Raw genomic sequence first — 112,401 nt, 5'->3', positions numbered from 1 at the left:
CTCGCCGAATTCGATCTGGAGGGCGCCGCCGACCGGAAGGTGGGCACCTACTCCGGCGGCATGCGGCGGCGCATCGATATCGCCTGCGGGCTGGTCGTCCGGCCCGACGTGGTCTTCCTGGACGAGCCGACGACCGGGCTGGATCCGCGCAGCCGCCAAGGGGTCTGGGATCTGGTCTCCGGATTCCGGAAGGAGGGCATCACGACGCTGCTCACCACGCAGTACCTCGAGGAGGCGGACGCGCTGTGCGACCGCATCATCGTGATCGACCACGGCGTCGTCATCGCCGAGGGCACCGCGGACGAGCTGAAATCCCGCACCGGCGGCAGCTACTGCGAGGTCGTGCCACTGGACCTCAATGATCTGCCCGCCATCGCCGCCGCCCTGGGAAGCCTGCTTCCCGAGCCGAATCGCACTGTGCTGTCGGGTGATTCGGACCGCATCGCGATTCCCGCGCCCGACGGGCACAAGACCCTCGCCGAGGCGCTGCGCCGACTGGACACCGCGGGCGTGGAACTGGTCGACATCGCGCTGCGGCGGCCGTCGCTCGACGACGTCTTCCTGAAGCTCACCGGGCACCTGGCCGACGGGCGGGCCGAGCGGTGACCGCGTGGCAGACCGCCCTGCGCGCGGCGCCGGCGACCACGCAGCAGTGGTGGGTGCTGACCACCCGGCTCATCTCCCCGTCGGTGAAGACCGGGGAGGTGCTGGGTTCGGTCCTCGCCCCCGCCGCGTTCACCGCCAGCTTCTACCTGCCGCTGGATCGCGTGATGTCGTTCTCCGGCACCGGATTCAGCAGCTACGCCCAGTTCATGATGCCGATCGTCATCCTGCAGGCGGCGGCGTTCAGCGCCATCGGGGCCGCCTTCCGGGCCGCCACCGACGCGGTGTCCGGCCTCGACCGCCGGTTCGGCACCATGCCCATCCCGCCGGTGGTGCCGGTGGCGGCGCGCATGGCGAGCACTATGTTCCGGCTGCTCATCGCGCTCGCCGCGGCTCTGGTCTGCGGACACCTCATCGGCTTCCGCTTCTATCTCGATGCCGCGCACACCGCCGGGTTCCTCCTGCTGGGCCTCGCGATCGGCATCGCGTTCACGCTCGGGGCGGATGTCATCGGCACCGTATCGAAGAGTCCCGAGGCGACCACCCAGGCTCTCGTACTGCCGCCGCTCATCTTCGGCATGCTGTCGACGGGCCTCGCCCCGGCCTCGCAATTCCCGCACTGGGTACAGCCTTTCGTGCGCAATCAACCGGTCTCGCAGTTCGCGATCGCGCTGCGGACGCTCGCGGGCGACAGCCGCGCGGCCGCCGCGGTGACGTGGTCCGCGGTGGGCCCGGCGCTGCTGTGGGTGGGCGCACTACTGCTGGCGGGCATCGTCTTCGCCGGCCGAGTCGGACGGAGCAGGGCATGACGGTACGGATACCCGCGCGGCACGACGCGGCCGTCGACGAGCGGACGCTGCCGGCCCTGGTGCGGCACACCGTGATCCAAACGCAGCGGTTGCTGCTGCGCTGGACGCGCAGCCCGGTCACGCTCCTGGAGACGCTGCTCATCCCCTGCCTGCTGCTGTTCATGCTCGACACCGTGATCGGCGGGCAGATCCAGCGGTTCTCCGGAACCAGCGCGCTGTACGGGTCGGTGCCGATGGTCGCGATCGTCGGGGCGCTGTCGGGGGCCGTCGCGGGCGGGGTGATGCTCGGCCGGGAACGCGACGCGGGCCTGCTCGCCCGGTTCTGGGTGCTGCCGGTGCACCGCGCCTCCGGGCTCGCGGCCCGAGTGCTGGCGGAGGGCTGCCGGATCCTCGCGGGGACATGTGTCGTCGTGCTGGTCGGCTACCTGCTGGGCTTCCGCTTCCAGCAGGGCGTCCTGGCCGCCGCCGGATTCGTCCTGATCCCGGTGCTGTTCGGGCTCGCCTTCGCGACCATGGTCACCGCCATCGCCGTCTTCACCGCGAAATCGGCTCTGGTGGAGGGGGTGACGATCCTGACCTCGCTGCTGATGTTCTTCGGCACCGGATTCGTCCCGCTGGCGGCCTATCCGCAGTGGTTGCAGCCGGTGGTGCGCAACCAGCCGATGTCGGTCGCGGTGGACGCCATGCGCGCGCTGTCGCTAGGCGGGCCGCTGGCCCATTCACTCACGCTGACGGTGCTGTGGTGCGCGGGCGCGATCCTCGTCTGCGCCGCACCCGCCGCGATCGGCTACCGCCGCACGAGCCGGCGATGACGATCGGGTCAGCGGTCCCAGGTGTGCGGGGTCTCCGAGCGCGCGGCGCGGTCCGCGGCGAGGGAGGCGATCAGGTCCAGGCTGCGTTCCGGCGGCGCGGCGTGCACGCACAGCCGGTCCCAGATCGCGTGGTAGGTGTCCAGATCGCCACGCCGGTCGAGGAATTGGGCGCCGGTGGCGTGGTGCAGGTGGACGATGTCGGACAGGTCGGGTTCGGCGAAGCGCAGCAGCGTGAACGGCACGGAGCTGATGGCGGGGCCGCCGATGTGGTCGGGCAGGATCTGCACGGTGACCTCGGCGCGGGCCGCGACGGCGGCGAGATGGCCGAGCTGATCGCGCCAGATGTCGACGCCGCCGAGCGGGCGGCGCAGCACCGCCTCCTCGATCACCAGCCACACCTTCGGCGCGTCCGCGCGCCGGAGCAGGCGCTGCCGCCGCATCAGCAGTTCGACGCGCCGCTGCACCTCCGAGGTGGATCCGGGCCGGGCGATCGCGGAGACCGCGTGCGCGTACGCGGCGGTCTGCAACAGTTCGGGGATCACGCCGGGGGCGTAGGAGCGCACCACCGAGGCGGCGTCCTCGAGCGCCAGGTAGGTGTCCAGGCGCTGCCCGGCGTAGTCGCCGTCGACCTGCCAGCGGCCGGTGGCGTTCGCCTGCTCCGCCAGCTGCTGGAATTCGGCGCGGGTGGCGGGATCGTCCACGCCGTACAGGGTCAGCAGGTCGTCGATATCGATGGCCCGGAACCCGACTCGCCCCGCCTCCAGCCGGCTGATCTTGGAATGCGAGGCGCGAATCGCCTGGCCCGCGGCCTGCCCGCTGATGCCCGCGGCCTCGCGAAGACGCCGCAACCGCGCGCCGAGCACCAGGCGCAGTAGGGCCGGGTCCGCGTCCGGACCGCCTCCACCAGCGGATTCGGCCCTGGCTGCGTTGCTCCCGATCACGGTTCCTCCTGAACGAATCGCCGTAGCGCGTCATCGAGTGTGCCACAACACCTTCGGCCGTATCGCCACGAGCGTTGCACGTGCTGCTGCACGTGCAACGGCACGGTAGACTCGAATTGCACACATCGGGACCGCGTCTTACAGGGGGACCCTCGTGACCGATGCCATCCGCACCACGGCCGTCACCACCACCGTGACATCCCCTCCGCGCCTTGTCCACCGCGTCGGAATTCTGGATGTCACAAGGGAATACGGCATCACGGCCGTCTACGAGCGGATCGCGCAGTTACGGGCGTCCGGGCAGCGTCACGCCGCGCTGGCGATCGAGCAGGAACTCCGCGACGCCCAGGCGGTGTCGCCCGGCGCCGCGTAGGGCCGGACACTCCTCGAGCTGAACGCCTTGCGCGGGAAGGCCGTCCGGGTCACGGTCCCGCCCTCGCGTTCTCGCGGCACGCCGAGCCCGCCGGACACGCGCGCGGAATTTCGGGCCCGCGCCACGAGATTGTTACGGTCACCGCCGCTCGACCCTTTCCACCGATGCAGGCCCGGCCGATCGATCGCCGGGCGCCGCGCGGCACCGGCCGTATCGGCCCGCCGTACCGTCACGATCTCCCGCGGGCGCGCGCATATCCTCGCCGACCGGATGCGGAGACTGCATCGGCGCTAGCCGGACCGTTTTTCCGTAACGCCGAAAGGACTGAGGGCAAGTGCACACTGCGGCCACCGAGATCCTCGAGCTGACCGACGAGTTCTATCAGGACCCGCACGCGACCTACCGGACACTGCGCCGGCAGGGTCCCATCCACCGCATCCGGCTCGACGGTGTGGTCGGCTGGCTGATCGTCGACCACGACGTGGCCAGGCAGGCATTCGTGGAGCCGACTATCAGCAAGCAGATCGGCTCCCCCGAGGGCCAGGCCGTCCTCGCCAAACACGGCGCCGCCGACCAGTTCAACGGCGTCATCAACGACAACATGCTGTTCGCCGACCCGCCGCAGCACACCCGGCTGCGGCGCCTGATCGCCCCGGCGTTCGCCGGGCGCGCCGTCCGGGACCTCGGCCCGCGGATCACCGCCCTCGCCGACGGCCTGCTCGACGCCATGGCCACCCGCGACAGCGTCGACCTGCTGGACAGCTTCGCGTTCCCACTACCGATCGCGGTGATCTGCGAACTGCTCGGCGTCCCCGACGACGACAAGGACGACTTCCGTTCCTGGACAGCCGTTATCGTCGACGACTCGGCCCCGGTCGGTGACCGCACCAACGCCGGCGTGGCCTTCTTCACCTATTTGACGGACCTCATCGCCCGGCGCCGCACGAACCCCGGCGCCGACCTGCTCTCCGAACTCATCGCCGCCTCGGACGACGACGACCGGCTCGAGCAGCAGGAACTGATCTCGCTGATCCTGCTGCTGCTCGCGGCCGGGCACGAGACCACGGTCAACCTGATCGGCAACGCGGTGCTCGAACTGCTGCGCGATCCGTCCACCAGGCAGCGGCTGCGGGCGGATCCCGAGCAGATCCCCGGCTACGTCGAGGAACTGCTGCGCTGCCAGGGCCCGGTCCACCTGGCCACGGCCCGCTACACCACCGCCCCGATCACGCTGGGCGGCCAGGACATCGAGGCCGGCGAATTCATCATGATCTCGCTGGCGGCCGCGAATCGCGATCCGGAGCGCTTCACCGACCCGGACCGCATCGATACCGCCCGCACCGACAACCGGCATCTGGCCTTCGGGCACGGCATCCACTTCTGCGTGGGCGCGGCCCTGGCCCGGATGGAGGCCACCATCGCGCTCACCCGGCTGCTGGACCGGTTCCCGGACCTCGCGGCCGATCCGGATCTCGAGTTGACCTGGCGCAAGAGCCTTCTGATCCGCGGCCTCACCGCACTCCCGGTCCGGATCTCCCCGCGCTAAGCGCGCGTCGGCGGCCCGTCGAGGCTCGCGACGAACCGCTGGAAACGCCCGGTGGGGCGGACCTCGAGATGTTCGTCGTCGTGGCGGGTGGTGGCGGCGAGATCCAGATTCCCGTTGCGCCACCAGTACACCCAGGGGTTGATCGGCCAGGCCTCGTCGGCATACGACACGATCGCCAGCTGCGCGAGCACCGTCACGGCCGTGGACGCCTCGGGACCGGTGATCGGATAGGCGTACATGATCTGCTTCGACGGCATGATCAGCAGTGCGCCGCCGGGGCCGGTCACGGGGTAGTCCCCGAGCCAGCGGGCATGGGCGGTCAGGTATTCCGGCCCGGCCAGCAGCGTCAGCGGCGGCAGGCCCGCGGCGAGCGGGAGGTCGAAGTCGGCGCGGTGGAGCAGGACGCCGCCCTCCGCGCGCACGTTGCGCTCGGCCAGGAGGAACAGCTGGAATTCGTCGATCGACCAGTGCCGCAACAGGTCGTAAGTGACCGCGAGGACGGCGTCTCCCCGATCGATCACGACCCGCTGGACCAGGCCCGGCGCGACCACGCGCCGGACCACGTCCACTCCCACGGACTCGGTCGAGTAGAGGCGGGTCCTGATCAGCCCCCGCACGACGCCGAAATTGCTGTAGTCGAGCGGCTTCCGGCGCTCGCTCTCGGCGACCGGCACCGGCCGATCCTGGTGTGCGAAGGACATAGGGCTGCTCCCCCGTTCCGGTGACTCCGTGCCGGGGACGCGGATATGTTCCCCGAGACCTCGATTGTCACCCACGGCCCCGACATTACGGACCCCGACCGTCAGGCTCCCGGAAATCCGGACGTCGGCGGGTCGGGGTTCGGGATTCTGAGGCTCCCGGAAATCCGGACGTCGGCGGGTCGGGGTTCGGGATTCTGAGGCTCACGGCAATCCGGACGTCGGCGGGTCGGGGTTCCGGATCCTCAGGCGCCCGGAAATCCCGGGGGCAGCGGCGAGGGATAGTCCAGCTTGAACGTCGGGCCCGGGGGCAGGCCGCGCAGGATCGCGCTGATCCAGGCCGTGGCCGGCGGCCAGCCCGCGACCGCGTTGGTGATGTGCTCGGGCACCGGCATGGTGTAGTAGCGCAGGTCCGCGCCCCGCTGCCAGTAGTCGTTGACGGTGGGCAGCACGATCGAGGTCGGAATCAGCTCGTCCCACACTCCGTTCCACCACAGCAGCGGGATATCGGGCACGTGCTTGCCGAGACTCTGGCTCCGCAACACCCGCTGCACGTCGGGATCGTTCAGCCCGAGCGAGCCGGGCGCGTAGTAGTCGCTGATCGGCCGGTACATTCCCGTGAGCGCGGCGGAATACACGCAGCGGCTCCGCAGATCCCGGATGATCTGCTGCCCTTCGGCATTCAGCATCCGCCTCGGATCGAATTCGTCCGGGAATTCCCGGGCCAGCGCGGCCGCGCCGAGCCACATGGTGAAGCTGCTCATCCCGGTCATACCGGGCCGGGGCACCGTGGCGTAATCGGCGATGGCGCCGAGACTCGGTGGCACGCCGCCGAATGCGGCGCCCACGATATTCACGTCGGGCGCGTAACTCTGCCGCAATTCGGCGGCCCGCGCAGTGGCCGAACCGCCGCCGGAGAAGCCGTACATGGCGATACCGGAATCGCGCAGGCCCAGCGCGGCGTCGTTCTTCATCGCGCGCAGGCTGTCGAGAACCATCTGGCCCTCGTCGTAGGTGTTGAACGTATTGAACTTGCCGTCGAAGTCGGGCACGTTGAACGCGAATCCCTGCGCGATCCAGAATTGTGCCAGCGCGATCTCCTTGAACGTGCCGACCTGCAGCGTGTGCGAGGGATTGCAGGAGGAATCGGTGGAGTCGATGGCCTCCTGGAACGAGACGACCGGCCGCGCGCTGCCCACCCACGGGATACCGGGCACGATGACGGTGGTGGCCGTGGCGATGGGCCGACCGTGCACATCGGTGGTGCGGAACAGGAGTTGCTTGGTGAACACCGGAACCGGAATGCCCACCAGCCGGGTCTGCACCACCCGGTCGCGGATGATGTCGCCGGGATTCAGCTCCGCGAGATTCGGCGGATCGGCGTACCAGGGATCGTTGTCGGGCGCCGGAACGGGCAGCGCGTCATAGATATCCGGCTCGCTCGGCAATTGCGGCAGCTGATTCTGATCGGGCGGGAACGAGGGCGGGAAATCCGGATCGGCGAATGCGCTCCCGCTCCCGAGCGCACTCGCCAACAACGCGCCCGCAGCCGCCAACGGCAGCACCCGACGACGTAACGCTGTCCTCATCGACAACAACTCCCCATCCACCGATCCCGCGTCACCGGGATGATTCACGCGGCCGAAACACCGCTTTCCTGCACAGTACGACCGCCCGCGCCGGGGCACTATCGGCAGTAATTCGACATCGATCAGCACGACTTGTTCGACTGCACAAGCGCGGCTACATGGCCCGGTCGTGCGCAGCCCCGCGGACCATGAGGATCAAGGTCGGCGGGCTCAACCTAACCGGGACCGTGCCCGGCCTACTGCGAGGCTGGGCACGAATCAACAACAGAAGCTGGGTCGGCCTGGTCGAATTCGTTGCCCTCGCGGCAACAAGGCCAGTTACCGGCGGCCAGCTGTGCCCACGCTGCGTGTTGACGCCCGCGGACAACACCAGCGCAAAACCCACGGCTACGCCGAGAGCACGGCGCCGATAACTCCGGCATTGCCGCCGAAACCGCGCACCGAAGCTTAACCGTCGGAGGATTCCTGCTTGGGGTGGTATCGAAGCAATGCGACGTCGCCTACCTGCGTGATGTCCACCAGCCGCATCCGTCGCCGTGTGCCGCCCGGAAACTCTGCCGGGTTCACGAACCGTGGTGCATCGGCTTGCCCGACCAGCAGGGGTGCGACAGCGACGTGAAGTTCGTCGACGAGACCGGCCGAGAGCACCGCGGTGTGGATACTGGTACCGCCTTCGATCATCAGCTGCCCGATTCCGCGGTCTCCGAGGTCATCGAGCAGCGCGGCGAAGTCGACTGCCTCGCCCAGCGACACCACGGTGGCAAGCTCTCCGAGGCGATCCCCCAGTTTCTCCGCACCGGCTTCGGTGGTGTATACGATCGGCCGTTGTTCGTCGACACCGTGATGCCAGAAGTTGGCGGCGGCATCAAGGTCACCGGATCGAGTGACCACGATCTTCTGCAGATGTCCCGGTTTGCCAGCCGCAACGCGGGCCGCTCGTCGATCGTCGCTCTTGATAATCAGCCGCGGGTTGTCGCGCCGTAGCGTTTCCGCGCCGATGAGGATCGCGTCCGACTCGGTTCGCACCTGGTCGACGCGGTCGAAATCCTCCGAGTTCGACAGGTGAAGCCGCTCGGGAATCGTGTCATCGATATAGCCGTCGATGCTGACTGCAACGGATGAGACTACGTAGGGTCGGGGCAACTCGGGTCCTTCCACTCCTTGTACGCGGTGACGAACTCGCCGACGTTGGGCTGCGTGCTGGCAGAGTCGATCCCTTCGCCCAGCTGTACCACCTTCGACATGATCCGGCCCGACTCGGTGCCGATCCCGATGTGGAGCGCTTCGAGGCCGAGCTGAGCAGCCGGCTCGATTTCCCCGGCCGCCATCTGTGCGACTGCGGCCCGAGCCAGATAGACGCCCTTGTCTCGTGGGTAGCCTGTCTGCATACGCGCGGTGGCGTCCGCGAACTGCAGCGCGGCAGAGCGGAATTTGCCTGTCTCGGCCAAGCTGTATGCCTCGTGGGCGTCGATGTAGGACTGGTCCAGGAAGAACCCCCACTCGGGATCTGTGTCGGCGCGATCCACCATCGCCCGCGATTGGTCGTAGGCGCGGGAACTCCCGGCCGGTTCGCCCGCCAGCGCTTGGGCGTGAGCGCCGAAAGTGACAGCCGCCGCGGCGAACAACGAGTCAGGTGGCGCCGAACGTCTGGCTTCCTCGGCAAACTCCCGGCCGCCTTCGTAATCGTCCATGTCGCACGCCAGCTGGCTCATGCGCACGAGCGCCAACCCCACGTAGTAGTTGTCCCCGAGTTGGTGCGACCAGGTGAGGGCTTTCTCCGCCCAGTGCTGCGCCTCATCGAACAGGCGCTGGTCCTGAAACTGCCAGGCCGCTGTCTCGGCGTACATGGCCAGCAGTCGCAGAATCGTCTGCGAATCAACGACTTTGGCGCGCCTCAACGCCTGCATCCGCGCGATCGCCGTCAGCACCTCGGGCAGCGTTTCCTTCGCGCCGTACAGGTTGTCGGACTCGATGATCGTCATCCGCTTATCGAGGAAGTGCTGTACGTGGTCGATGTTCGTGTCGGCGAACATAGCGGCCAGCGGCGGTGAGGACAACGCGGCACCGGCGACCCCGGCTCCGATACCGAGAATGAAATTGCGGCGCGGCACCGACACCAGAACAACCTCTCCCGTCGCCGTACGGGTCGGCACCAACACGTAGTCAGCGTCGATACCCGATTCCAGCAGCGCACCAAGTTTGCGCGCGGCATCGACGCCCACGGTAGCCGGACCACCCAGTATCGACCAGAACCGCTCGACGACGCCGGTTTCGGCTTGCTGCAGCTTCCGATCCAGCTGCTGGGCGTACCGCGGAGTGAGCTGAATAGTTTCCTTGCGACGCTCCCACTTCTTCACAGCCTCGACAGAGACTCCAGCCCAGGCTGCAAACGCTTCCTGGCCCAGCAGGGTGGCCTCCCGCAAGGCCAGCGCCTCACGGCCGGTCCATTTCGAGCACACATTCATCCGTTGAGCCCCTAATCAACAGGTTGAGTGCACCGAGAGTACCCCTTCGGTACACCGTCGGTACCTGGTCTGACCAGGCCAATTGGGAAATGGTTGATGTGGCCCCGCCGTCGGGTTCGTAGCCGAAACATCCCCGAACCGGCTCCCCGACGGTGGGTGCCTACGACCGACCGGTGCAGGGAGGCGAAGTGTCAGACGGACCATGGATCTACGCGTCAGCGTGCGCGATAGCTGGCATGGACGGCAGCGGCAACCTGGTGCAGGTCGGGTGCCCCTCACGGATGTGCCCACCCGGAATGCTGGTCCCCTTGGACGAGCACGGCCGGATCACCGCGCATGACGGACTGGTACCTGGTGAGTGCCCGTTCGTCAGCTACCGGGTAGTGCTCGACCCGGACGCGTCATGAGCACCGCAGCGGGCTGGTGGACGCTCGTCGCGCTGGTCGTGGTGTTCACCGCGGTAGTGGCGGTGTTCGTGCGCGAGGAACTGGACGACACCGAGACGGCCGAGGAACCGACCCGGATCTTGGTGTGGACGCACGCACCGCCGGGGCGGCCGTTCACCATCCCGCAGGCGCACCGAGTGATGCAGCTGCACAAAGCCTGCCGTCGCGAGGACTGCCCACGTAAACGCGCCGCGTACCAGACGCTCCGCGACGCGGGGCGACTGAAGCCCGACTCCGGGCGCATCAATTGAGAGGAACCTTGAATTCATGGGCCTGAGGGGCGGCTGAGCGGCAACGACACAGTACGGAAGATGCAGGGAGATTCAATGCCCTGCAACGTAATTCAGGGAGGAAGCTCGTGGGCACAGGAATTCTTGTCACACTCGACGGCCCCGGTGGGGTTGGGAAAACCACGGTCACACGGGAAGTACACGACTACCTCTCGAAACGGAATGTGCCGGTGCTCCACACATGTCAGCCATCGCGGACGGTCCTCGGGTCCCACATTCGAGCACAGGCCGATAGTTATCACGGAATGACACTGGCGTGTCTGGTAGCCGGTGACCGGCACCAGCAACAGAACACCGAGATCGTCCCCGAACTCGAGGCCGGCAAGGTCGTAGTGTGCGATCGGTACCTGCCGTCGTCGCTGGTGCTACAAGTACTCGATGGTGTGCCGGCCGAGACGGTGTGGGCGTTGAACACCGGCATCCGGGTTCCGGATCTGGCGGTGATCCTGCGCGCAGACCCGGCATGGATCAGGGAGTGTTTGGAAGGTCGGGAGGGCGGGCCACACAACCGCTTCGAACGAGACCCTGGTTCCACGACTCGCGAGGCGGCGCTGTTCGATGTCGTTGCCGCCGATCTGGAAGCGGTGGGGTGGCCGGTACAGGTGATCGACTGCACCAACCGGCGGCCGTATCAGACAGCGGGGATGATCAGCGACCTGATCGCGCCACTACTGCCCGACGGCGTTCGCGCCTCGCTCGACGAAGGGAGATCTGCATGACGATCATGACCGACCAGCCGGGGTGGCTGACCAGTGTCACCGGGGAGCCGTACCGGGCTGTTGCCCACCGGGATACGGCCGTGCTGGTCACGGCGACCCGCGCTGACAGCGGTGATCCGCTGGTCGATCTCGGCGGCGGTTCCGCTCACATCGACCGAGTGGACCCGAGTGCCTTGTCCGGGCCCGACGACCTGATCGCACCGCTGAAGGCCGCAGGGGTCGTTGCGCGCGTGGCGAATCCATCGCTGTGGGATGCATTGTCGGCCGCGATCATGCGGCAGGTGATCAGAGCCGACCATGCTCGCACCCGCTATGTCCGGTTCTGTACCTGCTACGGGCAGGCTGTGACGCGGGACGAACTCACTGCGTGGCTGTTCCCCACCCCGGAGCGGATCCTCACCTTGACCGACGACGAATTCCAGACCGTCGGCGCTAAATTCCCGATGCCCGCGCTGCGGGCCGCGGCCGGCGCCTATCTGGAGCGCGGCGACCAGTGGGCGACACTCCCGGCGGTCGACCTCGTGACGGCTTTGCAGTCGATACCACGGATCGGTGCGTGGACCGCCCGCACCACAGTTGCCGATTACACCAACGATTTCAGTCACTACGACTACTCGGACATCGCCGTCCAACCGGCGGCGCGGCAGCTCAATCCCGACCGGGAATGGCCGCAGGGCGCGCCCGCATTCAAGGCCGCCTGGGAAGAGGTGGCCGGAAACCAGTTGTCCGCGTGGACACTTCTCACTCTCGCATGGGGGATTCGCCATGGAAAACCAGCCGACCGCTCCCGCACGTCATGATCCGATCGCCGGAGCGGACCCGCACCACCCGCTCGACCTGCTGATGATCAACGCACCACTGCGTGACTATTCGATCCGACCCAGGGTCAACGACTTCACGTTGCCGGTACTGGGCATGGCATACATCGCCACCTATGCAGCCCAACAGGGCTACAACGTCGGGGTTCTCGACGCCGAAGCTCACGGCCTCGGCGTCCAGCAGACGATCGACATCGTGAACGCAGCCAGGCCGCGGTGGGCGGGCATGAACCTGCTGGCACCGACCTACGAGATTTCGGCGACGATCGCCGCCGGCATCACCCCGGACGTTCGCCTCATGCTGGGAGGACACCAAGCCAAGGCGATGCCGACGCAGATCCTCGCCGACCCTCGGATGCGCGGATGTGCCGCACTCGTGCTCGGTGAGGCGGAAACACGAGTGGTCGAACTTCTCGCCGACCACCGCAATCGCTCCCGACTCCCAGCCGTGATGTGGCTGGATCCGCTGCTGAAAACGCCGGTGACCGGCGGAATGCCGGGCACATCGCACCACCTTGCCCCGCCGGTCGACGAACTACCGTTCGTCGACCGCCGATACCTGTGCCAAGACCCGCATTTCGAGTCCGGGCGCTGGGAAGCAAATATGGTCGGGGCGCGGGGCTGCCCCTACAACTGCTCGTTCTGCGGCGCCGCAGTCAGCGCCAACCCGGACATCACGATCCGAACCCGCCGACCGGACAACATCATCGCCGAAATGCTCGAGTTGCGGGGCCGGCGGGGCGTGACCGCCTTCCGCTTCGTCGACGACCTGTTCCTGGGCGCACGGCGAGTGATCGACACGATGATGACCGGGTTCACCGCAGAACGAATCGGAGAATGGGCACGCTGGGACGCCACCGGGCGCATCAACGTCCTCGATCGCGCGACGGACACCACACTGAACACTCTGGCGAGCAACGGGTTACGAGAGGTGGCGTTGGGTGTCGAATCCGGCAATGAGGAGATGCTGCACTACATCGATAAACGGATCACCCCAGACATGGCCGTGCGCGTGGTCGAGCGACTGCTCGACCGGGGTATCAGCGTCAAAGGCTATTTCATTCTCGGTTTCCCCGGCGAGACCCGACAGCAGATGGACGACACCGAGGCGCTGATCCACCGCCTGTGGGACGCAGCCGATCACCGGCCCGGTCATTTCCGCGCCTCGGTTTTCGAGTTCCGCCCGTACCCCGGGACACCGGAATGGACGCGCCTCATGGCCACCGGCCGTTACAGTGCTGAACAGCTGCTCGACTACGCGCCGGTAGACCTGACCTCAGGAGGCGTCGACGAGAGCATGTACGGCCGCGACGAATTCAACTTCTCTGTCGGGCTACAGCTTTCGGACGCCCCCGTCGGTTACGTCCACGACAAACTGAGCTACCTCAGCCGCACTCAATACGCTCGCATGCACACCTAGACGGCCGCCTGTACCGGTTCCCAGCCGTGCTCACTGAACGACGTCGCTTCACCTTCGAGGAACGCGCGGATGCCCACGGCTGGGTACTCGATCACGTCCTCGGGCAACTCGCCCAGCGAGAACCAACGCACGGCCGAGCACTTCTCCGGCTCCCGGTTCGACGGCTCACCCCGCCAGCTGCTCGCATGCAGGAAAACACCGAGTCGAGGCTCCGGACCAGACCCGGCAACATGGGTTACGTGGACTACGCGCAGGTCAGCAGGGTCGATCGACACGCCGACCTCCTCATATGCCTCGCGAGCAGCGGCCACAGAGATCGGCTCGAGCGCATCGAGTTTGCCGCTCGGAAGGTGCCACCGCCCATCGAACTCGTCACTCCCCCGCCGTCGGGTGAGCAACAACCGATCGTCCTTGTCGGTGAGTAGGACATGGACGTCGATCAGGTGACGGTCCGCCATCAGCCGTGTCTCCTAGAAGGTCCGGGGTCGGCGCGAAGAATACGCCACGAGTGGACCGATCGCCGATCGTTCGGCCGTGTGCCGGGCACGGTGTGTCGTCCTGTCGAATCGGGGCGAAATCAGCTAACTCGCCTGCGCACCGTGCAGGCCGTATCGGGCGCGAGCCGCGGCGGGGGTGATGGTCACGGGTTCGGCGGGCTCTTCCATGGCCAGGTGCTGGGCGAGGATCCGGCCGGCCATCGGGGCGATCAGGGGTGCGCCCTTGATCAGGCCGAAGGAGCCGAACAGGGTTGCCAGCCAGACGATGATCCGCGCGGGCAGCTTGATCGCGAGGTCCACGATGCCCGGCCGGTCGTAGTTGCCCAGCGCGCGCATCCAGCGCGGCGTGATCGCGACCGAGGCCAGCGACAGCAGCCGGCTGCCGAGGTAGTACGACCACCCCGAGCCGTTGGCCCGCGAGGTCCACAGCAGGTGGTGCATGCCCTCCTCGGCGCGCTCGGAGGTGCACAGCCGCGGGCGCACGCGCTCGAAGTACTCGCGCACCCCGTCCCGTGTCCGCGGCACGTCCTCGGGGCGGCAGGTCTGGAGTTCGGCGGCGATCGCGCACTCCTCCCAGAAGCGGGCCTCCTCCTCCGGGCTCAGGCCCGGCCCGAATTCCTCGTACGCCTTGAGCACCGAATGCCAGCCGGTGAGGTGGATCCACAGCTGGGTCTCCGGGCTGTTCGCGGCATAGCGCTTGCCGCTGATCGGTTCGATACCGGTCATCGGGGCGTGCACCCGCATCAGATGTTCCGCGGCCTGGATCGCGGTCCGCCCGTCGCCGACCGCCACGATCAGGAAGTAGGCGAAGGTGTTGTCGAGCCGGCTGCGCGGATCGGTGTAGATCCCGCGCGAGTCGGCGACCGCCGCGGTCAGGAACGGATCGAAATGCTCGAGCACCACCGCGCGCTGGAAGCCGATCACAGCGGTCGGCGCGGTCCAGACCTTCCAGCTCGGCGATCCGGGCCCGAAGAACCCGTAGTCGTCGCGGCGAAGTGTGGTCGGATCGAAGCCCATCGGCTCCTCCTTCGTGCGCTGTCCCCCGTAATGAATACAACGCCACCGTAGCAATTGCGGGGCTCGAATACAACGCACGCGTAATATTCGAATCGGGACGCGTTGACCGGCCCGGCCGGGCAGCTGACACCATGGGCCCCGGATGGAGGTGGAACAGCAGTGACGAAATCGCGCGCGGCGACCGATCGGCCCCGCCGCCGCTACGCGCCCCGCCTGCCCCCGGAGCAGCGCCGCGAACAGGTACTCGACGCCGCCTTCGCTGTCCTCGGCCGCACCGACCTGCACGAGCTGAGCATGGAGGCGGTCGCCCAGGAGGCGGGCGTGGGAAAACCCGTGCTGTACACGGTGTTCAAGACGCGCGCCGATCTCGTGCGGGCACTCGTCGAGCGCGAGCGCGAGCGGGGACTCGAGCAGGTCGCCGAGACGCTCCCCGCCGACCTGGCCGGCGCCGATCCCGTGGTCGCGGCCTCGGCGGCGGTCGAGACGTTCGTCGGTGTGGTGCTGGCGAATCCGACCCGCTGGCGCCTGATCCTCGCCACTCCCGGCAGCGCGCCCGACGAATACCGCGCCGCCCTGCGCAGTTCCCGCACCGGCATCTTCGACCAGGCCGTGGCCCTGATCCACATGGGCGCCGCTCTCGACCCGCGCTGGGCGGACATCGATTCGGCCCTCCTGGCCAACGCCCTGCTGACCATCGCCGAGATGCTCGGCCAACTGGCCGTGGCCGACCCCGCCGAATACCCGCGCGAGCGCCTCGAGTCCTTCGTCCGCTCCATCGTCGGCCTCCTCCTCCGCCCCTGACACACCCACGTTCCCTTGGGTAGCGGGAATCGGCCAGTGAAAGGTGGGTGAGGGCGCGGCATAATCGGTGTGGTGCAGCCGCCGTTGACATCTCGCCTCGTCCGTGTTCGTCGCTCGACCGTGCGGGTTCACCGGGTGTCGGCGGGGCGCGGGGGCGCCGTGGCGGTGCGGATGCGCAGACTTCACTGAGATGAGTGGGTTACGTCGTGTGCTGGCCGGGGCGGGCGTATGTCTGCTGGTCGGGCTGGCCGGAGGGGCGGTGGCGCGGGCCGACGGCGTGGCGTCGGGCGCGGATCTGGCTGTGGCGCAATCGCTGGGCGATCGGGAGCTGACGGTGATCGTGCGGCGGGCCGAACCGGTGCCGGGGCCGCTGCGGGTCGAGGTCGTCACCCATGCCGGTTCCGCGCCGGGCACTCTCGCGCTGACCGCGATGCCCGTCGATCGCGCGGGATCGGGGTCGTCCGCGACCGTCGATCTCGGCGACCGCGCCGGGCCGTATCCGGCGACGCTGCGCGTGGACCACTCCGGGCCCTGGGAGCTGACCGTGGCCGACGGCGAGCGCACCGCGCGCATCCCGTTCGTGGTCGCGGCGCAGGTCGTCACGCCGTGGGAGCGGGCCGCGTACGGCGGATTCTTCGCCGCGGGCGGGCTGCTGCTGGTGGCGGTCGGCACGGCGCTGGTGTCCAAGCGGGGCTGGATCACGCTGCTGCCCGCGGGCGCGATGGTGGCGGCGCTGACGGTGGGCGTCACCGGGGCGACGCTGTCTTCGCAGGCCCCGCCGCCGCGTCCGGCGGGCAGCCTGCTCGATCCCACGTCCGGCACCGCCGGGGATCCCTATCCCGAGCGCGATCTCCCCCTGACGACGAATTACTCACGGCCACCGGCCAATCTGACCGTGCGCACGCAGGCCGCGGCCGGTGGCACCGACGTGACCCTGACGCTGACCGACAGCGCGACCGGCCGTCCCGTCGACGATCTGCTCGTCGCCGACGACGCACTGGTGCATCTCATGATCGTCGGGCCGTCCGGGCAGTTCTGGCACCGGCATCCGATCCGGACAGCGCCCGGCGTCTACCAGGTGCGGCTCGCGCTTCCCGAGTCCGGCGACTACGCCGTCGCGGCCGAGGTGTCCCGCCGGGGCGGTGGTGTGCAGATGCTGCGTTCGGCGATGCACGTCTCCGGAACACCCACTCGGGGTACGTCATTCGCGCAGGCCCCCGCGATGAGCCCTACCGACACGACCTCCCGGTCCACCGAAAACACGCTCACCGCAACCGATCTCGTCGCGGGCGTCCCGGCCACCCTCACCGCCCGGTTCGGCGGTCCGGCCGATCTGCAACTGTGGCTCGGCATGCACGGCCACCTCATCGCCGTCGGGCCGCTGCCGGAGGGCACATCGCCGGGGACGGCCGCCGCCTCCGCGCCGATCTGGGCGCACGCGCACGCCATGGCGCCGATGCTGGGCCCGGGCGCGCAACCGCCGGACGAGACGGTCGCCGCCTACGGGCCCGACGTCTCGTTCACCTATACCTTCCCGCTGCCCGGCCGCTATCTGGTGTGGGCCCAGGCCGAACGCGGATACTCCGTGCTGACCGCGCCCACCGTGGTCGAGGTGAAAGCAGGTGCGCCGCAATGAATCGCCGTGTCGTTCTCGTCGTCGTCGCGGTCGCGGCGGTGATCGCGGGGGTCGCGGCGTGGGCATGGTGGCCCGAGAGCGGCGGCGACGCACAGGCGCGCATCCCCGCCGGGCCGTACCTCGTCCGCCTGGCGGGGCCGCTGCGTCCGGGAGCCAACACCGTCGATCTGGATGTCACCGACCGGCAGAGCGCACCGGCGGAACCGACCCGGGTGACCGTCGCGCCCGCGATGCCGCAGATGGGTCACGCCGTCCCGCCCGCCCCGGCCGAGGCGATGGGTCCGGGCCGCTACCGCGCCACCGTCGAGCTGCCCATGTCCGGTCAGTGGGAGATCACCGTCGACCTGTCCGGCCCGGCCGGGACCGGCACCGCCACCTTCTCCGTCCAGGCCACCTGAACACCGCACAGAGAGTAACGACCCATGGATATGACCGTCTCCGCGGCGGGCGTCACGGCGCCGGCGGCCGCCCGAACCACCGGCATCCGGCCCTGGCTACCCGCGTCGATCCTGTTCGCGGCCACCATGACCTGGGCGATCGGCGCCACCTGGGATATCCAGTGGCACTCCGACGTCGGCCCGGACACGTTCTTCACCCTGCCGCACCTGTTCATCTACGCCAGTGCTGCCATCTCCGGATGCACCGGTCTCGCGGTCATTCTCGCCACGACCTCGGCCGGTCGCGCGGGCCGCGCGGTCGATCCGGAACTCGGCGGGCCGGGCATCGGCGTGTTCGGCCGGACGTTCACCGCACCGCTCGGCTATCTCGTCACCTGCCTCGGCGCGGCCTCGTTCCTGCTGTACGGGCTCTGGGATCTGTGGTGGCACAGCCTCTACGGCTTCGACGCGGTCATCGATTCGCCGCCGCACATCGGGCTGTTCCTGTCCAGCACCGCTACCTCGGTGGGCACGGTGATCGTGTTCGCCGCCGCGCGCGAGCACCTGTGGGGCCGGCTCGGCACCCTGGCGAGCCTCGGGCATCTGATCGTGTCGAGCGTGATCACCGCGCTGGCGGTGAAGCAGCTGTCCACCGGCACCGTGCGGTGGACGACGGCGGTCACCGCGCTCATCGTGGTGATGCTGCTGCTCGCGGGGGCCGGATTCCTCCGCTGGGGCGCGACCGTCACGGCCGCCTGCGCGGCCCTGCTGCAAGGCGTGTTCTGGTGGTTCGCGCCCTGGGCGGCGCAGGCGTACGCCGATGCCGTGGGGCTGCCGATGCGCGAGAACATCCAGATCGTCCCGTCCACCCCGGCCCTCGTCCCGCTGTGTCTCGTGCCGGTGGGCGTCGTCGTCGATCTCGCGTTGCGCGGCAACGCGTCCGGATGGCCGCGGCCGACCCTGGCCGGCGGGCTAGCCGGGCTGATCATCGCGCTCTGCGCACCCGTGCAGACGGCGTGGATCCACGACACCCGGATGCCCGGGGCGGTGGTCGTCGTCGCCACCGCGATCGCCGGGGCCGTCCTCGGTGCGCTCGGCGGATACCTCGGCCGGCGGTTCGGCGCCATGCTGCGCCTCGCCGCCCCGGAAGGAGCGCACGCGTGATCCCCCGCCTGCTGTCGGCCGCCGCGACGCTGCTCGCCGTGCTCGGCCTGGTCACCATCCCGGCCGGGACCGCGGCCGCCTACGAACCGGTCGACATCGTGCACACCGAGCGCGTGCAGGCGGGCCCGTACGGCATCACCGTCGGATTCAGCACGTGGCCGCTGCGCGCCCTGCAGTCGCTGGACTTCACCTTCGTCCCCGACGGCGGCATCGAGGACAAGTCCGGCACCCTGGTCGAGACGCAGCCCGACGGCCGCGCCTACCGCCCGGAGGCGCTGTCCCGCCACCCCCGCAAGCGCGACGTGTGGGGCTTGGACGTGAGATCGCTGAACCAGGAAGGGAATTGGACCTACCGCTTCGAGATCGACGGGCCGCAGGGACACGGCGTCGGCGAGTTGCGCGACCTCCCGGTGCTCCAGCAGCCGGGGCCGCCGCTCGGGATCAGCTGGGCGCTGAGCTCGCTGCCGCTCATCGGCCTGGTGATCTTCCTGGCCTACGTCTGGCGTCGCACGCGCCGGACTGACCGCGAGCCCGTCGCGGCGGCGTGACGCCTAGCCGGCGGCGTCCTCGAGATAGGCCAGGGCGTCGGCGCCGTCGGCGGCGAAGTAGACCAGATCGGCCAGCGGGATCGGCAGGAAACCCTCCGCGTCCATCCGCTCGAACTGCTGCCGGAGCCCGTCGTAGAAGCCCTCGGTGTTCAGCAGCACCACCGGTTTGCGGTGCAGGCCGTGCTTTTTCAGCTCGAGGATGTCGGTGGCCTCGTCCAGGGTGCCGGTGCCGCCCACCATGACGACGACGCCGTCGGCGCGGGCCAGCAGCTGCGCCTTCCGCTCCGCCAGATCCGCCGCGATGATCATCTCGTCGGCATCCGGCCGGGCCTTGGTGGCCAGGAATTCCACCGACACCCCGACCAGCCGCCCGCCGTTCTCCTGCACGCCGTCGGCCACCACCTTCATCAGCCCGACGTTGGAACCGCCCCACACCAGCGTGTGCCCGCCCTTGCCGATCAGCTCCGCGAACTCCCGCGCCGGCGCGGTGTAGCGATCGTCCAGGTCGGCGGCCGACAGAAAGACACAGATGTCCATGCGGCCACTGTATCGGCGGTGCGGGCCCGTCCCCCGGCTAGTGTGCGCAGTTGATGTTGCTCGGTACCCACAGCGTCCCCGAGAGGAGTGCTCGATGACCATCGACATCCGGAAGGTTACCGTCCTGGGAACCGGAGTCCTGGGCTCCCAGATCGCGTTCCAGACCGCGTTCAGCGGATTCGACGTCACGGCCTACGACATCAGCGACGAGGCCCTGGCCGGTGCGAAGGACCGCTTCACCACACTCGCCGCGACCTACCGCGCGGAGGTCGCGGGCGCGGGCGACGGCAAGGCCGAGCGGACCGAGTCCGCGATCACCCTGAGTTCCGATCTGGCACAGGCGGTCCGGGATGCCGACCTGGTGATCGAGGCGGTGCCCGAGGTGCTCTCGATCAAGCGTGAGACGTACGAGAAGCTCGCCGAGGCCGCGCCCGAGCGGACGATCTTCGCCAGCAACTCCTCCACCCTGCTACCGAGCGATATGAAGGATTTCACCGGCCGCCCGGACCGATTCCTCGCGCTGCACTTCGCGAATCGGGTGTGGCAGTTCAACACCGCCGAGGTCATGGGCACCGCCGACACCGATCCCGCCGTGTACCGCGCGGTCGTCGACTTCGCCACCGATATCGGCATGGTGCCGATCGAATTGCACAGGGAGAAGGCGGGTTACGTCCTCAACTCGCTGCTGGTGCCGTTCCTCAACTCCGGTATCGCGCTCGCCGCGGGCGGCTACGCCGAACCCGAGGCCGTCGACAAGACCTGGCGCATCGCGACCGGCGCCCCCATGGGCCCGTTCCAGATCCTCGACATCATCGGCCTCACCACCCCGTACAACATCCTGGCCAACGGCGGCGAGAACGAGCAGCAACTCGCGAAGTGGTTGAAGGACAACTACATCGACAAGGGCAACCTCGGCGTCGCCACGGGCGAGGGCTTCTACCACTACTAGCCCCACATTTTTCCGGCACGTTCTTGGCCGGAACCAGAACTACGACACGGCTGCGGACACCTCGGCCAGCGCCGCGACGAACACTCCGGCGGCATCGGCGGGACGGTCGGTGGTGCGCCAGGCGATGTATCCGTCCGGGCGGACCAGGGTCGCACCGTTCGCGCCGATGCCGTAGAAGTCCCGGAACGCTTGCGGGTCAACGGGTTCGGCATCGACGCCGATGTGCACGAAGGTGACCTCGAGACCGAGCTTGTCGGCGGCGGCCGCGGCGGTCGTGGACCAGTCCGCGTCCTCCGACAGCAGCACCCAGCCGCGCTGGAACAGATCCAGCGTCGAGATCTCGCGATCACCGGCGCGCACCCGGACGTGCGGGGCACGGGTGCCGGGCTGCCCGGCCCACTGCTCGGGCCGTTGCGCGCGCGGCAGTTCCGGGCCCGCGCCCAGGACCGCGGCCGAGCGGTAGAGCTGGCCGAGTTCCATGGCGTCGTCGTCGATGACCTCGGCGGCGGGGGCGTCGGTGGTGAGGTGGGCCTTGTAGTCGGCGCGGGCGAAGATCTGCTCGTGGCGCAGGAGCGCGATCGGCCGCCGCTCGGCGTCGTAGGTGCCGAGCAGGCTCGGGTCCGAACGGCCCGCGAGCACCTCCGCCAGCTTCCACGCCAGATTGTGCGCGTCCTCGATACCCGTATTGGCGCCGTACCCGCCGCGGTTGGGCGGCAGCTGGTGCGCGGCGTCCCCGGCCAGGAACACGCGGCCGTCGGAGAACCGGTCCGCGATCAGCGCGGCCAGCTCCCAGCGGCCGGTCGTGAGGATCTCGATGTCGAGATCCGTGCGCCCGATCGCCTTCTCGATCAGGCCGCGCCATTCGGACTCCTCGCGGTCGTAGTCGCCGGGCGCCATCAGCACCCAGCGCCCGTCGGAGTAGGTGGTCAGGAAGGCTTGCAGGTCCGGCTGGTCGATCTCGAACTGCACGATGCCGTCCCGCAGATACTCGTCCAGATCGGCGCGGAACAGCACGCTGCGCTGCACCGACAGCAGGCCCCTTCCGTCGCGGCCGATGCCCAGGGATTCCCGGATCGGGCTGCGGGCGCCGTCGGCGGCGATCACGTACCGCGCGCGGATGCGGTACTCCTGCCCGTCGGCGCGGCGCACGGTGGCGGTGACGCCGTCAACGTCCTGGGCCAGGCCCAGCAGCGTCGTCCCGGGCCGCAGGTCCGCGCCGAGTTCGAGCGCCTTCGCCCGCAGTAGCGGCTCGAGCCGATCCTGCGCGACCGCGATCGCCTTCGACAGCGAGTACTCCAGCCTCGGCCGGTCGGTGGGCGGAGTCCACGGATATTCGGTGATCCGCTGTCCGGCCAGGCTCTCCACCCGGGCGCGACCCGGCGGCTTGCTGTCGCCGGGAATCACGGGAATGGCCGAGTCCAGGCCGACCGCGCGGAACAACTCCAGGGTGCGCGTGGTGTAGCCGATCGCCCGCGGATGCGCCGCGCTGCCGGCGTGCTTCTCCACCACCACGGTGGGCACGCCGCGCCAGGCCAGGAATACCGCGGCCGACAGGCCGACGAGGCTCCCGCCGACGACGAGAACGGGTGTGTCGATGTCGTGTGTCGAGGTCATCGTGATCATTCCTTCCGATGGTTCGGGGTCGTGCGACCCTTCGAGAAAACCATGACTCACTCAAAAACACAACTGACTTAAGAAATTATTCCACTAAAGGAATCTGCTAGGGTGTGGCCATGACCACGCCGACCGCGGGCCGCCGGGAGCGGAAGAACGCGCAGACCCGCCGCGCGCTGGCCGAGGCCGCGCGGCAGCTGTTCCTGGAGCGGGGCTACGACCAGGTGAGCGTCAAGGAGATCGCCGATGTCGTGGACGTCTCGGTGCCCACGGTCTTCAAACACGTGCCCGACGGCAAAGAGGCGCTGATGTTCGACGACGGGGTCGAGCGCCGCGAGAGCCTGCTCGCCGCCGTCCGCGACCGGCCCGCCGGGCAGTCCGTCATGGGGGCGCTGCGCGAATTCATGTCGGGCCGTGGCCCGTTCGTCACCGACCCGACGCCCGATCTGCGCGCACGCACCGAGCTGATCATGAATACGCCTGCCCTGCGGGACTATTCGCGCAAGCTGTGGATCCGCTGCGAGGCCGATCTGGCCGCCGCCATCGCCGCGGAACTCGGCCGCCCGCCCGGCGATGTCACCGCCCTGGCCGCCGCCCGCTACGTCCTGGAGATCCCGGAATTCGCCGGGTCCCAACCGGATCCGCGCGCGGCCCTGGACGCCGTCTTCGATCTGCTGGAACACGGACTGCCCGCGCGGGACGCGCGCTAGGAACGGTCAGGCCGTGCGCTCCTGGACCACGGCCCGCTCGGCGAAGCGCGCGGCGAGGAACTCGAAGGCCTTGGGCGCGAAGGAGAACGCGCCGCCGATGTGCTCGCGCGGCATGGTCACGAAGGTGGCGTCGACGCCGAGGGCGCGCCAGTCCCGGTACAGCGCGGTCATCTGCTCGAACGGCACGATCTGCTCCTTGGTGCCGCCCGCGAGCAGGACCGGCGTGGCCGGGGCCATATCGCCCAGGCGACCCTCCCGGATCCGCGCCAGCACCTCCGGCACCTCCAGCGGCGAGCGCCGCACGTACCGGGCCGAGTGGGTCGGCAGCACGATGCTGCTGCCGATGCCGAGCGCCGCGCCCGGCAGGATGTGGGTGCGGCGCAGCACCTCCGCCAGCGCGCGGCCCACCGGGTTGAGCAGGCCCAGGACCTTCAGTTCCGGATAGGCGGCATCGATGCCGAGCAGCGCGTAGAACAGCAGGAACGCGTACCGGCCGCCGTCGTGATGTTCGAACATGGCCTCGAGGTCGGCCGGCGCGGAGCCGACCGCGCCGCCGTCCAGCGGCAGGTCCGGCGCGTATCCGGGCTGCAACTGCAAGGCCCAGCCCGCGGCGCAGCCGCCCTCGGAGTAGCCGAAGATGCCCAGCGGCCCGCCGGGTTCCAGGCCCGCCTCGCTCAGCTGCCGGGCCGCCCGCATGCTGTCGAGCACCGCGGGGCCCAGCGCGCGGCCCATCACGTACGGATGCGAGCCGGCGTTACCCAGCCCCGGATAGTCGGTGATGGCGACCGCCCAGCCCCGGCGCAGCGCCCGGACCAGGAACAGCGATTCGTATTCCACGCCCCGCCGCAGCTGCCAGGAGGCCGCCGAGATGTTCGCGTGCCCCTGGGTACCGACGGCGTAACCGACCAGGGGGCGCGGGCCGTCCTCGTGGGGCGCCTCGGGTACCAGGACCGTTCCGGTCACCTCGGTCGGCTCACCGTGCGCGGAGGTCGAGCTGTAGCGGATCCACCAGGCGCGGGCCGGAAGTTTCACTCCCGGAACGAGGTACGCCCGCATCGGCCGGGCTTCGAGTAATCGGCCGGGCGTCGCCTCGCCGATCGCGGCCACCGGGCCTGCGCTGATATGTGCGGTCACCGTTGACCCGCCTTTCGACCTGCGGGCAAGCCGACTGCGCCGATCCGACCCACTCTACAACTGTCGCAACACGTTCCGGCCGACGTCGGCTCCGGTGCCACGGGGGATACCCCCTGATCATGATGGCACAGCGGAGACCGGAATACGAGGCACCGGCGGGCATATCGTCGCGCACGATCCGATCACGGTCATCGGATTCGGTTACACGGCGGCAATCCGGATTCGTAACCCGCGAGAATTCCGCGATCTCTATACCCGAAATCATACGCCGCCAAACCTTGTTCCGGCGGCCCTCGAACTCACTGTTCGCGCCCGAAATCACAAGTTTCCGGAAAGATAGCTTGCTACTCGAAAATGGTTGTACACAGCGCGGTCAGCACTGGTAGGACACGCATTCGACCGTGCCCGACACACCGGCTGCACGGTTAGCCACCGCCGAATCGGGCCAGCGTAGTCCACTCGTACCCCCCGCGGAGGTAGCGGTACCCCCTGCATCACCGCCTCGGACGCTGTACGGTTGCTCAAACCAGTAATGGGGGCTGAGCAAGCGTGCGCCCATGCTCTGAAAGGACTCGGATCTGATGTCGATAGACAGCGACCCCAAATCCGACGGATCAGAAGGCACCGCCGCGAAACCCATCCGGAAGCCGCGTCGTGAAAGCGGCTTGGATCGGTTGGTTTTCGGCGTTACCGCAATCGGCTCGTTGGCGTTTGTCGCCTGGGGCATCCTCGACCAGTCGGGCCTGGCGTCCGCGGCATCGGATGCGCAATCCTGGGTCATTACCAATACCGGCTGGCTATTCGTCCTGATCGCGTCGGCATTCGTCGTCTACGTGATCTGGCTGGCCGCCAGTAAATACGGGAAGATCCCGCTCGGCGACGACGACGAGGAACCCGAGTTCAAGACGGTGTCCTGGATCGCCATGATGTTCAGCGCCGGTATGGGTATCGGCCTGATGTTCTGGGGCGTCGCGGAACCGCTCACGCACTACGTGAAACCGCCGCCGGGCACCGCCCAGGCCCAGACCGACGACGCGGCCGAGACGGCGATGGCGCAGACGCTGTTCCACTGGACGCTGCACCCGTGGGCCATCTATGCCGTCGCCGGCCTGGCCATCGCCTACGGCACCTTCCGCAAGGGCCGCTCGCAGCTCATCTCCGCGGTGTTCCGGCCGATCCTGGGCCGCCACTCCAAGGGCCCGATCGGGCGCATCATCGACATGATGGCGATCTTCGCGACGCTGTTCGGCTCGGCCGCCTCGCTGGGCCTGGGCGCGTTGCAGATCGGCGCGGGCATGGAGTTCAACAACTGGGTCGACTCGATCGGCAAGGTCGGCCTGGTCCTGATCATCACGGCCCTGACCATCGCGTTCATCGCGTCGGCGATCTCCGGCATCGATCGCGGCATCCAGTGGCTGTCGAACATCAATATGGTGCTGGCCCTGATCATCGCGCTGTTCGTGTTCGTGCTGGGCCCGACGCTGTTCATGCTCAACCTGCTGCCCACTACCTTCGGCGATTTCGTCGCCAAACTGCCCGCGATGGCCTCGCGCACCGCGGCCTTCGGCGGCGACGACGAGAAGGCCTGGCTGTCGTCGTGGACGATCTTCTACTGGGCGTGGTGGATCTCGTGGACCCCGTTCGTCGGCATGTTCATCGCGCGCATCAGCCGCGGCCGGACCATCCGGCAGTTCGTGACCGGCGTCCTGCTGGTGCCCAGCCTGGTGAGCCTGGTGTGGTTCGTCATCTTCGGCGGCGCGGCCATCTTCCAGCAGCGCGAGAGCCACGACCTCACCGAGGAGAACGGCTCGGTCGACTCCAACTTCGCGCTGTTCCACCTGCTCGAGCACTATCCGATCGCCTCGGCCACCGCGGCCCTGGTCATGGTGCTGGTCGCCATCTTCTTCGTCTCCGGCGCGGACGCGGCGTCCATCGTGATGGGCACGCTGTCGGAACGGGGCAGCCTGGAACCGTCCAAGGTGACGGTGACCTTCTGGGGCGCCGCCACCGGCGCGGTCGCCGCCATCATGCTGGTCATCGCCGACGCCGACAAACTGGACGGCGCCCTGAACGGCCTCCAGGCCCTGACCACCGTCGTATCCCTGCCGTTCGCGGTCGTGATGGGCCTGATGTGCGTGGCGCTGTACCGAGATGTCCGGTCGGATCCGGTCATCCTCCGCGAACAGCACGGCGCCCTGCTGATCGAGAACGCCGTCCTCGCCGGCCGCGAACAGCACGAGAGCGAGTTCGGCCTGGTCACGGAGCCGGTGGAGAACGGCGACAACGGCACGCCCGGGGTTGACAAGTCCGAGGAGTCAGCCGCCGACACTCCCGACACGGCAAAGCCCACCTAACCCACCCGTTTTCCGGCCGGTAATATCCCGACCGAGCGGTCTGCATATCTGCACCACCACGTAATCCACCAGGAAAACGAGGGAGCAGCCATGGCGAAGAACGTCGCGGACGGCATGTGGGAGATGCTGGTTTCGGCCGGGGTGCGGCGGTGCTACGGCATCGTCGGTGACGCGCTGAACCCGGTGATCGATGCGATGCACCGCAACGGGTCCATCGACTTCGTACACGTGCGGCACGAGGAGTACGGCGTCTTCGCCGCGGTCGCCGAGGCGTGCCTGACGGGGCGTCCGGTGGCGGTCTGCGGCACCGCGGGACCCGGCGTCGCACACCTGATCAACGGCCTGCTCGACGCCCGCAAGGAGGGCGCCCCGATCATCGCGATCGCCGGGGATACGGAAACCGCTGTGCTGGACAGCAATACGGTCGAGGAACTGAATCCGTACAAGTTCTTCGACACCGCGGCGCTGTACATCGGCCGCATCTCCAATCCGGCGCAGCTGTCGCACGTCGTCGGGAGCGCGGTGACGATCGCGCTGGCCGAGCACGGCCCGACCGTCGTCTCGCTCCCCGGCGACGTGGCCACCCGCGACGCACCGAAAGTCGCTCTGCGCGTCCCGGTTCCGGCCACGCGCATGGGCCCGGTCGCCCCCGCGGATCTCACCGCGATGGCCGGGCTGATCGACGGCGCCGAGAAGGTCGCCATCTTCGGCGGTGACGGCTGCGCGGACGCGGGGCCGCAGGTGCGTGAACTGGCGGCGAAACTGCATGCCCCCGTGGGCTATTCGCTGAAGGGCAAGCAGTGGCTGGAGTACGACAACCCGAACGCGGTGGGCATGACCGGCCTGATCGGGTACGGCGGCTGCTGGGAGGCGGTCAACAAGTGCGATGTCCTGCTGATGCTGGGCACCGACTTCCCGTTCGCGAACTTCCTGCCGCACTCCGAGGTCAAGGTGATCCAGATCGACCGCACCGCACGGCATCTGGGCCGCCGCGTCCCGCTGGAACTGGGCGCGGTCGGTGATGTCGGCGCGACGGTGGACGCGCTGCTGCCCCTGGTCGCGCGGAAGGACGACGACCGCTTCCTGAAGAAGTGCGTCGAACACACCGAGCACTTCCACAAGCAGATGCAGCACTACGTCACCAAGGGCCCCGACCTGTCGCCGATCCGCCCGGAGTACCTCGCCACCGTCCTCGATCAGGAGGCCGCCGACGACGCGCTGTTCTTCGTCGACACCGGCACGGCCGTGATCTGGGCCGCCCGCTACATCACCTACGGGCCGAATCGCCGCATGTTCGGCTCGTTCTCGTGGGCGTCGATGGCCAACGCCTCTCCCAACGCCTTCGGCGCCCAGCTGGCCTTCCCCGGACGCCAGACCATCGCGCTGTGCGGCGACGGCGGTTTCACCATGCTCGGCCTCGGCGACCTGCTCACCGAGGTGCAGCGCCGGACGCCGGTCGTGCACGTGGTGCTGAACAACAGCATGCTCGACTTCGTCAATATCGAGCAGCAGGAGGCCGGGCTGGTCCCCTACGGCACCGATTTCCGCAACCCGGACTTCGCCAAGGTCGCCGAGGCCATGGGCGCCACCGGAATTCGCGTCGAGGACCCCGGCGAGCTACGCGCGGCCGTCCGCACCGCACTGGCGCACCAGGACGGCCCGTTCGTCCTCGACGTCCTGGTCGACAAGTACGCCCTGGCGATCCCGGCCCACGTCCCGGCCGAGACCGCGACCGGTTTCACCCTCAGTCTCGCCAAGCAGACCCTCCACGGCCACTTCGACGAGGTGGTGGAGACGGCCGCACGCAATATCCGCCTCCTGTAATCCACACCACCCGAACAGGTTTCGTCACTGCGGAGTTTCTCCGTGGGTCTGGCAGCCCATGAGGTAGGTCGCGTCCACGGTGATGTCGCGCAGACGGTCCGCGGGGGTGGTGCGCGGGTTGGCGGAGAGGATCACGAGGTCGGCGTACTTACCCTCCTCGAGGCTGCCGGTGTCCCGGTCGACGTGCAATTGCCATGCGGCGTCGAGGGTTTCGGACCGATAGGCAACCACCCCGCGGGTACCGTCCCGGGGCGGAGACCTACTTCTTGCGGCCGATCCCGCCCACGATGCAGTTGCGCACCGGGGACAGCGGCGACAGTCGCGGGCCGTCCGGCCACCAGTCGTCGCACAGCACCAGGCCCGGCTCGACCATCTCCAGGTCGCCGAAGAACGACTGGATCTCCGCGCGCGTGCGGAACCGCCCGCTGCGCATCGGGCTGTGCACGAACTTCTCCTCCATCTGCTGCGCCAGCTCGCTGAACTCCGGCGTCTGCGGATCGTAGAAGTGGGCGATCGCGACATAGGATCCGGACGGCAGCGCATCGATATAGGTCTGCATCAGGGCCGCGCCGTCGTCGTCCAAATAGTGGTGCAGCGTTCCGATCTGGAACAGCCCGATCGGCCGGTCGAAATCGAGTTCGCTGCGCACCGCCTGATTGCCGAGCACCTCCAGCGGCCGGAAGATGTCGGCGGTGACGATGCTGGTGTCCGGGTTCTCCTCGAGCAGCGCCCGCGCGTGCGCCAGCACCATCGGATCGTTGTCGACGTAGACCACCCGCGCCGCGGGCCGGATGCGCTGCACCACCTGGTGGGTGTTCTCCGCCGTCGGCAGGCCCGAGCCCAGGTCCAGATACTGTTCGATACCCGCCTGCTGCGCCAGGAAGCGGCAGGACCGGATGAGGAAATCCCTGTTGGCCCAAGCCAAATCGTTGACCTGGGGGGCCACCGTGCGCACCTGCGCGAGCACGTCCCGGTCGACCTCGAAGTTGTCCTTGCCGTTGAGAGCCGCGTCGTAGACACGCGCGATACTGGCGCGGGTGGTGTCCACCCCTACCGGCACGGCGCTGGGGTAAGCGGCAGAAGAGTGAGACATCGCTACTCCCTGGCATCCGGGTTCGGCTTCCGACACCGAGTTTCTCGCACTCGTACGGATTTCGGATCGGTACCGCACATTTCGGGTTCTGAGCGTCGCTACCCGACCCCACCGGGCCGGGCGAGGGCCATGCTACGGCAGGTACGGTGGCCGCCATGTCGGAGTCCTTCGTACAGCGGGCGGAACGGATCGTGGACGCGGTGCTGGCCGTCGATCCGGCCACCGCGGCGTTCGCCGGCGACCACCGCGCCGACGACCGGCTGCCGGACTGGTCACCGGCGGCCGTGCGGGAACAGGCGGCGATGCTGCGCGACGCCTCGCACGCGCTGGCCGAGGTGGACGAACCGGACCTGCCGCCCGAGGATCGGGTGGATCACGCGCTGTTGCAGCAGGAGGTCGACGGGCGGCTGTTCGCGCTCACCGAATTGCGCGAACACGAGTGGAATCCGTTGTCGCACAACCCGGGACCGCTGCTGTACGGCCTGCTGGCGCGGCCGTTCGCCCCGGCCGGCGAGCGGCTGGAACTGCTCCGCGCCCGGCTCTCGGCGTTGCCCGACGCGCTGGCCACCGCGCGGTCCGTGCTGGGCGAGTGCCCGCGGGTGCACGTCGAGACCGCGATCGGGCAGTTCGACGGCGTCGCCGGCCTGGTCCGCGAGCAGGCGCCCGCGTTCGCCGCGCAGGTGCCGGGCGCGGATATCGGGCCGGAGGTCACGGACGCGGTGGCGGCGCTGGAGGAGTTCACCGGCTGGCTCACCGACCGGCTCGACCGGTCCACCCGCGATCCGCGCCTGGGCCGCCGGTTGTGGGAGGCCAAGCTGTGGCACACCCTCGACACCGAACTCGGCGCGGCCGACCTGTTCGACCGCGCCCGCCGCCATCTCGATCTGATCACCGACGAGATCCGCTGCGCCGCGGGCGAACTGCTCGGCGTCACGAGCCCCGACGACGACACCGTGCGCACCGCGCTGGCCCGCCTCGCGGCCGAACGCCCGGACGACGGCACCGTCGTCGGCGTGGCCGAAACCGCGCTGGCCGAGGCCCGATCCTTCGTCACCGCACACGATCTGGTGACCCAGCTCGACGACACCCTGGTCGTCCAGGAGATGCCGGAATTCGCCCGCGGCGTGGCCGTCGCCTACTGCGATCCCGTCGGACCGCTCGAAACCGGCGACCTGCCGACGTTTTTCGCCATCGCGCCGACGCCGGGCGACTGGCCGGAGGAGCGAGTGGCGTCGTTCTACCGCGAGTACAACAACCACATGCTGCGCAATCTCACCGTCCACGAGGCGGTCCCCGGGCACTTCGTGCAACTCGCGCACGCCCGCCGGTTCCGGGGTTCGACGGCCACGCGCGCCGTCTGCGCCAGCGGCACCTTCATCGAGGGCTGGGCCGTGTACGCCGAGCGGCTCATGTCCGAGCGCGGCTTCGGCGGCGTGCCGGTGCGGCTGCAGCGGCTGAAGTCGCTGCTGCGCACCACCATCAACGCCCTCCTGGATCAGGGCGTGCACTGCGACGGCCTGAGCGAGGCCGAGGCGATGGACCTGATGGTGCGCCGCGGCTTCCAGGAGGAGGGCGAGGCCGCCGGCAAATGGCGGCGCGCGCAACTGAGCTCCACCCAGCTGTCGACCTATTTCGTCGGCTACACCGAGATGTCCGCGATCGCCGACGCGCGGCCCGCCGCGGTCTCGGTGCGGGGCTGGCACGACGCCATGCTCGCGCACGGGTCGCCCGCACCGCGGCATCTGCGGGCCCTGCTGGGCATGGACGATCTTTGAACCGACTGTGCAGTCTGTGATTTGCCACACGGACACGCCGGGCAGCATCTCCAAGCGCATCGATAACTAATGGTTTGCTTTTATTCGCATAATCGGCTTTTCGGGCCGACGCGAAAGGAGCGTGCTCGCGATGCCGCAGCCGAGTTCTCGCACCATGCGCTGGGCCGGAACGGCCGCCGCGGCGGTGTTGCTCGCCGCCGCGCTGACGGTGTGCGCCGCCGTTGCCGCCGCCGACGACGACCTGCTCGCCGATCCCGGCGGGCCCGCCTGCGCGGCCATCGGGGACCCCAACATCCCGGTATCTCCCGACGATCTGCTCACCGAGGTCCGCTCGCCCGGCCCGGACATCTGCGCGGGGCGCACCCCGGCCGGATCCTCGGTCATCCCCAACCTGGCCGGAATGGGCTCGAGCGTCGTCATGTCGGCCCTCGGGTTCGCGCCGAAGACCATGGCGCGCTTCCTCGTCCCGCCGCATCAGTTCCCGGCCTTCGACAACATCATCACCCGCGAGAGCGGCTGGAACGTGTTCGCGGTCAACAAGGAATCGGGCGCCTACGGGCTGGGACAGGCGCTGCCCGCGTACAAGATGGGCACCCACGGTCCGGACTGGTGCTGCAATCCGGTCACGCAGATTCGCTGGACATACGACTACATGAATCAGCGCTACGGCAGCCCGGACGGCGCGTGGGCGTTCTGGCAGTCCCACGGCTGGTACTGATCGCGAATACAGGTTCCAGGTAGGCTGGCCCGGGTTTGCAACCTGTACCGATTGTCGTTTCTTCCATTCGGCTGCAACAATCGAGTCAGGGTTGCGGGCACTCTGGCTGCCGCTACTCGTGGAGATCCAAGACCCCCGCGGGTGTCGGGCTACTGCGAAAGGCATCGGCATGTTCGTGCGTGTGTTCGCCCTGTCGTTCATCGTCACCGTGGTTTCGCTGGTGGCCGCGCTGATCTACGGCGGGCCCGAGGCGCTGGTCCTGGCGGCGATACTCGGCGTCCTCGAGGTGTCGCTGTCGTTCGACAACGCGGTGGTCAACGCCAGCGTGTTGCAGCGGCTCAGCGCGTTCTGGCAACGCATGTTCCTCACCGTCGGCGTGCTCATCGCGGTATTCGGGATGCGGCTGGTCTTCCCGCTCGTCATCGTCGCGATCAGCGCCCACCTCGATCCGCTGAAGGCGTTCGAGCTGGCGCTCGAGCCCCCGCCGGACGGCGCCGCGTACTTCGCCGACGGCCGGCCGAGCTACGAGACGCTGCTCAACGAGGCCAATCCGAAGATCGCCGCGTTCGGCGGCATGTTCCTGCTGATGCTGTTCCTGGACTTCATCTGCAGCTCCCGCGAGATCACCTGGCTGAGCTGGGTGGAACGGCCGCTGGCGCGGCTGGGCCGGTTCCCCATGTTCCCCACCGTCATCTCGCTGCTGGCGCTCGTGGCGGCCGCGGGCTTCATCACCGCCGACGACCGGGCCGACGTCGTCATGGTCGCGGGTGCGCTGGGCATGGTCACCTACATCCTGGTCAACGGCCTGAGCGAGGCGCTGGACGGCGAACACGAGGAGGAGCGATCCGGGCCCGGGCCCCTGGTCCTCGCCACCGGCCGGGCGGCCTTCTTCGGCTTCCTCTATCTGGAGGTGCTGGACGCGTCGTTCTCCTTCGACGGCGTCATCGGCGCCTTCGCCATCACCGCCGACCCGATCATCATCGCGCTGGGCCTCGGCCTGATCGGCTCCATGTTCGTCCGCTCGATCACGGTGTACCTGGTCCGGCAGGGCACGCTGTCGGAGTACGTGTACCTCGAGCACGGCGCGCACTGGGCCATCGGCGCCCTCGCCGTCGTGCTGCTGTACTCGACCGGGCATCACCTCAACGAGATCGCCACCGGCCTGATCGGCGTGACGATCATCGTGGCGGCCTTCCTGAGCAGTGTGGTCTACAACCGGCGCCGCCGCGCCTCGGGCGGCGACGCGCCCTCGGAGCACGACGACGACCTAACCGCGGCTACCTCGTCCGCAGGATGATCCCGCGCACGTAGGCGGCCTGACCGGCGTGCTGTAAATCGTCGGAGATCACGCTGACCAGCCGCACGCCGAGCGTGACCGGCGGATCCCACTGGGTGTCCACGACGCGGTCCAGGTCGGCGTCGGTGAGCCCGCGGAGAAAGCCCAGCGTCTGTTCGTGGACGGCGTCGAAATATCCGGTCAGCACCTCGGCGGGAGCCTGGATGCGGGCCACCTCGCCGGCGCTGTCGCCGTAGCCGATGCCGAGGTCGCCGCTGGACAGCCCGAACCGGTCGTACCATGCCTTGGCCGTCCACACCTGCTCCACGCCCGCCGCATCGGCGATGTGGTCGTCCTGGACGCGGGCCAGATGCCAGATGAGCCAGGCGATCGAATTCGCCGCCGGATCGACGCGGTAGGTCAGCGCCGATTCGTCCAGGCCGTCCACCGCCCCGTGTACCACCTGCTGGATCCGCTCGTACGCGTCGATCAGCACCTCTGCGCTCGTCGCCATCGAAACTCCTTCCCCGGGGGTCGTCTCGAACCCGACGGTACCCGGACCCACCGACACGTCGCGGCGAACCTCCCGGCGCGGCGATGTCACACTCGCGCGGGCTGTGTCGTCATCCCTTCGAACACTCCGAACCGGATATCGAAACCGGTTGAGAAGGAAGGCATCCCGATGACCGCCGCCTATTACATCGTCACCGTCCTGGCCGCCCTGTGGATCGGCTTCTCCTCGTATTCGCTGCTCGCCCGCAAGGCATTCGTGGTCGAGCCGCTGGTGCAGTACGGCGTGCCGCGGTCGTGGTGGAATCCGCTCGGCGCGGCCAAGGGCGCGGGGGCGCTCGGCCTGATCGCGGGCCTGTTCGTGCCGGTCGTCGGCATCGCGGCGGCGGTGGGCCTGATCCTGTACTTCGCCGGGGCGGTCGTCACGACGCTGCGCGCCCGCTCGTACAGGACCACGCCGTTCCCGGTGCTGTACCTGCTCCCCGCGGCGGCCGCCCTGGCCCTGCAACTGACGGTCTGAACATCGGTATTGTCGGAGCATGAGGTCCAGGCCGTTGACGGTGATGCGGGACGAACTCGTCGACTACGACAAGGCCATGGAGCGCATGGCCGAGATGGTCGAGCAGCGGCAGCGTGACGAACGACCCGACACGCTGTGGCTGCTCAGCCATCCACAGGTCTACACCATCGGCCGCCGCACCCCGCTGGAGCACCTGCCCGATCCGGCGCACCACATTCCGGTGGTCGAGACGACCCGCGGCGGCCAGCTCACCTATCACGGGCCCGGCCAGCTGGTCGGCTACCTGATCGTGCGGTTGCAGTCCGGCGAAGGCGTGGTCGACTACATCCGCGAGGTCGAGCACCGCCTGGTCGCCGCGCTCGCCACGCTCGGCGTCGCCGCGGAGCGCCGCGACACCCCGCCCGGCTCCGAATTGCTCACCGGCGTCTGGACATCCGGCACCGGCCGCAAGATCGTCTCCATCGGCATGCGCCAGAGCCGCGGCGTCACCAGCCACGGCTTCGCCCTGAACGTCGACGGCGACCTCGAGCCCTGGCAGTGGGCCGTAGCCTGCGGCCTCCCCGAGGTGGATATGACCTCGGTCCGGCGCGAAACCGGTTCCGCGACAATGGATCAGGTGCGTGCGGTGGTGGCGGAGGCGTTCGAGGGGAGTTAGGGGATTCCGCAACCCGACGCCACGATCACCTCACATCGTTACGTTCCTCGTACCCCAGCCGCACATCATGGTTGAGTTCACCGCCGTTCACGACCACACGGCTCGTCGACGGCGGATACCCCCGCGCCACAACGGTGTACTCCCCCTCCGGCAGATCGGCGAGGACGTACTGGCCGTTGGCGTCGGTGCGGGCGGAGGCGATGGGGTCGCCGTGGGCGTCGAGGACGAGTACCTGCGCGTCCGGGACCGCGTGTCCGTCGGCCCAGGCCAGGCCGGCCAGCACACCCGTCGATCCGAGTTCGATGTCGTGGCGCAGCAGGCCGCTGTCGGGGACGGTCAACGTGGTTGCGGCAGGGCGCATGTGGTCGGAGACGGCGACCAGGGTGTAGTTGCCCGGCACCACCCCGTGGCAGGCGTAGGCGCCGTCACCGCCGCTGACGGCGGACCCGACCACCTCGCCCCGCGCATCGGTCAGCGTCACCGTCACCCCCGGCAGCGGTTCCCGGCGACCGGACGCGCGCACCACGCCGGATACCTCGCCCGTGCCGTGCAGCGTGATGTCCAGCGCCTGTGGCCATTCCCCGACGGTGACATTGACCGCGGCGGGCCGATATCCGTTGGCCGACACGATCAGCACGTACCCGCCCGCATTCGGCGCCTCGATGCGATAGGCCCCGTCGGAACCGCCCGTGGCGCGCGAAACCTGATGCCCGCGTTGGTCGATGAGCGTCAGCGCGGCATCGGCGACGGCGTGCCCGTCCTCGCGGTGGATGCGCCCGTCGAGCGAATGCGGTTCGCCCGCACCGTATCCGGACGACACCAGCACCGCCGTCGCCGATCGCGCCGCGCCGTCGCGCTCGGCGAGCATCGTCCCGCCGTGCGACTCCACCCGCGCGTGCGCACCGGCGAGCACCGGCTCCGGCTCGGTGAGCGCCTGCGCGGACCCCTCCCACAGCTGCGCTTCCGCCCGGTCCGGCTCGCTCGGCGCCTCGTCCGCGGGATCCAGCAGCGGGATCTCCTTCATGAACATGAGCACCACGCAGGCCAGCAGCGACACCGCCGCGCCGACATAGAAGACCCCGGCGAGCGAATCGGTGAAGCCGATCAGGATCGGCTCCTTCACCTCCGCGGGCAGGGCCCCGATACCGGCCGTATTGCTCTGTAGTTCGGTCATCGCGCCCGCGTCGAACCCGGCCGGCAGCTGCCCGCCGAACGCGTCGAGGATCTTGTGCGGCAGCAGGTTGAACAGGATGGTCAGGAATACCGTGACCCCGAGCGTGCCGCCCATCTGCCGGAAGAAGGTCGCCGCCGCCGTCGACACGCCCATATCCGTGCGCGGCCCGGCGGCCTGCGCCGCGATGATCAGCGTCTGCATGCACCCGCCGAGCCCGATGCCGATCACCGCGCTGTAGGCCAGCGGCTGCCACAGCGGACTGTCGAACTTCACCTGCGCGAACAGCACGGCCCCGACGGCGATGACGAAGGTGCCCAGCACCGGCAGGATCTTGTAGCGGCCGGTGGCCTTGGTCACCGCGCCCGCGACGGACGAGCCGATCATGATGCCGAGCACGAGCGGCAGCATCATCAACCCGGACTTGGTCGGCGAATACTCGCGCACCACCTGCAGATACAGCGGCACCATCGAGATCGCCCCGAACATCGCGATACCCACGATGAACCCGCCGAGAATCGTGATCGAGAACGTCGAACTCCGGAACAGCCGCAACGGATCAGCGCCGCGTCCTTCATCAGGAATTCGACGAGGAGGAACAGCACCAGCCCGGCCGCGCCGAGGCCGTAGCACAGCAGCGCCCGATCGGACTGCCAGCCCCAGCCGCGCCCCTGCTCGGCCACGATCAGCAGCGGCACCACGCAGATCGACAATGCCACCGCCCCGAGCCAGTCCACGCGATGGCGCTGCCGCTCGTGCGGCACGTTGAGCACCTTGGCCACCACCAGCAGCGCGAGCACCCCGATCGGCACGTTCACCAGGAACACCCAGCGCCAGCCCTCCAGGCCCCACAGGTGGTCGTAATCGGAGAAGAACCCGCCCAGCACCGGCCCCAGCACGGTCGAGGTACCGAACACCATCATGAAATAGCCCTGGTAGCGCACCTGCTGCCGCGGCGGCACGATATCGCCGATGATGGTGAACGCCAACGACATCAGACCGCCCGCGCCCAGGCCCTGGAACGCGCGGAATCCGGCCAGCTGATACATCGACGTCGCGAACGTGCAGGCCGCCGACCCGATCACGAACAGCCCGATCGAGACGAGATAGAACGGCTTGCGCCCGTAGATGTCGGCCAGCTTGCCGTACAGCGGGGTGCTGATGGTCGCCGTGATCAGGTACGCCGTCGTCGCCCACGCCTGCTGGTCGAACCCGTGCAGGCTGTTGGCGATCCGCACGATCGCCACCGTCACGATGTTCTGGTCCAGCGCCGCCAGGAACAGGCCGAGCAGCAGACCGGACATGATGGTGAGAATCTGCCGGTGCGACAGAGACGCGCCCGCATTCGTCATGTTCAAGCCCTAATTCGGTTCGGCTATCGGAAATGAGGTTTCGATACTGCAGTCGATCCGGTGGAGCACAACACAGAGGACGTTGCCGGTGACGGCCCGCGCGCGGTGACTCGGCGACGGACTCCGGGATCCCCTTCTCCCACACCAGCAGACGTGTCGAGCACGGAAAACTAGTTACTCGAGCCAACTATACAGTCGGTCAGAACAAGGTCATCGGGCCGGTCGGCGCTGGTTCGGGCAGTGGTTCGAGGTCCGGCACCCGCGCCCGGACCTCGTCGTGGAAACGCCGGGCCAGCACCAGTGATTCGGCGTTGTCGGGCGTATGGATGAAAACGGTCGGCGAGCGGCCCTCCCGCAACCACCCGGCGACGATCTCCAGCCAGGGCAGCCAGCCCGCGACGGTGGCCGCACTGTCGTCGCGGCCGTGATACCGGACGATCGGGTATTCGGTGAGGGCCCGGGTGCGTCGCGGCAGGCGCGGCTTCTTCGACCACGCCTCGCGCTCCCCCGGACTCTCCGGCCGGGCCGCGAACAGCGTGGTGGTGTCGAACGGCAGCCACTCCGCGTCGCGGCGGCCCAGGATGTGTTCCAGCCGCGCCGCGGCCCGCTCGTCCTCGAAGAAGGCGCGATGACGCACCTCGACGGCGCAGCGGTACTGCTCCGGGAGATGCCACAGCAGGCTCGCCAGCGCGCCGAGTTCGCCGGGCCCGAACGACGCCGGGAGTTGCACCCACAGGGCGTGCGCTCGCGGGCCGAGCGGTTCGATGGCCGAGAGGAATTCGCGCAGCTGCTCGTCGGCGCCGGACAACCGCCGTTCGTGGGTCACGGTTTTCGGCAGCTTCACCACGAACCGGAAATCCGGCTCGGTCTGCGCGGCCCAGGCGCGCACCGTATTCGGCGCGGGCGTCGCGTAGAAGGTGGTGTTGCCCTCCACCGCGTTGCACCAGCCAGCGTACGCCCGCAGCCGTTCCTTGGGATTCGGCTGCCGGTCCGACCAGGCCGCGTGCGTCCACTGCGCACAACCCACGTGAAGCCGCATGCGGTCGAGCCTAATCGGCGCAGTCGGCGTAGCCGTCCCCAGTCCGCGCACGGCCGGAGCGAATGCGGAGGTACGCCTAGTCGGCGCAGTCGGCGTAGCCGTCCCCAATCCGCGCACGGCCGGAGCGAATGCGGAGGTACGCCTAGTCCGGGGGACCGACGGATCAGTCGCGGGCCGCCTGGAAGAACAGCGCATGGTCGCCGTAGTCGACCAGCGGTCGTGCCTGTCCGGCCTGGCGGATGCCGCTGGTAGGCAGGTGGGTGAGCTTGGCGAACATCGCGGTGTTGCCGAACGCGGAGCGCACCTGGGTCTCCGAGGCGTAGTCGGCCCCGTAGTCGGCCAGCGTCGCGAAGTCCAGCGGCGACAGCGGGGCCTCCAGCGGCGGCTGCCCGGCGGGACGGCCCAGCGCCGCGTACTGAGTGGCGACACCGTCGACGTACCAGCACAGTTCGTAGGACACGTCCTCGGTGGTGTTCACCGCGATCACCGGCCAGCGCTGCGAAAGGTGTTGCGCCAGTGGATGTCTCCCGACCGGAGTGAGTTCCCAGTACAGGCTCATCACCGAGATCCAGCTGCCGCCCGACCGCTCCACCAGCACCACGTCGTTACCCAGGCGCTCGGCCAGGTTGAGTTCGGGATCGGGCATGTGCCAATGGGTTTCGTGCACCCCCTGGAAGGCCGTGCTGTCGGCCGGGCGGGCGCCGTCGGCCTCGTAGGCCGCGATCACCGCCGCCCGCACCTGGGCCAGCGCGTCGGGCGCGGCGCACCGCACGCACAGCGCGCCGAAGGAACTGCCGATCTCGACCGGCTTGGACGGCGGATCGGCCAGCGCGCCCGCGGCCAGCGGCTTGAGCCCGACCAGGCCCAGCTTCCAGTTGATCTCCTCGATCGTGGTCAGGTCGCCGGAGGTCTGGTACAGGATCTGCTGCTGGGTCAGGTAACTGGCCCGCTCCAGCGAGGGGCATTCCAGCTTGACCAGCGCCGCGCGGGTCTTGCTGGTGAAATCGACGTCCTCGATGCGGGTGTCCCGCAGCCGTGCGGTCATCGCCTGCGTGGTCCACGCGGAGTAGCGCTCGCGGTACATGGCCAGCGCCTGCTTGCGCGGGCGGCCGATCATGAGCGTGCGCAGCAACATGTTCAGGCTGGCCAGGTAGCGTCCGGACTGCTCCGGATCGGTCGAGAACAGCCCGGCGCGGATGCGCACCGCGTCCGAACTGGCGCGCACCGCGGTGTCGGGATCCAAGCGGCACAGCCATACGCCGCATTTGGACAGGCCGTCGGCGCAGACCCCGGCCGCCGCCGGATAGCGTTGCGCCACTTGGTGATACGCGTCGCAGGCCTGCCGGATGGTGGAGGTCGCCAGCTCCCGGTGCCCGATGGTGCGCGCGGCCTGCTCGAACAGCCGCAGCGCCTCCTGGACCTGCCCGGCGAACTGCGCGGTAACGTGCCCGCTGGTGAGCCAGCGCAGCCGGATCAGTACGGCCTCCTGGGCCGGCTCCAGCGCCGCCGGCGCGCGGTCGCGACCCGCGCTCTCTTCCTTCGTGGCCAGAAAAGCCCGGGCCAGATCGCACAGCGAGGTGGCGAGGCGCAGGTCGGCCTCCGACGTTCGTTCCGAGGCGGCGGTCCGTCTGTCATCGGATACCCGCTGCTCGATGGCGCTCAACTCCATCGCAACCTCAACTCCCGCATCACCTTCCACACACGGTCGTCGAGCGGCCGCATCTGCCGAGCCGAGTCTGCCATATAAACCCTCCGACCGAGGACCGGATGGTACGGACACGATGCGGACATCGGCGCAGCCGTGACGGCGTGTCGCCACCTGCGGAATTCGATCACGACCTGACGTGGCGGAACGTGCCGACGATAATGACTACCGCCGCGGGAACGAATACCCCCATGGGGGACAGCGATTCCAGTGACAGACCGATTCAGGGGAGAAAGAGGTATGGCAGTGGCTCGTGCAGTGCGGCCGGTCGTCAGGACCGGCGGGGAGGTCGCACAGCCCGACGAGACCGATTCCTATCAGGAGCGGCTCGCGAAATATTTTCCGATCGAGACCAGCGGCGCGTATCTGGCCGCGTCGCCGGCGGTCACGGGGATGACCACGGCCCACACCATGGAACGCACCGTGTGGATGCTCGTGATCTGCGTGACGTTCGGGGTGGGCACGATCGTCCTGCTGCTGCGGCAGTATCCGGCCTCGGTCTATCGAAACCGGTGGTTACCCATCGGGTTCGGCCTCGGCGCGTACCTGATCTGGGTGTACTCGCTGGGCTCGTTCCCGGAGGAACTGCATTTCTACAGTCCGATCGCGGCGGTGGTACTGCCGATCCTCTACGGATTCGGGGCGAACTTCAGCCCGTCCCACGCCGGGGTCCAGCCGGAACCGGTTCCGGCGACCTGATCACTTGCGGAGCCGTTCCGCCTGCACCCGAAGGCCCAGCCCTTCGACACGAAGAGAATCCGTGTTAACTTAAAGCGGAATCTCGAATCAGTGATCGGAGTGGCTATGACCTCGGCAGTGATCGTCGACGTGGTCCGGACCCCGTCCGGCAAGGGCAAGGCCGGCGGCGGGTTGTCGCAGGTGCATCCGGCGACGCTGCTGGCCGGGGTGCTGGCCGAGCTGGCGTCCCGCAACGGGCTGGACCCGGCGCAGATCGACGACGTCGTCACCGGCTGTGTCACGCAGAGCGGCGAGCAGGCGTTCAATATCGGCCGCACCGCGGTGCTGGCCGCCGGATTCCCGGAGGCGGTCCCGGCGACCACGGTCGACCGGCAGTGCGGATCCAGCCAGCAGGCCGCGCATTTCGCCGCCCAGGGCGTCATCGCGGGCGCCTACGACATCGCGATCGCCTGCGGCGTGGAGTCCATGAGCCGGGCCCCGATGTTCTCCAACGGCCAAGGGGCGGACGCCAACCGGGGGCCGATCGCGCACCGGTATCCGGACGGCCTTGTCCAGCAGGGTATTTCGGCGGAGATCATCTCGGCGCGCTGGAAGCTGGACCGGAATACGCTGGACGCCTTCGCCGCCCGGTCACACCGGCTGGCCGCCGAGACCGCGGCGTCCGGTGGTTTCGCGAACGAACTGCTGGCCGCGGGCGAGCTGACCGCCGACGAGACGATCCGTCCGTCGACCACCGTGGAGAAGCTGGCCGGGCTGAAGCCGGCCTTCGCCGACGACGCCGTCCACGCGCGCTTCCCCGAGATCGAATGGTCCATCACCCCCGGCAATTCCTCGCCGCTGACCGACGGCGCCTCGGCCGCGCTGATCATGAGCGAGCAGGCGGCGAACCGGCTCGGGCTGCGGCCGCGGGCCCGGTTCCACTCGTTCGCGGTGACCGGTGACGATCCGCTGCTGATGCTCACCGCCGTCGTCCCCGCCACCCGCAAGGCGCTGGCGCGCGGCGGCCTGTCGATCGGCGATATCGACGCCTACGAGGTGAACGAGGCCTTCGCGCCGGTGCCGCTGGTGTGGGCGCACGAACTCGGCGCGGATCCGGAGCGGCTGAACCCGCGCGGCGGCGCCATCGCGCTGGGCCACCCGCTCGGCGCGTCGGGCACCCGAATCCTCGCCACGCTGGTCAACCATCTGGAGCAGACCGGCGGCCGATACGGCCTGATGACCATGTGCGAGGCCGGCGGCCTGGCCAACGCCACCGTCATCGAACGGCTCTGAGCGGATGGACGGAAAGCGCAGCGCCCTGGTCACGGGCGGTTCCCGCGGTATCGGCGCGGAGATCGCCCGGCGGCTGGCGGCCGAGGGCCACACGGTGACCATCGCCGCGCGCACCGCCGACACGCTGGAGCGAACCGCGCAGCGGCTGCGGTCCGAGACCGGCGGCGAGGTGCACCCGGTCGTGGCGAACATGGCCGATCCCGATCAGGTCGCCGCGCTGGTCGACGCGCACGCGGACCGCTGCGGCGGCATGGATCTGCTGGTGCTCAGCGCGGGCACCGGGACCGCGAGCCCCGTCGCCGAGATGACCGACCGGGCGCGCGAGCGCATGCTCGACGTCAACTTCCGCGCGCCGCTCACGCTCATCCGGGCCGCGCTGCCGCTCCTGCGGGCGAGCGCCGCCGCGGATCCACACCGGGGCGCGAAAATCGTTGCCATAGCGTCGATTACAGGCGTCGCCGGAGAGCCGGGCCTGGCCGCGTACGGCGCGACCAAGGCCGCACTCATCTCCCTGTGCGAGACGGTCTCCCTCGAGGAGTCCGCCCGCGGCGTCAGCGCCACCGCCCTCTCCCCCGGCTACGTCGACACCGACATGAGCGCCTGGAAACACGGCGACCTCGCCCCCGACGCCATGCTCCCCACCGCCGACATAGCCGAACTCGTCCTGGCAGTCTCCCGCCTCTCCGCCCGCGCCGTGGTGCCCAACATCGTCGTATCCCGTGCGGGAGACCAACTCTGGCGCGCGTGATTCCGGCCAAAAGCGTGCCGGAAACATGGTGGTCTACAGTGCCGTATCCCGCGACCCCACCCACCCATTTCCCGGCGTGCTTTTGGCCGGGAACCACACTATCCCGGAATAAAGCCAGTGCCCCGGGAGGTTGCGCCGGGCATGACGATCACCGAGCACCCCGGATACGAATGGACCTCCGTCGCCGAGACGCCCGTGCGCGAGATATTCCCGGGCATCCGGGTGCGGCTGCTGTGGTCCGGGGAGAACGGGGCGAAGGCCGCTGTGCTGGAGATGGATCCGGAGACGTCGTGGGAGGGCATCGACGAGCACTCGCCCGGACCGGAGGAGGTGTTCGTCGTCTCGGGCACGTTCAACGACGGCTTCCGCGACTACCCGGCCGGGTCGTTCATCCACGCACCGGCCGGCTCCTCCCATGTGCCGCAGTCGACGACGGGTTGCACGCTGTTCCTGTTCTATCCCGAGGGCTGACGGGAAGGCAGGGGCGCTACGCGTCCTGTGGCGCAGCCACCTTGGCGAGCAGGTCGGCCGCCTCCTGCTCGCCGAGCACACCCTCCAGAGTGAGATCGCCCGGCAGGTCCGGGAAGAACCGGCCGGCCGGGAAGTGGTGGGGGAACGGCCGCTCGTCGAGGACCAGCACGCGGGCCCCGTCGAGCACGGGAATGTCCGACGGCGTGCCCTCGTACCAGACGCGGCTCCCGTCCGGCGCGTGGAACAGGAAGGTCCCGGCGGACGGGACCATTCCCTCGGCGTCCCGGCAGCAGGCGGCGGCCTCGGCGGAGGGCGGCTCACCGGGAAGGTGACCGCCGCCGACGAGGATGTCGCCGAGCAACGTGTCCAGCTGGAAGTTGTCACCGATGCCGTTCATCCGCAGCCGGTAACCGGTTCCGGAGTCGCGGTGCAGCACGACGAGCGGTTCGTCGTCCAGGACCAGCAGCAGGTAACCGAGGCTCTTGTCCCACCGGTCGGCCACCTCGCCGAGCCCGTCGTTCTGCTCAATCAGGAATTCGCGGCGCTCGGCGCCCAGTGCCGCCCGCGCGTACGGCTGCTGCAACATCGCGAGCCCGGCCCGAATCCAGTTCTCGCGCTCGTACCAGGCCACCACGACCTCGGGATCGAGTTCCAGCAGGCCGTCGGGAATCTCGGCCTCCGGATCCGGCAGTTCCCGGCCGGACGCCGCGGTCCAGGATTCCGCGAATATCTTGGCGTAGCAGAGGTTCTCGGTGAGATTGCGGAGCACCGGCTGCCAGCAGCCCGCCACATCCGCACCCCTCTCCACGCACGCGCCGATGAGGATCGCGATATGCGGCCGCCCGCCGATCGGCACCTCGTCGAGTACGTCGGCCAGGCGCGGACCGGCCTGCGCGATATCGCCCGGCGCGGCGTCGGCGAAGGCGTTGCCCAGCCGCTGGTGGGCGTCGGCCATGGCGTCGAGATCCTTGCCCGCCACGGCGCCTTCGAAATCGGTCAGAGCGTCCAGAAATTCACTTGTCCCCGGGGTCACGGTCGGGCACGTTACCACCCGGCCGTCGCCGACCCGCCAGTTGCGGGAATGTCGCCCCAGCGGATATCCGATACCGGTAATCCGCTGGGGCACAATGCTATTCGTCGGTCGAATCCGGAAAGGCCTGCTGCCGGTACCCGCCTCGTAGCGTGCCCTCCAGATACGCCGTCCGGCAGGCCCGCCGCGCGATCTTGCCGCTGGAGGTGCGCGGGATCGAGCCCGCGGGCACCAGCAGCAGATCCCGCACCGTCACGCCGTGCCGCGTGGCGATGGCCGCGCGTACGGTCTCGGCGATCGGCTCGGTATCGAGTTTCGCCGCGCCGCTGCCCCTTTCGGCCACGATGACCAGATGCTCGCTGCCGGATCCGGCGACGGGCGACTCGTCGGCGCCGACCGAGAACGCCGCCACGAATCCGGGCCGCAGCGCCGTCGACGACTCCTGCGCCGACAGCTCGAGATCCTGCGGGTAGTGATTGCGCCCGTCGACGATCACCAGATCCTTGACCCGGCCGGTGATGTACAGCTCGTGATCGTGGTAGACGCCGAAATCACCGGTGCGCATCCACGGGGCGTCCGGCGCGGTGCCCTCGGCGTGGCTGCTCTGCTGACGGGAGGCGAGGCGGTTGTGGAACGTGGCCGCGGTCTCCTCCGGTCGGTCCCAGTACCCGATGCCCATATTCTCGCCGTGCAGCCAGATCTCGCCGACCTCGCCGTCGGGCCGCTCGGCGCCGGTCTCCGGGTCGACGATCACCGCCCACTGCGAGCGGGCGACGTATCCGCACGACACCTGCGCCACGGCGTTCTCCGCATCCGGATCCACCTCGACCATGCGCCCGGCGTTCAGCTCGCCGCGGTCGACGTACACGACCTTGGCCTCGTCGTCGCGCCTGGTGGCCGAGACGAACAGTGTCGCCTCCGCCATGCCGTAGCACGGCTTGATCGCCGTCTTCGGCAGTCCGTACGGCGCGAACGCGTCGTTGAACTTCCGCATCGACGTCACCGACACCGGCTCGCTGCCGTTGATCAGACCGATCACATTCGACAGGTCCAGTTCCTCGCCCGCCTTGGGCCGGCCCCGGACCGCCGCGTGCTCGAACGCGAAATTCGGTGCGGCGGCGTAGGTTCCGGCACCGTCGGAGTGCGCGGCCAGTTCCTTGATCCACCGGTACGGCCGCCGCACGAAGGCGCTGGGCGACATGATGGTGATGAACTTGCCGCCGATCGCGGGCAGGATCACGCACAGCAGGCCCATATCGTGGAACAGCGGCAGCCATGTGACGCCGCGCGTGTCCCACTCGATGCCCAGCGCATCGATCATCTGCAGCAGATTCGTGCCCACCGCGCGGTGGGTGATCTCGACACCGGCCGGGGTCCGGGTGGAACCCGAGGTGTACTGCAGGTAGGCCACGCTGTCGACATTGATCTCCGGCTCGGACCAGCCCGCGCCGACGCTGTCGGGGATCGCGTCCACGGCGATGATCCGGGGCCGCTGCGCCGCGGGCAGCGCGCGGAAGAACTCCCGCACCCCGGCCGCGGCCGAACTGGCCGTGAGGATCGCCGTCGGCTTGCAGTCGCCGAGCACCGCGTGCAGGCGGTCGGTATGCCCGGGCTCGTCCGGATCGAACAGCGGCACAGCGATATTGCCCGCGTAGACGGCGGCGAACATGCCGACCACGTAGTCCAATCCCTGCGGCGCCAGAATCGCCACCCGGTCCCGCGGCCGCGTCACCTGCTGTAGTCGCGCCGCCACCGCCCGCAATCGCACACCGAACTGACGCCAGGTGAGTTCGTGATACTCACCGTCGCGTTCGCGTGAATAGTCGATGTAGCGGTAGGCGAGATCGTCCCCGTTCGCCGCGCTGTGCTTGTCGACGAAATCGATCAGGGTCGCGTCGCCCAGGATCTTGATGTTGCCTTGCTCGTCCAGATAGTCATCGAAGGTCTCGCCGATCATTCCCTATCCTTTTTCACGCACGCACCCGAGGTCGTGCGATGACACCGAACACAGATCGACACCGAAGCACGAACACTAGCAGGCGCCTCGGCCAGGCTCGCTCAGTATCGGCCGAATGCCAGAGACACGTTGTGGCCGCCGAAACCGAACGAATTCTTCACCGCATAGTCGATCCTTCCCGACCGGGCCTGCCCGCTCACGACGTCGAGGTCGATCTCCGGGTCGAGCTTCTCGAGATTGAGCGTCGGCGGTACGACGCCGTCACGGATCGACATCACCGTGAGCACGGCCTCCAGCGCGCCCACCGCGCCGATCGAGTGGCCGAGCGCGGATTTGGGAGCGTAGACCGAGGCGTGGTTGCCGATGGCCGAATTGATCGCTTTCGCCTCGGCCGTATCGCCGATCGGCGTGGCGGTCGCGTGGGCATTCACATGCGTCACATCGTTTTTCGCCAGGCCCGCCGTCTCGAGGGCGCGGGTGATGGCGCGCGCGGCGCCCTTGCCCTCCAGATCGGGCGCCACCAGGTGGAAGGCGTCGGAGGTGACCCCGGCGCCCATCAGCCGCGCGTGGATGGTGGCGCCGCGTGCCCGGGCGTGCTCCTCGGTCTCGATCACCATCATCGCGCCGGCCTCGCCGAAGACGAAGCCGTCGCGGTCGGCGTCGAACGGGCGGGAGGCGCGCTTGGGCTCGTCGTTGCGCGTGCTCATCGCCCGCATCATGGTGAACGCCGCGATCGGCACCGCCTGGATGGAACCCTCGACGCCGCCGGTGACCACCATGTCGGCGTCGCCCATCACGATCATCTTCCAGGCGTTGGCGATCGCTTCGGAGCCCGACGAACACGCCGACACCGGCGTCGTGATGCCTGCCTGCGCGCCCAGTTCCACCCCGACCACGGCGGCGGCCCCGTTCGGCATGATCATCTGGATCGCGAGCGGCGTCACCCGCCGGTATCCGGCGTTGTGCATCTTCTTCTTGACGTCGAGAAGCATCTCCGCGCCGCCGAGTCCGGTGCCGATGGACACCCCGAGCCGCTCGCGGTCGACCTCCGGGCTACCGGCGTTGCGCCACGCCTCGCGGCCGAGTACCAGCGCCATCTGCTCGACGTAGGACAGCCGGCGGGTCTCCTCGCGGGAGAGGTTCTCCGCGGGCTTGACCTTCAGATGCCCGCCGATGCGCACCGGCAGCTCGAACTGGTCGATGAACGTGTCCTCGAGAACGTCGATTCCGCTCTCGCCGTGGAGCAGCCCCTTCCAGGTCGAATCCACATCCCCGGCGAGCGACGTGGTCGCGGCCAGGCTGGTGACGACGACGTCGGGGTACCTGCGACTGGAACTCGTCATACTCGACTCACTTTCAGTGGCGACACTGCGGGGGCAACACTGCGGCGAATACAAGCGATAGCGAAATCACGATGCCGAACGGTCTGTAAGCCAACCGGTTCCACACCGCCGGCGAGGTCACCCAAGCCTCTTCAGCAGGAGTTCGGTCCTCTTTAATGCGACGCACCCTCCCGCCTCGAGTGCCCAGCCGAAGCGGGTCTAGATTATCGAGGCGAACCCGACCGGATCGGCTGCGGGATTCACAGCAATCCGATCGCTAATGCACTGTACCGGTTTCTTTCCGCAACGTCTCACCCGCCGATCCACATCGAGGAAGGGCATCACCGTGGCCAGGAACCTCACCCAGCTGGAATTGCTGCTCGAACTCGAGCCGATCGCCGAGCAGAACGTCGACCGGCACCTGTCGATGGCCAAGACCTGGCACCCGCACGACTACGTACCGTGGGACGAGGGACGCAATTTCGCGGCGATGGGCGGACTCGACTGGGAGCCCGGCCAGTCCCGGCTGGGCGAGGTCGCGCGCGCGGCGATGATCACCAATCTCCTCACCGAGGACAATCTGCCCTCCTACCACCGCGAAATCTCCGAGAACTTCTCGCAGGACGGCGCCTGGGGCACCTGGGTCGGCCGCTGGACCGCCGAGGAGAACCGGCACGGCATCGTGATTCGCGACTATCTGGTCGTGACCCGGGCCGTGGATCCGGTGGCGCTGGAGCGGGCGCGCATGGCGCATATGACCAACGGCTACAGCGCGATGAAGCTGGTCCGCGAGAGCGGCCGGGCCAGCGCCGCCGACCTGGCCGACACCGGATTCCTGCACTCGGTGGCGTATGTGACCTTCCAGGAGCTGGCGACCCGCGTGTCACACCGCAATACCGGCAAGGTCTGCGACGATCCCGTCGCCGACCGCATGCTCCAGCGCATCGCGGCCGACGAGAACCTGCACATGATCTTCTACCGCAACCTGTGCGGGGCCGCCCTGGATCTCGCGCCGGATCAGGCACTCCAGGCGATCAGCGATATCGTCCGGTACTTCCAGATGCCGGGCGCCGGCATGCCCGACTGGCGCCGCAACGGCGTGCTGATGGCCAAGCACGGCATCTACGATCTGCGCCAGCACCTGGAGGAAGTGGTGATGCCGGTGTTGCGGAAGTGGAATGTGTTCGACCGCAACGACTTCACCGCGCGCGGCGACCGCATCCGCAACGAACTCGGCGAGTTCCTCGAGAAACTGGGCCAGGACTGCGTGAAATTCGAGGAGCAGCGCGACCGGGCACTGGCCCGCGAGGCCCGCAAGCGAGAGTTGGTCAGCGCCAAGGGCTGACTGACAGCCACCCCCAACCGTTCCCGGCCGCCCATCATCGTTTCCCGGCATGCTTTTGGCCGGGATCCTCGTCACACCCCCCACCGGGAATCGACCGCCCCCGCAAGCGGACTCACCGCCTCCGCTCCCGATTCGCGCCGCCCCTCGGATCGTTCGCCGTACACCCGTCCGGTTCTACCGCGCCCGTGGCATTTCCGCCGCTCGGGAGCCGTTTTTCCGGCCCTCAAAGGTATTTCCGTAGTGGCCGCTCAGGATCGAATTACACGCTCGAGTTAGCTGGCGAACGCGGCCGGGCGGGCGTCTGCGGCGGGCGCACCGGCGTAAGAGACTGCCCCTCCTAGCATTTCGAAATGGTCTCACAGCGCAACAGCGCCGCAGAACACATTGCCAGGAAATAGCCGTTAGGTGCACACTGGAGGCATGACAGCTCTACCCCGCGCCACTCACGCCACGACCCGCGATTCCGTGGCGATGATCGGTGCACCCAATGCCTCTGTGCACGTCGAATTCCGCGTCTCCGATCCCCAGCGTTTGTCGAAGGTCCGCGAGGCCCTGGCCCGGATCCACGCCGGCAGCCGCTGACCGAAGGAGACCGGCTCGCACGCACAGACTCGGTACCCGGACGGGCGCGGCGCCACCGGGTTCCGACCGATGCGGTCTGCCGCAGGACAGTCCCCGAATCTCCCGGCCCGGCGATCCCCTCCCCGGGCCGGGTTTTTTCTGCCCGTGGGTAATGCCTTGCAGAGCACGGGTTTACACACCCGGGTCGGCGGAACGCCCTAGCCTGTGACGATCGGCGTCAGATAGGTGCGCGCGAAATCCGACAGCTCCGCCTCGGTGCGCAGCCGCACCGCGCCCTCGGGGGCGAGCACCATCGAATGCACGACACGGCACACGATCTCGGCACGGGTCAGCAGATCGGGCGCCGGGGCCAGCAGGCCCTTGTCCACGACGGCGCGCAGCGTCGTGGCCGTCGCCGAGACCGACATTGCGAAGGTGCTCCCGACCTCGGCGGTGAGTTTCATGACGACCCGTTCCGGCTCGACCGCCAGCATGCGCTCCACGAGCGGATTGGTGCGCCAGCGGGTGACGACCGTGACGAAGATGTCGCTGACGAGATCGGCGATATCGTCGTGCCGGTCGGGGATCTCCGCGATCTCGCCGAGAACCGTGGCCACCTCGCGGTTCATGACGGCCTGGACGAGGTCGTCGCGCGACCCCAACCGGCGGTACACGGTGACGCGGTCGACCCCGGCCTGGCGCGCGACATCCTCGATCGTCGTCTTCTTGACGCCGACCTTCTGGAACTGGACGAGCGCGGCGTCCAGAATGCGCGTCTCGATGTCTTCCGTCGCATCGTCGCGGCTCAGCAGGGTTTTCGATGCGGTGACCACGATGTCAACGGTAGCAGGATCGACACCTGCTGCAACAAATCCGAGCTATTTGTGGTCGCAACATTGCAATGGAATTTGTTGCGATGTACGTTCGGACCATGGTTGAGCAGCCCGCAGCGGCAGAGCACCGCTATCGCGACGAGGCACATGCGATCCACGCGCGGGACGTCCGCTTCGATTTCGAATCGGTCCCGATGCATTACATCCCGGGTGAGGTGCTGGCCACCCACATCGTCAATGTGATGCATCTGGTCCTGCCGGAGGGCGAACGGGCGATGGCGCAGGCCCTCGCCGAGGCACTGCCGCAGATCGACGACGAGCGCCTGCGGGAGGCGGTGCGCGGATTCGTCGGTCAGGAGACCATGCACGCCAGCAGCCACGAGGCCGCGCGCAAACATCTGCAGGCCATCGGCCTGGACGTCGAGTCCTATATCGAGAAGATCGCCTGGCTGGTCGATCGGATCCTGGGTGTGCGCGGCCTGTCCGGCCGCGCGGAACAGGAGTGGCTGAAGGAGCGGCTGGGCCTGTTCGCCGGTATGGAGCACTACACCGCCGTCTTCGGCGAATGGCTGCTCAACGCCGACGTTCTCGAGGCCAAGGGCATGCATCCGGCGATGCTGGACCTGGTCCGGTGGCACGGCGCCGAGGAGGTGGAACACCGCAGCGTCGTCTACGACGCGTTCATGCACGTCGACGGCAGTTACGCGCGCAAGGCGCGGACCGGGATCCTCGCCGCGGCGACCCTGCTGCCGCTGTTCATCGTCTCCACGGGCTACCTCTATCGCCGGGATCCCTCGCCGGACAAGGGCCGCTTCTGGGGGCTGCAATTCCTCGACGCCACCCGGCGCGGCGTGATCCCCAGCTGGACGGTATTCCTCACCGAACTCCCCCGCTACCTGCGGCCCGGATTCCATCCCTCGCAGCTGGGCTCGATGGACAAGGCGCTGCGGTATCTGGCGCATTCGCCCGCGGCCCGGGCGGCCGACCACTGATGTACACCGCGATGGTGGCCGAACCCTCGCCGAGCCTGCGCCTGCTCGGCGGCGCCATGGACCTGTACAAGCGGGTGTTCGTCAGCGGACCCGCCGCGCCCCTGCTGTCACGACCCAACCCGTTGCGCCGCAACGGTTTCGATCTCGGCGTGGTGATCGATACCGTCGAGCGGCAGGCCCCCGACGTGGTCAGCGTGACATTGCGCGACCCGGCCGGGCGGCCCCTGCCCGCCTGGCGGCCCGGGGCGCATCTGGACGTCTTCCTGCCGTCCGGGCGGCAGCGGCAGTACTCGCTGTGCGGCGATCCGGACGACCGGTTCCGGTACCGGATCGCGGTGCGCCTGATCCCCGGCGGCAGCGGCTCCCGGGAGGTGCACGAGGAGCTGTCGGCGGGCGACCGGATCCGGATTCGCGGGCCGCGCAATGCCTTCACCTTCGTCGACGCGCCGTCGTATCTGTTCCTCGCCGGCGGGATCGGCATCACGCCGATCCTGCCCATGGTCAAGGCCGCCGGATCGCGGGGACGGCTCGTCTACACCGGACGCTCGCGCGCGACCATGCCGTTCCTGGACGAACTGCCGGACGCCGACATCCGCCCCGACGACGAATACGGCGCACCGGATGTGGCCGAACTGATCGCCACGGCGAAACCTGGTGCGGCCGTGTATGTCTGCGGTCCGCCGCCCATGCTGACCGCCGCGCAGCGGTCCATGTTCACATTGAATCCCACCGGCTCGCTGCACACCGAGCGGTTCTCGCCGCCGCCCGTCGTCGACGGCAAGGAGTTCGTGCTCACCCTGGCGCGCACCGGAACCACCGTCCGGGTCGGCGCGGACGAGACGGCGCTCACCGCCATCCAGCGGACCGTGCCGGACGTCGCCTACTCCTGCCGGCAGGGCTACTGCGGCACCTGCAAGGTGCGCGTCCTCGCGGGCGCCGTCGACCACCGCGACCACACCCTCACCGACACCGATCGGCGCGACCGGATGCTCGTATGCGTCTCCCGCGCCGACGACGACGAAGTGGTTCTCGACCTGTGATCGAGACGCGATCCCCGCAGGAGGTACGCCGATGACGGCGTCGACGACAGTGCGCGGCAGCGCGACGACATTCGAGGTGCGCGATCCCGCGACCGGCGAGGTGGTCGGGACCTACCCGATACAGGAACGGGCCGAGGTGGACGCGGCCGTCGCCGCGGCGCATCCGGCCGGACGATGGTGGGCCGCACTCGGTTTCGACGAGCGCGCCCGCCGGCTCGACGCGTGGCGCGGCGAGATCGCCCGGGGCCGAGCCGAACTCGCCGACCTGATCAATCGGGAGATGGGTAAGCCGGTCGCCGACGCCAAACTCGAGATCGCCATGGCCCTGGAGCATCTGCGCTGGGCGTCCCGCAATGCCGCGAAGGTACTCGGGCGGCGGTCGGTGCGGCCGAGCCTGCTCACCGCCAATCACGCCGCGGCGGTGGAGTATCTGCCGTACGGCGTGGTGGGCGTGATCGGCCCGTGGAACTATCCGATCTTCACGCCGCTGGGCTCGGTGTCGTTCGCGCTCGCCGCGGGAAATGCGGTGGTGTTCAAGCCGAGCGAGTACACCCCCGGGGTCGGCAGGTGGCTCGTGGACGCGTTCGCCCGGGTCACCCCGGAGCTGCCGGTCCTCCAGGTCGTCACCGGCCTCGGCGAGACCGGAAACGCGCTGTGCCGCAGCGCCGTCGGCAAGATCGGCTTCACCGGTTCGACGGCCACGGGTAAGCGGGTGATGGCCGCCTGCGCCGAGAATCTGACACCGCTGCTGATGGAATGCGGCGGTAAGGACGCGCTGATCGTGGACGCCGACGCGGATCTGGACGCGGCCGCCGACGCTGCGGCCTGGGGCGGGCTGTCCAATGCCGGGCAGACCTGTCTCGCCGTGGAGCGCGTCTACGTGCACGCGGCCGTGTACGACACGTTCGTCGCCACACTGGTCGCGCAGGCGCGCGCGATCGAGGCCGGAACCGCGGACGCGAAGCTCGGCCCGATCACCATGCCCAAGCAGGTGGAGGTCATCCGCCGCCACATCGAGGACGCGATCGCGCTCGGCGCCCGGCCGCTGCTCGGCGGAATCGACGCCATCCGCGGGCAATTCGTGCAGCCGACGATCCTCGCGGACGTTCCCGAGGACGCCGCCGCCATGACCGAGGAGACCTTCGGTCCCACGCTGACCGTCACCCCGGTGCGCGATATGGACGAGGCGGTGGAACTCGTGAACGCCGGATCCTACGGGCTCGGCAGCACGGTGTTCTCGCGCCGCCACGGTGAGCGGATCGCGGCGCGGATCCGGGCGGGCGGGACATCGATCAACGCCTTCGTCGCCCATGCCACCATTCCGACCCTGCCGCTCGGCGGGGTGGGCGGTTCGGGCTTCGGCCGGGTGCACGGGCCCGACGGGCTGAAGGAGTTCGCCTACGCCAAAGCCGTTACCCGGCAGCGGTTCCCGTCCCCGCTACCGCTGACCACCTTCCGCCGCAGCGCCCGGATCGACGCGGTGGTCGATGTATTGGTGGCCGTTCTGCACGGGAGGTCGCGCTGATGCCGATCGAACACATCCATATCGCCGTCGTCGGCGCCGGATTCGGCGGCATCGGCCTGGCGGTGAAACTGCGCGAGGCGGGTTTCGAGGATTTCGTGGTGCTGGAGCGCGCCGACGACCTCGGCGGAACCTGGCGCGCGAATACGTATCCCGGCTGTGCCTGCGATGTGCCGTCGCAGCTGTACAGCTACTCCTTCGCCCCCAATCCGGACTGGTCGCGCACCTACGGCGGGCAGCGCGAGATCCTCGAGTATCTTCGCGGCGTCGCCACGGAACACGATGTGCTGCGGCACATCCGGTTCCGGTCCGAGCTGCGGGACGCGCGGTGGGACGAGGAGCGGTCGGTCTGGTGTGTGGAGACCACGCGCGGGGCCCTGACCGCCGACTTCCTCATCTCGGCCACCGGGATCTTCGCCGAGGCCAAGTATCCCGACCTGCCCGGCCTGGAATCCTTCGCGGGCAAGGCCTTTCACTCGCTGCACTGGGACCACGAGCACGATCTCACCGGCGAGCGGGTCGCGGTGATCGGGACCGGGGCCTCCGCGGTGCAGTTCGTGCCGGAGATCCAGCCGGATGTGGACAAGCTGCTGCTGTTCCAGCGGTCGGCGCCGTGGATCGTGCCACGCATGGACCGGCCGACGCTGCCGCTGGAGCGCACGCTGCTGCGGCGAATCCCGCTGGCGCAGCGGGCGGTTCGCGGCGGGTGGTATGCCGCGATCGAGGCGTTCGGCCTGATCTCGCTGGTCGATCAGCGTTTCCGGCATCCGTACGAGGCGCTGGGCAAGCTGCAGTTGCTGCGCCAGGTCCGCGATGTGGCGCTGCGCAAGACCCTGACGCCGGACTACGTGATCGGCTGCAAGCGGGCCATCTTCTCCGACGCCTACCTACCGGCGCTGGATCAGCCCAATGTCGAGGTGCTCACCCAGGGCATCGCCGAGGTGCGGCCGCGATCGATCGTGCTGCGTGACGGCACCGAGCATCCCGTCGACACGATCATCTTCGGCACCGGATTCACCCCCATACCCACTGCCTACGAACGTTACGTCGGAAGTGGCGGGATGTCGGTGGCCGAGCTGTATCACAAACGGCCGCAGAGCTATCTGGGCGTCGCGGTGTCGGGATTCCCCAATTTCTTCATGACGCTCGGGCCGTTCGGCGCGGCCGGGAACCAGTCGGCGATCTACATGATCGAATCGCAGATCGCCTACATCGTCGAGGCGCTGAAGATGGTGCGGCGCAGCGCCGCTCGCCGGGTCGAGGTGCGGCCGTACGTACAGGAGGAGTTCCTGGACGAGATGACGCGGCGCAGTTCATCCAGCATCTGGCTCACCGGCGGGTGCACGAGCTACTACACCACGCCCGACGGGTTGAACGCCGGGCTGTATCCCAATTGGAGTTTCGAATACCGGCGGCGCACGAGCCGGTTCGATACGAGGTCGTACGAGGTGGCGCGATGAAGGGTCTCTTGTCGTCGATTCCGTTCGGGTCCACGGCCGAGCGACTACTCGATTCGTTTGCCGCACCGCGGTATTCGGTGGAGGGCAAGGTCGTCGCCATCACCGGCGCGGGCCAGGGCATCGGCCGCGAACTCGCGATCATGCTGTACCGGCGGGGCGCGTCGGTCGCGCTCATCGATATCGACAAGGACGCCGCGTCGGCGGTCGCCGATCGGCTCGGGGTCCGCGCGGCGGCCTTCGCGGCGGATGTGGCCGACCGCGAGGCGATGCGCGAGGTGATCGGCAGCGTCACTGAGGATTTCGGGCGGTTGGATGTCGTCGTCGCCAATGCCGGTGTCGTGCCGACGCCCGCGACGTTGCGGACGATGGACGGCAGCGACTTCGACCGTGTGCTGGGTATCAACCTGACCGGCGTGTTCAATACCGTGCACCCGGCGCTGGATCACGTTGTCGCCGCCGAGGGGCACGTCGTGGTGATCTCCTCCTGCGCCGCGTTCGCGCCCGGTATGGCCGGGTCGCCGTACATGATCAGCAAGGCCGCGGTGGAGCAGCTCGGGCGCGCGCTGCGTGTCGAACTCGCCGCCGTCGGCGCCAGTGCCGGTATCGCGTATTTCGGCGTGGTCGAGACCGAGATGACGCACGACACGCTCGATCGCGACGACCTGGGCCAGGCCCTCGCCGGCCTGCTGCCCTGGCCGCTGAATGTGCGCATCACCGCGAAACAGGCGGCGGAGGTCGTCGCGGACGGCATCGAGCGGCGGGCCGCGCGCACCATCGCCCCCGGCGGGTGGGAGGCGTACGCGCTGCTGCGCGGGGCCATCAACGTGGTTCTCGACAACCGGCTGGCACGCGATCCGCGCATACACGAATTGGTCCGCAAGGTGGAGGAGCGCAGGCGTGGATAGTCGGCTCGAGCACATCAGGTTCGATACCCTGTGCGCCGCTTTTCAATACAATGCCGCGCGGCAGCCGGACGCGGTCGCCCTGCGCACGCCCGGCGATGCCGCCACGCTCACGTGGCGCGAATACGCCCGGCAGGTCCGCGATGTCGCGGCGGGCCTGGCGGCGCTCGGCGTGCGGCGCGGGGACACCGTGGCGCTCATGATGGCCAATCGTCCCGAGTTCTATCCGCTGGAGGTGGGCGCCCAGCATCTCGGCGCGGCGTCCTTCTCGATCTACAACACGCTGCCTCCGGAGCAGATCGCGCATGTGCTCACCAATTCCGGTGCCCGGGTGGTGATGTGCGAGCCGCGGTACGTGGATCGGTTGCGTGCCAGCGGTGCCGCGCTGGACCGGATCGTCTGTGTCGACGAGGCGCCCGAGGGCACGCTGCCGGTCGCGGACCTGATCGCTTCCGGCGCGGACGATTTCGACTTCGAGGCCGCCTGGCGTGCCGTGGGCGCCGAGGACGTGGCGACGCTCATCTACACCTCGGGGACGACCGGTGCGCCGAAGGGTGTCGAAACCACCCATGCCAACCTGCTTTTCGAGTGCTATTCCGTCGAGCTGGTGCTGGGTATCCGATTCGGCGACACCATGACCTCCTATATGCCCTCGGCGCATATCGCGGATCGCTTGACCTCGCTGTACTTTCAGGAGGTCTTCGGTACCCGGATCACCTGCGTCGACGATCCGAGCCGCATCGGCCCGGCGCTCGCCGACCTGCGCCCCACGATCTGGGGCGCCGTGCCGCGGGTGTGGGAAAAGCTGCGCGCGGCAATCGATTCCGCCGTCGCGAGCGAACCGGAGGCCGTCCGTAAGCCGCTCGAATGGGCGCTGTCGGTCGCCACCCGCTACGCGGAGCACCGCATCTCCGATCAGCCGATTCCGGCCGACCTCCAGGCCGAGTGGGCCCGCGCCGACGAACTGGTGCTCTCGGGCCTCCGCCGCAAGCTGGGGCTCGACCAGGTCCGCTGGGCCCTCTCCGGCGCGGCCCCGATTCCCCGCGACACCCTCGTCTTCTTCGCGGGCCTCGGCATTCCCATCACCGAGATCTGGGGCATGTCCGAACTGACCTGCATCGCCAGCGTCAGCCACCCGTGGGACGCGAAACTGGGCACGGTCGGCATGCTGCTGCCCGGTATGCGCGCCCAGGTCGCCGCCGACGGCGAACTCCTCATCCGCGGCCCGCTGGTCATGAAGGGCTATCGCGGCGAACCGGAGAAGACCGCCGAAGCCGTCGACGCGGACGGGTGGCTGCACACCGGCGACGTGATCACGGTCGACGACGCCGGCTACCTCACGGTGGTGGACCGTAAGAAGGAACTCATCATCAACGCGGCGGGGAAGAATATGTCGCCGTCGCATATCGAGAACGCGATCAAACCGGAGTCGGCGCTCATCGGGGCTGTCGTCGCGGTGGGCGACGGCCGTCCGTACAACACGGCGCTCGTGGCGCTCGACCCCGACGCCGCCAAATCCTTTGCGACGCAACATCAGCTGCCCGATTCTTCTTCGGCGGCGCTGTCGGTGGACGATGCCGTCGTCAAACAGATCGCGGTCGGAATCGGCGCGGGAAACGCGAAACTGGCTCGGGTGGAACAGATCAAGCGTTTCCGAATCCTGCCGGTGTCCTGGGAACCCGGCGGCGACGAGATCACCCTGACCATGAAGCTGAAGCGCCGGGTGATCGCGGAGAAGTACGCGAGGGAGATCGAGGAGTTGTATTCCGCGGAACCGGCCGAGGACGTGCACAGCCCCGCCTGAGGAACGGCTGGTACACGACGCCCGTGTTGCAAATGTCCCCACCGCGCTGTAGCAACACCCGGGTGCGTCTGAATCTCCCTTCGAGGGCAACCCGGCCCCTACTCCTGCTAGCCCTCTCCGTCGCCGCCACCGGAGCAGGACTCGTCACCGCCTGCACCGCCAGCACTCCCCAAGCACTCCCCGAGAGCACCCCATCCACGAGCGCCCCCGCCCCACCTTCACCGATCCCCCGACCAACAACGCCTCCGCACCCCTCGAAAACAACGCCCCCGCCGCCGAACCACCACCCCCGCCCCCAACACCCGAACCCACCACAGCCCCTCCCGCACCCCCGCCACCACCACCCGCCCCGACATCCAAACCGGCCCCCACCACGTCCAAGCCCGCCCCGAACGTCTATTACAAGTCCTGCAAGGAAGCCAAGGCCGCAGGCGCAACCCCCCTCCACAAGGGCCAGCCGGGTTATCGAGCCGGGCTCGACGGAGACAACAACGGCATAGCCTGCGAGAAGTAGGGCGTCATGACCTGGCCACCGCACGAGGCCGAGGAGCGGCCCTGGCCCACGAGGACGGCGTAATCGCCGTCGCTCGCCTCGAAGCGGGCTTCGGCGAGCATCTGGTACCTTTCCGCGACTTCCTGCTGTGCTGCGAATCCGTCGCCTCGTCCAAGATCGAGCACGTCGACGCGGGCTGGCGAGCATTCGCCAAAGCGGTCGCCGGTGGCAACGCGAGCGCTGAAGCCAAATCCCAGCACGCCGCGGTCAAGGCCCTGATCGCCATGGTCGACACCGCGGGCTCAGGACCGATCACCGTCTCAGCGCTACTCGATGCACACGAGATCCTGATGGCCCCCGACTACTACACCGCCCGGGATTCGGGCCGGTTCCGCGACGCCCAGAACTGGATCGGCGGCAGCGACTACACACCGATCGACGCGATGTTCGTCCCGCCACCCCCGGACCTCGTCCCCGAGCTGATGGACGACCTGCTGACCTTCGCCAATCGCACAGATCTGCCCATCCTGGCGCAGGCCGCGATCGCACACGCGCAGTTCGAGTCGATACACCCCTTCACCGACGGCAACGGCCGCATCGGCCGCGCACTGATCAGCGCCGTACTGCGCAGGAGGGGTTTCACAAAGCGCGTCACGGTGCCATTGGCATCGGCCATGCTCGCCGACACCCGCCGATACTTCACCCAGCTGGACAGCTACCGCGACGGCGACGCCGACTCTTTCGTGGAATACGTCGCCCACGCGACCATCCATGCCAGCGAAGCCTCCCAGGACTCCGCCCGAGCACTAGCGGAACTACCGGCCCGCTGGAAGTCGGTCGCACGCCCGCGAGCGAAGTCCGCCGACGAGACCCTGCTTTCCGCCCTCCTCGACACCCCGATCTTCAATGCCGATACCGCACAACGCATTACAGGCGCCACCGAGAGCAGCACATACCGTGCTCTCGCCCGACTGACCGAAGTGGGCATCCTCGAGGTCCTCTCCGCCAACAAACGCAACCGCATCTGGGCCGCCGTCGACGTTCTGGCGGAACTGGATGCGCTCAGCGCGGCGATCGGCAAGCGGACCATCGACCACCTCGGGTGAGCCGCCTCAGTGGGCAGGCGTCGCGGAAATCCCTGGGACGGGGAGGTTTTCGTTGCGGGTGAGTACTCCGGTGATCAGGACTCGGAAGAGTTCGGTGACGGTGGGGGCGAATTCCAGGCGCAGGGCCGCCAGGGTGGGGTCGGCGGTGTAGGCGGCGAGCATGGCGGGGCTCGGGTTGGTGTGTGACCAGATGCCGCCCGCCAGCATGCCGACGCTGCCGGACAGCCGGAGGGCGTCGAATTCGCCGATTTCGGGGAGTTGGTTTCGGATCAGGCCGGCCAATTCCACGTAGTTCTGCAGGGTGGCGCGCTTGTAGCGCGCGGCGACCTCCGCCGACACATTGTGTTCCAGGACGGAGGACTGCGCGCCGAGTAGGTCGCACAGGACAGGGCGTTCGGCGAGGGATTCGGCGATCACTGCCGCCATCCGATCCCCCCGCTGCCGCAGGTCGCCCTCTGTTTTCGCGAATTCCTCGAAGGTGCGCGACAACTCGGCCAGCCAGGCCCGCTCCTCGGCGTCGAGCAGTTCGAGCAGGATCGCCTCGCGGGATTCGAAATAGCGCAGCACATTCGATTTGGCCAGGCAGACCCGGCGGCTGAGTTCGTTCAGGCTCACCTTCGCGACGGGCATCTCCGTGAGCATGACGGCTGCGGTGTCCAGGATCTTGCGCCGGCGCTCGGTGCGCTGCTCGTCGTTGCGGGCGCGCTTGAAGGAGCTCATCACGATCACATTCTACAGACCAGCGGTCTCTTGTTAAGAGACCAGCAGTCTGTTAGCGTCGACGGTGTAACAGACCACCAGTCTTTAAGGAGCTTCCATGTACCAGGTGCCCGATCAGCAGGGGAAATACATCGTGATCACCGGCGCGAACAGCGGAACGGGGAAGGAGGCGGCCAAGCGCCTCGCCGCGGCCGGCGCCGACGTGGTCATGGCCGTCCGCACCCCCGCCAAGGGCGAAGCGGCACGCGACGAGATCCTGGCGGCCGTCCCGGACGCGTCCCTCCAGGTCCGCCGGATCGACCTGGCCGATCTGTCATCGGTCGAGGAGTTCGCGGCGGGCCTGATCGCCGACGGCCGTCCACTCGACGTCCTGATCAACAACGCGGGCGTGATGACCCCGCCGCAGCGCCTCACCACATCCGACGGCTTCGAGTTGCAGATGGGTAGCAACTTCCTCGGCCCGTTCGCCCTGACGCTGCGCCTGCTGCCGCTCCTGCTCGAGGCCCCGGCGCCACGAGTGACCACGATGAGCAGCGGAGTGGCCGACGGCGGCCGAATCCGCTTCGACGACATGCAATTCGAGCACGGCTACGGCCCGCTGGCCGCCTACGCCCAGTCCAAATTGGCCGACCTCATCCTGACCCTGCGCCTGGCCGAGATCGCGACGGAACGCGACTGGCCGCTCCTGTCCACCGGCGCACACCCCGGCTTCACCCGCACCAACCTCCAGACGGCCGGCGCCAGCCTCGGCGGCCGCCCCTCCCTCTTCAACCGCCTGACCACACTCCCGCTACTGCCCTCACAGGGCGTCGAGCGAGGCGCCGAACCCCTCCTGTTCGCGGCCGCGAGCCCGGAAGCAACCCAGGGCGCCTACTACGGCCCGAAATACAACCTGGTCGGCCCCGCCGCCCCGGCCCGCCCCACCCGCCGAGCCCGCAACCGCGACGTGAACACCCGCCTGTGGGCCGAAGCCGAACGCCTCACCGGAGTCTCCCTCCCAGCCTCCGTCGCCTGACCCGCTCACATTCCAACCCACCGCCCATTGGCCGGACCGAGGCCGCCGAGCAGCCGATGGACTTCCGTATACGAGAGACCGAACTTGGTGATCGTGGCGACGGGGATGGTGCCGTCCCCAGGGAGAGAGTGGAGGAACTGCGAGTCGCGTTGGTGCCGGGCCGACGCGAATTCGTTTGCCGCAGTGAGCATTACCTTGGTCGCCTCGGGATACCCATCGCAGAATGCCGCTTGCGCCGCCTTCAGCGCCGCCTCGGCATCGGCGTAGCGGGAGACGATGGCGACGATGCGATCGTCCGCGACGCGGCAGATCAGGGGCGCGTCCGGTCCGGGACCTGGTGAAACAGACTGGACTCCACGGAGTTTCGGGCGGCACAGCATCTCATCACAGTCTGCGTGGATCCGCACCAGCAGCCGGCCGAAGCGCTTAGGGACGGGTCCGGGGTCGATTCGGCAGTAGGTGAACGGCATGTCGACTCGCCGCTCGACATCGGACTGTTGAATTCCGGCCATAAAACCACCTCGTGTCGTGTGCGTGTCTGGGTGCGCCCGGACGCGGCGGTCATTTATTCTGTGCCGCAGGTAGTTTCGGTACGTGAAATCGGCGGGGGTACGAAGCCGAGCTGCGGGGGTGGATTTTGCCGATTCCTGTCGGGCGCACAGCCAGCACATCACTGCGGCGCTGTCCGGACTATGCCGAAACGAATGTTCAGACCAACTTGCCCAAAAGCCCAGGACCATGTGCGGATCTGCGGCGAAACGTGGGCAAAACCCGTTGTCGAGCGTGTTCAGTCGAGGAGGAACGCAGATGCCCCACGATGTATCGCCCACTCTGCTGCGACGTCAGCTCGGCCGGTTTCTCCGCGACAAACGAGAGCGGCAAGGTCTGACCATCCAGGAGGCGGCCAAGGAGGTGCAGCTCAGCTATAACGCGTTGCAGCGCTTGGAATCCGGGCGCACGGTCAACCCGCGGAAGCAGGACGTGCGGGAGCTGTGCATGGTCTACGAGGTCGACGCCGAGGAGACAGCACAGGCGGTCGACCTCGCCGCACGAGCCGCCGCTGCCAACGGTGAAGACGGGGTCACGGCGCTCGGTGGGATGTTCTCGGATGCGTTCAACATGTACGTCGGCATGGAGCGATCGGCGCGATGCCTCACGTCCTATGAAGTGCAGGTGCCCGGTTTGCTACAAACCGCCGACTATGCTCGCGCGCTGATCGGCGCGTTTCTGCACGACGGAACCGACGAGGAGATCGAACGTCGTGTGCAGATCCGCCTCCGCCGCCAGGTGATCGTCACTCGCAAAGCTCGGCCGGTGAATCTGGGGATTCTGCTCGACGAGTCCGCCTTGCATCGTGTGGTCGGCGACGCTCGTGTGATGCGCACGCAACTCGGCCAGCTCGCCGAGGTCGGCAAGCGCGACAATGTCAGTCTGCGGATCCATCCCCACTCCGCGGGATTCACTCGCGGAATCCTGCACGGCTCGTTCGTGATCCTCGACTTCGGCACGGACGGCAAGGGCAACCCTGTTGAGCCGCCGGTGGTCTACCTCGACGGTGGCATGAGCAGCGACCTCTACATGGACAAGCCGGAACTGGTCCAGCGATACACTGAGATGGCCGACGATATTCGGCGAACAGCGCTGGACGAGAAGTACACGCGAGACCTGCTTCGGCAGGTGGCGAAGGAGAAGTACGGTGACCGTTGATCTGTCCACAGCACGCTGGTTCAAGAGCAGCCGCAGCGCATCCAACGGTCAGTGTGTGGAGGTTGCATTCCTCGACGGTGGTCGGGTGGGGGTACGTGACTCCAAGAACCCTGACGGCCCGGCCCTGGTCTTCACGCCCGGTGAGTGGGACGCGTTCCTCGCCGGCGTGGACCTGTAGAAACAAAGAAACCCGCGCCATGGCGCGGGTTTCCTACTGTGGCTACCTGAATCAGATAGCGCGGACCTGCTGGGCCTGGGGGCCCTTCTGGCCCTGACCGACCTCGAACTCCACGCGCTGACCCTCGTCGAGGGACTTGAAGCCGGAGCCGGAAATCTCGGAGTAGTGGACGAACACGTCGGGGCCGCCACCGTCTTGCGCGATGAATCCGAAGCCCTTTTCGCCGTTAAACCACTTCACGGTGCCTTGCGTCATTACTTATTTTTTCTTCCTGTAGCGAGCCGGGAGTTCATCTGTTCAACAACCCGTGCCCGCCTGCAATCATGCCACAATCTGGAACTTTCTCCCAAAAGCGTGCCCGAGCCCACACCGACCCCCCTAGTGCCGTCCGCGAAGCTACCGGTGAGTACCCACTCGTGCGGGCCCCGAACTCCAGCGTCGATTCGCTATTACCCGCACGTCGGAGCATGATCCGGGCATGGACGAGCAGTATCCGCAGCCTCCTAGCCTGTTCAGTCACAGCGAGGCATCCGTCACCACCACCCCCACTCCTGGCGACGCCACAGCGAACCAACCGGTGTTCAGCAGCGCCGACGCGCCGGCCACCCCGGAACCGAACGACCCCGCTCCGCCCACCACGGATATCGAGCGGGACAAGGGTCCAAGGTCAACGGGCAGACGGGGGTGAGTCCCCGATTCTTGACCCGAAGGTCACCATATCGTCCGACACGGCAATCGGGGAGTAACCACCGGCGCAGGATGGGCGATCTGCTGGATGTTCGCCCTGTCTATTCGGGGAGTGACAGGGCGTAGCCCAACCATCGGATCGACAATAAGGAGGGGTGGTTTCGATGACGAACATGCCACCTCGGAATGTCCCACCCGCACAATACGGCTCACCGGCATACGGCGGATATCCGCCACAGCCACCGACGAAGAAGCGCCGGATGTGGCCGTGGGTTCTCGGCGGAATTCTCGCATTCTTCGTGCTGTTGTTCGGCGGATGTGCCGCGCTGTTCGGCGGGGCTGTGCACGAGGCCTCCAAGCAGGAGGCGGCACGGACCAGTGTGCAGCCCGCCGGGTCGGAGGTGCGGGACGGAAAGTTCGGGTTCGTCGTCACCGGAGTGGAGGGGCCCGTCGAGTCCGTCGGGGACAACGAGTACCTGAAGAAGGACGCCCAGGGTGAGTACGTGCTCGTGCACGTCGATGTCTCCAACACCGGGGATAAGCCGCAGACCTACTTCAGGGACAATCAGAAGCTGGTCGACGCTCAGGGCCGCGTCTATACGAACGACAGCGCGGCCGAGCTGAACCTGAACAAGGGGCTCGTCACGGACGTCAATCCCGGCAACAAGATATCCGTGGTTCTCGCCTACGACGTGCCTCCGGGGACGGTCCCGGCTGCCGTCGAGTTTCACGATTCGGCGTTCTCCGGGGGTGTCCGCGTGGCGATCGGGCAGTAGCGGTCGTCCGCAAGGGTCCAACGCCATCGGTTTCGCGCCGGCCGTCACCACCCCCGCGACCCAAGGTCACCGGGTTCCCGATCCCGCATCCGCATGGCTAACGGGGGTGGAGAATGGTAGATGTGGGAGGCGTCGGGTGGTGGGAGGCGTTGCTGGCGCCTGCTGTTCGGCAATAGGATCGACCACTTAACGGGGGCCGGTGGTGGTGGTGCCGAGGATGGAGGATCGGTGCTGCTCGGGTGCTGGCTCGGCATAGTAGATCAGGACACACCGGAATATCATGCACAACAGGGTTTTTCGTGTCTCGGCAGCTGTTGCCGCGGGCGCGGTCATATGTCTTGCCGGCGGTGCGCTCGCGGGCGCCTCGCCGGATCCCACGTCTGCCAGCCGAGGGGTCACCCCCGAGCGCAACCCCGTCGATCGTCAGTTCTTACGGCAGAGTCACCTCGACGATGCCGATCCGGTCCGCCAGGACGCGGGGATCCAGTTGGCCCACGCGGAGTGCGGGTGGCTGGAGGCCAACGGGAACTCGGGGTCCAACCAGGTCATGCTGGCCGAGAGTTTGCGGGGGTCGGTCGACTATCCGTACACGTTCCTCGCCGCAGCCGTGGACTCCTACTGTCCTTGGGCTCAGCTGCAACGACCCAGCGTGTCGTTCAAGTAGGAACCTTGATCTCATAGCCCGCGCAGCGCCGCCAGCACCTCGAACGCCACGTTCGCGGTGTCGAACAGCTGCCGGATCTCCGCGGCCGTCGCGTCGTGGAGCGCGGGGTCTTGCAGCGCCATACCGTTCCCGAAGACGATCACGTTGTAGCCCCCGTCCGCGAGCCGCAGCAGCGCCCCCGTCGCGACTCCCTGTCCCGCAAGCAGATCCAGCCCCTCGCCGAAGAAGTAGAGCCGCCACAGCGGGCCGAGGTCGACGCCGTATGCCGCCTTGGTCCGGTCCACGAGAGCGGGCCCGGACGAGGCGATGGCGTCCACGATCATGAAGTAGTCCGCCGCATTCGACGGCCGAGTCCCCACCGCCGCAACCGAATACGCCAGATCCACCGTGATGTGCGCGTTGTAGCCGACCATGGCGACCTGCGCGCCCGATACCTCGCATCGCCGGGCCAGGGCGTAGTACTCGGCCCAGTGCGGTTCCACCGTGCCGCCGGTGAATTCGGCGTGCAGGTTGTCGAGGTAGCGGCGGAGCAACTCCAGGCTGATCGCGTGGGCGTAGTCCGGGGAGTCGAAGGCCGCCGGGTCGCGCTGTAGCGGCATGACGGCCTGTTGCTCGGCGATGTCCAAACCGAGGGCGAACAGGCCGCGCCGATCCTGGTGCGCCACCAGGATTTCCGTGATCCGGTGCAGGTCGTCTACGCCGGTCTCCAAGCGCTGCAAGGGATTTCCGGAGAGGTGGGTGGTGTCGGAGAGGTCGGCGATGGTGGATATCTCGGAGTCGGACAGTGGGGAACCGCAGACGGTGGTGGGGACCTCGGCGTGGGATGCCGGGGCCACGCCCAGCCCGAGTGCCGCGCATACCGCGCCGATTGCCAGGGTTCGGGCCGCCGTCATGGGAGGGAGCCTAGGGCCGGGGGTGGATTCGTGCCGGGTGGAGTGGGTGGGGGTTGGGTAACCCCTATGGACGGGGTGGTCAGGGGCAGAGGGATTCCGGCCAAAAGCGTGCCGGAAAATGAGGAGACGAGGCGTGGCCCGACACGTCGCCAAATGCGCAAGATCGGTCAAGCGGCGGACGACCTGCGCGTACCAGACTGATACCCGTGACCAACGGACGGGATCGGGTGCGGGAGCTGCTGGATGCGGTGCTCGACGAGGGGAATGCGACGCTGGGGGCGATGGCGGAGGGGGCATTCGTTTCGCCGTATCACTTCGCGCGGCAGTTCTCGCGCGGGACCGGGGAGTCGCCGGTCGCGCTGCGGCGGCGGGTGCTGCTGGAGCGGGCGGCGTGGGAGCTGAGCACCGGGTCGTCCGTGACCGAGGTGGCGTTCGCGGCGGGATACGACTCGGTGGAGGGGTTCAGCCGGGCGTTCAGCAGGGCGTACGGGCATCCGCCGAGCGCGACGCCGACCACGGCGAGGCAGCACTGGCTACCGGCGGCGAACGGCATCCACTTCCATCCGCCGATGGCGCTGTGGGTGGAGAGCGAACCGAAAGGCAGACACGACATGGATCCGACCTCACTGCTGATCCATCACGATCTCGACGACACCCGCGCGCTGTTACGGCTGGCGGAGGGCCTCGGCGATGAGCAGTACCGGCGCGGCCGGGGCGCACACGCCGTCCTCGACTGGGACGGCCCCGACGACTCGATCGCGACGGCCCTGGACCACCTCGTCTGGACCAAGGAGATCTGGCTGGCGTCGATCGACGGCGCGGACACCCCGGAGCGCGGATCCGACGACCTGCCGGAGATCGCCCGCCGCCTGGAGGACGTGGCGCCGCGCTGGCTCGACACGATCCGCGCCATCGATCGGCGCGGCGGCTGGGGCGACACCTTGATCGACGCGCTGTGCGAACCGCCGGAGAGTTTCGTCCTCGGCAGCGTCGTCGCCCACGTCCTGACCTTCTCCGCGCACCGCAGGCAGCTGATACGGCACTGGCTGCGCGCCGAATTCCCCGACGGCACAACGGAAATAGACCACGGCGACCCGATCATGTGGCTACGACAGAGAGGCTGACCCTTGACCTTCACGACCTACTACACCGCGACCACCCTCGACGGTTTCATCGCCACCGCGGACCATTCCCTGGACTGGCTGCTGACCCGCGACAACGACGGCGACGGCCCTATGGGGTACGTCGGGTTCATCAAGGAGATCGGGGCAATCGCCATAGGCGCCAATACCTACCGGTGGCTGCTGGACAATCACCCCGAGGAGCCCTGGCCCTACGAGGTGCCGGCCTGGGTCTTCACCCACCGCACCTTCCCGCCCCGCACCGACGGCGCCGACGTCCGCTTCACCCAGGACCCGGTGCCCGCCGTGTACAAGGAGATGGCGGAGGCGGCCGGGGACAAGCGCATCTGGGTGGTCGGTGGCGGCGACCTGGCGGGCCAGTTCGCCGATCACGGCCTGCTGAACGAGGTGTGCGTCTCCATCGCCCCGGTCACCATCGGCGCCGGTGCGCCGCTGCTCCCCCGCCACGTCGAACTGAAGCTCACCGAACTGGCGCAGAACGGCGAATTCGCCTGCGCCCGTTACACAGTGGTCTGATCCTCACACGCGCCGGGAGGAGTCGGGTTTCATCCGGCCCTGCTCCACCAGCGTCGCGAAGGCCGCGGCCTTGCGCGCGCAGTTGTCGATGCCGCAGGTCCGGTGCTGCTGCATGGTGGCGTGTGCCTGGGTGACCGTGAACTCGCGCTGCGGCGCGGCGTGCGTCCAGTCCGAGAGCCAGGCGTCCGGACGCCGTCCCGCGGCATCGTTCCGCTCGGCGTCCGGACACCGAATTCCGTTGGCCGGCACCGCGACCGGGCGGCGAGTCGTGCGCAGGTGCGCGACACCCACCATCACCATGGTCACCGAGACCACGGCGGCGGCTATTACTACGAAGACGGGCCAATCGATCATGTCCGCCCCACCTCCTCACTCATCACGACGAACTGGTGCACTCGCGCAACGTTGCTGTCGAGGGTGGTTGAACCGGGTGCCGGCACCGGTTGTCCCAATTGTTGCTCGCACCCGCCACGGCCGCATTCCCACTGGTGGGAGCGGCTACCGCACCGCCGGCAGGATGTGCGGATTCAAGATCAGCAACGGGTCGACGCCGTTGCGGATCGCCTTCATCACCTCGATATCGACCTCCGACCGGGCCAGGTGGATCCACGACGCCTTCGATCGGCCGACGCCGTGTTCGGCGCTGATACTCCCGTCGTGCTCCGCGACCAGTTCGAAGACCCGGCCGGTGATCTTCCGCACCTGCCCGGGATCGACATCCAGCAGGTTGACGTGCACATTGCCGTCCGCGATATGGCCGAAGCAGATCAGCCGCGCGGCGGGAAACTCCGCCTCGACGGTGCGGGTGAGCGCGCCGACGAAGGTCTCGACCCCGGCCAGGGGCGTGGTGATGTCCAGCTTGACCGGCGGCGTCGTCGAGACGGCGTTGATCGCCTCGGTATGCCCCTCGCGGTAGCTCCACAGTCGGTCGCCGCGCTCGACCGTGGCGTCCACCACGAGATCGCTCGCCGCGTCCAGCGTGGCGAGCAGCAGCGATTCCGTATCCGGCGGTCCGGACACCTCGACCAGCAGGAAGTACGGCGTGGCGGCATTCAGCGGCGGACGCAGCGCGCGGTGCCGGCGCACCAGGTCCACCCCGGCCGCGGTCATCAGCTCCGCGGCCTCGATGGTCAGGCCCGTGCGGCGCAGCGCGTCGACCACCGCCGGCGCCGCGCCGACCGTCCGGATGCCGACGAGGGCGCACCGCGTCTGCGACGGCGGCACATGCAGTTTCATCAGGACCTTGGTGACGACGCCGAGCGTCCCCTCCGATCCGGCCAGCAGACTCGGCAGGTGGTAGCCGACATTGTCCTTGCGGAAGGTCTTCCAGCGGGTGAGCACGCGGCCGTCGGACAGCACGGCCTCGATGCCGAGCAGCTGGGCCCGGGTATCGCCGTATTTGATCATCCGCACGCCGCCCGCGTTCGTCGCCACGATCCCGCCGAGGGTCGCCGAATCCCGCGAGGCCAGGTCGATGCCGAAGGCGAGGCCCGCCTCCCGCGCGGCCGCCTGGGCGCGGGCCACGGTGACGCCGGCCCCGGCGGCGAGGGTGTGGCCGATCGGGTCCACGCCGTCGACGGTGTCCAGGCGCGCCAGGCTCAGCACGATCTCGCCGTCCATCGGGATCGAGCCGCCCACGAGCCCGGTGTTGCCGCCCTGCGGGACCACCGCGATCCCGGCCCGGCCGCACACCCGCATCACCCGCGCCACCTCGCGGGTGTCGGCGGGCCGGACCACAGCCGTTGTCGTCCCGTGCCACCGTCCGGTCCAGTCGGTGACGTAGTGCGCCGTCATGCCGGGATCGGTGAGAACGTGTGCCGCACCGACGATTTCGGTCAGTTCGTCGAGAATGTTCGAGGCCACTGCCCTACTCCTTCCCGGATGGATCGCGACCGCCGGTGTCGCCCCGCGGCGGCCGCTCGGCGAGCACCGGATACTGACCCGTGATACCCGCCCGCTCCGCCGCGATCCGCAGGACCCGCCCGCGCGTCACGAACCAGCCGCCGACCAGCACCGGAATCATGATCACCGCGGCGGCGATCACCGCGCCCCGCTGCACCTCGTCGTCGCTGAACGCCATGAGCCCGACGACGACGGCGAGGAAGATCAGCGTGGCGATGCTCGTGTACGGCGCGCCGAACAGGCGGAACGCCGGGCGTTCGAGCAGGCCCTGCCGCCACCGCTGCCACAAGCGTAGCTGGCAGAGCACGATGGCCGCCCACGCCGACAGCACGCCGATCGCCGACATGTTCAGCACGATCTCGTACGCCTTGTCCGGCACCACGGCGTTCAACCCGACACCGATCAGCGCGATCGCGCCGGTCGCGAGAATGCCCACGTAGGGCACGCCGCCCCCGGACATGCGCGCGGCCAGTGCCGGTGCGCTGCCGTTCATCGACATCGACCGCAGGATCCGGCCGGTGGAATACAGCCCGGCGTTGAGACTGGAGAACGCGGCGGTCAGGACGACCAGGTTCATCACCGAATCCGCCCCGCCGACACCGAGTTTCGAGAAGAAGGTGACGAACGGGCTGACCCCCGGTGTGAATGCCGTGTACGGCAGCAGCAGTCCGAGAATCACCAGCGAGCCCACATAGAACACCGCGATCCGGGCGATGACGGAGTTGATCGCACGCGGCATGACCTTCGCCGGATCATCGGTCTCCCCCGCCGCCGTGCCGACCAATTCCACTGCGGAATAAGCGAATACGACGCCCGTGGTGACGGTCACCAGCGGCAGCAGGCCGGTCGGGAACAGCCCGCCGTGGTCGCCGATCACGCCCGGGCCGGTCGTCTGCCCGTCCAGCGTGAACCGGCCCGCGAGGAAGACCGTGCCGACGACGAGGAAGGTGACCAGCGCCGCGACCTTGATCAAGGCCGCCCAGAACTCCAACTCGCCGAACCACTTCACCGACACCAGATTGATCGACACCACGATCACGAGGGCGATCAGCGCGATCGTCCACTGCGGTATCGCGTGGAACGCACCCCAGTAGTGCACATAGGTGGCGATCGCCGTGATATCCACGATCCCGCTCATGCACCAGTGGAAGAAGTACATCCAGCCGACGCCGAATGCCAGCTTCTCCCCGTAGAACTCGCGTGCGTAGGACACGAACGACCCGGACGACGGACGATGCAGCACCAGCTCGCCGAGGGCCCGCAGGATGAAGAAGACGAAGACGCCGCACACGCCGTAGACCAGGAACAACCCCGGCCCGGCGGTGTGCAGCCGACCGGCCGAGCCGAGGAACAGCCCGGTGCCGATGGCCCCGCCGATGGCGATCATCTGGAGCTGACGCGGCCGCAATTCCTTGTGGTACCCCGCGTCCTCGGCGGCCAGCGAGTCCGCCGGAGGATCCGTCGCCATAGTGAGTCCTCCCCGCAGCGCTTCTATATATCGTCGTTCAATGTACCTACAAACAATGGCACGTTCAATAGGTAGATCTCCCCACCTGCGCGGATACGACAACGGCCGCGCCCCTCGGTGAGGGACGCGGCCGCGCGTCGTGGGCAACGGAGAAGACCGTGCCTCGGGTGAGAGCCGTGGTGGCCCAGAACCTACATCTCCGGCAGGCGGTCCCCCTGCACCAGCTCCATATCGAGATCGATCTTCACGGTGGTACCGACCGCCGCGACGCCCGCCCGCACCACGGCGTTGTAGTCGATGGCGAAATCGTCACGGCGCAACAGGGTTTCGGCGTGGAACGCGGCGCGGACGCCGCCCCACGGATCCGGCCCGTACCCGCCGTAGGTGAGGTTCAGGTCGACCGGGCGGCGCTGACCGTGCAGGTCCAGCTCGCCCGTCATGACCCAGCTGTCGGCGCCGGTGCGCCGCAGGCCGGTGCTGTGGAATCCGATCACCGGGTACACCTCGACGTCCAGGAACTCCGCCGAGCGCAGATGGTCGTCGCGCATGCCGATGCCGGTATCGATACTGGCGGCCTTGATCTCGGCGTAACCCGTTGTGCGCTCGAAGTTCTCGGCCACGTCCAGCCGCCCGCCGACATCGGCGAAGCGGGCCTTGATACTCGCGATGCCGAGGTGGCGCGCGGTGACCACGACCGACGAGTGCACCGGATCGATGGTCCAGGGACCGGCCGGCGGCGTCTCCACCGAATCCGTCTCCGGATCCAGCCGGATGTCGCCGAGCGTCCCGCTGCCCGCCGACGACACCCGTGCGATCTGCGCGACCGGCTTGTGGCCGGGCGCGGTGACCACCGCGGTGTGCATGCCGGCGGGCAGGGGGTCGGTGGCGGCCGCCCCCGTCTCATCGGCCACCGCCCGGGCCAGCTGACGCCCCTCGAGGCTGGTGACGGTCAGGACCGCACCCGCCACGGGCCAGCCGTCGACAGTGCGAATCTGCGCGGTCAGTCCACTCATGACAGCTCCACGTGCTCGTCGACGTCGTAGCCGAGCCGGACGTCGTGGTCGAGTTCGCCGCCCGATACGGTCACCCGGCCGGTCACCGGCGGATAGCCGCGGGCGACGACGGTGTAGTCGCCCTCGGGCAGATCGGTCACCGCGTAGCGTCCGTCCTCGTCGGTGCGGGCGGTGCCGACGGTCGCACCGCTCGCGTCGAGCACGGTGATCTGGGCGTCGTGCACCGGCCGGCCGTCGGCGCGGACCGCTCCGGACAGCATCGCCATCGCCGACAGGTCGACGTCGAACCGCAGCTTGCCGCTGTCCGGGATCGTCAGCGTGGTCGCGGTGGGCCGCATGTGCTCGGCGACCGCCACCAGGGTGTAGGTCCCCGCCACCACGCCGTGGCACAGGTAGGCGCCGTCGCCGGCGGTGACGGCCGCGCCGACCACCTCACCGCGCAGATCGGTCACCGTGACCGTCGCACCGGAGATCGGTTCGCCGCGCCCGCTCGTGCGGACGATGCCCGACAGCTCGCCGGAACCCTGGAGGGTCAGATCCAGCCGCTGCCCGCTGCCGCCGACGGAGACGTTCACGGCGGTGGGCTGGTGGCCGGTCGCCGACACGATCAGCACATAGCTGCCGGGGGTGGGCGGTTCGATCGTGTACGAGCCGCCGCCGTCGCCGGTCGCGCGCGAAACCTGGTGTCCGCGTTGGTCGATCAGCGTCAGGGCCGCACCCGCTACCGGGCTGCCGTCCTCGCGGCGGATGCGCCCGCCGATCGCGCGGCCACCCGTCGAGGCGACCGGCTGGGCCGACGCGACCGCCGATACCCGTTGCGCCGCATGGCCGTTGGTGGCCGAGTGGCGACCGCCCGCCGCGGCGAGCACCGGCTCCGGCTCGGAGAACACCTGCGCGGCGTTCTCCCACACTTGATCTTCGGCCCACTCGGCCTCGGCCCGGGACTGCCCGGCCGCGACCGGCACGGACATGCTCGCCGCGCTCGGCTGGGCATCCACGGATTCGGGTTCGGGCTTCGGCTGGGCCGTGGACGGATCCTGCAACGGAATCTCCTTCATGAACATCAGCACGACGCAGGCCAGCAACGCCACACCCGCCGCGACGAAGAACACGCCGTGCATCGAGTTGGTGAAGCCCACCAGGATCGGTTCGCGCACCTGGTCGGGCAGCGCCGCGATACTCGCGGTGTCGGACTGCATCTGGCTGAGCTTGTCGGTGTCGAATCCGGCCGGCAGCCGCCCGCCGAACGCGTCGAGGATCTTGTGCGGCAGCAGGTTGAACAGGATGGTCAGGAACACCGCCACACCCAGCGTGCCGCCGATCTGCCGGAAGAAGGTCGCCGACGCCGTCGACACACCCATATCCGTGCGCGGGCCGGCGTTCTGCGCCGCGATGATCAGTGTCTGCATACAGCAGCCCAGGCCCAGGCCGATGATGCCGCCGAAGACCAGCGGCTGCCACAGGACGCTGTCGTAGTGCACCTGCGCGTAGAGCAGCGCGCCGACCGTGATGATGAACGTGCCGATCACGGGCAGGATCTTGTAGCGCCCGGTGAGCTTGGTGACCTGACCGGCGACCATCGAGCCGACCATGATGCCCGCCACCAGCGGCAGCATCAGCAGACCGGCCTCGGTCGGCGAATATCCGCGCACCACCTGGAAATACAGCGGCACCATCGAGATCGCGCCGAACATCGCGATACCCACGATGAACCCGCCGACGATGGTCACCGAGAAGGTGGAGTTCTTGAACAGCCGCAACGGGATCAGCGCGGCGTCCTTCATCAGGTACTCGACGACGATGAACAGCACCAGGCCGACCGCGCCGATGCCGTAGCAGATCAGCGCCTTACTCGAATCCCAGCCCCAGCTGCGGCCCTGTTCGGCCACGATCAGCAGGGGCACGACACAGATGGACAGCGCCACGGCGCCGAACCAGTCGACGCGGAGTTTCTGCCGCTGATGCGGCACGTTGAGCACCTTGGCGACGACCGCGAGGGCGATGACGCCGACCGGCACGTTCACCAGGAACACCCAGCGCCAGCCGTCCAGGCCCCACAGCGTGTCGTAGTCGGAGAACAGGCCGCCCAGCACCGGGCCCAGCACGGTCGACGTGCCGAACACCATCATGAAGTAGCCCTGGTACTTCGCCCGCTCACGCGGCGGCACGATGTCACCGATGATGGTGAGCGCCAACGACATCAGGCCACCGGCGCCCAGGCCCTGGAAGGCGCGGAAACCGGCGAGCATGTACATCGAGGTGGCGAACGTACAGGCCGCCGAGCCGACCACGAACAGGAAGATCGCGATCAGATAGAACGGCTTGCGGCCGTAGATGTCGGCCAGCTTGCCGTACAGCGGGGTGCTGATGGTCGCCGTGATCAGGTAGGCGGTCGTCGCCCACGCCTGCTGGTCGAAGCCGTTGAGGCTGTTGGCGATCCGCACGATCGCCACGCTCACGATGTTCTGGTCGAGCGCGGCCAGGAACATGCCCAGCAGCAGACCCGACAGAATCGTCATGATCTGCCGGTGCGACAGTGCCGTCCGCGCACCGGCGTCCAGTTCCGGCTGCGCCGCCGGTGCCTGGGTGGTCGAAGTTGTCATCAATCAAGCCCTATTCGAATCGGCTGTGGCTGTGGTCTTTTCGATACCTGTGACGAGACGCTCGACCAGTCCGGTCAGCGTCGCCCGGTCCTGCTCGGGCCAGTCGGCCAGCACCTGTGCCAGCCAGTGGTTGCGGAAGCGACGGTTCTCCTCGAAGACGCGCTCACCCTCGGAGGTGGCCGCCAGTACGCAGGCCCGCCCGTCCACGGGGTCGGCCCGGCGTTCCACCAGGCCGTGCCCGACCAGGCTCCTGGTCTGCCGGCTGATGGTGGAGGTCTCGGCGTGTAGCATTTCGGCGAGCTTCCCGGTTCGCTGTGGGCCGTCGTGGACCAGGCAGAACAGCACCGCGTAGGCCAGCCGCTCCAGCCCGTCCGGGCCGTGCTTGGCCAGCTGCGACTTCGTTCTTCCGACCGCTCGCATGAGCCGGACCAACTGCGCGCCGAGCTGGTCGGCGACATCGTTCTCGGCTGCTGTGGCACCGGGATCACAGGCTGTGACGACCATGATCAGGCTTCCTTTTTCCCCGCACACATTTGTTTAGCACTTACAACTAGTTGCTGAAGCCAACTATACATACCGGAGGTGGTACCTCCGCAAGCGGATTATCCGCACCGCCCCTACACCTCGCCGGAGCCTCCGGAACCCTATCCGACCAGGTCGGCAAGACACTCCCAGCAGTGGAACCCGGCCACCGCCGACCACCTGTGGGCAGGAACACACACCGGGGCGTTCCTATTCCGTCCGATATGCCCGAATCAGGCCGTCCGCCTGCGGTGTTCGGCCACGTGCACCCTGGTGGAACAGCGGGTGGAGCAGAAGCGGCGACGGCCGTTGCGTGAGGTGTCGATGAAGACGGCCGGGCAGCCTTCCCGCGCGCAACGGCCGATCCGAGTGGGGTCCTCGCAGAACAGCGTCGCCAGACCGGCGGCCGTATAGGCCTTCACCCGCTCGTCCATCGGGTCGCCCTCCCACGCGTAGTGCAGGTGCGGCGCGCGGCCGTCGTGGGTGGAAATGTATGGGCGGCTTGTGGTTTCGGCCAGCAGGGCATTGAGCCGATCGACCGTCGGATCGGCGAACACCTCGTCCAGCCGGTGGATCCAGCGGCGCAGGGCGGCGTCCTGCCGGTCGTTCAGCGCGGTGATCGGGCGGTAGCCGAATTCGTCGAGCAGGCGGACCAGATCGGCGCCACGCTCGGCGTTGACGAGTACGGCCGCGAGTTCCGCGGCCACGCCGCCGTAAGGGTTGAACTGCACTAGGTCATTACATCACGCTGAGACGTATGAACGCGAGATGCCCCTCCTGCTCCTGGCCGTCCCCGGCCCTCGTCTCCTCACACGGATCCGTGCACTATCTGCGCTGCGTGTGCGGGCGCTGGCTGGTCGTCGACGAGGGCGCGGTGGTGGCGTCGGCGGGGTCCAGTCAATTCAACGAGGCGGCCGCCGGACCGATCGAAACCTCCGGATTTCGGGCCAGTAGACGATGAGTGGTTCTTGCCCGTCATCCGTCCCGTTCCCATGATGAGGCGATGACCGCACCTATCTCGGCGGCGCATCCGCTGCCGGCGTCCGTCCGGGACCTCTTCGCCCCGACGGTCACCTTCCTCAACACCGCCAACTACGGCCTGCTGCCCACCTCCGTCGCGGAAGCCGTCGCGACCGCCGGAGCCCAGCGCGCGAACGGCACGTTCGAGAGCCCGTCGCTCGACGAGGTCGTGGACCGCTGCCGGGCGTACTTCGGCGAGCTGACCGGGTACGCGCCCGGCCAGGTCGCGGTCGGTACGCAGGTGTCGCAGCTGGTGTCGCTGATCGCGGCCACGCTGCCGGCGGGTGCGTCGGTCGTGGTGCCCGAGGGCGAATTCACCTCCGTGCTCTGGCCCTTTCTGGCCCGTCCCGATCTGCGGGTGCGTACCGCCCCCTTGACCGGACTCGCCGAGGCGCTGCGTCCGGGCGACGATCTGGTCGCGGTGTCGGTGGTGCAGTCGGCGGACGGCGCGGTGGCCGATACGGCGGCCGTGGTCGCCGCGGCCCGGACCTGCGGCGCGCGCGTGCTTTTCGATCTCAGTCAGGCGGCCGGGTGGTATCCGGTGCGCGACCTCGGCGCCGACTGGGTGGTGAGCGTCGGCTTCAAGTGGCTGCTCGGGCCGAAGGGCACCTCGTTCCTCGCCGGCACCGACGAGGCGCTGGCGCTGCTGCGGCCGCTCGCGGCGGGCTGGTACGCCGGGTACAACCCGTGGGAGACCTGCTACGGCGGACCGCTGCGACTGGCAAGCGACGCAAGCAGATTCGATCTGTCGCCGGTATGGGAGGCCTCGACCGGCCAGCAGCTGGCGCTGGAACTGGTGTCCGGTATCGGAATCGACGCGATCCATCGCCACGATCTCGCGCTGGCCGATCGACTGCGGGCCGGATTGGGCCTGCCGCAGGGGGATTCGGCGATCGTCTCGATCGAGGTCCCGCCGGAGCGGCTGCTGCGGCTGAGGGAGGCCGGCGTCGTGGGCTCGGTGCGCGCCGGGCGGCTGCGGCTGAGTTGTCACCTGTACAACACCGACGACGATATCGACCGCGCCCTAACGGTATTGGCAAGTTAGCGACACATTAGCCAGCGTGGCCGCATAGAATCTGCGGGACCGACTCGAAAGGGACCCGCAGCATGGAAGCGGTCATCACGGAAGTCGCCGTCGAAGGTAAACGGCTGATCGACGACGCATGGCTCGGCAGGATCACCCGCGACCAGGCCGTGCACAGGTTCGTCCAGGTCGGCGACGGAATGGTCGAATACTCGACCGCCGAGGACATCGTCGACGACGGTCTGGCCTGGCTGGATTCGCACTCCACCAGGCTGCGCCTGCTGGGCTGGTGCTCACTGCTGGAACTACCGATCTTCGGCAGCCTGGCGGTGGTCGGCGTCGTGACCGGCGACTACCTGGCGGCGGGCGTCGCCGTCGTCCTACTGGTGGCGTTGCAGTACCTGCACCGGCGCTTCGCGCCGCACCCCGCCCCGGTGCTGCGGCGCCCGCGCGCCCGCCGCTGAGGATCTGCCCGCACGGTGAGCGGCACTGCATACCATGGCCGGATGACCAAGGCTCAGCGTCTGCACGTGGTTCCCTCGCGGTTTGCGGTGGAGCATCTGCCCGCCGCGACATTTCCCGAGGATGACGAATGGATCGCGTTGGTGCGTGCCCCCGAGGGCCTGACCATGGTCCGCGAGGCGCCGCCGTGGGAGCGGGGCGAGGTGTGGATCGGGTTCTACGCCGGCGCGAGCGCGCACGGCCTGGACCAGCCCGGCATGCTGGCCGCGCTGGTCGTTCCGCTGGCCGACGCGTCGATTCCGGTCTTCGTCGCCTCCACCTTCCACGCCGACCTGGTGCTGGTCCCCGAGGCGAAGCAGGAGGAGGCGACCGACGCGCTCCGGGCGGCCGGACACGATGTCGCGGTGCCCAAGTGACGGCGCGGTGCGGCCCGGCAGCGACCACGGACGCCGCACCACGCACGACGCGGGCGATCACACGGCGTCCGGACGCCGTTTCTCAGCGAGACCGGCGTCGCGCCTCCTTCCACTCGCTGTACTGGTCGCGCAGGCACACCGCGCACGGGCGGTAGCCCGCCGCGACGGCGGTGGACTCGTCGGCGAAGAAGACGCGATGGGCGGCGTAACCTCCGCGCGCGAGGGCGCGGAGGGCGGCCGGGCAGTTCAGGCGGCCGTAGACACGCAGACGACGGTGGCCGCCCAGCGCGCCGGGAACCTCACTGCGATAAGGCTTTCCGTCCGCGCCGAGGAGTGTGTAGCCCATGGGCGCTACGCATCGTGGAAGACGAGGCCGAGCGTGCGCCGCTGTCCGGACCGGACAACGCTCACGCCGTGCCGCATGGGCGCGGCCGACCAGCCGCGCGCCCCGCGCACCGGGCGCTCCCGGGTGGTGAAGACGAGGCCGTGGCCCTGCGGCAGCGTCACCGCCGCACCGCGGGACTGGGCGCGCGGACGCTGCTCGACCATCAGGAATTCGCCGCCGGTGTAATCGTGACCCGGCACATCCAGGCCGATCACGACCTGGAGCGGAAATATCATGTCGCCGAACAGATCCCGATGCAGCGCGTTCCAGTCGCCCGGGCCGTACCGCAGCAGGATCTGCGCCGACTTGGCCTGGCCCGCCTGGTGACACTGGGCGATCCAGTCGTCGAGATCGGCCGGCCACGAGCCCGGGCGGCCGAGCCTGCTCGCCCAATCACGCGCTATCGGAAGCAGTTTCGGATAGAAGGCCGCCCGCAGCTCGCGGACCAGGTCCGGCAGGTCGTGGGTGAAGTAGCGGTACTCGCCCGAGCCGAACCGGTGGCGTGCCATGTGGATCGTGCTGCGGAACCGTTCGGCCCGGTCGTACAGGGCCGCGACCGAACGGCATTCGGCATCGGTGAGCAGCGGGCCGGTCAGCGCGTGCCCGTGCTCGTCGAGTTCGCCCGCCAGCGCGGCCCAATCCTGTTCCGCGACACGGGCGGCCGGTGCGGTCGGCACTGCGGTCGCCATCATGCCACCCGGCGGGCCCGCTCGAGCTCGAGCAGCCGCTGCTTGCTTTCCACTCCCCCGGCGTATCCGGTGAGCGAGCCGTCCGCGCCGATCACCCGGTGGCAGGGCCGCACGATCAGCAGCGGGTTGGCCCCGATGGCCGTGCCCACCGCGCGCACCGCCGCCCGCGAGGCCCCGATCCGGGCCGCGATCTCGCCGTAGGTGGCGGTGGCGCCGTAGGGGATCTCCTCCAGGGCCGCCCATACCCGGCGCTGGAATTCGCTGCCGCCGCCGGTGGATTCGATCTCGAACTCGGTCCGGCCGCCGACGAAGTAGTCCCGCAGCTGGGCGATCACCGCGGCGAAGGCCCGCGGGTCCTCGGTCCACTCGTCCCGCACCACGGGGCCTTTGCCGCCGCGCACGGAGAGTGAGGTGAGGACCACCCCAGTGCCCGCCTCATTGCCCGCCGGCTCCCCGACCAGCAATAGTTGACCGAGCGGGCTGTCGATGGTCGTGTACACGGTCATCGCGAATCCTTTCGCTTGTCGCGTCGTGTTCCACGGTCCAATCTGCCCCGACTCCCCTAGCTATACCGGCGGAAATCAGACATGTCGGTCCGGGTTGGGCGGGGCGAACGGCCACTCCTCGAACCAGGTGCAGCGGCCCTCGGCGTCGAATCGCAGCACCCACAGGTCGCGCCACCGCGACGGATCGTCGTGGGTGTACTCGACCTCCACCCGGACGACGGCGGTGTTCCCGTCCACGGCCACGACCTCGGAGCGCATGGTGAACGCCTCGTCCGGGCCGTCGCGATCCGCTTCCCAGAACTCCGCGAGCGCCGGGAGGCCGATGATCGGCTCCGCCCACGGCGTCACCAGATATCCCGCGCCGGGGGCGAACAACTCCCGCAGGCGGGCGGTTCCCCAGGACCGCCAGGCCCGTTCGTACGCTTCCACCCAGTTCTCCACAGCGGCCCGGTCCATATCCGGAACCTACCGCGCCGGGAACCGGCTGTTCGCTGTGAGGGAACGAACGATGCGGAATACCACCGTGATACGGCAGGGTTCCCTGTGATCGACACCGCTAGCAAGGAGATTCATGCGGATCATCGTTATCGGCGCCACCGGGACCATCGGCGCGCAGGTCGCCGCGGAGCTGGAGCGCGAGCACGAGATCGTCCGTGCGTCCCGCACCAGCGAGGTGCGGGTCGATATGGACGACACCGCCTCGATCGACGCCCTGTTCGAGACGGTCCCGGACGTGGACGCCGTAATCTGTTGCGCCGCCAGCGGAAAGCTCACCCCGCTGGACTCCGGCGACGACTTCTACCACGGCATCCAGGGCAAGCTGTTCGGCCAGGTCCACCTGGTCCGCACCGCCCTGCGCCACCTCCGCGACGGCGGCTCCATCACCCTCACCTCGGGCGTCTTCGACCGCCCCGAGCCCGGCATGACCTTCGGTGCCCTGGTCAACGGCGGCCTCGAGGCCTTCGTCACCGCCGCCGCCACCGAACTCCCCCGAGGCCTCCGCATCAACACCGTAAGCCCCGGCTGGATAACCGAAACCCTGGAATCCATGGGCCGAGACGGCGCCGACGGCACCCCCGCCCACGACGTCGCCCGCGCCTACGTAGAAGCCGTCCAGGGCACCCTGCAAGGCCAAACCCTCCGCCCGACCCGAGTAGGCGTCCTGACCATCTGAGCCCCGCTCAGACTTCTTGCAATGCGCGGGTGCGGTCGACCGGCTTCAAGGTCTTGTCGAGGTTCGTGCGCATGGTGGTGGCGGAGTCGAGGAGGTAGTTCTGGCGGACTCGCCAGGGGTGGCGGTCGCCCTGGCGGGGGAAATCGCCGATGGAGCGCTGGATGTAGCCGGAGGCCAGGTCGAGGAGAGGGCGCTCGTCGAGGTGGCCCTCGGGGCGGGGGACGACGGCGCGGTAGCCGCGACGGTCCATGTGCGCCAGCACTTTACAGACCAGGCGCGAGGTGAGGTCGGCGCGCAGGGTCCAGGAGGCGTTGGTGTAGCCGATGCAGACCGCGAAGTTCGGGACGCCGGTGAGCATGGCGCCCTGCCAGACGAACTGGTCGGACAGATCCACCGGCGCGCCGTCGACGGTCAGCGAGATGCCGCCGAACGCGAGCAGTTTCAGGCCGGTCGCGGAGACCACGATGTCGGCCTCCAGCACGCGGCCGGACGCCAGGCGGATCCCCTCGGGGACGAAGCTGTCGATGTGGTCGGTGACCACCTCGGCGGCGCCCTTCTTCATCGCCTTGAAGAAGTCGGCGTCGGGCACCGCGCACAGCCGCTGGTCCCACGGGTTGTAGGACGGCGTGAAGTGCTCGGCGACCAGCTTCTCGTCCTTCAGGATGCGCGTCGACAGCCCGGTGAGCAGCTTGCGCGCGGCCTCGGGCCGGCGGCGGCAGTACTGATAGAAGCCCACGTTGAACAGGATGTTCTTGGTCCGGATCACCCGGTGCGCCAGCTTGGGCGGCAGCAACTCGCGGATCCGGTCGGCGTATTTGTCACGCCCCGGCACCGGTGAGATCCAGGTCGGCGAGCGTTGCAGCATGGTGACCAGTTCGGCCTGCTCGGCCATGGCCGGCACCAGCGTCACGGCCGTCGCGCCACTACCGATCACGACCACCCGCTTGCCGGCGTAGTCGAGATTCTCGGGCCAGAACTGCGGGTACACCAGCTGACCGGCGAACGAGTCGGCCCCGGGGAATTCCGGTGTGTGCCCCTCGTCGTAGTTGTAGTAGCCGGCGCAGCAGTACAGGAATCCGCAGGTGAGGGTGCGGCGCTCGCCGCCCTGTTCGAGGGTGAGCGTCCAGCGCGCGTCCTCGCTGGACCATTCGGCGCCGATCACCTTGGTGCCGTAGCGAATTCGCTCGTCGATGCCGTACTGCCGCGCGGTCTCGGTGATGTAGCGCAGGATCGACGGACCGTCAGCGATCGACTTGGGGTCGCGCCAGGGCTCGAACGGGTAGCCGAGGGTGAACATGTCGGAATCCGAGCGGATCCCGGGGTAGCGGAACAGATCCCAGGTTCCGCCCAATGCCTCGCGCGCCTCGAGAATGGCGTAGCTGCGGCCCGGGTGTTCGGTCTGCAGCCGATAGGCCGCACCGATCCCCGACAGGCCCGCACCCACGACGACGACGTCGAGATGTTCTGCTGCCACGGTCATACCTCCAGTGTGCTGGCACGGGATCCGCGCCTCTTGACTCTACGCGACAAGTATTTGATTCTGGACGACATGTCGGTGATCCGGTCCGCGGGCCTGCGGGGCTTCCGCGCCACGGTGGCCGAGCTGGGCGGCGATGCCGAGGAGTTCGCCGTCGCGGCCGGACTGCCGATCGGCGCGCTGGACGCCGACGACCTGCTGGTCTCCGACCAGGCCATGGCGCTGGTGCTGGAGATCGCGGCCGAGCGGCTGCGCTGCCCGGACCTCGGGTTGCGCATCGCCACCCGCCAGGACCTCGGCATGCTGGGCCCGCTCGCGCTCGCCATTCGCAGCTCCCCCACACTGGCCGACGCCCTGGAATGCACCTCGCGCTACCTGTTCGTGCACGCCCGGTCGCTGAGCCTGACCCTCGAGCCCGACCCGTACGGCGATCGCGGCGTGACCGCCCTGCACTACGGGGTGCGGCCGGGGGTGCCGATCCTCGTCCAGGGCACCGATCTCGGGCTCGGCTTCCTCCATCGAGCGCTGCGGCGACTCGTGGACGGGCCGTACGGACTGCGCTCGGTCGAACTGCCCTACCGGCCACCGGGATCCGCATCGGCATACGAGGAATTCTTCGGCGCCCCGGTACGATTCGGGCGGCCGGCCGCGATACTGCGGGTGCCCAGCAGTCTGGCCTCGCGCACGGTGGCCGGCAGCGACGAGACATTGCGCCGGTTGGCGCTGGCCTTCCTGGCCGAGCAGTCCGCGGACGGGGGCGTGGCGCTCGAACCCAAGGTCCGCGCCGCCGTCCAGCAGCTGCTGGGCACCGCCGCTCCCGAAATAGCCGCGGTGGCAAGGCTTCTCACCCTCCACCCCCGGACGTTGCAGCGTCGACTCGCGGCCGAGGGCACCTCCTTCGCCGCGATTCTCGACGACGTCCGCCGCACCGAGGCCCGCCGCTACCTGACCACCACCGATCTGCCCATGAGCCAGATCGCCTCCCTGCTGGGCCTCGCCGAACAGTCGACGCTCACGCGGGCGGTGCAGCGCTGGTGGAACACCACGCCGACGGCCCTGCGGCGCGGGTGATCACGCGGCAGGGCGGTAGCCGGCCAGCGCGGTGAATGCCTCCTTCCGCTCCCAGCCCGACGCATTGTCCAAGACCTTCACCAACCCCGGGCTGGCCAGATCGAGATCAGCGCGCACACCGTCGCGGTGCGGCAGGTCGTAGCGGGCGAAGCAGTACCAGAAGGCGATATCGACACCGGTGGTGTCGAAGATGTCGAGCAGTTCGGTCAGGTGGGCGGCCTGCTCACGCTCGTCGCGTTCGTAGTCGCCGGTCAATGCGCGCGGTCGTGCCGTCCGCGGATCCCAGTCCACGATTTCTCCGCTGCGCGGGCCCGCGTCGGCCGCGCCGCGGTAGGCGCAGCAGCCGAATTCGGTGAGCGCCACCGGCTTTCCCGATGCCGCGCCCTGGTCCACGAACGACCGGATACTGTCGCGGTACCCGTCCACCTGCGCGGCCGACCGGTAGCCCGCGTCGGTGGCGAGGATGTCGAACAGGGTCCAGTCCACGCCCTCGAACGGCAGGCTGGCGTAGGTCACCTTGCCGCCGAACCGTTCTCGCACCATCGCGACGGCCCGAGCGAGAAACTCGTTGAGACGAGCGGGAACTCGGGCCATCGCACCTCGTGTCGCCGGATCGGCGAGGGCGGCGGCGCGCTCCTCGAACGTGTCACCCGGCAGGAAGCCGGGCAGGAACAGGCTCAGCTCGGAGCCGACGGCCAGCACGACGGCGGCACCACCGGCCCGCAGCCGTTCGGCGTGGTCGGCGCAGTCGGCCAGCAGATCGAGCAATTCCGCCGCGGTCGTCTCGTTGACGAACGGGCACAACCACACCTCGAGCCCGGCGTCGGCGGCCAGCGACGCGGCGAGCTTCAGGCGTTCGGCGCGGCCGCCGGTGATGCGAACGGCGGTGCAGCGCAGTTCGTCACGGATGGCGCACATGTCGCGCCGCACCGCGCCGGGGTCGAACGGCTCGTGCGTGGTGCTGCCTCGATTGACGAAGCCGGTGTCGTAGCAGACGCCAGTTCCTCGCATGGATCTTCCTCCTCAATACGGTACTTTAAGTACCCTACGAGTCACGATAGCCCTTACTGGCAGCATCGGACAAGGTACGATCTGTACCCATATGAGCGAGCCCACCCGACAGACGCGGCGCCGCGGCGCGGCCCTCGAGCAGGCGATCCTGCGCGCCGCCGTCGACGAACTCCTGGAATCCGGCTATGCCGGCATGACGATGGACAGCGTCGCCAAGCGCGCCGGAACCAACAAGAACGCCCTCTACCGGCGCTGGCCGCATCGCGCCGCACTGGGCGTCGCGGCCTATCGCCAGCTCGCCTCCGCCGAGCTACGCCTGCCCGATACCGGCTCGCTGCGCGCCGACGCCCTGGACCTCCTGCGCCGCGCCAACTCCCACCTCGCCTCCCCGCTCGGGGAGATCCTGCGCGGACTGCTCGCCCACACCGCCGACGAGCCCGAACTCCTGAGTCAGCTCCGCGACCAGTCCGGCGAGGCCGGGGCACGCCCCTGGCTCACCATCCTCGACCGCGCCGTCGCCCGCGGCGAGGTCCCGCCCACGGCCCGCCACCCCCGCGTGGCCTCGGTCCCGATCGACCTGCTGCGCAACGAGTTCGTCACGCGCGGCGTCGCCAGCGTCCCGGACGAGGTGCTGGTCGAGATCGTGGACGCGGTCTATCTGCCGATGCTCCGGGGGTACGAGAACCAGCTCTCGTAATCAGGATTCCTCGGGAGCCCAGCGGTTAGCGGTGAGTTTGAAGTCAGGCAAGGCCGCGAGGGACATGGTGGACTCGTAGATGCGGTCGTAACCCGTGTGGGTGATGTACCACCGGCCGTTGTCTTTGCGGTAGCGGTCGTTGTAGTAGGCCGCGCCGCGGATCAGGACGTCGAACTCGGGGACGATGACCGTGTCCTCCAGGCACCAGCTGCCGGTGGCGGTGTCGCCGTCGACCTCGATGACGGGGTGGGTGCAGACGTGGACGGTGACGATATTGCGGTCCAGGGACGACCGCATGTAGTCGACGATCTCGGCGCCGCTGGTGAATTTCAGCGGCCGGCCACCCGACGGGGAGCCGTAGTCGCCCGTGGCGTCCTCGGCGAGCGTCCCGGCGAACTCGTCCCACAATTTGAGGTCGAGGGACCGCAGGTAGCGGTACTTCAGCGCACGAATCTCCTCCAGTGCAACCGGATCCATCCGCCGCCACCTCCTCGTCTCGGCCCGCGAACACTGTAGAACATGTTCCTGTTTCGGTTCGCGGGTTTCGCCGGACGAGTCTCAGCTTCCGGTGGACGCGGGCTCTCGGGCCGAGGCGACCGACCGTTCCTTACCGTCCTTCTTCGCGACCGCGCGCACCAGCAGGCCCGCGTCGTCGGCGTCGACCCGCACGGTGTCGCCCTCGTTCAGCTCCCCCGACAGCACCAGCGTGGAGATCCGGTTCTCCAGTTCCCGTTGGACGGTGCGCCGCAGCGGGCGGGCGCCGAATTCGGGCTGATAGCCGTTGTCCGCCAGCCAGTCTCGCGCCGCGTCGGTCACATCCAGGTCGATGTCCTGGGCACGCAGGCGGCGGCGCGGGCCGTCGAGCACCAGGTCCACGATGTGGCGCAGCTGGTCGCGGTCCAGGCGGTGGAAGACGATGGTCTCGTCGATGCGGTTGAGGAATTCGGGGCGGAAGTGCTGTCGCATCCGCTCCATCAGCTTCGGCGTGATCGAGTCCACGTCGCCCGCGGGCGCGTTCAGGATGAGATCCGAGCCGATATTGCTGGTCATGATGACGATGGTGTTCTTGAAATCCACGGTGCGGCCCTTGGCGTCGGTCACCCGGCCGTCGTCGAGCAGTTGCAACAGCACGTTGAAGACGTCCGGATGCGCCTTCTCGACCTCGTCGAACAGGATCACCGAATACGGCTGCCGCCGCACCTTGTCGGTGAGCTGGGCGGCGTCGTCGTAGCCGACGTATCCGGGCGGCGCGCCGACCAGCCGCGACACCGTGTGCTTCTCCTGGAATTCGCTCATGTCGAACCGGATCATCCGGTCCTCGTCGCCGAATACGGCCTCCGCCAGGGCCTTCGCGAGTTCGGTCTTGCCGACGCCGGTGGGCCCGAGGAACAGGAACGAGCCGATCGGCCGGTTCGGATCCTTCATTCCGGCGCGGGCGCGGCGCACGGCCTCGGCGACCGCGGTGATCGCCTCCTCCTGCCCGATCACCCGCTTGTGCAGGACGTCCTCCAGCTGGAGCAGCCGCTGCTTCTCCTCCACCGTCAGCTCCGACACCGGGATGCCGGTCTGTTTGGACACCACCGCGGCGATATCGTCGATCGTGACGTGCGGCAGGTCGTCCTCGTCGTGCTCGAGGTGGTCGAGGCGTTCCTCGGCCGCGGTGATCTGCTCCTTGAGCGAATCGGCCTTGGCGTAGTCCTCGGCGGCGACGGCCGCGTCCTTCTCGCGCCGCAGCCGCGCCAGCTCCTCCTCGGCCTCGCGCAGCTGCGGGCCGGGCATCCGGGTACGCAACCGGACGCGCGCGCCGGCCTGGTCGACCAGGTCGATGGCCTTGTCGGGCATGAAGCGGTCGGTGATGTAGCGGTCCGACAGCTCGGCCGCGGCGACCAGCGCCTCGTCGTCGTAGCGGACCTGGTGATGCTCCTCGTAGACATCGGCGAGCCCGCGCAGGATCTCCACGGTGTCCTCGACCGACGGCTCGGTCACCAGCACCGGCTGGAACCGCCGCTCGAGGGCGGCGTCCTTCTCGATGTACTTGCGGTACTCGTCGATCGTGGTCGCGCCGATGGCGTGCAGTTCGCCCCGGGCCAGGGCCGGTTTGAGCAGGTTGCCCGCGTCCATCGAGCCCTCGCCGCCGGATCCCGCGCCGACGATGGTGTGCAGCTCGTCGATGAACAGGATCAGCTCGTCGGAATGCTCGCGCACCTCGTCGAGGATCTTGGTGAGCCGCTCCTCGAACTCGCCGCGGTACTTGCTGCCGGCCACCAGCGAGCCCACGTCGAGCGCGACGACCCGGCGGTCGGCGAGGGTCGTGGGCACGTCGCCGTTGACGATCCGCTGCGCCAGGCCCTCCACGATCGCGGTCTTGCCGACGCCCGGGTCGCCGATCAGCACCGGATTGTTCTTGCGCCGCCGCGACAGGATCTCGACGGTCTGCTCGATCTCCTCGGCGCGGCCGACGACCGGATCCACCTTGCCCGCCCGGGCCTCCGCGGTGAGGTCGCGCCCGTATTCGTCGAGGGTCGGCGTATCGCTGGGCGGCTTCTTACCCTCGGCCTGCGGCAGCTTGGCGCCCGACAGGGCCTGCGCCGCGGGGCTGTCGCCGTTGGAGGCGATGCCGAGCAGGATGTGTTCCGGGCCGATGTAGCTGGACCCGGCCTCGGCGGCGCCGCGCTGGGCATTGCGCAGCGCCAGCTTCGCCGCGGGACTGAGCACGATGCCGCCGCCCGCCGTCGTCGCCGAGGCCTGCCCGCTGCCGGCCGCGCCGCGCATCTGCGCGGCCACCTGGTCCGGATCGAGGCCGAGTTCGGTGATGACGCCGCGCGACGGCTCGACCGCCGCCGCCGCGTAGAGCAGATGTTCGGGGGTGATCTCGGCGTTGCCCCATTCCCGCGCGGCGTCGCGAGCGGCGCCGACCAGGGCCTTGGCGTTATCGCTGAGCAGGCGGCCCAGGTCGATCCGCTGGACGGGCGGCTGCGAGGTCAGGCCCGACGAGCCGAAGAAGCGGTTGAAGATGTCGTCAAACGAGCCGAATGAGTCGGGCCAGGCTGCGGTCATATCCACACCTCATCGTCTGTATCGATGTCCACACCGTCGTGGTCGTGCTGAAACCGGGTGATCGGCGAACCGATGGCTATCGCATCAACGTCCGTTTCGAAACAGTCGGCTTCCACCGTACTCCATGACGCAAGACCCGGAAGGGCCTTCCGCGGCCCTGACCAGTCACTATCCGGCAACCAAGGGGTGCCCGCATTCGCACCAATTGATCTTTCCGCGGTGCCACACTCGGAACCGGTTGGGCTCGAGGAGGATCTGTGACCACAGCACCGTCTCGCCGTGGCGCCGCCGAGATCGAGGCCGTCAGGCCTTATCCCCGGCGGGTCGCCCCGAAGGGTTCCTACGTCTGGACCGTGATGACCACCACCGACCCCAAGCTGCTCGGGGTCATGTACATCGTCACGTCGATGGCGTTCTTCCTCATCGGCGGCCTGATGGCGCTGCTGATGCGATCCGAGCTGGCCAGACCCGGCCTACAGTTCCTGTCGCCCGAGCAGTTCAATCAGCTGTTCACCATGCACGGCACGATCATGCTGCTGTTCTACGCGACGCCGATCGTCTTCGGATTCGCCAATTGCGTTCTGCCGCTGCAGATCGGCGCGCCGGACGTGGCGTTCCCGCGGCTGAACGCGCTGAGCTACTGGCTGTATCTGTTCGGGGCGACGATCGCGACCGCGGGCTTCCTCACCCCCGGCGGCGCGGCCGATTTCGGCTGGACCGCCTACACGTCGCTGAGCCTCAGCAGCCATTCCCCGGGGGTGGGCGCGGACCTGTGGATCCTGGGCGTGGCGGTGTCCGGCGTCGGCACCATCCTGGGCGGGGTCAACATGATCACCACCGTGGTCTGCCTGCGCTGCCCGGGGATGACCATGTTCCGGATGCCGATCTTCACCTGGAACATCCTGGTGACGAGTGTGCTTGTGCTGCTGGCCTTTCCGATCCTGACCGCGGCGCTGATGGGGCTCGCGGTGGACCGGCATCTGGGCGGGCACATCTACGATCCGTCCAACGGCGGGGCCATCCTGTTCCAGCATCTGTTCTGGTTCTTCGGCCATCCCGAGGTCTATATCGTGGCGCTGCCGTTCTTCGGGATCATCACCGAGATCGTTCCGGTGTTCAGCCGCAAACCGCTGTTCGGTTACACCACACTGGTCTACGCGACGCTGGCGATCGCGGCGCTGTCGGTGGCGGTGTGGGCGCACCACATGTTCGTCACGGGATCGGTACTGCTGCCGTTCTTCTCGATGATGACCTTCCTCATCGCGGTGCCGACCGGGGTGAAGTTCTTCAACTGGATCGGCACGATGTGGAAGGGGCAGTTGACCTTCGAGACGCCGATGCTGTGGGCTCTCGGATTCATCGTGACGTTCCTGTTCGGCGGCCTGTCGGGCGTCATCCTCGCGAGCCCGCCGCTCGACTTCCACGTCTCCGACAGCTATTTCGTGGTCGCGCACTTCCACTACGTGCTGTTCGGCACCATCGTGTTCGCCACCTTCGGCGGTATCTACTTCTGGTTCCCGAAGATGACCGGGCGCTTCCTCGACGAGCGGCTGGGCAAGCTGCATTTCTGGTCCACGTTCTGCGGATTCCATCTGACATTCCTGGTACAGCACTGGCTGGGCGCGGAGGGCATGCCGCGCCGCTACGCCGACTACCTGCCGTCCGACGGATTCACGACGCTCAACACCATCTCCACCATCGGGTCCTTCGTGCTGGGGTTCTCGATGGTGACGTTCGTGTGGAACGTCTTCAAGAGCTACCGCTACGGCGAGGTGGTCTCCGCCGACGATCCGTGGGGCCACGGCAATTCGCTGGAATGGGCCACGACCTGTCCGCCGCCGCGGCACAACTTCTTCGAGCTGCCCCGAATCCGTTCCGAGCGACCGGCATTCGAGCTGCACTACCCGCACATGGTGGCTCGCATGCGGGCGGAGGCACACGTCGGCTGGGGCGCGCCCCGGCACGAGGAGGAGAACGCCGACACCGCCTCCTGAGCGCCGTGCCCGCCGCGGGGAGATCGGTATCGTCGTGGTGTGCGCGCAGTCCGGCGGGTCCTGGTCACGCTCATCGCTCTCACAGCCCTGGTCGCGGCGCTCGCGGTGGCGGGCCTGCCGGTCTATGTCCACCCCCAGACCGATCCGCTGCGGCCCGCCGACGCCATCGTGGTGCTAGGCGGTACCGCCTACGAGCGCTTCGACATCGGCCTCGACCTGGCCCGCCGGGGGCTCGCGCCCGAACTGCTGATCTCGCGGTCCACGGGCGCCGACGACTCGCTGATGGACCGGTACTGCGACGGCGGCTATCCGTTCCACGTCGACTGTTTCGTTCCCGACCCGTGGACGACGCAGGGCGAGGCGCGGGAGATCTCCCGGCGGGCAGAGCGGTTCGGGTGGCATCACCTCATCGTCATCACCAATACGCCGCACGTCTCGCGCGCCCGCTACATCGTGGGCAAGTGTTTCCACGGTGAGCTGACCATGGTCGCCAGCCCCGCCGATTCGGGGCTGCGGTACTGGGCGTGGATGTACGTCCGCCAGTCGGTGAGCTACGTCCGGGCATTCTTTTCCGGGTGCTGACCTCCGCTTCGAGGCCCCGAAATCGGCCCCCACCAGGCTGATTCACCGTTACGATGATCCGACAACTGGTCGGGGTTACGCACTGCGGAAGGGCCCCGGCATGCGCATCGACGACCTGCGCGAGGTACGCGACACCGAACTCGACGCCGACATCTGCATCGTGGGTTCCGGTCCCGCGGGATTGACGATTGCCACCGAGCTGGCCGGGACCGCGTGGCGGGTTCTGGTCCTGGAGAGCGGCGGCCGTACCCGGAGCCCGGATGCCGACCGTCTCAACGATATCGAGAATGCGGGGGCTCCCCGCGCGATGCCGCATCGCGATGCGCGCAACCGCGTGCTGGGCGGCAGTTCCGATACCTGGAGCGGCCGCTGCGGCTACTTCGACGAGATCGACTTCTCCTGCCGCCCTTGGGTTCCCGAGTCGGGCTGGCCGATCGGCGCCGCGGACGTGCGGCCGTATCTCGATCGGGCGGCCCGGCACATCGGCATCGGCTACGGGGGCGGGTTCAACAACGACGCGTTCTGGCGGCTCGCCCATCGCCCGCGACCGTCCCGGACGGCGGATCCCGATCTCCTGCGGCCGTACTTCTGGCAGATCAGCAAGGATCCCGCGAATCCGTTCGACGCCAAGCGGTTCGGGGCGCATGCCGCGGCGACGCCGGCGCCGAACGTCCGTGTAGTGGTGAACGCGACCGTCACCCAGGTCCGGACCGACGAGTCGGGGTCGCGCGTGGAATCGCTCGAGGTCGCCGGCGCCGATCCGCGGCGGCGCACGGTCCGTGCGCGGTGGGTGGTACTGGCCGCGGGCGGTATCGAGAACGCGCGCCTGCTGCTGGCGTCGCGGCGGGATGTGCCGCACGGCGTGGGGAACGGCAACGGGCTGGTCGGGCGCTATCTGATGGACCATCGGTCCGGTGCGGTCGGCACCTTCGATCCGGCCGGCTCCCCGGCGGTCCGCGACCACTACGGCAAGTACGTCGTCCGGTCCGCGCACGGCACCCACACGTTCCTGCACGGCCTGGCCCTCTCGGACCGGATCCAGCGCGACGAGCGATTACTCAACTGCGCCTTGTGGATTCAGGAGGTGCCCGCCGACGACGATCCCTGGGACGCGGTCAAGCGGCTGATGCGGCTGCGCGGCGACCGGCACGACGCGCGGCGGGCGCTGGGCAGTTCGGGACTGCTGCTGTCCGGGGCGTACCGGCGGCTGGTCCACCACACCGGTCTGCCGCACCGGCTGGACCGGGTGGAACTGCGGTGCATGGTCGAGCAGCGGCCCGATCCGGCCAGCCGCGTCACCCTCGCCGAGCACAGCGACCGGTTCGGAGTGCCCGTCGCCCGGCTCGAGTGGAAGACCAGCGAGCTCGAGGACCGCACGGTGCGGCGGGCCGCCGGGCTGGTCGCGGCCGAATTCGCCCGGCTCGGCTATGCCGCGCCGACGCTGTGCGAGTGGGCCCGGCCCGGCAGTTCGGCGCCCCCGCAGCTCACCGACTGGGCCCACCCCACCGGGACGACCCGCATGTCCGCCGATCCCCGGCACGGCGTCGTCGATCCCGCCTGCCGCGTCCACGAGGTCGAGAACCTGTACGTGGCAGGCAGTTCCGTCTTCCCCACCACCGGCCACGTCAACCCGACGCTCATGATCCTGGCGCTGGCCGTCCGCCTGGCCGACGGCCTGAAGGCCGGATCGACCACCGTCGGCACGTCACCCGCGCAGGCGTCCTGACGCCGGCCGAAACTTGTCGTACCCCTCGGGCATACTTGCTCTCGTCGGACGCCGATCAGGTTGCAACGCAGAGTAATCCGCACCCTGAGGGAAAGGCGTTTCCATGGCCGAGTTCTACTCGTCGTCCGACCGTGCCGACGACCGGCTGGCAGCCGAGATCGCGCGGCATCGCGAGCTGCTGCGCCGGCCCGTCGCGGAACACTGGCGGCGGGTGGACCTGCGGCTCCGGTTCGCCGAGCCGGCAGTGCAACACCTGCTGGTCCGGCAGGCCGAACGGCTCATCGACGGCCTGATGATCGATGCCGACCGGCATCGTGACCTCGACGTCGAGGCCTACCGCGCCGTGCGCGACGGAGTTCCGCTGCGCTACGACGCACGTCGCAGGCAGTTCGTCGCCGAACGCGGCCGCCGCGAGATCCTGATCCGTCCCGACGGTCAGGAGCGGCGACTGGGCATCATCGCCCGGCTCGCCGCCGACGGCGTCGACGTGGACCAGATCCTCACCGTCGCGACGGTGGTGGTCTCCCACCCCGACTACCCGGGCGCGGCGCCCGTCCGGGGCCCCCGCCGTGACGACCCGTTCCGGCAGGCGCACAGCCGGGCCGCCGCGGACATGTGAGCCGTGGGCCCCAGGTTCTGGTTCGCCCTCACCCGAGGGCGAACCGGAACCTCCGTATCGACAGGCCCAGGCCAGATGTACGTCCGCCTCCGATGTGCGTCGAACCCTAGTAGCTCCGACCCGAGTCCAGCTTGATGTGCCGGGCCTCCACGAGCACCTGCCACGCGATCGCCTTGCGCGAGCAACCTTCCCGGTCGCAAGCTCGGTGCTGTTGCATCGCCACGGGATCTGCGCCAGTGCGTCACTCTCCCCCTGCTCACGATCACTATCGGCACGCAGTAAGCACAACACGTCCCCACCGATCATCATCAGCGCTACGAGAACCGACCATGCCGCCGGGCCACTCATCAATTCGTCCAGGCCCGCAGGCGCCACAACGGCAACGGCGGAACGTTCTCATCGACTCCGACCGACTCGACCTCAACGCAGTAGTCCGGGTTCCAATTCCGTAGTGCTCGTAGCAATCTCACAATCACATCGGGCCGTGCGGTGTAGGTGATCGCCGGGTGCATCGCCCCACCGAAGTCGACGTTCACCATTCGTTGCGGAAGCCTGCCGGTCGTCTTGTCCATCGCACCCCGTCCGTCGTTGGAAGGGCACCGCCGCCGACGTGCCGGGAACGGGATCAGTCCGTCGCATCAAACCGGTGGCAGGGCCTGCCCAGCAGCATGGCTCGCGCAAGGGGACAGAAGGATTACAAGGTGTTATACGGTCAAGGAATCAAGGCCGAGACTGTGCGCAAGCGACCGAACAGGGCCTTCGATCCCTCGGGCCACGTTGACCGCTTCATCGCTGTCACCGAGTTCGGCCGCCACCGACACCTGCCATATGGCCGTGCTCGTCGGTCCGAACCAGAGCAGCCCGAACCCACCGTCTTCGGAATCACCGAGAGACCGCGCCTCCGAGGACGCTTCGTCCAAGAAGTCGGCCACCCCGCTCGCATCTCCGGATACCGCGCAAGCGAATGCGCCACGACACAGCAGGTTTCCGTATGCCTGGCGGGCATCGACGCTGGTGAGTGCCGACTGCATGTCGCTCGCAGTGTGCATTGCGAGTCGACGTGCAAGTTCGGCGTTCTCCGGCGGCATCGCATTCAGCCGTGAAATCTCGGCCAAACCGATCCACTCGGGCGTATCGAGATCACGGGCTACCTGCATTCCCAATCCGGCGACAGTAGTCGCGAGATCGGGATAGCCAACGCCTTTGACGAGGAAGCGGGCGTTGAACGCGGCCTCCACAAATTCCGGCCCCTGGTAGTAGAAAGCGTCCCGCAACAAATCAGCCATGCCGGGCGCGAGACCTACGTAATTCGCGTCGTTGCGCATCAGTGTCGAGCGCCTGACGGCCGCGCGTACGGCATCCCGAGATCGCTCGGGCTTGCGCCGTTCGCCCACGGACATCTCCAAACACGCGGACCTGACGTCGGGTACGACGACAGTAGCGGCCGCCTTGGCCGGGTCCGTAGGGTCACCAGGCTGCCCGAGCAGTTGCGACACGGTGATGCTCAATGCTCGGGCAATCGCCACCTGTGTCGCCCGGCGATCGAGTGCGCGCTGCCCGCTCTCGATCAGGGAGATGTAGCCCTGCGAGACTCCCGCGTGATCGGCCAGCATCTTCTGGCTGATTCCGCCGCGCCGCCGACGCCAGTACCGGATGCGTTCGCCAGCGTGCTCCATAAGCCGAGGGTATGCCTCCCCGAGGAGGCAAACCAGGCTTGTGTGTATACGGCGCGACGCCGCCGGGCCACCGTCACTCCGGCGTGCTCTTGGCCGAATCCTGCGCATCCGGCTGGCCGGGGACGGGCATGGGGCCCAGGCGTTTGTGGACGAGGTGTTGCTGCACGAAGGTCCAGGTGTTGCTGGTTGCGAAGTAGACGAGGATGCCGACCGGCATGAGGACGCCCGCGACGGCGGCGCCCAGGGGGAAGATCCACAGGCTCAGCCAGTTGATCATGCGGGTTTGGGGGGTGGTCTCGAGTTGGCGGGTGATGGCGGAGCGGGCGGTGAAATGGGTGGCCAGGCCGGCTATGAGGACCAGCGGGATTACGACGGTCAGGACGGCCGTCATCGATCCGCCCGAGGTGGCGAGGGTTGCCGACAGGGGGGCGTCCAGCAGTTTCGCGTTCAGGAACGACTGGACCTGGTCGGGTGAGAACAGGTAGTTGGCGGTGGACGCGTTCTCGGCGGCGGTCATCGAGGTGGAATTGCCGACCAGGGGCACGTGCGAGACGGGTCCGGTCCGGTCGAACGAGCGCAGGACGTGGTACAGACCCAGGAACAGCAGCAGTTGCCCGGCCATCGGCAGGCAGCCGCGCAGGAGGCTGAAATTGTGCTGCTCCTGGAGTCTCCGGGTCTCCGCGACCAGCTTCTCGCGGTCGTCGGCGTACTTCGCCTGCAACTTGCGCACTTCCGGTTGCAGGATCGCCATGGTCCGGGAGAACTTCACCTGGGCCAGGAACGGCCGCACCAGCAGCGCCCGGACGGTGACGACGAGCAGGACGATCGCCGCGACCCAGGCCAGGCTGCCGCCCGCGCCCAGGACGGCGGCGAATCCGGTGTGCCACAACCACAGCACTCCGGACACGGGGTAATACACGAAATCGAGCATGGGGACGACACCTCACTGTGAGGCGCCCGCGAACGGGCGTCAGGGAAACAGGTCAGCGGATGTGCCGACCGCGTACCGAGACGCGGTCAGCCCCCGTGACCCGGTGCCCTGGGTCGCACTCGGCCCGCGGCGTCCGGATTGCTCTGGCGCAGAAACGATCCCCGCCGGCGTCGTTGCGCCGAGACGGGTGGTCCGGCGTGCGCGACGACCGGAACCAGCGTGACCCGCGCGGTGTGCGCGGCCACCACGGCCAGCGCCACCACCGCGGCCGCACCCACGGCCATCAGTGAATTCGGCTCGCCGAAGGGCATGACGAGCGCCGCCACCGCCGACACGACCAGCGCGTACACCAGCGGTGCGGCGGATCGGAGCCAGGCGGCGGTCATGCCTATGAGAGTACCGGTTCCCCGGCTACTGCTTCGGCAACGCTCCGCCCATGCCGCCCACGTCGGTGACCTTCCAGCCGTTGTCCGGATCGATATCCACGGTGTAGGTGACGGTGGTCTGCGCGCCCTCGGGCGTCTGAGCGCTGGTGGAGGTGACGTTGAGGAAGACGTTCACCTTGTAGCGGCCGTTGTCCTTCGACATCACCTTGGCGGTGATCGGCGTCGCGCTGGACGTCCACTTCAGCGGGACCAGGATCTCCTGGAGTTTCGGTGCGGTGGCATCGAATTTGGTGGCCAGCTGCGGGCTGGTGTTGGCCTTCAGCTTCGCGACCCAGCCGTTGACGTCCTGGAAGTTGATATTCGACGCCCCGACCGCGTAATCGGTGGCGATCTGCTCGGCGTGCCGATCGTCGGCGGCCTGCGCGTCCCGGTCGTTCAGAGTGCCGCGCGCCGACAGCCACAGCGAGCCGAAGACGGCGGTCAGCGCGATCAGCGCCACGCCGGCGACGGCCACCGCCACGGTCGACAGCCGGATAGAGACGGTGCGGGGATCGCGTGCGGTACCACTGTCGTTCGACATCGGTCCTCCTTCTATTTGACGTGCACTCGCACCCGCACGGCGCCGTCGCTGTCGACGTCGGCGAGGGCCTGCGAGATGAGACTGGAAATGTCGATGCGCGGCGCCGCCGAGGTCGCCGCGTCGGCGAGCGGTTGCAGCGCCGGGGTCAGGGATTTCAGCTCGGGGCCGAGTTCCTTCAGGGCGTCGGTGAGTTTCGCCAGGAACGGCACCAGACCGCTGCCCTCGGTGAACGCCTCGGCCGGCTGGGTGTCGACGAGGCGGCCGACCGCGGCGACCAGATCGTTCAAAGTCTGTGTGAACCGGACGAATTCGGGGGCGGCGGCGCTGGTCGCCGGTCCCGCCCAGTCGATATCGGAGGCCGCGGCCTGGAAGCTGTTGAGCAGATCCGCGATACGCGGGCTGCGGCTCATGATCGCCGCCGCCAGCAGATCACCCGAGCGCGCCAGGTTCGGGATCGCGGCGTCGGTGCCGTCCAAGGCCGTCGTCGCGGTGCCGACCAGAGACCCGACGACGGCGGGGTCGAGCTGGTTCATCGTCCGGGTGACCAGCCGCGCGACCTGTGGAATCGACAGCGGCGTACGAACATTCGCGCTCTCCAGGCGCTGGCCGTCGCGCAGGTAGGGGCCCGCGCCGGTGGTCGGCCGGAATTCGACGTAGGGCTCGCCCAGTGCGGACAGGTGCTCGATGGTGACGACGCTGTCGGTCGGCACCTGCCGGTCGGCGTCGACCCGCAGCCCGACCTCGACGCCGCCCGCCGCCTTCCGCACCGAGGTGACCCGGCCGACCTCGATGCCGGTCAGCAGCACCGGCGAATCCACGCCCAGCCCACCGGAATTCGCCAGCACCATCGTGGCGCGGGTGTAATCGGCGAACGGATCGGCCCGCACCACACCGAAGGTCAGATAGCTCGCGCCGAGCACCGTGATCGCGGCGATCCCGCCGAGCGAGGCCAGTGCACCCGCCTTCATCGCACCGCTCCGATCATGCGCAGGGTCTCGACGATCCGATCCGTCTGGTCCTGGGCCGGAACATTCGCCGCCGCATCGGTTTTCACGCCGGTGATACTCACCTTGGGGCCGTGTTCCACGAACGGGATCACCTTGTCGCGCAGCAGCGATACCAGCGTCTGGAGATTCGACGGGCTGCTCAGGTCCAGCGGGCGCGACGTGGCCAGCAGCGGCAGGAAAGCCTGCGCGGCCCCGTCCGCGCCCTGGAGGACCGGGCCGAGCCAGGTGAGCGAGGTGCCGACCGGTCCCAGCACGCCGAAGATCTTCGTCACGCCCACGACGGAGGCGACGATGCCGTTGACCTCCTCGACCGACTTCTCGCTCAGGATGTTGTCGAGTTCGGGCCGGATGTCGTGCAGGACTTCGGCATTGGTGCCGAGCCCGTTCAGCAGCGCGTCCACGCTGTCGAGGTTGGCGGCCAGATCGACGGCATCGGCACCCATCGTCCGCGAGATCTGCGCGGTGCGGGCCGGATCCTCGGGCAGCACCCGGTTGAATTTGGTGATGATGTCCTGGAGCTTGGACACCGAGCCGCCCTGGGTGAAGGTGGCGACGGCGGCCATGGTGTCCTCGAGCTGCACCGGCGGCTTCGTCTGCGCCAGCGGGATGGTGGAGCCCTCCGCCAGCAGCGTGCCGAACCCGTCCGGCGGCGTGGTCAGGGCGACATGGATATCGCCGAGCACCGTGTTCTGCCGCAGTTCCGCCACGGTGGTCGCGGGCAGCTTCACCGACTTCGAGACGTCCGCGTCGACCACCACATAGCCGCCACGCCCACCCGACCGGTCCGCACTCACCACGGACACCCCGGACACCGTCCCCACCTGCGCCCCATTGGCCATGATCTTGGCCCGCGCGGGGAGGTTCAGCACATTCTCGAACTCGATCTTCAGGTGGTAGGTGGGTCCGGAGACCGTCGTGCCGGGCACGGGGACCGACGAGGGGTCGAAGGCGCAGCCGGCCACGGGCAGGGCCGCCGCCAGTGACACCGCGAGACCTACGACAAGACGCCTACGCCCCGAACGCTCCCCCGTTTTTCCGGCACGTTTTTGGCCGGAATCCTCACGTGAGATTCCGGCCAAAAGCGTGCCGGAAAAACGGGGGGCGGTGATTCTGTAGTGGCCGATTCTCATCGCGCACCTGCCAATCCGAAGACGAGGGTGGCCGCATCGACCTTGGCCATGCCTCCGTCGGCGGTGCATTTCCCCGGAGCGAAGGCATTGACTGCCGCGCACACCTGATCCGCGTTCTCCTGCGGCACAGCGACTTTGGGTGGGGCGTAGGAGATGCCCTCGCCCGAGACGGCGTGGAAGGCTTGGGCGATCACGGGGGTCATGCCGATGACCTGGGCCAGCGAACCCACGTGGGCGCGCAGGAATTTCACCAGTGGGACGGTGGCGTCGAAGGTCTTCATGATCGGGTCGCCGAGGAGGGTGGTCAGGTCGTTGAGCATCGGGACCACCTGGGCCAGGCCGTCGAACAGCTGCGCGCCGGGGCCGATCAGCTCGTTCGTGGCCTGGTTGAGGACGGGGCCGAGGCGGGTCAGCATGGTCTTCAGGTCGCCCCAATGCTGTTCGACCTTCTTCGAGACCGAGGCGAAGGCGTCGAAAATGCCGACCAGGTGCGCGATATCGGCGTCCGGCGAGGCGAGCGCCGCGCTCAGCTTCTGCACGACGGCGTTGATCTGCGGTCCGGTGCCGCTCGTGGCCGTGTCCAGCGCGGAAAGTCCGCGCTCCAGGGCGTCGGGCGAATTCTGATCGGGCCCTTGGATTTCCGCGGACAGCTCGGCCAGGGCGTTGAGCGTCTCGCTGATGCTCTTGGGCGTGAGCGTTTTGGTGAGGCACTGCCCGGGATTCCATCGCGCGGTGTTCTTCCCGTCCGAGACGACCGCCAGCTGCCGCGAGGCGACGATGCTGTCGGCGAGCGTGGTGGCGCCGGCGTCGGCGTAGACCGGTTTGTCGGCCTCCACGTCGAATTCGACCTTCACGGCACTCCCCTGCGGCGTGATCGAGGTGACCTCGCCGACCGGAATGCCGCGCATGGTCACCTGATTGCCGGTGTACAGCCCGATGCTGTCGGGCACGACGGCGCAGTAGCTCTCGGTCTTCTTCGCCGGATCGAATACGACGAAGTAGCCCACGGCGGTCAGGACGACGATCGTCACGGCCCCGCCGATCGACATCAGCCAGCGCGACCCGAGGACACGGTGCAGCATCAGCAGTCCTTCCCGGGTAGCGGTACGCACAGCCGAGGCTGGTTCGCGGGCGCGGTGACCGTCTGCCCCGACTGGTCGATCGTCACGCCGGCGTCCGTGAGCGCGGACAATTTCTCTTGCAGGCTCTGCACCGACGCGAGTACGGGTTCGAGCTGGTCACCGAGGTTCTGGAGCTGCGGCACGGCGTCGACGAGCTGCTGGAGTTTCGGTTTCAGCGCCGAATCCCAGGTCGGTGCGAGACCCGCGACGCGATCGACGACCACGCGCAGTAGCCGCACCCCCTCGCGCAGTTCGGCCCGCTTGTCGAGGACGAGGGTCTCCATCAGGTTCACGCTGTCCATCAACCGGCCCAGGTCGGTCTTGGCGCCGTCGTACATGGTCACGTACTCGTCGGCGACGGCCACCGCGTTGGTCACCTGGGTGCGCTGGCGGTTCAGCGCGTCGACATAGGTGCTGAGCGTGCCCAGGGTGGTCCGCAGCGCGTCGGGCGCCTGCTCCAGGGAGGTGTCGAGCGCGGCGAGGTTGCGCCGCAACGTATCTCCGTCGATCTCCCGCAGCGGGCGCGCGGCGTCCTGGAAGGTCTGCACCAGGCTGTAGGGCAGGCGCACCCGGTCCATGGGAATGGCCTTGTCCCCGAGCGGTTTACCGCCGGCCGGGAACAGTGCGACGTAGTTGCCGCCGACGATGGTCAGCATGCGCACGTCCATCGAGGACTGATCGCCGACGAAGACGTCCGAGTCCACGGTGAACCGCATGACCACCCGATCCGGCTTCAGCTCCAGCGATTTCACGCTGCCGACCGGAACGCCCGCCACCCGGATGTCGTCACCGGCCTTCACCGACTGCGCCTCGGACAGTTCGGCGGTATAGGTCTTCTTGCCGAACGGCACCACGTACAGCACCCCGGCCGCGACGGCGAGGACGGCCACGAAGACGACACCGATGATGCCGTAGCGGATCTCGCGGCGGTGGGTGGTGGTTTCGTCGACCACGGTTCGGTCTCGGGGTAGTAGGCGACGTAGGGCTGCTTGGGGTTTCATCCGTTGCATACCGCCACCTGCTGTCCGGCGATCAGTATCCCGAAGACCTGGGGGACGTCCGCGGTTCCCTTGGAGCACTGGGGTTTCCAGCCCGCGACGCCCTTGGGGGTGGTGGCGTCGAGGCTCGCGAGGAGGCCGGGGAGGCGGTCGAGGACCTCCAGAGCCTGCTGGGGGTCCGGGAAGAGGTTGCGGATCAAGGCATCCACATCGGTTCCGGTCTGGAGGCCGAGGACGTCGAACAGGTTGTCCAGGGGACCCAGGACCGATGGGGCGGCCATGGCGAACTGGGCCAGGCCGCCGATATTGGTCTGGAGCGCCTGGAAGACGTCGGTGAGGCGGGCCAGCAGCGGCACCAGGTAGTGCACGCGGCCGCCGACCTTGTCCGAGAGATCGGACATGTTGTGGATGAGGGTGCCGATCACCTGCTGGCGGTCGTCCACGTAGGAGGCGAACTTGCCGATCGCGTCCAGGGCCGGCCCGACCCCGCTGCCGTCCCCTTCGATCAAAGCCACCATGCTGGCGCTGAACTGGTTGATCGCCTCCGGAGAGATGGTGTCCAGCACCGGTTTCAGGCCGTTGAACATGCTGGTGACGTCGAAGGACGGCACAGTGTGCTCGGTGCCGACGGTCGCCCCGGCGGGTATCCGCGCCCCCGGTTGCGGCTGCTGCTGGAGGTCGATATACCGCTGACCGGTGAGGTTCTGGTAGCGGATGGCGAGTTTGGAATTGTCGTAGATCGGCGCATCCGTCTTCAGCGACAGGCGAATTCGCGCCCGCGCCCCGTCGAGCGAGACGCCCTCGATCTTGCCGACCTGCACGCCGTACATGCGCACGTCGTCGCCCACCTTGAGCCCGTTGGCATCGGTGAACAGGGCGTCGTGCGGCTCGGTGTCGCCGGATACGGGCCGCTTGATCGCCGTGAACACCACGGCGAGAACGACGATCATCACACCGGCGAACAGCGCCAGCCGCCAGGCGGCCGCTCCGACCTTCATCGCGGACCTCCCAGCAGCGGCGCCAGCACCGGCACGCCGCGCACATCGATCTCGGTGTTGAGGACCGGACCGTTCGGGGTATCGGGCATCGCCGTGCGCAGCCGCGCCATCAGCTCGGCCAGGTCCGCGCCGGACTGCTGCGGACGCGGCACCATCTGCCCCAGCAGCGCCAGCACCGGCGCCAACATGGTTGTGGTTCCGGACAATTGGTCTCCGGCGACCCCCGCGAACGTTCCCAGTCCGGGCAGCAGCTGATCGGTCAGGACCTGCACTCCGGCGTCGTAGGGCGCTCGATTGTCTTGCAGCCGTGGGAGATCGCGGATGAGGTCGAGCACCTGGATGGTGGCCCCGGCAAATTGTCCGCCGCCGTCGAAGGCGGGACCGAGCCGTCCCACCAGTTCGGAGGCGGGCATCTTCTGGTTGTCGGTGATGGTCTGCGCCACGGTGATCAGCGCCTGCGCCAAGGGCGTGAACGCGTCCACATCGTTGGAAACCTGGGAGATCACGGTGGCCATCTGGGGTGTGAGCACCGCGTCGCCGGTCTGGGAGAGACTGCGGAGCAGGCTGCCCATGGTGGCGTCGAAGATGGCGGCGGACCGCCGTCCGGTCAAGTCGATGACGCCGTCGTCGCGCAGCGGTGTGCCGCCCGTGCCGCGGCGCAACTCGATCTCGCTGATGCCGAACAGGTTCGCGGGCGCGTAGTCCACCTGCAGGCTGTCGTCGATGCCGAACAGCTGAGATCGGTCCAGCCGCAGCGAGATCCGCTGGGTCCCGTCCTCGTCGGGCACGATATCGGTGACCGTGCCGACCTGGACGCCGTCCACCCGCACCGGCGTTCCGGCCAGCACGCCGTCGCCGATCTGCTCGGTGTGCAGCGCGATATACAGCCCGTCGTCGCCGCGCAGGCCGCGGTACAGCGACACCGCCGCCACCACCGCCACGATCACGCCGACCGCGACCGCGCCGACCAGCAGCGACCGCCGCCTGTCCACGGCGACCCCGGGCATTCCGTACTTCGGCATCCCTACCCCGTGAAACTGATCGTCGCGTTGAATCCCCACAGCGCGAGGGTGAGGACCATATCGATGGCCACGATGGCCACCGAGGAGGCCCGCACCGCGCGCCCGGAGGCGATGCCCACGCCCTCGGGCCCGCCGGTGGCGAAGAATCCGTAATAGCTGTGGATGAGGATCACGACGGTCGCGAAGATCGCCACCTTGATCACCGCGGCGATCACGTCGAATCCGGACACGAACTGGAAGAAGTAGTGGTCGTACACGCCCGCGGACTGGCCGTGCACCAGCGTGATCAAGCCCCGGCAGGCCAGGTACGACAGGATCAGCCCGATCAGGAAGGTCGGCACGATGGAGATCGCGCCGGAGATGACGCGGGTGGTCACCACGAACGGCACCGAGCGCAGGCCCAGCGCCTCGATCGCGTCGATCTCCTCGGAGATGCGCATGGACCCGATCTCCGCGGTCATCCGGCAGCCGGCCTGGGCGGCGAAGCCGATGGCGGCCACGATCGGCGCCAGCTCACGGGTGGTGGCGTAGGCCGACACGATGCCGGAGACCGGTCCCATCCCGAGCATGTTCAGGATGGTGAAGGATTCGACCGCCACCGAGGCGCCCATCACCAGGCCCAGCACGATCATCATCGGCACGGTGCCGCCGCCGACGATGACCGAGCCGCGGCCCCAGGTCATATCGGAGATCAGCCGCAACGTCTCGTCGCGATATCGCTTGAGCGTCAACGGAATAGACGACAGCACCTGCCAGATGAACGCCAGCACGAAGCCGATGCCCTCGACGCGCGCGAGCACCAGGCCGCGGCGGCGGTAGAAGCGGGCGAAGCGGCCCAGCCCCTTCGGAATGTAGGTGGAGACGGCCATCTCAGACCAGCCTCGTCGGCAGGAACATCTCGACCACCTGGGTGACGCCGAGGTTCACGATCGCGATCGACACCACCGACAGCACGACCGCGGCGTTCACGGCGTCGGCCACGCCGCGCGGGCCGCCCTTGGCCTCGAGCCCGCGCTGGCAGGCTATGACCACGACCAGGAAGCCGAAGACGACCGCCTTCAGCAGCGACACCCACACGTCGGCGATCGTGGTGAACGATCCGAACGTCGCCCAGTAACTGCCCGGCGTCACGTTCTGGCCGCCGACGGCGACCGCGTATCCGGCCACGATGCCGACGAAGATGATGAGGATGTTCAGCAGCGGCGCGACCAGGATCATCGCCGCCAGCCGCGGGATCACCAGGCGGTGAATAGGGCTGATGCCCATGGTGTTCAGCGCGTCGATCTCCTCGCGAATGGTCCGCGCCCCGAGATCCGCGGCGATCGCCGCCGCGCCCGCCCCGCCGAGCAGGAATCCGGTGGCCAGCGGCGCGCCCTGTTTGATCACGCCCAGACCGCCGGTCGCGCCCAGCAGCGAATCCGCGCCGAGGGTGTGGATGAGATTGCCGACCTGCACCGAGACGATCACGCCGAACGGGATCGCGATGAGCACCGCGGGGATCGCGGTGACCGTCACCAAACGCCACGCCTGGAGAACGGCTTCGCGCCACTGGAATTCGCGGCGCACGACGTCGGTCGCCGTGCCCGCCACCGATTCCCGCGCGATGTCCACGGCCCGGCCGAAGGTCCGCAGCGACGACACGATGGTGTCGGAGAAGTTCTTGCGGACGATACGGACGGCGGTCCGTCGATCGGACATCGCGCTCGAGGGAGCCCGAGTCACCGGCGCCATGGGCGGTTCCGGTGGTGCTGGTGTGTCTCGGGTTTCACAGTCGCTCTCTTCGTGATCGGCAACACTGCCAACACGAAGCTAATCGTTACAACCAGTTACAGTAAAGTCGATCACCCTGTGAGCATCGCCTCGAAAAGGCCCACCCACTTCCACACTTCACCAGCAGCTAGCGGTGCTGTTTTCCGATGTGACTATCAATTCTGGAACGTGTTATTAGCGCAAAATCGTCATCAATGTGCCATGCGACACACACTCAGTTAACCGATAGCGCATCCGCCTTCGCTCCTCAGAGCATGCGGCGCGGATGCAGCATCATCCTGGCCCGGCGCACCGAGATCCGCGACCACACGGCGTTCTGCACCGCCAGGGTCGCCCAGCCCGCGACCGCCATCCCGGCCACGTTCACCAGTAGTTGCAGCGCGCTCTCCCCGATCGCGGACCCGAGGCCGAAGGCCGCGCCGAGCGCGATATTGCCGGCGGCGGGCACGGTGGTCACCGAGATGAACACCCCGGCCAGCCCGGTGGCCTTGGCGGAGGTCAGTGACAGCACGCCCGCCGCACCCGCCACCACCGCGACGATGAACGACCACTTGTCCGGCGTGTAGATGAAGGCCGTCCCGGGTCGCGGACCGGCCACGTCGTCGAGCGTGATCCAGCCGAGTCCGCGGCCGATCAGGGCGAGGACGAACGTCACGACGATGGCGGCGGCGAACCCGAACACGAGCGTCCGGATCGCCAGCATTCCGAGCACGAACCGGCGTCGCACCAGCGCCACCCCGAGCGCCGCGATCGCGCCGAACTCCGGGCCGAGCACCATCGCGCCGATGACCAGGATCTGCGAGTCGACGACGATGGCGATGCTCGCGATCACCGTCGCCAGGGTCATGAAACTCAGATACGTCCAGTTGAGTTCCGTCGCCTCGTAGGAGCGCTGGGCGACATCGGCCCACACCACCGCATCGGACGCGGCGCCCGGACAGCGGACCTCGGCCTCGAACCCGCCCCGCGACAGCCAGGTCGGTATGGCCTCGATCTCGAGACTGCCGGTCTGGTGGACGCCCAGCGCGCGCAGCCGGGCGATGACATCGTTGGCCGCCTCCCGGGCGACATTGGCGACGACGACGTCACCGGGTGGGCGCACGGCCGCACCGCGCATCACCACCAGGCCGCTGACACTGTCGTCGCTGTCGAGCACGCCGAGGACCGCGTCGGTGGAATCGGCTGGCGTCAGGATGCGCAGGCGGAGCATAGCCACAAGTGTGCCGCGCGCGGTGCGCCATCGCAGGCATCTTCCGCACGACACCCGTGGCGCTCACGCCAACTCGGCGACCGGCCCGATGTGGATGGCACGGTAGACGTCGTTGCGCAGGGCGTTGGCCTCGGCGGCGGTCAGGGTGCGGGTCAGTGGCCGAACCACCAGGCGCACAAGGGCATTGGTCTGTCCGGGCGTCATGGCCAGGCGCTCGCGCGCACGGTCCGGGAGGTCGGCGTAGCGGGTGCGGGCGGTCACGCGGACCGACTCGATATCGGCGGTTCGCTCGCCCAAGGCGGCGCGGACCGTGTCGCCGAGGGTTTCGTCGTCGGTGTCGTCGGCGATCACCACCGACAGGTCCCGGCGGATCGACGGCAGTGCCGACACCGGCCGCCACGGGGTGAGGTCGTCCATCTGGGCGGCGATGCGCGGATCGCCGGATCGCAGGTAGCGGATGTCGGGAATGCCCTTGCGCAGCATGACCGCTCGGTCCATGCCCAGCCCGAGCGCCAGGCCCGACCAGCGGTGCGGATCGAGGCCCGCGCCGCGCAGGACGTGGTCGGCGATCAGGCCGCATTCGGCGAGTTCGAGCCAGTCGCCGGAGTGCCGGACGTCGACCTGAGCGCCGTCGCGGGTGTAGGGGTGGCGTGCCGGGACCATTCGCCACGAGGCGCCCGGCAGGATCGCCTCGACCACGTGCGCCACCATGTCCCGCAGGTCCCGGCCGACGGTGTCCGCGCCGGAACGCAGTCGCCAGAGGTCGACCTGCTGGGGTTCGCCGACATGGATGCGGTCGACCACGTCCCGGCGGTAGGCGAGGCCGGGCAGGACTATCAGGTCGTCGATCGAAAGCTGTTCCCGTGCACCGGAATAACCGCGAAGCGTCGCCGGGATATCCGCGGAGGTGTGGCTGCGGAGCATGGTGGTGGGGCTGAGGTAGCGGGTGTAGCGCGCGTCGCGGGTGACATCGGCGGGGTCGTAACCGAGCAGGTCGTAGTTGTCGGTGACGGCGACGACGGGCGGGGTGCGGACGATCCGCACGGTCGCCGACGGCCATGCGGCGGCGAGCGCTCCGACCACGGCGTCGAGCAGTAGTTGCGCGGCGTGCGGGCCCTGCGCCGGATCGGTCAGGTCACGAACGTTCAGCGCGCGGGCGAGTTGAGCGGGGGTGAGGTACACGGGAAACTCCTTGTGGCGGGCCGGATTCGGGAGATCCCCCGGCCGGCGGCCACGGAGCTACACGGTCGAACGCGTGCAGGCACACCCGCGGCTCGGCGGCCGGGGGTGGAGAAATCGCCTGCACTGATTCATGTCTCCAGGATACGGAGCCGCGCACGTCATTTTCCGGCCTCGGGATCGCTCGACGGCAGCAGCTCCAGGAAATTGCGGACCAGGGCGCGGTCGTCGCCCGCGCGATGCGCCACGTACACCGTCGTGGTGGCCTCGGTCTCGGCGAGCGGCACGATGCGGACGGCGCTCGGGGCGGTGAAGGTCGCGCTGCGCGGGGCGATGGTGACGCCCAGCCCCTCGCCCACCAGGTAGAGGATGGTGGTCCAGTTGTTGCCCTCCTGCACGATGCGCGGGCTGTGCCCGGACTCGAGCAGCGGCCGCAGATTCTTCGCGTGGGCGTGCGGACCGGCAGCCCGGGGGAAGAAGACCAGCGGATCGCCCGCGAGTTCGGCGCCGGTGAGCGCGGCGCGGTCCGCGAGCGGATGGTCGACGGGCAGCACCGCCGTGAAGGGTTCGGTGGCCAGCGGGTAGACGACGGTTCCGGGCTGGTCGTCGGGGTCGCGCACGATCGCCATATCGAGGGCGCCGTGGCCGAGCTGCGCCATCATGTGCGTGGTGTAGCCCTCGATGAGATCGATCTGGACCAGCGGATAGCGGTCACGGAACTGGCGGACGCTGCGCAGCGGCTGCAAGGGCAGCACCGACGGGACGAAGCCGAGATAGAGCCGGCCCTGACTGCCGCCGCCGATGCGCGCGACCTCGTCGAGATCGCGGGCCGCGTGCCCGATGATCGCCCCCGCGCGTTCCCGCAGCACCTCCCCGGCGGGGGTGAGCGCGACGCTGCGCGACGTGCGGTCGAACAGCCTCGTCCCCAGCAGCGTCTCGAGCCGCTGGATCTGCTGGGTCAGCGCGGGCTGGGCGATGTGCAGGCGGGCGGCGGCCCGGCCGAAGTGCAATTCCTCGGCGACCGCCTGGAAGTAGCGCAGATGCCGCAGCTCGACGGCCTCGTTCATAAGTTCAGCGTATCAATCGGACCTATCAAGTATTGGACGCGATGATTCGAGGGCGGGCATGCTGGCGGCGTGACACAGCAGACCGAATCTCTCGCCACCGACCGGAACGCCGCCGTCGTCATCGAGCCGATGTCCGGCCCGGCCGACGCCCGGGCATTCAAGGAGCTCAACGAGGACTGGATCCTGGAGCTGTTCTCGCTGGAACCCGCCGATTCCGTCACCCTCGACGATCCGGAGGGCGCGATCGTCGCCAAGGGCGGCACGGTGCTGATCGCCCGCGAGGGCGAGACCGTCGTCGGATGCGTGGCGCTGGTGCGGGAGGGCGAGGGCGTCTACGAGCTGTCGAAGATGGCCGTGGCGCGTGACCTGCGCGGACGGGGACTCGGCCGCCTGATCCTGAACGCGGCCGTCGACCACGCCCGGAAACTCGGCGCCACCACGCTGTTCCTGGGATCGAGCACCAAACTCACCGACGCGGTCCACCTCTACGAATCGGTCGGCTTCGTGCACGTCCCCAGCGACCGGATCGGCCCGATGCCCTACGACCGGGCCGACGTGTTCATGCGATACGACCTGACCTGATCCGGATCATCGGTCGAGGTCCGTCACCGCCGTCTGGATGGCGGTCATGTATTCGGGGTCAGGTGCCTGTCGACTACCGGGGCGAGGCGGGCCACGAGTTCGTCCACCGATTCTGACGCCACGGGCTCCACGCGAATGATGTAGCGCAGGTAGGCGATGCCCAGGAGTTGGCCCATTGCGAGGTCGACGCGTAGTTCGGCGTCCGGGCCCGAGAGGGCCGCGGCCATCTGGGGGTACAGCTGCTTCTGGATGAACTGGCGGACCAGGGTCGCGGAATCCTCGTGCGTCGCGGCGCCGCGCAGGATCGCCAGCAGCGGGGCCTGGGACTCCGGGGTATCCCACGCCTCGAAGAAGACGCGGGTCAGGCGACCGCCGAGGCCGTCGCGGCCGCCGTTCACGACGCGGGCCGCGATATCCGCGGGGTCGAACGGCCATCCCATGGTGGCGCGGAACAATTCGGCCTTGCCGCCGAAATAATGCCTGATGAGGGCGGCATCGACACCGGCGTCGGCGGCGATGTCGCGCACCGAGGTCTTGTCGTAGCCGGCCTCGGCGAATTTGCGCCGCGCGCTGTCGAGCAGCGCCTGGCGCGTATCGGTCTTCCCTGGTCTTCGTCCTATCGGTGGCATGGTTCCGGGAATTCTACAGACGTTGACTTCCGTCGCGGCACGGAGCTAGCCTGGGCACAAGAATTCAACACTTGAGGAGTTTTAGATGCCGGCTCCACGATGGCTCGCCCGCGCCAACAAGGTCGGGCTGAACAGGCTCACCGCGTTCATCGCCCCCTGGGCGCCCGGCTGGGCGGTCGTCGTCCACCGGGGACGCAAGTCCGGCAAGACATTCCGGACGCCGCTGTGGGCATTCCGGCGGCGGGGCGGCTATGTGGTCGCGCTGACCTACGGGTCTCGGTCGGATTGGGTGCGCAACGTCCTCGCCGCCGGCGGATGCGAGATCGAAAGCCGAAGGCGCCGTTACGCGGTCGGCAATCCGCGGGTGTACCGGGACGAGACAGCGAGCGATATGCCGCCGTTCATCCGGTTCATGCTGCGCTTCGTGATCAGAGCGCCCGAATTCCTCAGCGTGGACGTGGTGCGGGAACTGGAGAAGGCGGCCTGATCGGCTACGCGGACTGGAATCGGTCGAGGGCGTCGGTCAGGACCCGGAGACGTTCCGCCCGGAATTCGCTCAGGCCGTTCTCCAGCGCGTGCACCACATCCAGCGCGGGGTCCGCGCAGGCCCAGAAGCGCAGCTTCGCTTCCGTGCGGGAGCCGAGTTCCCTTCCGCGGCACCGCTGTACGCGAGCGACGAAATCTCGTCCGGCCTCCGGGTACAGGTAGCACAGGTCGTAGTCGGGGTCGCCGATCTCCACGTCCCCGAAGTCGATCAGGCCGGTGATCGCGGTGCCGGAGACCAGGAGATGGTCCAGGCTCACATCGGCGTGGGTGAGCGTCGGCGGATACGCGAAGTTCTCGTCGTCGTCGAGATAGCCGTGCCACGCGCCCAGCAGCAGCGCCGCGTGGTTCCCGGACAGCAACGGAATCACCTGAGCACGAACGGTTTTCAGGTCAGCATCGAAATCGGCTCGCAGGTCCCAGGTTTCGACGCCGAGGTCGCGGGCCCGCGCGACCGGGAAGGCGTGCACCGCCTCGATCGCCTCCGCGACGAGCCGGGCCGTCTCCGGCAGGTTCAGCAGGCCGCACTCGTGCCACTGTTCCTCCGAGAGCGAGTCGCCCGGCACCATCGGATACGCGCAGAACTCCCCCGGCCCCAACGGATTCGGCGCTGTGAACGAGAACCGTGGAATCGGCACCGGCATCCGGTCGGCCAGCTCCGGCAGCAACCGGGCCTCGCGAGCGATCCCCTCGGCCCCGTGCGAATTCTGCGGTAGCCGCAGCACATACGCGCCCTCGTCCCGCTCGAGCAGCAGCGCGATGCTGTCCATCCCCGCCCCGAGCATCCGCAACTCGCCGCTCGGCAGGTCCGACCCCGCCAGCGCCTCTCGGACGCGCTGCTCCCATTCCTCCGGAAGCTCCACGCTCGCAGTCATATCCACGCGCGAACCGTCAGGACGCGCGGGCCACGAGCAGGTGGGCCGGGATGGGTTTGCGATCGATGAAGCGATCCTCGACGGTGAGACCCGCCTGCTCCAGCGCCGCGACGACCTCGGTGACCGGGCGCAGGAGGAAACCGTGGGAGGTGAAGGGCATGCGGGCCATCGCCTCCGGTTCACCGATCCCCACCACCACACGGCCGCCCGGGCGCAGTACCCGGGCGAGTTCGGCGCAGGCGTGGTCGAGGTCGGGTACGAAGTAGACGGTGTTCACGGTGATCGCCGCGTCCACACCGGCATCCTTCAGCGGCAGCTCGGTCAGGGAGCCCGAGAGCAGCCGCAGCCGCCCGGTGCCGATATCGGAGACGAAGCGGGACCTGGCCCGCATCAGCATGTCGGGCGAGATCTCCACGCCGTGCACGGTGCCGTTCGCGCCGACCCGATCCAGCAGCAGCGACAGGCCCACGCCGCCACCGAATCCGATATCGGCGGCCGCGTCGCCCGGGGCGGCCCCCGCGGCCTCGGCGGCGGCCTCGATCATGAACCGGTTGGAGCGATTCAGCATGGCGGCCACGCCCTTGCCCAGGACGCCGTGCGGATTTCCGAGCTGGCCGGCGAGGGTGGACATCACGCGGGAGACAACGGGGTTCACCCCGAGCATGCTACCGCCATCGACTACGGGCGCCATTGACTTCAGGTCGACCTGAACTTGCACGCTGATGAGCGTGAACACATTCCTGGACGCGGACAACAGCCGCCGGTACGACCGGCGGGCCGGGCGCCTGTTCGGCCGGATCTACGACCGGATCGCCGCCGACACCGACCCCGGCCCGCGCGCCCGGGTGCTCGATATCGGCACGGGGCCCGGTCATCTGCTGGCACGCCTCGCCGCCCGGCGGCCCGATCTGCGGCTGGC

The 112,401-nt window shown here is 68.5% G+C and carries 113 protein-coding genes and 3 pseudogenes (2 of these 116 running past the window's edge); 58 read left to right on the top strand and 58 right to left on the bottom strand.

What is annotated here, in order from left to right; translation table 11 throughout:
* The 3 genes in view from ON41_RS08800 to ON41_RS08790 are tightly spaced (each overlapping or abutting the next) and all read left to right on the top strand, a layout consistent with a single transcriptional unit that may run on beyond the window.
* Positions 1-606, top strand: partial view of a daunorubicin/doxorubicin resistance ABC transporter ATP-binding protein DrrA gene (locus ON41_RS08800; protein WP_051161115.1) — the 3' portion only. 363 nt of this gene lie to the left of the window's left edge; the window shows 606 of its 969 coding nt (coding positions 364-969); the start codon falls outside the window, past its left edge; the stop codon is at positions 604-606.
* A complete protein-coding gene (locus ON41_RS08795) occupies positions 603-1,412 on the top strand; it encodes an ABC transporter permease (RefSeq protein WP_040746746.1) in 810 nt (269 codons plus the stop codon). Before ON41_RS08800 ends, ON41_RS08795 begins: the two co-directional genes overlap by 4 nt.
* On the top strand, positions 1,409-2,224 hold the full coding sequence (locus ON41_RS08790) for an ABC transporter permease (protein WP_040746744.1): 816 nt from the start codon (positions 1,409-1,411) through the stop codon (positions 2,222-2,224). The genes ON41_RS08795 and ON41_RS08790 overlap by 4 nt, the downstream gene beginning before the upstream one ends.
* 8 nt (positions 2,225-2,232) lie before the next feature.
* Here ON41_RS08790 and ON41_RS08785 read toward each other — a convergent pair whose 3' ends face one another.
* Positions 2,233-3,165: a helix-turn-helix domain-containing protein gene (locus tag ON41_RS08785; RefSeq protein ID WP_083905223.1), complete on the bottom strand. Its 933-nt coding sequence runs from the start codon at positions 3,163-3,165 to the stop codon at positions 2,233-2,235.
* A gap of 154 nt (positions 3,166-3,319) precedes the next feature.
* Here ON41_RS08785 and ON41_RS08780 point away from each other — a divergent pair, with 154 nt between their 5' ends.
* Both ON41_RS08780 and ON41_RS08775 read left to right on the top strand, forming a co-directional pair.
* Positions 3,320-3,538 (top strand): hypothetical protein, encoded by a 219-nt coding sequence (locus tag ON41_RS08780; RefSeq protein WP_040746742.1) that lies wholly within the window; start codon positions 3,320-3,322, stop codon positions 3,536-3,538.
* A gap of 334 nt (positions 3,539-3,872) precedes the next feature.
* Positions 3,873-5,084 carry a cytochrome P450 family protein gene (locus tag ON41_RS08775; RefSeq protein WP_040746740.1) on the top strand — a complete coding sequence of 404 codons (1,212 nt, stop codon included), beginning with the start codon at positions 3,873-3,875 and terminating at the stop codon, positions 5,082-5,084.
* Here ON41_RS08775 and ON41_RS08770 read toward each other — a convergent pair.
* From ON41_RS08770 to ON41_RS08755, 4 genes are all read right to left on the bottom strand, one after another.
* Positions 5,081-5,785: a hypothetical protein gene (locus tag ON41_RS08770; protein WP_040746739.1), complete on the bottom strand. Its 705-nt coding sequence runs from the start codon at positions 5,783-5,785 to the stop codon at positions 5,081-5,083. The genes ON41_RS08775 and ON41_RS08770 overlap by 4 nt on opposite strands.
* Before the next feature lie 242 nt (positions 5,786-6,027).
* A complete protein-coding gene (locus tag ON41_RS08765; protein ID WP_051161145.1) occupies positions 6,028-7,371 on the bottom strand; it encodes a lipase family protein in 1,344 nt (447 codons plus the stop codon).
* A 447-nt stretch (positions 7,372-7,818) separates the two neighbouring features.
* Complete coding sequence (locus ON41_RS08760) at positions 7,819-8,514, bottom strand: RibD family protein (RefSeq protein WP_040746737.1); 696 nt, start codon at positions 8,512-8,514, stop codon at positions 7,819-7,821.
* On the bottom strand, positions 8,496-9,836 hold the full coding sequence (locus tag ON41_RS08755) for a helix-turn-helix domain-containing protein (protein WP_040746736.1): 1,341 nt from the start codon (positions 9,834-9,836) through the stop codon (positions 8,496-8,498). Before ON41_RS08755 ends, ON41_RS08760 begins: the two co-directional genes overlap by 19 nt.
* Positions 9,837-10,239: 403 nt before the next feature.
* Here ON41_RS08755 and ON41_RS08750 point away from each other — a divergent pair, with 403 nt between their 5' ends.
* From ON41_RS08750 to ON41_RS08735, 4 genes are all read left to right on the top strand, one after another.
* Entirely contained in the window at positions 10,240-10,533 is a 294-nt protein-coding gene (locus ON41_RS08750) for a hypothetical protein (protein WP_040746735.1), read from the top strand.
* A 107-nt stretch (positions 10,534-10,640) separates the two neighbouring features.
* On the top strand, positions 10,641-11,291 hold the full coding sequence (locus ON41_RS08745) for a dTMP kinase (protein WP_040746734.1): 651 nt from the start codon (positions 10,641-10,643) through the stop codon (positions 11,289-11,291).
* 80 nt (positions 11,292-11,371) lie between these two features.
* The gene (locus tag ON41_RS08740; protein WP_040746892.1) at positions 11,372-12,091 is read left to right on the top strand and encodes a DNA glycosylase family protein; all 720 of its coding nucleotides are present in this window, start codon (positions 11,372-11,374) and stop codon (positions 12,089-12,091) included.
* Positions 12,057-13,529 (top strand): B12-binding domain-containing radical SAM protein, encoded by a 1,473-nt coding sequence (locus tag ON41_RS08735; RefSeq protein ID WP_040746732.1) that lies wholly within the window; start codon positions 12,057-12,059, stop codon positions 13,527-13,529. Before ON41_RS08740 ends, ON41_RS08735 begins: the two co-directional genes overlap by 35 nt.
* Here ON41_RS08735 and ON41_RS08730 read toward each other — a convergent pair.
* A complete protein-coding gene (locus ON41_RS08730) occupies positions 13,526-13,987 on the bottom strand; it encodes an NUDIX hydrolase (RefSeq protein ID WP_040746730.1) in 462 nt (153 codons plus the stop codon). The two genes, ON41_RS08735 and ON41_RS08730, sit on opposite strands and share 4 nt — an antisense overlap.
* Positions 13,988-14,110: 123 nt before the next feature.
* Complete coding sequence (locus tag ON41_RS08725; protein ID WP_040746728.1) at positions 14,111-15,043, bottom strand: oxygenase MpaB family protein; 933 nt, start codon at positions 15,041-15,043, stop codon at positions 14,111-14,113.
* Positions 15,044-15,202: 159 nt separating this feature from the next.
* Here ON41_RS08725 and ON41_RS08720 point away from each other — a divergent pair, with 159 nt between their 5' ends.
* From ON41_RS08720 to ON41_RS08700, 5 genes are all read left to right on the top strand, one after another.
* A complete protein-coding gene (locus tag ON41_RS08720) occupies positions 15,203-15,844 on the top strand; it encodes a TetR/AcrR family transcriptional regulator (protein ID WP_040746726.1) in 642 nt (213 codons plus the stop codon).
* Positions 15,845-16,034: 190 nt separating this feature from the next.
* The gene (locus ON41_RS08715) at positions 16,035-17,480 is read left to right on the top strand and encodes a DUF8832 domain-containing protein (RefSeq protein ID WP_051161113.1); all 1,446 of its coding nucleotides are present in this window, start codon (positions 16,035-16,037) and stop codon (positions 17,478-17,480) included.
* Complete coding sequence (locus tag ON41_RS08710) at positions 17,477-17,878, top strand: FixH family protein (RefSeq protein WP_040746724.1); 402 nt, start codon at positions 17,477-17,479, stop codon at positions 17,876-17,878. The genes ON41_RS08715 and ON41_RS08710 overlap by 4 nt, the downstream gene beginning before the upstream one ends.
* Before the next feature lie 24 nt (positions 17,879-17,902).
* Positions 17,903-19,021, top strand: a complete 1,119-nt coding sequence (locus ON41_RS08705) for a hypothetical protein (RefSeq protein WP_040746722.1) — start codon at positions 17,903-17,905, stop codon at positions 19,019-19,021.
* Complete coding sequence (locus tag ON41_RS08700) at positions 19,018-19,569, top strand: hypothetical protein (protein WP_373281327.1); 552 nt, start codon at positions 19,018-19,020, stop codon at positions 19,567-19,569. The genes ON41_RS08705 and ON41_RS08700 overlap by 4 nt, the downstream gene beginning before the upstream one ends.
* Before the next feature lie 3 nt (positions 19,570-19,572).
* Here ON41_RS08700 and ON41_RS08695 read toward each other — a convergent pair whose 3' ends face one another.
* The gene (locus ON41_RS08695) at positions 19,573-20,106 is read right to left on the bottom strand and encodes an LOG family protein (protein WP_040746721.1); all 534 of its coding nucleotides are present in this window, start codon (positions 20,104-20,106) and stop codon (positions 19,573-19,575) included.
* Positions 20,107-20,200: 94 nt separating this feature from the next.
* On the opposite strand from ON41_RS08695, the gene ON41_RS08690 reads away from it, so the two are divergent.
* On the top strand, positions 20,201-21,055 hold the full coding sequence (locus tag ON41_RS08690; RefSeq protein ID WP_040746720.1) for a 3-hydroxyacyl-CoA dehydrogenase: 855 nt from the start codon (positions 20,201-20,203) through the stop codon (positions 21,053-21,055).
* Positions 21,056-21,094: 39 nt separating this feature from the next.
* Here ON41_RS08690 and ON41_RS08685 read toward each other — a convergent pair whose 3' ends face one another.
* Positions 21,095-22,669: an FAD-dependent monooxygenase gene (locus ON41_RS08685; RefSeq protein ID WP_040746889.1), complete on the bottom strand. Its 1,575-nt coding sequence runs from the start codon at positions 22,667-22,669 to the stop codon at positions 21,095-21,097.
* A 119-nt stretch (positions 22,670-22,788) separates the two neighbouring features.
* On the opposite strand from ON41_RS08685, the gene ON41_RS08680 reads away from it, so the two are divergent.
* Positions 22,789-23,379: a TetR/AcrR family transcriptional regulator gene (locus ON41_RS08680; RefSeq protein ID WP_040746719.1), complete on the top strand. Its 591-nt coding sequence runs from the start codon at positions 22,789-22,791 to the stop codon at positions 23,377-23,379.
* Between the two features lie 6 nt (positions 23,380-23,385).
* Here the strand turns inward: ON41_RS08680 and ON41_RS08675 are convergent, their stop codons facing one another.
* Positions 23,386-24,513, bottom strand: coding sequence for a lipase family protein (locus ON41_RS08675; protein ID WP_246829476.1), 1,128 nt, complete (start codon positions 24,511-24,513; stop codon positions 23,386-23,388).
* Positions 24,514-25,094: 581 nt separating this feature from the next.
* Between ON41_RS08675 and ON41_RS08670 the strand changes: the two genes are divergently transcribed.
* Both ON41_RS08670 and ON41_RS08665 read left to right on the top strand, forming a co-directional pair.
* The gene (locus tag ON41_RS08670) at positions 25,095-26,867 is read left to right on the top strand and encodes a BCCT family transporter (RefSeq protein ID WP_083905221.1); all 1,773 of its coding nucleotides are present in this window, start codon (positions 25,095-25,097) and stop codon (positions 26,865-26,867) included.
* A 90-nt stretch (positions 26,868-26,957) separates the two neighbouring features.
* Positions 26,958-28,691 carry a thiamine pyrophosphate-dependent enzyme gene (locus tag ON41_RS08665; protein WP_040746717.1) on the top strand — a complete coding sequence of 578 codons (1,734 nt, stop codon included), beginning with the start codon at positions 26,958-26,960 and terminating at the stop codon, positions 28,689-28,691.
* Positions 28,692-28,715: 24 nt separating this feature from the next.
* On the opposite strand, the pseudogene ON41_RS41450 reads toward ON41_RS08665, so the two are convergent.
* Together ON41_RS41450 and ON41_RS08660 are read right to left on the bottom strand one after the other, a co-directional pair.
* Positions 28,716-28,916 (bottom strand): annotated as a pseudogene (locus ON41_RS41450) (amidohydrolase family protein); the annotation flags it as partial.
* Positions 28,917-28,950: 34 nt separating this feature from the next.
* Positions 28,951-29,784, bottom strand: a complete 834-nt coding sequence (locus ON41_RS08660; RefSeq protein ID WP_040746715.1) for an SAM-dependent methyltransferase — start codon at positions 29,782-29,784, stop codon at positions 28,951-28,953.
* A 155-nt stretch (positions 29,785-29,939) separates the two neighbouring features.
* Between ON41_RS08660 and ON41_RS08655 the strand changes: the two genes are divergently transcribed.
* The 3 genes from ON41_RS08655 to ON41_RS08645 all read left to right on the top strand — a co-directional run bounded on the left by ON41_RS08655 (position 29,940) and on the right by ON41_RS08645 (position 33,574).
* A complete protein-coding gene (locus tag ON41_RS08655; RefSeq protein WP_040746713.1) occupies positions 29,940-31,559 on the top strand; it encodes a DUF885 domain-containing protein in 1,620 nt (539 codons plus the stop codon).
* Between the two features lie 130 nt (positions 31,560-31,689).
* Positions 31,690-32,277, top strand: coding sequence for an aggregation-promoting factor C-terminal-like domain-containing protein (locus ON41_RS42475; protein ID WP_174411309.1), 588 nt, complete (start codon positions 31,690-31,692; stop codon positions 32,275-32,277).
* A gap of 169 nt (positions 32,278-32,446) precedes the next feature.
* Positions 32,447-33,574, top strand: coding sequence for a DUF475 domain-containing protein (locus tag ON41_RS08645; RefSeq protein ID WP_040746712.1), 1,128 nt, complete (start codon positions 32,447-32,449; stop codon positions 33,572-33,574).
* On the opposite strand, the gene ON41_RS08640 is transcribed toward ON41_RS08645, so the two are convergent.
* Positions 33,555-34,067: a mycothiol transferase gene (locus ON41_RS08640; protein ID WP_040746884.1), complete on the bottom strand. Its 513-nt coding sequence runs from the start codon at positions 34,065-34,067 to the stop codon at positions 33,555-33,557. The two genes, ON41_RS08645 and ON41_RS08640, sit on opposite strands and share 20 nt — an antisense overlap.
* A 168-nt stretch (positions 34,068-34,235) precedes the next feature.
* On the opposite strand from ON41_RS08640, the gene ON41_RS08635 reads away from it, so the two are divergent.
* Together ON41_RS08635 and lipB are read left to right on the top strand one after the other, a co-directional pair.
* Positions 34,236-34,583 carry a DoxX family protein gene (locus tag ON41_RS08635; protein WP_040746711.1) on the top strand — a complete coding sequence of 116 codons (348 nt, stop codon included), beginning with the start codon at positions 34,236-34,238 and terminating at the stop codon, positions 34,581-34,583.
* A gap of 19 nt (positions 34,584-34,602) precedes the next feature.
* A complete protein-coding gene (lipB, locus tag ON41_RS08630; protein WP_063709850.1) occupies positions 34,603-35,238 on the top strand; it encodes a lipoyl(octanoyl) transferase LipB in 636 nt (211 codons plus the stop codon).
* 25 nt (positions 35,239-35,263) lie between these two features.
* Here the strand turns inward: lipB and ON41_RS08625 are convergent.
* The 3 genes and pseudogenes from ON41_RS08625 to ON41_RS08615 form a co-directional block, all read right to left on the bottom strand.
* Positions 35,264-37,761 (bottom strand): annotated as a pseudogene (locus tag ON41_RS08625) (MFS transporter).
* A gap of 199 nt (positions 37,762-37,960) precedes the next feature.
* Entirely contained in the window at positions 37,961-38,800 is an 840-nt protein-coding gene (locus tag ON41_RS08620) for a DUF72 domain-containing protein (protein WP_040746710.1), read from the bottom strand.
* A gap of 163 nt (positions 38,801-38,963) precedes the next feature.
* A complete protein-coding gene (locus ON41_RS08615; protein WP_040746709.1) occupies positions 38,964-40,469 on the bottom strand; it encodes a hypothetical protein in 1,506 nt (501 codons plus the stop codon).
* Between the two features lie 276 nt (positions 40,470-40,745).
* Here ON41_RS08615 and ON41_RS08610 point away from each other — a divergent pair, with 276 nt between their 5' ends.
* The 4 genes from ON41_RS08610 (at position 40,746) to ON41_RS08595 (ending at position 43,695) form a co-directional block, all read left to right on the top strand.
* Positions 40,746-41,204 carry a hypothetical protein gene (locus tag ON41_RS08610; protein ID WP_157185408.1) on the top strand — a complete coding sequence of 153 codons (459 nt, stop codon included), beginning with the start codon at positions 40,746-40,748 and terminating at the stop codon, positions 41,202-41,204.
* A 105-nt stretch (positions 41,205-41,309) separates the two neighbouring features.
* The gene (locus tag ON41_RS08605; protein WP_040746705.1) at positions 41,310-42,476 is read left to right on the top strand and encodes a thiolase family protein; all 1,167 of its coding nucleotides are present in this window, start codon (positions 41,310-41,312) and stop codon (positions 42,474-42,476) included.
* Positions 42,477-42,480: 4 nt separating this feature from the next.
* Complete coding sequence (locus tag ON41_RS08600; protein ID WP_040746703.1) at positions 42,481-43,224, top strand: SDR family oxidoreductase; 744 nt, start codon at positions 42,481-42,483, stop codon at positions 43,222-43,224.
* Positions 43,225-43,365: 141 nt separating this feature from the next.
* The gene (locus ON41_RS08595) at positions 43,366-43,695 is read left to right on the top strand and encodes a cupin domain-containing protein (RefSeq protein WP_040746701.1); all 330 of its coding nucleotides are present in this window, start codon (positions 43,366-43,368) and stop codon (positions 43,693-43,695) included.
* Positions 43,696-43,711: 16 nt separating this feature from the next.
* Here the strand turns inward: ON41_RS08595 and ON41_RS08590 are convergent, their stop codons facing one another.
* The 3 genes from ON41_RS08590 to ON41_RS08580 all read right to left on the bottom strand — a co-directional run bounded on the left by ON41_RS08590 (position 43,712) and on the right by ON41_RS08580 (position 48,025).
* Positions 43,712-44,728, bottom strand: coding sequence for a hypothetical protein (locus ON41_RS08590; RefSeq protein ID WP_040746880.1), 1,017 nt, complete (start codon positions 44,726-44,728; stop codon positions 43,712-43,714).
* Between the two features lie 97 nt (positions 44,729-44,825).
* Positions 44,826-46,682: a long-chain-fatty-acid--AMP ligase FadD32 gene (gene fadD32, locus ON41_RS08585; RefSeq protein WP_040746699.1), complete on the bottom strand. Its 1,857-nt coding sequence runs from the start codon at positions 46,680-46,682 to the stop codon at positions 44,826-44,828.
* Between the two features lie 101 nt (positions 46,683-46,783).
* Positions 46,784-48,025: a KasA/KasB family beta-ketoacyl-ACP synthase gene (locus tag ON41_RS08580; RefSeq protein ID WP_040746697.1), complete on the bottom strand. Its 1,242-nt coding sequence runs from the start codon at positions 48,023-48,025 to the stop codon at positions 46,784-46,786.
* 325 nt (positions 48,026-48,350) lie between these two features.
* Between ON41_RS08580 and ON41_RS08575 the strand changes: the two genes are divergently transcribed.
* The gene (locus ON41_RS08575; RefSeq protein WP_040746695.1) at positions 48,351-49,349 is read left to right on the top strand and encodes an acyl-ACP desaturase; all 999 of its coding nucleotides are present in this window, start codon (positions 48,351-48,353) and stop codon (positions 49,347-49,349) included.
* Between the two features lie 420 nt (positions 49,350-49,769).
* A complete protein-coding gene (locus ON41_RS41445) occupies positions 49,770-49,931 on the top strand; it encodes a hypothetical protein (protein ID WP_157185407.1) in 162 nt (53 codons plus the stop codon).
* A gap of 197 nt (positions 49,932-50,128) precedes the next feature.
* On the opposite strand, the gene ON41_RS08570 is transcribed toward ON41_RS41445, so the two are convergent.
* Positions 50,129-50,743, bottom strand: coding sequence for a TetR/AcrR family transcriptional regulator (locus tag ON41_RS08570; protein ID WP_040746693.1), 615 nt, complete (start codon positions 50,741-50,743; stop codon positions 50,129-50,131).
* A gap of 98 nt (positions 50,744-50,841) precedes the next feature.
* Here ON41_RS08570 and ON41_RS08565 point away from each other — a divergent pair, with 98 nt between their 5' ends.
* The 8 genes and pseudogenes from ON41_RS08565 to ON41_RS40110 form a co-directional block, all read left to right on the top strand.
* Positions 50,842-51,735: a metal-dependent hydrolase gene (locus tag ON41_RS08565; protein ID WP_040746691.1), complete on the top strand. Its 894-nt coding sequence runs from the start codon at positions 50,842-50,844 to the stop codon at positions 51,733-51,735.
* A gap of 56 nt (positions 51,736-51,791) precedes the next feature.
* Positions 51,792-52,775, top strand: coding sequence for a PDR/VanB family oxidoreductase (locus tag ON41_RS08560; protein WP_246829482.1), 984 nt, complete (start codon positions 51,792-51,794; stop codon positions 52,773-52,775).
* A 31-nt stretch (positions 52,776-52,806) separates the two neighbouring features.
* Positions 52,807-54,300 (top strand): aldehyde dehydrogenase family protein, encoded by a 1,494-nt coding sequence (locus ON41_RS08555; RefSeq protein ID WP_040746687.1) that lies wholly within the window; start codon positions 52,807-52,809, stop codon positions 54,298-54,300.
* Positions 54,300-55,757 (top strand): flavin-containing monooxygenase, encoded by a 1,458-nt coding sequence (locus ON41_RS08550; RefSeq protein WP_040746685.1) that lies wholly within the window; start codon positions 54,300-54,302, stop codon positions 55,755-55,757. Before ON41_RS08555 ends, ON41_RS08550 begins: the two co-directional genes overlap by 1 nt.
* Positions 55,754-56,662: a short-chain dehydrogenase/reductase gene (locus ON41_RS08545; RefSeq protein ID WP_083905220.1), complete on the top strand. Its 909-nt coding sequence runs from the start codon at positions 55,754-55,756 to the stop codon at positions 56,660-56,662. Before ON41_RS08550 ends, ON41_RS08545 begins: the two co-directional genes overlap by 4 nt.
* A complete protein-coding gene (gene fadD11 / locus ON41_RS08540; protein ID WP_246829475.1) occupies positions 56,655-58,463 on the top strand; it encodes a fatty acid--CoA ligase FadD11 in 1,809 nt (602 codons plus the stop codon). The genes ON41_RS08545 and fadD11 overlap by 8 nt, the downstream gene beginning before the upstream one ends.
* Positions 58,464-58,614: 151 nt before the next feature.
* The gene (locus tag ON41_RS40115) at positions 58,615-58,977 is read left to right on the top strand and encodes an excalibur calcium-binding domain-containing protein (RefSeq protein ID WP_083905235.1); all 363 of its coding nucleotides are present in this window, start codon (positions 58,615-58,617) and stop codon (positions 58,975-58,977) included.
* Between the two features lie 38 nt (positions 58,978-59,015).
* Positions 59,016-60,062 (top strand): annotated as a pseudogene (locus ON41_RS40110) (Fic family protein); the annotation flags it as partial.
* A 6-nt stretch (positions 60,063-60,068) separates the two neighbouring features.
* Here the strand turns inward: ON41_RS40110 and ON41_RS08525 are convergent.
* Positions 60,069-60,782 carry a TetR/AcrR family transcriptional regulator gene (locus tag ON41_RS08525; protein WP_051161139.1) on the bottom strand — a complete coding sequence of 238 codons (714 nt, stop codon included), beginning with the start codon at positions 60,780-60,782 and terminating at the stop codon, positions 60,069-60,071.
* Between the two features lie 97 nt (positions 60,783-60,879).
* On the opposite strand from ON41_RS08525, the gene ON41_RS08520 reads away from it, so the two are divergent.
* On the top strand, positions 60,880-61,797 hold the full coding sequence (locus ON41_RS08520; protein ID WP_040746683.1) for an SDR family oxidoreductase: 918 nt from the start codon (positions 60,880-60,882) through the stop codon (positions 61,795-61,797).
* A gap of 5 nt (positions 61,798-61,802) precedes the next feature.
* On the opposite strand, the gene ON41_RS08515 is transcribed toward ON41_RS08520, so the two are convergent.
* On the bottom strand, positions 61,803-62,309 hold the full coding sequence (locus ON41_RS08515) for a hypothetical protein (RefSeq protein ID WP_157185406.1): 507 nt from the start codon (positions 62,307-62,309) through the stop codon (positions 61,803-61,805).
* 271 nt (positions 62,310-62,580) lie between these two features.
* Between ON41_RS08515 and ON41_RS08510 the strand changes: the two genes are divergently transcribed.
* Both ON41_RS08510 and ON41_RS08505 read left to right on the top strand, forming a co-directional pair.
* On the top strand, positions 62,581-63,504 hold the full coding sequence (locus ON41_RS08510; protein WP_246829480.1) for a helix-turn-helix domain-containing protein: 924 nt from the start codon (positions 62,581-62,583) through the stop codon (positions 63,502-63,504).
* Positions 63,494-63,682 (top strand): DUF397 domain-containing protein, encoded by a 189-nt coding sequence (locus ON41_RS08505; RefSeq protein WP_040746678.1) that lies wholly within the window; start codon positions 63,494-63,496, stop codon positions 63,680-63,682. The genes ON41_RS08510 and ON41_RS08505 overlap by 11 nt, the downstream gene beginning before the upstream one ends.
* A 51-nt stretch (positions 63,683-63,733) precedes the next feature.
* On the opposite strand, the gene ON41_RS08500 is transcribed toward ON41_RS08505, so the two are convergent.
* A complete protein-coding gene (locus ON41_RS08500) occupies positions 63,734-63,937 on the bottom strand; it encodes a cold-shock protein (protein WP_040746676.1) in 204 nt (67 codons plus the stop codon).
* Between the two features lie 692 nt (positions 63,938-64,629).
* Between ON41_RS08500 and ON41_RS08495 the strand changes: the two genes are divergently transcribed.
* Both ON41_RS08495 and ON41_RS08490 read left to right on the top strand, forming a co-directional pair.
* The gene (locus ON41_RS08495; RefSeq protein ID WP_051161110.1) at positions 64,630-65,145 is read left to right on the top strand and encodes a DUF4352 domain-containing protein; all 516 of its coding nucleotides are present in this window, start codon (positions 64,630-64,632) and stop codon (positions 65,143-65,145) included.
* Between the two features lie 280 nt (positions 65,146-65,425).
* Positions 65,426-65,809 carry a DUF732 domain-containing protein gene (locus tag ON41_RS08490; RefSeq protein ID WP_040746674.1) on the top strand — a complete coding sequence of 128 codons (384 nt, stop codon included), beginning with the start codon at positions 65,426-65,428 and terminating at the stop codon, positions 65,807-65,809.
* A gap of 11 nt (positions 65,810-65,820) precedes the next feature.
* Here ON41_RS08490 and ON41_RS08485 read toward each other — a convergent pair whose 3' ends face one another.
* A complete protein-coding gene (locus ON41_RS08485) occupies positions 65,821-66,702 on the bottom strand; it encodes a DUF5995 family protein (protein WP_040746672.1) in 882 nt (293 codons plus the stop codon).
* A 206-nt stretch (positions 66,703-66,908) separates the two neighbouring features.
* Between ON41_RS08485 and ON41_RS08480 the strand changes: the two genes are divergently transcribed.
* Positions 66,909-67,826, top strand: a complete 918-nt coding sequence (locus ON41_RS08480) for a helix-turn-helix domain-containing protein (protein ID WP_246829474.1) — start codon at positions 66,909-66,911, stop codon at positions 67,824-67,826.
* Between the two features lie 3 nt (positions 67,827-67,829).
* A complete protein-coding gene (locus tag ON41_RS08475) occupies positions 67,830-68,360 on the top strand; it encodes a dihydrofolate reductase family protein (RefSeq protein ID WP_040746668.1) in 531 nt (176 codons plus the stop codon).
* Between the two features lie 3 nt (positions 68,361-68,363).
* Here ON41_RS08475 and ON41_RS08470 read toward each other — a convergent pair whose 3' ends face one another.
* The 7 genes from ON41_RS08470 to ON41_RS08440 form a co-directional block, all read right to left on the bottom strand.
* Positions 68,364-68,714, bottom strand: coding sequence for a hypothetical protein (locus tag ON41_RS08470; protein ID WP_157185404.1), 351 nt, complete (start codon positions 68,712-68,714; stop codon positions 68,364-68,366).
* A gap of 144 nt (positions 68,715-68,858) precedes the next feature.
* Positions 68,859-70,154, bottom strand: coding sequence for an FAD-binding oxidoreductase (locus ON41_RS08465; protein ID WP_083905233.1), 1,296 nt, complete (start codon positions 70,152-70,154; stop codon positions 68,859-68,861).
* Between the two features lie 73 nt (positions 70,155-70,227).
* The gene (locus ON41_RS08460) at positions 70,228-71,730 is read right to left on the bottom strand and encodes an amino acid permease (RefSeq protein ID WP_040746665.1); all 1,503 of its coding nucleotides are present in this window, start codon (positions 71,728-71,730) and stop codon (positions 70,228-70,230) included.
* A 191-nt stretch (positions 71,731-71,921) separates the two neighbouring features.
* Positions 71,922-72,743: a YceI family protein gene (locus ON41_RS08455; RefSeq protein ID WP_040746664.1), complete on the bottom strand. Its 822-nt coding sequence runs from the start codon at positions 72,741-72,743 to the stop codon at positions 71,922-71,924.
* On the bottom strand, positions 72,740-75,346 hold the full coding sequence (locus ON41_RS08450) for an MFS transporter (RefSeq protein ID WP_040746663.1): 2,607 nt from the start codon (positions 75,344-75,346) through the stop codon (positions 72,740-72,742). Before ON41_RS08450 ends, ON41_RS08455 begins: the two co-directional genes overlap by 4 nt.
* A 3-nt stretch (positions 75,347-75,349) precedes the next feature.
* On the bottom strand, positions 75,350-75,850 hold the full coding sequence (locus ON41_RS08445; protein WP_040746661.1) for a MarR family winged helix-turn-helix transcriptional regulator: 501 nt from the start codon (positions 75,848-75,850) through the stop codon (positions 75,350-75,352).
* 251 nt (positions 75,851-76,101) lie between these two features.
* Positions 76,102-76,599, bottom strand: a complete 498-nt coding sequence (locus tag ON41_RS08440) for a CGNR zinc finger domain-containing protein (protein WP_040746659.1) — start codon at positions 76,597-76,599, stop codon at positions 76,102-76,104.
* 26 nt (positions 76,600-76,625) lie between these two features.
* Between ON41_RS08440 and ON41_RS40105 the strand changes: the two genes are divergently transcribed.
* From ON41_RS40105 to ON41_RS08425, 4 genes are all read left to right on the top strand, one after another.
* Positions 76,626-76,829 carry a hypothetical protein gene (locus tag ON41_RS40105; RefSeq protein ID WP_083905218.1) on the top strand — a complete coding sequence of 68 codons (204 nt, stop codon included), beginning with the start codon at positions 76,626-76,628 and terminating at the stop codon, positions 76,827-76,829.
* Between the two features lie 42 nt (positions 76,830-76,871).
* Positions 76,872-77,933, top strand: coding sequence for an aminotransferase class V-fold PLP-dependent enzyme (locus ON41_RS08435; RefSeq protein WP_040746657.1), 1,062 nt, complete (start codon positions 76,872-76,874; stop codon positions 77,931-77,933).
* Between the two features lie 62 nt (positions 77,934-77,995).
* Positions 77,996-78,376 carry a hypothetical protein gene (locus ON41_RS08430; RefSeq protein ID WP_040746655.1) on the top strand — a complete coding sequence of 127 codons (381 nt, stop codon included), beginning with the start codon at positions 77,996-77,998 and terminating at the stop codon, positions 78,374-78,376.
* Positions 78,377-78,418: 42 nt separating this feature from the next.
* Complete coding sequence (locus ON41_RS08425; RefSeq protein WP_040746653.1) at positions 78,419-78,790, top strand: ACT domain-containing protein; 372 nt, start codon at positions 78,419-78,421, stop codon at positions 78,788-78,790.
* An 82-nt stretch (positions 78,791-78,872) separates the two neighbouring features.
* Here ON41_RS08425 and ON41_RS08420 read toward each other — a convergent pair whose 3' ends face one another.
* The 4 genes from ON41_RS08420 to ON41_RS08405 all read right to left on the bottom strand — a co-directional run bounded on the left by ON41_RS08420 (position 78,873) and on the right by ON41_RS08405 (position 80,826).
* Positions 78,873-79,136, bottom strand: a complete 264-nt coding sequence (locus ON41_RS08420; protein WP_040746651.1) for an Ada metal-binding domain-containing protein — start codon at positions 79,134-79,136, stop codon at positions 78,873-78,875.
* Between the two features lie 5 nt (positions 79,137-79,141).
* A complete protein-coding gene (locus ON41_RS08415) occupies positions 79,142-79,864 on the bottom strand; it encodes a 2OG-Fe(II) oxygenase (RefSeq protein WP_218003387.1) in 723 nt (240 codons plus the stop codon).
* Positions 79,864-80,370 (bottom strand): methylated-DNA--[protein]-cysteine S-methyltransferase, encoded by a 507-nt coding sequence (locus ON41_RS08410; protein ID WP_040746647.1) that lies wholly within the window; start codon positions 80,368-80,370, stop codon positions 79,864-79,866. Before ON41_RS08410 ends, ON41_RS08415 begins: the two co-directional genes overlap by 1 nt.
* A gap of 75 nt (positions 80,371-80,445) precedes the next feature.
* The gene (locus tag ON41_RS08405) at positions 80,446-80,826 is read right to left on the bottom strand and encodes a YybH family protein (protein WP_040746645.1); all 381 of its coding nucleotides are present in this window, start codon (positions 80,824-80,826) and stop codon (positions 80,446-80,448) included.
* Between the two features lie 115 nt (positions 80,827-80,941).
* On the opposite strand from ON41_RS08405, the gene ON41_RS08400 reads away from it, so the two are divergent.
* Complete coding sequence (locus ON41_RS08400; RefSeq protein ID WP_040746644.1) at positions 80,942-81,544, top strand: short chain dehydrogenase; 603 nt, start codon at positions 80,942-80,944, stop codon at positions 81,542-81,544.
* Between the two features lie 7 nt (positions 81,545-81,551).
* Here the strand turns inward: ON41_RS08400 and ON41_RS08395 are convergent, their stop codons facing one another.
* Positions 81,552-83,024 carry a flavin-containing monooxygenase gene (locus ON41_RS08395; RefSeq protein ID WP_040746643.1) on the bottom strand — a complete coding sequence of 491 codons (1,473 nt, stop codon included), beginning with the start codon at positions 83,022-83,024 and terminating at the stop codon, positions 81,552-81,554.
* Between the two features lie 69 nt (positions 83,025-83,093).
* Between ON41_RS08395 and ON41_RS08390 the strand changes: the two genes are divergently transcribed.
* The gene (locus tag ON41_RS08390; RefSeq protein WP_040746871.1) at positions 83,094-84,092 is read left to right on the top strand and encodes an AraC family transcriptional regulator; all 999 of its coding nucleotides are present in this window, start codon (positions 83,094-83,096) and stop codon (positions 84,090-84,092) included.
* Here ON41_RS08390 and ON41_RS08385 read toward each other — a convergent pair whose 3' ends face one another.
* Positions 84,093-85,103: a glycoside hydrolase family 113 protein gene (locus ON41_RS08385; RefSeq protein ID WP_040746642.1), complete on the bottom strand. Its 1,011-nt coding sequence runs from the start codon at positions 85,101-85,103 to the stop codon at positions 84,093-84,095.
* A 91-nt stretch (positions 85,104-85,194) separates the two neighbouring features.
* On the opposite strand from ON41_RS08385, the gene ON41_RS08380 reads away from it, so the two are divergent.
* Entirely contained in the window at positions 85,195-85,800 is a 606-nt protein-coding gene (locus tag ON41_RS08380; RefSeq protein WP_040746640.1) for a TetR/AcrR family transcriptional regulator, read from the top strand.
* Here the strand turns inward: ON41_RS08380 and ON41_RS08375 are convergent, their stop codons facing one another.
* Positions 85,801-86,277, bottom strand: a complete 477-nt coding sequence (locus tag ON41_RS08375; protein ID WP_040746638.1) for a nuclear transport factor 2 family protein — start codon at positions 86,275-86,277, stop codon at positions 85,801-85,803. It lies immediately after the preceding gene.
* An 81-nt stretch (positions 86,278-86,358) separates the two neighbouring features.
* Complete coding sequence (locus ON41_RS08370; protein WP_040746870.1) at positions 86,359-88,857, bottom strand: ATP-dependent Clp protease ATP-binding subunit; 2,499 nt, start codon at positions 88,855-88,857, stop codon at positions 86,359-86,361.
* A 257-nt stretch (positions 88,858-89,114) separates the two neighbouring features.
* On the opposite strand from ON41_RS08370, the gene ctaD reads away from it, so the two are divergent.
* The 4 genes from ctaD (at position 89,115) to ON41_RS08350 (ending at position 93,778) form a co-directional block, all read left to right on the top strand.
* Positions 89,115-90,851, top strand: coding sequence for an aa3-type cytochrome oxidase subunit I (ctaD, locus tag ON41_RS08365; RefSeq protein ID WP_083905217.1), 1,737 nt, complete (start codon positions 89,115-89,117; stop codon positions 90,849-90,851).
* Positions 90,852-90,890: 39 nt separating this feature from the next.
* Positions 90,891-91,433: a YdcF family protein gene (locus ON41_RS08360; protein ID WP_246829473.1), complete on the top strand. Its 543-nt coding sequence runs from the start codon at positions 90,891-90,893 to the stop codon at positions 91,431-91,433.
* 100 nt (positions 91,434-91,533) lie between these two features.
* On the top strand, positions 91,534-93,159 hold the full coding sequence (locus ON41_RS08355) for a GMC oxidoreductase (RefSeq protein WP_040746636.1): 1,626 nt from the start codon (positions 91,534-91,536) through the stop codon (positions 93,157-93,159).
* A 103-nt stretch (positions 93,160-93,262) separates the two neighbouring features.
* Positions 93,263-93,778 (top strand): hypothetical protein, encoded by a 516-nt coding sequence (locus ON41_RS08350; protein ID WP_040746634.1) that lies wholly within the window; start codon positions 93,263-93,265, stop codon positions 93,776-93,778.
* 347 nt (positions 93,779-94,125) lie between these two features.
* Here the strand turns inward: ON41_RS08350 and ON41_RS41440 are convergent, their stop codons facing one another.
* The 16 genes from ON41_RS41440 to ON41_RS08275 form a co-directional block, all read right to left on the bottom strand.
* A complete protein-coding gene (locus ON41_RS41440) occupies positions 94,126-94,350 on the bottom strand; it encodes a hypothetical protein (protein ID WP_157185403.1) in 225 nt (74 codons plus the stop codon).
* Positions 94,351-94,482: 132 nt separating this feature from the next.
* Positions 94,483-95,454 (bottom strand): helix-turn-helix domain-containing protein, encoded by a 972-nt coding sequence (locus ON41_RS08345; protein WP_051161109.1) that lies wholly within the window; start codon positions 95,452-95,454, stop codon positions 94,483-94,485.
* 73 nt (positions 95,455-95,527) lie between these two features.
* On the bottom strand, positions 95,528-96,385 hold the full coding sequence (gene yidC, locus ON41_RS08340; protein ID WP_051161108.1) for a membrane protein insertase YidC: 858 nt from the start codon (positions 96,383-96,385) through the stop codon (positions 95,528-95,530).
* A gap of 86 nt (positions 96,386-96,471) precedes the next feature.
* Positions 96,472-96,771: a DUF6412 domain-containing protein gene (locus tag ON41_RS08335; RefSeq protein WP_051161107.1), complete on the bottom strand. Its 300-nt coding sequence runs from the start codon at positions 96,769-96,771 to the stop codon at positions 96,472-96,474.
* Positions 96,772-96,796: 25 nt separating this feature from the next.
* On the bottom strand, positions 96,797-97,351 hold the full coding sequence (locus ON41_RS08330) for a hypothetical protein (RefSeq protein ID WP_051161106.1): 555 nt from the start codon (positions 97,349-97,351) through the stop codon (positions 96,797-96,799).
* 11 nt (positions 97,352-97,362) lie between these two features.
* Complete coding sequence (locus ON41_RS08325) at positions 97,363-98,319, bottom strand: MlaD family protein (RefSeq protein ID WP_040746632.1); 957 nt, start codon at positions 98,317-98,319, stop codon at positions 97,363-97,365.
* A complete protein-coding gene (locus tag ON41_RS08320; protein WP_246829472.1) occupies positions 98,316-99,344 on the bottom strand; it encodes an MlaD family protein in 1,029 nt (342 codons plus the stop codon). The genes ON41_RS08325 and ON41_RS08320 overlap by 4 nt, the downstream gene beginning before the upstream one ends.
* Positions 99,345-99,484: 140 nt before the next feature.
* Positions 99,485-100,570, bottom strand: coding sequence for an MlaD family protein (locus tag ON41_RS08315; protein WP_040746630.1), 1,086 nt, complete (start codon positions 100,568-100,570; stop codon positions 99,485-99,487).
* Positions 100,570-101,562, bottom strand: coding sequence for an MlaD family protein (locus ON41_RS08310; protein ID WP_246829471.1), 993 nt, complete (start codon positions 101,560-101,562; stop codon positions 100,570-100,572). The genes ON41_RS08315 and ON41_RS08310 overlap by 1 nt, the downstream gene beginning before the upstream one ends.
* Before the next feature lie 44 nt (positions 101,563-101,606).
* Positions 101,607-102,605 (bottom strand): MlaD family protein, encoded by a 999-nt coding sequence (locus ON41_RS08305; protein WP_040746626.1) that lies wholly within the window; start codon positions 102,603-102,605, stop codon positions 101,607-101,609.
* Positions 102,602-103,627, bottom strand: coding sequence for an MlaD family protein (locus ON41_RS08300; RefSeq protein ID WP_040746624.1), 1,026 nt, complete (start codon positions 103,625-103,627; stop codon positions 102,602-102,604). The genes ON41_RS08305 and ON41_RS08300 overlap by 4 nt, the downstream gene beginning before the upstream one ends.
* A 2-nt stretch (positions 103,628-103,629) precedes the next feature.
* Positions 103,630-104,496, bottom strand: coding sequence for an MlaE family ABC transporter permease (locus ON41_RS08295; protein ID WP_040746622.1), 867 nt, complete (start codon positions 104,494-104,496; stop codon positions 103,630-103,632).
* Position 104,497: 1 nt separating this feature from the next.
* Positions 104,498-105,325, bottom strand: a complete 828-nt coding sequence (locus ON41_RS08290) for an ABC transporter permease (RefSeq protein WP_306307774.1) — start codon at positions 105,323-105,325, stop codon at positions 104,498-104,500.
* A gap of 319 nt (positions 105,326-105,644) precedes the next feature.
* A complete protein-coding gene (locus ON41_RS08285; RefSeq protein ID WP_040746618.1) occupies positions 105,645-106,607 on the bottom strand; it encodes a DUF389 domain-containing protein in 963 nt (320 codons plus the stop codon).
* A gap of 63 nt (positions 106,608-106,670) precedes the next feature.
* On the bottom strand, positions 106,671-107,789 hold the full coding sequence (srmL, locus tag ON41_RS08280) for a PheS-related mystery ligase SrmL (protein WP_040746616.1): 1,119 nt from the start codon (positions 107,787-107,789) through the stop codon (positions 106,671-106,673).
* 158 nt (positions 107,790-107,947) lie between these two features.
* A complete protein-coding gene (locus ON41_RS08275; protein WP_040746614.1) occupies positions 107,948-108,853 on the bottom strand; it encodes a LysR family transcriptional regulator in 906 nt (301 codons plus the stop codon).
* A gap of 69 nt (positions 108,854-108,922) precedes the next feature.
* Here ON41_RS08275 and ON41_RS08270 point away from each other — a divergent pair, with 69 nt between their 5' ends.
* Positions 108,923-109,435 (top strand): GNAT family N-acetyltransferase, encoded by a 513-nt coding sequence (locus ON41_RS08270; protein WP_218003386.1) that lies wholly within the window; start codon positions 108,923-108,925, stop codon positions 109,433-109,435.
* A 44-nt stretch (positions 109,436-109,479) separates the two neighbouring features.
* Here ON41_RS08270 and ON41_RS08265 read toward each other — a convergent pair whose 3' ends face one another.
* Complete coding sequence (locus ON41_RS08265; protein WP_040746612.1) at positions 109,480-110,064, bottom strand: TetR/AcrR family transcriptional regulator; 585 nt, start codon at positions 110,062-110,064, stop codon at positions 109,480-109,482.
* 85 nt (positions 110,065-110,149) lie between these two features.
* On the opposite strand from ON41_RS08265, the gene ON41_RS08260 reads away from it, so the two are divergent.
* Positions 110,150-110,551 (top strand): nitroreductase family deazaflavin-dependent oxidoreductase, encoded by a 402-nt coding sequence (locus ON41_RS08260; RefSeq protein ID WP_040746610.1) that lies wholly within the window; start codon positions 110,150-110,152, stop codon positions 110,549-110,551.
* A 4-nt stretch (positions 110,552-110,555) separates the two neighbouring features.
* Here ON41_RS08260 and ON41_RS08255 read toward each other — a convergent pair whose 3' ends face one another.
* A complete protein-coding gene (locus ON41_RS08255; protein ID WP_083905214.1) occupies positions 110,556-111,482 on the bottom strand; it encodes a phosphotransferase in 927 nt (308 codons plus the stop codon).
* A gap of 16 nt (positions 111,483-111,498) precedes the next feature.
* Positions 111,499-112,146, bottom strand: a complete 648-nt coding sequence (locus ON41_RS08250; RefSeq protein ID WP_040746605.1) for a methyltransferase domain-containing protein — start codon at positions 112,144-112,146, stop codon at positions 111,499-111,501.
* A 58-nt stretch (positions 112,147-112,204) separates the two neighbouring features.
* Between ON41_RS08250 and ON41_RS08245 the strand changes: the two genes are divergently transcribed.
* Positions 112,205-112,401 carry the 5' portion of a class I SAM-dependent methyltransferase gene (locus tag ON41_RS08245; RefSeq protein ID WP_221332883.1) on the top strand. 343 nt of this gene lie beyond the right edge of the window, so only the first 197 of its 540 coding nucleotides appear in the window; it begins with the start codon at positions 112,205-112,207; the stop codon falls past the right edge of the window.

Source organism: Nocardia transvalensis NBRC 15921, from assembly GCF_000308875.1.
Classification (GTDB): Bacteria; Actinomycetota; Actinomycetes; order Mycobacteriales; family Mycobacteriaceae; genus Nocardia; species Nocardia transvalensis.
The sequence above is the reverse complement of the archived record's forward strand: the minus strand, read 5'-3'. Positions and strand labels throughout refer to the sequence as shown.

What these genes read in the sequence shown, in the direction of transcription:
- ON41_RS08645 (WP_040746712.1), top strand. Translation starts at nt 32,447, where the DNA reads ATGTTCGTGCGTGTGTTCGCCCTGTCGTTCATCGTCACCGTGGTTTCG.
- ON41_RS08435 (WP_040746657.1), top strand. Translation starts at nt 76,872, where the DNA reads ATGACCGCACCTATCTCGGCGGCGCATCCGCTGCCGGCGTCCGTCCGG.
- ON41_RS08640 (WP_040746884.1), bottom strand. Translation starts at nt 34,067, where the DNA reads ATGGCGACGAGCGCAGAGGTGCTGATCGACGCGTACGAGCGGATCCAG.
- ON41_RS41445 (WP_157185407.1), top strand. Translation starts at nt 49,770, where the DNA reads ATGACAGCTCTACCCCGCGCCACTCACGCCACGACCCGCGATTCCGTG.
- ON41_RS08420 (WP_040746651.1), bottom strand. Translation starts at nt 79,136, where the DNA reads ATGGGCTACACACTCCTCGGCGCGGACGGAAAGCCTTATCGCAGTGAG.
- ON41_RS08460 (WP_040746665.1), bottom strand. Translation starts at nt 71,730, where the DNA reads ATGGCGACGGATCCTCCGGCGGACTCGCTGGCCGCCGAGGACGCGGGG.
- ON41_RS08595 (WP_040746701.1), top strand. Translation starts at nt 43,366, where the DNA reads ATGACGATCACCGAGCACCCCGGATACGAATGGACCTCCGTCGCCGAG.
- ON41_RS08605 (WP_040746705.1), top strand. Translation starts at nt 41,310, where the DNA reads ATGACCTCGGCAGTGATCGTCGACGTGGTCCGGACCCCGTCCGGCAAG.
- ON41_RS08665 (WP_040746717.1), top strand. Translation starts at nt 26,958, where the DNA reads ATGGCGAAGAACGTCGCGGACGGCATGTGGGAGATGCTGGTTTCGGCC.
- ON41_RS08730 (WP_040746730.1), bottom strand. Translation starts at nt 13,987, where the DNA reads ATGGCGGACCGTCACCTGATCGACGTCCATGTCCTACTCACCGACAAG.
- ON41_RS08495 (WP_051161110.1), top strand. Translation starts at nt 64,630, where the DNA reads ATGTGGCCGTGGGTTCTCGGCGGAATTCTCGCATTCTTCGTGCTGTTG.
- ON41_RS08350 (WP_040746634.1), top strand. Translation starts at nt 93,263, where the DNA reads ATGGCCGAGTTCTACTCGTCGTCCGACCGTGCCGACGACCGGCTGGCA.
- ON41_RS08635 (WP_040746711.1), top strand. Translation starts at nt 34,236, where the DNA reads ATGACCGCCGCCTATTACATCGTCACCGTCCTGGCCGCCCTGTGGATC.
- ON41_RS08735 (WP_040746732.1), top strand. Translation starts at nt 12,057, where the DNA reads ATGGAAAACCAGCCGACCGCTCCCGCACGTCATGATCCGATCGCCGGA.
- ON41_RS08415 (WP_218003387.1), bottom strand. Translation starts at nt 79,864, where the DNA reads ATGGCGACCGCAGTGCCGACCGCACCGGCCGCCCGTGTCGCGGAACAG.
- lipB (WP_063709850.1), top strand. Translation starts at nt 34,603, where the DNA reads ATGAGGTCCAGGCCGTTGACGGTGATGCGGGACGAACTCGTCGACTAC.
- ON41_RS08685 (WP_040746889.1), bottom strand. Translation starts at nt 22,669, where the DNA reads ATGACCTCGACACACGACATCGACACACCCGTTCTCGTCGTCGGCGGG.
- ON41_RS08425 (WP_040746653.1), top strand. Translation starts at nt 78,419, where the DNA reads ATGACCAAGGCTCAGCGTCTGCACGTGGTTCCCTCGCGGTTTGCGGTG.
- ON41_RS08375 (WP_040746638.1), bottom strand. Translation starts at nt 86,277, where the DNA reads ATGGATCCGGTTGCACTGGAGGAGATTCGTGCGCTGAAGTACCGCTAC.
- ON41_RS08515 (WP_157185406.1), bottom strand. Translation starts at nt 62,309, where the DNA reads ATGGCCGGAATTCAACAGTCCGATGTCGAGCGGCGAGTCGACATGCCG.
- ON41_RS40105 (WP_083905218.1), top strand. Translation starts at nt 76,626, where the DNA reads ATGAACGCGAGATGCCCCTCCTGCTCCTGGCCGTCCCCGGCCCTCGTC.
- ON41_RS08380 (WP_040746640.1), top strand. Translation starts at nt 85,195, where the DNA reads ATGAGCGAGCCCACCCGACAGACGCGGCGCCGCGGCGCGGCCCTCGAG.
- ON41_RS08410 (WP_040746647.1), bottom strand. Translation starts at nt 80,370, where the DNA reads ATGACCGTGTACACGACCATCGACAGCCCGCTCGGTCAACTATTGCTG.
- yidC (WP_051161108.1), bottom strand. Translation starts at nt 96,385, where the DNA reads ATGCTCGATTTCGTGTATTACCCCGTGTCCGGAGTGCTGTGGTTGTGG.
- ON41_RS08545 (WP_083905220.1), top strand. Translation starts at nt 55,754, where the DNA reads ATGAAGGGTCTCTTGTCGTCGATTCCGTTCGGGTCCACGGCCGAGCGA.
- ON41_RS08290 (WP_306307774.1), bottom strand. Translation starts at nt 105,325, where the DNA reads ATGTCCGATCGACGGACCGCCGTCCGTATCGTCCGCAAGAACTTCTCC.
- ON41_RS08550 (WP_040746685.1), top strand. Translation starts at nt 54,300, where the DNA reads ATGCCGATCGAACACATCCATATCGCCGTCGTCGGCGCCGGATTCGGC.
- ON41_RS08305 (WP_040746626.1), bottom strand. Translation starts at nt 102,605, where the DNA reads ATGAAGGTCGGAGCGGCCGCCTGGCGGCTGGCGCTGTTCGCCGGTGTG.
- ON41_RS08600 (WP_040746703.1), top strand. Translation starts at nt 42,481, where the DNA reads ATGGACGGAAAGCGCAGCGCCCTGGTCACGGGCGGTTCCCGCGGTATC.
- ON41_RS08615 (WP_040746709.1), bottom strand. Translation starts at nt 40,469, where the DNA reads ATGGAGTTGAGCGCCATCGAGCAGCGGGTATCCGATGACAGACGGACC.
- fadD32 (WP_040746699.1), bottom strand. Translation starts at nt 46,682, where the DNA reads ATGATCGGCGAGACCTTCGATGACTATCTGGACGAGCAAGGCAACATC.
- ON41_RS08265 (WP_040746612.1), bottom strand. Translation starts at nt 110,064, where the DNA reads ATGCCACCGATAGGACGAAGACCAGGGAAGACCGATACGCGCCAGGCG.
- ON41_RS08250 (WP_040746605.1), bottom strand. Translation starts at nt 112,146, where the DNA reads ATGCTCGGGGTGAACCCCGTTGTCTCCCGCGTGATGTCCACCCTCGCC.
- ON41_RS08275 (WP_040746614.1), bottom strand. Translation starts at nt 108,853, where the DNA reads ATGAACGAGGCCGTCGAGCTGCGGCATCTGCGCTACTTCCAGGCGGTC.
- ON41_RS08715 (WP_051161113.1), top strand. Translation starts at nt 16,035, where the DNA reads ATGAGTGGGTTACGTCGTGTGCTGGCCGGGGCGGGCGTATGTCTGCTG.
- ON41_RS08525 (WP_051161139.1), bottom strand. Translation starts at nt 60,782, where the DNA reads ATGAGCTCCTTCAAGCGCGCCCGCAACGACGAGCAGCGCACCGAGCGC.
- ON41_RS08345 (WP_051161109.1), bottom strand. Translation starts at nt 95,454, where the DNA reads ATGGAGCACGCTGGCGAACGCATCCGGTACTGGCGTCGGCGGCGCGGC.
- ON41_RS08620 (WP_040746710.1), bottom strand. Translation starts at nt 38,800, where the DNA reads ATGCGGCTTCACGTGGGTTGTGCGCAGTGGACGCACGCGGCCTGGTCG.
- ON41_RS08430 (WP_040746655.1), top strand. Translation starts at nt 77,996, where the DNA reads ATGGAAGCGGTCATCACGGAAGTCGCCGTCGAAGGTAAACGGCTGATC.
- ON41_RS08465 (WP_083905233.1), bottom strand. Translation starts at nt 70,154, where the DNA reads ATGACGGCGCACTACGTCACCGACTGGACCGGACGGTGGCACGGGACG.
- ON41_RS08755 (WP_040746736.1), bottom strand. Translation starts at nt 9,836, where the DNA reads ATGAATGTGTGCTCGAAATGGACCGGCCGTGAGGCGCTGGCCTTGCGG.
- ON41_RS41440 (WP_157185403.1), bottom strand. Translation starts at nt 94,350, where the DNA reads ATGGACAAGACGACCGGCAGGCTTCCGCAACGAATGGTGAACGTCGAC.
- ON41_RS08560 (WP_246829482.1), top strand. Translation starts at nt 51,792, where the DNA reads ATGGACCTGTACAAGCGGGTGTTCGTCAGCGGACCCGCCGCGCCCCTG.
- ON41_RS08500 (WP_040746676.1), bottom strand. Translation starts at nt 63,937, where the DNA reads ATGACGCAAGGCACCGTGAAGTGGTTTAACGGCGAAAAGGGCTTCGGA.
- ON41_RS08260 (WP_040746610.1), top strand. Translation starts at nt 110,150, where the DNA reads ATGCCGGCTCCACGATGGCTCGCCCGCGCCAACAAGGTCGGGCTGAAC.
- ON41_RS08705 (WP_040746722.1), top strand. Translation starts at nt 17,903, where the DNA reads ATGGATATGACCGTCTCCGCGGCGGGCGTCACGGCGCCGGCGGCCGCC.
- ON41_RS08765 (WP_051161145.1), bottom strand. Translation starts at nt 7,371, where the DNA reads ATGAGGACAGCGTTACGTCGTCGGGTGCTGCCGTTGGCGGCTGCGGGC.
- ON41_RS08390 (WP_040746871.1), top strand. Translation starts at nt 83,094, where the DNA reads ATGTCGGTGATCCGGTCCGCGGGCCTGCGGGGCTTCCGCGCCACGGTG.
- ON41_RS08385 (WP_040746642.1), bottom strand. Translation starts at nt 85,103, where the DNA reads ATGCGAGGAACTGGCGTCTGCTACGACACCGGCTTCGTCAATCGAGGC.
- ON41_RS08470 (WP_157185404.1), bottom strand. Translation starts at nt 68,714, where the DNA reads ATGATCGATTGGCCCGTCTTCGTAGTAATAGCCGCCGCCGTGGTCTCG.
- ON41_RS08330 (WP_051161106.1), bottom strand. Translation starts at nt 97,351, where the DNA reads ATGTCGAACGACAGTGGTACCGCACGCGATCCCCGCACCGTCTCTATC.
- ON41_RS08355 (WP_040746636.1), top strand. Translation starts at nt 91,534, where the DNA reads ATGCGCATCGACGACCTGCGCGAGGTACGCGACACCGAACTCGACGCC.
- ON41_RS08315 (WP_040746630.1), bottom strand. Translation starts at nt 100,570, where the DNA reads ATGCTGCACCGTGTCCTCGGGTCGCGCTGGCTGATGTCGATCGGCGGG.
- ON41_RS08790 (WP_040746744.1), top strand. Translation starts at nt 1,409, where the DNA reads ATGACGGTACGGATACCCGCGCGGCACGACGCGGCCGTCGACGAGCGG.
- ON41_RS08770 (WP_040746739.1), bottom strand. Translation starts at nt 5,785, where the DNA reads ATGTCCTTCGCACACCAGGATCGGCCGGTGCCGGTCGCCGAGAGCGAG.
- ON41_RS08725 (WP_040746728.1), bottom strand. Translation starts at nt 15,043, where the DNA reads ATGGGCTTCGATCCGACCACACTTCGCCGCGACGACTACGGGTTCTTC.
- ON41_RS08395 (WP_040746643.1), bottom strand. Translation starts at nt 83,024, where the DNA reads ATGACCGTGGCAGCAGAACATCTCGACGTCGTCGTCGTGGGTGCGGGC.
- ON41_RS08710 (WP_040746724.1), top strand. Translation starts at nt 17,477, where the DNA reads ATGAATCGCCGTGTCGTTCTCGTCGTCGTCGCGGTCGCGGCGGTGATC.
- ON41_RS08555 (WP_040746687.1), top strand. Translation starts at nt 52,807, where the DNA reads ATGACGGCGTCGACGACAGTGCGCGGCAGCGCGACGACATTCGAGGTG.
- ON41_RS08450 (WP_040746663.1), bottom strand. Translation starts at nt 75,346, where the DNA reads ATGACAACTTCGACCACCCAGGCACCGGCGGCGCAGCCGGAACTGGAC.
- ON41_RS08335 (WP_051161107.1), bottom strand. Translation starts at nt 96,771, where the DNA reads ATGACCGCCGCCTGGCTCCGATCCGCCGCACCGCTGGTGTACGCGCTG.
- ON41_RS08300 (WP_040746624.1), bottom strand. Translation starts at nt 103,627, where the DNA reads ATGCCGAAGTACGGAATGCCCGGGGTCGCCGTGGACAGGCGGCGGTCG.
- ON41_RS08655 (WP_040746713.1), top strand. Translation starts at nt 29,940, where the DNA reads ATGTCGGAGTCCTTCGTACAGCGGGCGGAACGGATCGTGGACGCGGTG.
- ON41_RS08680 (WP_040746719.1), top strand. Translation starts at nt 22,789, where the DNA reads ATGACCACGCCGACCGCGGGCCGCCGGGAGCGGAAGAACGCGCAGACC.
- ON41_RS08455 (WP_040746664.1), bottom strand. Translation starts at nt 72,743, where the DNA reads ATGAGTGGACTGACCGCGCAGATTCGCACTGTCGACGGCTGGCCCGTG.
- ON41_RS42475 (WP_174411309.1), top strand. Translation starts at nt 31,690, where the DNA reads ATGCCGCAGCCGAGTTCTCGCACCATGCGCTGGGCCGGAACGGCCGCC.
- ON41_RS08520 (WP_040746683.1), top strand. Translation starts at nt 60,880, where the DNA reads ATGTACCAGGTGCCCGATCAGCAGGGGAAATACATCGTGATCACCGGC.
- ON41_RS08750 (WP_040746735.1), top strand. Translation starts at nt 10,240, where the DNA reads ATGAGCACCGCAGCGGGCTGGTGGACGCTCGTCGCGCTGGTCGTGGTG.
- ON41_RS08565 (WP_040746691.1), top strand. Translation starts at nt 50,842, where the DNA reads ATGGTTGAGCAGCCCGCAGCGGCAGAGCACCGCTATCGCGACGAGGCA.
- ON41_RS08285 (WP_040746618.1), bottom strand. Translation starts at nt 106,607, where the DNA reads ATGCTCCGCCTGCGCATCCTGACGCCAGCCGATTCCACCGACGCGGTC.
- ON41_RS08690 (WP_040746720.1), top strand. Translation starts at nt 20,201, where the DNA reads ATGACCATCGACATCCGGAAGGTTACCGTCCTGGGAACCGGAGTCCTG.
- ON41_RS08255 (WP_083905214.1), bottom strand. Translation starts at nt 111,482, where the DNA reads ATGACTGCGAGCGTGGAGCTTCCGGAGGAATGGGAGCAGCGCGTCCGA.
- ON41_RS08610 (WP_157185408.1), top strand. Translation starts at nt 40,746, where the DNA reads ATGGCAGTGGCTCGTGCAGTGCGGCCGGTCGTCAGGACCGGCGGGGAG.
- ON41_RS08405 (WP_040746645.1), bottom strand. Translation starts at nt 80,826, where the DNA reads ATGGACCGGGCCGCTGTGGAGAACTGGGTGGAAGCGTACGAACGGGCC.
- ON41_RS08485 (WP_040746672.1), bottom strand. Translation starts at nt 66,702, where the DNA reads ATGACGGCGGCCCGAACCCTGGCAATCGGCGCGGTATGCGCGGCACTC.
- ON41_RS08295 (WP_040746622.1), bottom strand. Translation starts at nt 104,496, where the DNA reads ATGGCCGTCTCCACCTACATTCCGAAGGGGCTGGGCCGCTTCGCCCGC.
- ON41_RS08370 (WP_040746870.1), bottom strand. Translation starts at nt 88,857, where the DNA reads ATGACCGCAGCCTGGCCCGACTCATTCGGCTCGTTTGACGACATCTTC.
- ON41_RS08490 (WP_040746674.1), top strand. Translation starts at nt 65,426, where the DNA reads ATGCACAACAGGGTTTTTCGTGTCTCGGCAGCTGTTGCCGCGGGCGCG.
- ON41_RS08660 (WP_040746715.1), bottom strand. Translation starts at nt 29,784, where the DNA reads ATGTCTCACTCTTCTGCCGCTTACCCCAGCGCCGTGCCGGTAGGGGTG.
- ON41_RS08670 (WP_083905221.1), top strand. Translation starts at nt 25,095, where the DNA reads ATGTCGATAGACAGCGACCCCAAATCCGACGGATCAGAAGGCACCGCC.
- ON41_RS08695 (WP_040746721.1), bottom strand. Translation starts at nt 20,106, where the DNA reads ATGGACATCTGTGTCTTTCTGTCGGCCGCCGACCTGGACGATCGCTAC.
- ON41_RS08400 (WP_040746644.1), top strand. Translation starts at nt 80,942, where the DNA reads ATGCGGATCATCGTTATCGGCGCCACCGGGACCATCGGCGCGCAGGTC.
- ON41_RS08580 (WP_040746697.1), bottom strand. Translation starts at nt 48,025, where the DNA reads ATGACGAGTTCCAGTCGCAGGTACCCCGACGTCGTCGTCACCAGCCTG.
- ON41_RS08445 (WP_040746661.1), bottom strand. Translation starts at nt 75,850, where the DNA reads ATGGTCGTCACAGCCTGTGATCCCGGTGCCACAGCAGCCGAGAACGAT.
- ON41_RS08325 (WP_040746632.1), bottom strand. Translation starts at nt 98,319, where the DNA reads ATGAAGGCGGGTGCACTGGCCTCGCTCGGCGGGATCGCCGCGATCACG.